The sequence below is a fragment of the Lutibacter profundi genome (assembly GCF_001543325.1).
GTDB lineage: Bacteria > Bacteroidota > Bacteroidia > Flavobacteriales > Flavobacteriaceae > Lutibacter > Lutibacter profundi.
Genome location: NZ_CP013355.1, coordinates 173,015 through 288,357 on the forward strand (window position 1 = coordinate 173,015; position 115,343 = coordinate 288,357).

100 protein-coding genes, 3 tRNA genes and 4 pseudogenes (1 of these 107 cut by a window edge) are annotated in these 115,343 nt (G+C 29.4%); 66 read left to right on the forward strand and 41 right to left on the reverse strand.

Annotation, left to right across the window (positions count from 1 at the left end; translation table 11 throughout):
• The 5 genes and pseudogenes from Lupro_RS00800 to Lupro_RS00815 form a co-directional block, all read left to right on the forward strand.
• Nucleotides 1–737, forward strand: the 3' portion of a protein-coding gene (locus Lupro_RS00800) for a LytR/AlgR family response regulator transcription factor (protein WP_068205602.1). 16 nt of this gene lie to the left of the window's left edge; 737 of the gene's 753 nt are visible here — the last part of the coding sequence; its start codon lies off the left edge, out of view; it ends in the stop codon at nucleotides 735–737.
• A gap of 237 nt (nucleotides 738–974) precedes the next feature.
• A pseudogene (locus tag Lupro_RS13640) lies at nucleotides 975–1,286 on the forward strand (DUF2853 family protein); the annotation flags it as partial.
• A gap of 126 nt (nucleotides 1,287–1,412) precedes the next feature.
• Complete coding sequence (rpsA, locus tag Lupro_RS00805) at nucleotides 1,413–3,263, forward strand: 30S ribosomal protein S1 (RefSeq protein ID WP_068211300.1); 1,851 nt, start codon at nucleotides 1,413–1,415, stop codon at nucleotides 3,261–3,263.
• Between the two features lie 102 nt (nucleotides 3,264–3,365).
• The gene (gene glmM / locus Lupro_RS00810) at nucleotides 3,366–4,748 is read left to right on the forward strand and encodes a phosphoglucosamine mutase (protein ID WP_068205603.1); all 1,383 of its coding nucleotides are present in this window, start codon (nucleotides 3,366–3,368) and stop codon (nucleotides 4,746–4,748) included.
• Between the two features lie 58 nt (nucleotides 4,749–4,806).
• A complete protein-coding gene (locus Lupro_RS00815) occupies nucleotides 4,807–5,613 on the forward strand; it encodes a hypothetical protein (RefSeq protein WP_068205604.1) in 807 nt (268 codons plus the stop codon).
• Between the two features lie 153 nt (nucleotides 5,614–5,766).
• Here Lupro_RS00815 and Lupro_RS00820 read toward each other — a convergent pair whose 3' ends face one another.
• Nucleotides 5,767–6,648 carry a lysophospholipid acyltransferase family protein gene (locus Lupro_RS00820; protein ID WP_068205605.1) on the reverse strand — a complete coding sequence of 294 codons (882 nt, stop codon included), beginning with the start codon at nucleotides 6,646–6,648 and terminating at the stop codon, nucleotides 5,767–5,769.
• Between the two features lie 100 nt (nucleotides 6,649–6,748).
• On the opposite strand from Lupro_RS00820, the gene Lupro_RS00825 reads away from it, so the two are divergent.
• A complete protein-coding gene (locus Lupro_RS00825) occupies nucleotides 6,749–7,393 on the forward strand; it encodes a rhomboid family intramembrane serine protease (protein WP_068205606.1) in 645 nt (214 codons plus the stop codon).
• 31 nt (nucleotides 7,394–7,424) lie between these two features.
• Here Lupro_RS00825 and Lupro_RS00830 read toward each other — a convergent pair.
• A tRNA-Gly gene (locus tag Lupro_RS00830) sits at nucleotides 7,425–7,497 on the reverse strand.
• Between the two features lie 349 nt (nucleotides 7,498–7,846).
• Here Lupro_RS00830 and Lupro_RS00835 point away from each other — a divergent pair.
• From Lupro_RS00835 to Lupro_RS00850, 4 genes are all read left to right on the forward strand, one after another.
• Complete coding sequence (locus Lupro_RS00835) at nucleotides 7,847–8,350, forward strand: GNAT family N-acetyltransferase (RefSeq protein WP_068205607.1); 504 nt, start codon at nucleotides 7,847–7,849, stop codon at nucleotides 8,348–8,350.
• Nucleotides 8,337–8,777, forward strand: coding sequence for a GNAT family N-acetyltransferase (locus Lupro_RS00840; protein WP_068205608.1), 441 nt, complete (start codon nucleotides 8,337–8,339; stop codon nucleotides 8,775–8,777). Before Lupro_RS00835 ends, Lupro_RS00840 begins: the two co-directional genes overlap by 14 nt.
• Nucleotides 8,770–9,489 (forward strand): M15 family metallopeptidase, encoded by a 720-nt coding sequence (locus tag Lupro_RS00845; RefSeq protein WP_068205609.1) that lies wholly within the window; start codon nucleotides 8,770–8,772, stop codon nucleotides 9,487–9,489. Before Lupro_RS00840 ends, Lupro_RS00845 begins: the two co-directional genes overlap by 8 nt.
• Before the next feature lie 118 nt (nucleotides 9,490–9,607).
• Nucleotides 9,608–11,653 carry a tetratricopeptide repeat-containing sensor histidine kinase gene (locus Lupro_RS00850; protein ID WP_068205610.1) on the forward strand — a complete coding sequence of 682 codons (2,046 nt, stop codon included), beginning with the start codon at nucleotides 9,608–9,610 and terminating at the stop codon, nucleotides 11,651–11,653.
• Between the two features lie 266 nt (nucleotides 11,654–11,919).
• Here the strand turns inward: Lupro_RS00850 and Lupro_RS00855 are convergent.
• Nucleotides 11,920–11,993: transfer RNA gene (locus Lupro_RS00855), tRNA-Met, on the reverse strand.
• Between the two features lie 127 nt (nucleotides 11,994–12,120).
• On the opposite strand from Lupro_RS00855, the gene Lupro_RS00860 reads away from it, so the two are divergent.
• Together Lupro_RS00860 and Lupro_RS00865 are read left to right on the forward strand one after the other, a co-directional pair.
• Nucleotides 12,121–12,504: an START-like domain-containing protein gene (locus Lupro_RS00860; RefSeq protein WP_068205611.1), complete on the forward strand. Its 384-nt coding sequence runs from the start codon at nucleotides 12,121–12,123 to the stop codon at nucleotides 12,502–12,504.
• Nucleotides 12,505–12,584: 80 nt separating this feature from the next.
• Entirely contained in the window at nucleotides 12,585–13,403 is an 819-nt protein-coding gene (locus Lupro_RS00865) for an aminotransferase class IV (protein ID WP_068205612.1), read from the forward strand.
• On the opposite strand, the gene Lupro_RS00870 is transcribed toward Lupro_RS00865, so the two are convergent.
• From Lupro_RS00870 to Lupro_RS00890, 5 genes are all read right to left on the reverse strand, one after another.
• Entirely contained in the window at nucleotides 13,395–13,952 is a 558-nt protein-coding gene (locus Lupro_RS00870; protein ID WP_068205613.1) for a YqgE/AlgH family protein, read from the reverse strand. The genes Lupro_RS00865 and Lupro_RS00870 overlap by 9 nt on opposite strands.
• Before the next feature lie 103 nt (nucleotides 13,953–14,055).
• Entirely contained in the window at nucleotides 14,056–14,328 is a 273-nt protein-coding gene (locus tag Lupro_RS00875) for an HU family DNA-binding protein (protein ID WP_068205614.1), read from the reverse strand.
• 188 nt (nucleotides 14,329–14,516) lie between these two features.
• Nucleotides 14,517–15,461 (reverse strand): methionyl-tRNA formyltransferase, encoded by a 945-nt coding sequence (gene fmt / locus Lupro_RS00880; RefSeq protein WP_179945746.1) that lies wholly within the window; start codon nucleotides 15,459–15,461, stop codon nucleotides 14,517–14,519.
• Complete coding sequence (locus tag Lupro_RS00885) at nucleotides 15,461–17,356, reverse strand: RecQ family ATP-dependent DNA helicase (RefSeq protein ID WP_068205615.1); 1,896 nt, start codon at nucleotides 17,354–17,356, stop codon at nucleotides 15,461–15,463. Before Lupro_RS00885 ends, fmt begins: the two co-directional genes overlap by 1 nt.
• A complete protein-coding gene (locus tag Lupro_RS00890) occupies nucleotides 17,356–17,889 on the reverse strand; it encodes an AAA family ATPase (RefSeq protein WP_068205616.1) in 534 nt (177 codons plus the stop codon). The genes Lupro_RS00885 and Lupro_RS00890 overlap by 1 nt, the downstream gene beginning before the upstream one ends.
• 116 nt (nucleotides 17,890–18,005) lie before the next feature.
• Between Lupro_RS00890 and Lupro_RS00895 the strand changes: the two genes are divergently transcribed.
• From Lupro_RS00895 to Lupro_RS00915, 5 genes are all read left to right on the forward strand, one after another.
• On the forward strand, nucleotides 18,006–18,287 hold the full coding sequence (locus tag Lupro_RS00895) for a DUF493 family protein (RefSeq protein WP_068205617.1): 282 nt from the start codon (nucleotides 18,006–18,008) through the stop codon (nucleotides 18,285–18,287).
• A 102-nt stretch (nucleotides 18,288–18,389) separates the two neighbouring features.
• Complete coding sequence (locus tag Lupro_RS00900) at nucleotides 18,390–19,976, forward strand: peptidylprolyl isomerase (protein WP_068205618.1); 1,587 nt, start codon at nucleotides 18,390–18,392, stop codon at nucleotides 19,974–19,976.
• 19 nt (nucleotides 19,977–19,995) lie between these two features.
• Nucleotides 19,996–20,853 carry a hypothetical protein gene (locus Lupro_RS00905; RefSeq protein ID WP_082703832.1) on the forward strand — a complete coding sequence of 286 codons (858 nt, stop codon included), beginning with the start codon at nucleotides 19,996–19,998 and terminating at the stop codon, nucleotides 20,851–20,853.
• 1 nt (nucleotide 20,854) lies between these two features.
• Entirely contained in the window at nucleotides 20,855–22,243 is a 1,389-nt protein-coding gene (locus Lupro_RS00910; protein WP_227807459.1) for a peptidylprolyl isomerase, read from the forward strand.
• 2 nt (nucleotides 22,244–22,245) lie between these two features.
• Nucleotides 22,246–23,199, forward strand: a complete 954-nt coding sequence (locus Lupro_RS00915) for an AAA family ATPase (RefSeq protein ID WP_068205620.1) — start codon at nucleotides 22,246–22,248, stop codon at nucleotides 23,197–23,199.
• 8 nt (nucleotides 23,200–23,207) lie between these two features.
• On the opposite strand, the gene Lupro_RS00920 is transcribed toward Lupro_RS00915, so the two are convergent.
• The 3 genes from Lupro_RS00920 to Lupro_RS00930 are packed head-to-tail and all read right to left on the reverse strand — an operon-like array spanning nucleotide 23,208 to nucleotide 25,290.
• Entirely contained in the window at nucleotides 23,208–23,744 is a 537-nt protein-coding gene (locus tag Lupro_RS00920) for an RsmD family RNA methyltransferase (protein WP_068205621.1), read from the reverse strand.
• 3 nt (nucleotides 23,745–23,747) lie between these two features.
• A complete protein-coding gene (locus Lupro_RS00925; protein ID WP_082703833.1) occupies nucleotides 23,748–24,590 on the reverse strand; it encodes a DUF3822 family protein in 843 nt (280 codons plus the stop codon).
• Complete coding sequence (locus tag Lupro_RS00930) at nucleotides 24,559–25,290, reverse strand: hypothetical protein (protein ID WP_068205623.1); 732 nt, start codon at nucleotides 25,288–25,290, stop codon at nucleotides 24,559–24,561. The genes Lupro_RS00925 and Lupro_RS00930 overlap by 32 nt, the downstream gene beginning before the upstream one ends.
• A gap of 100 nt (nucleotides 25,291–25,390) precedes the next feature.
• On the opposite strand from Lupro_RS00930, the gene Lupro_RS00935 reads away from it, so the two are divergent.
• Nucleotides 25,391–26,818: an ATP-dependent DNA helicase gene (locus Lupro_RS00935; protein ID WP_068205624.1), complete on the forward strand. Its 1,428-nt coding sequence runs from the start codon at nucleotides 25,391–25,393 to the stop codon at nucleotides 26,816–26,818.
• A gap of 7 nt (nucleotides 26,819–26,825) precedes the next feature.
• On the opposite strand, the gene Lupro_RS00940 is transcribed toward Lupro_RS00935, so the two are convergent.
• A complete protein-coding gene (locus Lupro_RS00940) occupies nucleotides 26,826–27,146 on the reverse strand; it encodes a YbaB/EbfC family nucleoid-associated protein (RefSeq protein WP_068205625.1) in 321 nt (106 codons plus the stop codon).
• A gap of 68 nt (nucleotides 27,147–27,214) precedes the next feature.
• Here Lupro_RS00940 and Lupro_RS00945 point away from each other — a divergent pair, with 68 nt between their 5' ends.
• The 4 genes and pseudogenes from Lupro_RS00945 to Lupro_RS13080 all read left to right on the forward strand — a co-directional run.
• Nucleotides 27,215–29,293: a S9 family peptidase gene (locus Lupro_RS00945; RefSeq protein WP_068205626.1), complete on the forward strand. Its 2,079-nt coding sequence runs from the start codon at nucleotides 27,215–27,217 to the stop codon at nucleotides 29,291–29,293.
• Between the two features lie 71 nt (nucleotides 29,294–29,364).
• A complete protein-coding gene (locus tag Lupro_RS00950) occupies nucleotides 29,365–30,402 on the forward strand; it encodes a cysteate synthase (RefSeq protein ID WP_068205627.1) in 1,038 nt (345 codons plus the stop codon).
• A gap of 151 nt (nucleotides 30,403–30,553) precedes the next feature.
• Nucleotides 30,554–31,798, forward strand: a complete 1,245-nt coding sequence (locus Lupro_RS00955) for a cysteate-C-fatty acyltransferase (protein WP_068205628.1) — start codon at nucleotides 30,554–30,556, stop codon at nucleotides 31,796–31,798.
• A gap of 60 nt (nucleotides 31,799–31,858) precedes the next feature.
• Nucleotides 31,859–32,138, forward strand: a pseudogene (locus Lupro_RS13080) (IS5/IS1182 family transposase); the annotation flags it as partial.
• Nucleotides 32,139–32,436: 298 nt separating this feature from the next.
• Here Lupro_RS13080 and Lupro_RS00960 read toward each other — a convergent pair.
• The 3 genes from Lupro_RS00960 to Lupro_RS00970 all read right to left on the reverse strand — a co-directional run bounded on the left by Lupro_RS00960 (nucleotide 32,437) and on the right by Lupro_RS00970 (nucleotide 37,902).
• Nucleotides 32,437–33,735 carry an amidohydrolase family protein gene (locus Lupro_RS00960; protein WP_068205629.1) on the reverse strand — a complete coding sequence of 433 codons (1,299 nt, stop codon included), beginning with the start codon at nucleotides 33,733–33,735 and terminating at the stop codon, nucleotides 32,437–32,439.
• 11 nt (nucleotides 33,736–33,746) lie between these two features.
• Entirely contained in the window at nucleotides 33,747–36,716 is a 2,970-nt protein-coding gene (locus tag Lupro_RS00965) for an amidohydrolase family protein (protein WP_068205630.1), read from the reverse strand.
• Nucleotides 36,717–36,804: 88 nt separating this feature from the next.
• Entirely contained in the window at nucleotides 36,805–37,902 is a 1,098-nt protein-coding gene (locus tag Lupro_RS00970) for a DUF3810 domain-containing protein (protein ID WP_068205631.1), read from the reverse strand.
• Nucleotides 37,903–38,109: 207 nt separating this feature from the next.
• Here Lupro_RS00970 and dnaB point away from each other — a divergent pair, with 207 nt between their 5' ends.
• The 9 genes from dnaB to Lupro_RS13645 all read left to right on the forward strand — a co-directional run bounded on the left by dnaB (nucleotide 38,110) and on the right by Lupro_RS13645 (nucleotide 46,358).
• Complete coding sequence (gene dnaB / locus Lupro_RS00975) at nucleotides 38,110–39,633, forward strand: replicative DNA helicase (protein WP_068205632.1); 1,524 nt, start codon at nucleotides 38,110–38,112, stop codon at nucleotides 39,631–39,633.
• Nucleotides 39,634–39,642: 9 nt separating this feature from the next.
• Nucleotides 39,643–40,908, forward strand: coding sequence for an asparagine synthetase B (locus Lupro_RS00980; protein WP_068205633.1), 1,266 nt, complete (start codon nucleotides 39,643–39,645; stop codon nucleotides 40,906–40,908).
• A gap of 94 nt (nucleotides 40,909–41,002) precedes the next feature.
• A complete protein-coding gene (locus tag Lupro_RS00985) occupies nucleotides 41,003–41,848 on the forward strand; it encodes a transketolase (RefSeq protein WP_068205634.1) in 846 nt (281 codons plus the stop codon).
• A 109-nt stretch (nucleotides 41,849–41,957) separates the two neighbouring features.
• A complete protein-coding gene (gene bshA, locus Lupro_RS00990; protein WP_068205635.1) occupies nucleotides 41,958–43,091 on the forward strand; it encodes an N-acetyl-alpha-D-glucosaminyl L-malate synthase BshA in 1,134 nt (377 codons plus the stop codon).
• 67 nt (nucleotides 43,092–43,158) lie between these two features.
• On the forward strand, nucleotides 43,159–44,682 hold the full coding sequence (locus Lupro_RS00995) for an RHS repeat domain-containing protein (protein WP_068205636.1): 1,524 nt from the start codon (nucleotides 43,159–43,161) through the stop codon (nucleotides 44,680–44,682).
• A gap of 6 nt (nucleotides 44,683–44,688) precedes the next feature.
• Nucleotides 44,689–45,276, forward strand: coding sequence for a hypothetical protein (locus Lupro_RS01000; RefSeq protein ID WP_144439088.1), 588 nt, complete (start codon nucleotides 44,689–44,691; stop codon nucleotides 45,274–45,276).
• Between the two features lie 255 nt (nucleotides 45,277–45,531).
• Nucleotides 45,532–45,780 carry a type II toxin-antitoxin system Phd/YefM family antitoxin gene (locus tag Lupro_RS01005; protein WP_068205638.1) on the forward strand — a complete coding sequence of 83 codons (249 nt, stop codon included), beginning with the start codon at nucleotides 45,532–45,534 and terminating at the stop codon, nucleotides 45,778–45,780.
• A complete protein-coding gene (locus tag Lupro_RS01010; RefSeq protein WP_068205639.1) occupies nucleotides 45,781–46,041 on the forward strand; it encodes a Txe/YoeB family addiction module toxin in 261 nt (86 codons plus the stop codon).
• 71 nt (nucleotides 46,042–46,112) lie between these two features.
• Entirely contained in the window at nucleotides 46,113–46,358 is a 246-nt protein-coding gene (locus Lupro_RS13645; RefSeq protein ID WP_068205640.1) for a hypothetical protein, read from the forward strand.
• A gap of 60 nt (nucleotides 46,359–46,418) precedes the next feature.
• On the opposite strand, the gene aroB is transcribed toward Lupro_RS13645, so the two are convergent.
• Entirely contained in the window at nucleotides 46,419–47,486 is a 1,068-nt protein-coding gene (gene aroB / locus Lupro_RS01020; protein WP_068205641.1) for a 3-dehydroquinate synthase, read from the reverse strand.
• An 84-nt stretch (nucleotides 47,487–47,570) separates the two neighbouring features.
• Here aroB and Lupro_RS01025 point away from each other — a divergent pair, with 84 nt between their 5' ends.
• Entirely contained in the window at nucleotides 47,571–48,737 is a 1,167-nt protein-coding gene (locus Lupro_RS01025) for a proline dehydrogenase family protein (RefSeq protein WP_068205642.1), read from the forward strand.
• Between the two features lie 159 nt (nucleotides 48,738–48,896).
• On the opposite strand, the gene Lupro_RS01030 is transcribed toward Lupro_RS01025, so the two are convergent.
• Nucleotides 48,897–49,583, reverse strand: a complete 687-nt coding sequence (locus Lupro_RS01030) for a Crp/Fnr family transcriptional regulator (RefSeq protein WP_068205643.1) — start codon at nucleotides 49,581–49,583, stop codon at nucleotides 48,897–48,899.
• Between the two features lie 114 nt (nucleotides 49,584–49,697).
• Here Lupro_RS01030 and Lupro_RS01035 point away from each other — a divergent pair, with 114 nt between their 5' ends.
• The 10 genes and pseudogenes from Lupro_RS01035 (at nucleotide 49,698) to ppk2 (Lupro_RS01080) (ending at nucleotide 59,904) form a co-directional block, all read left to right on the forward strand.
• Nucleotides 49,698–52,067 (forward strand): heavy metal translocating P-type ATPase, encoded by a 2,370-nt coding sequence (locus Lupro_RS01035; RefSeq protein ID WP_068205644.1) that lies wholly within the window; start codon nucleotides 49,698–49,700, stop codon nucleotides 52,065–52,067.
• A gap of 114 nt (nucleotides 52,068–52,181) precedes the next feature.
• On the forward strand, nucleotides 52,182–52,382 hold the full coding sequence (gene ccoS / locus Lupro_RS01040) for a cbb3-type cytochrome oxidase assembly protein CcoS (RefSeq protein WP_068205645.1): 201 nt from the start codon (nucleotides 52,182–52,184) through the stop codon (nucleotides 52,380–52,382).
• Nucleotides 52,383–52,392: 10 nt separating this feature from the next.
• Nucleotides 52,393–54,564 (forward strand): cytochrome-c oxidase, cbb3-type subunit I, encoded by a 2,172-nt coding sequence (gene ccoN, locus Lupro_RS01045; protein WP_068205646.1) that lies wholly within the window; start codon nucleotides 52,393–52,395, stop codon nucleotides 54,562–54,564.
• Between the two features lie 6 nt (nucleotides 54,565–54,570).
• On the forward strand, nucleotides 54,571–54,768 hold the full coding sequence (locus Lupro_RS01050; RefSeq protein ID WP_068205647.1) for a cytochrome C oxidase subunit IV: 198 nt from the start codon (nucleotides 54,571–54,573) through the stop codon (nucleotides 54,766–54,768).
• The gene (locus Lupro_RS01055) at nucleotides 54,761–55,408 is read left to right on the forward strand and encodes a cbb3-type cytochrome c oxidase N-terminal domain-containing protein (protein WP_068205648.1); all 648 of its coding nucleotides are present in this window, start codon (nucleotides 54,761–54,763) and stop codon (nucleotides 55,406–55,408) included. Before Lupro_RS01050 ends, Lupro_RS01055 begins: the two co-directional genes overlap by 8 nt.
• Before the next feature lie 169 nt (nucleotides 55,409–55,577).
• Entirely contained in the window at nucleotides 55,578–56,993 is a 1,416-nt protein-coding gene (ccoG, locus tag Lupro_RS01060) for a cytochrome c oxidase accessory protein CcoG (protein ID WP_068205649.1), read from the forward strand.
• A gap of 76 nt (nucleotides 56,994–57,069) precedes the next feature.
• A complete protein-coding gene (locus tag Lupro_RS01065; protein ID WP_068205650.1) occupies nucleotides 57,070–57,528 on the forward strand; it encodes a FixH family protein in 459 nt (152 codons plus the stop codon).
• 1 nt (nucleotide 57,529) lies between these two features.
• A complete protein-coding gene (locus tag Lupro_RS01070) occupies nucleotides 57,530–58,252 on the forward strand; it encodes a sulfite exporter TauE/SafE family protein (protein ID WP_068205651.1) in 723 nt (240 codons plus the stop codon).
• Nucleotides 58,252–59,108, forward strand: a pseudogene (gene ppk2, locus Lupro_RS01075) (polyphosphate kinase 2). The gene Lupro_RS01070 and the pseudogene ppk2 (Lupro_RS01075) overlap by 1 nt, the downstream one beginning before the upstream one ends.
• A gap of 2 nt (nucleotides 59,109–59,110) precedes the next feature.
• Nucleotides 59,111–59,904: pseudogene (gene ppk2 / locus Lupro_RS01080) on the forward strand (polyphosphate kinase 2).
• Between the two features lie 54 nt (nucleotides 59,905–59,958).
• Here the strand turns inward: ppk2 (Lupro_RS01080) and secA are convergent.
• The 4 genes from secA to Lupro_RS01100 all read right to left on the reverse strand — a co-directional run bounded on the left by secA (nucleotide 59,959) and on the right by Lupro_RS01100 (nucleotide 65,163).
• Complete coding sequence (secA, locus tag Lupro_RS01085) at nucleotides 59,959–63,297, reverse strand: preprotein translocase subunit SecA (protein WP_068205652.1); 3,339 nt, start codon at nucleotides 63,295–63,297, stop codon at nucleotides 59,959–59,961.
• 176 nt (nucleotides 63,298–63,473) lie between these two features.
• Entirely contained in the window at nucleotides 63,474–63,695 is a 222-nt protein-coding gene (locus Lupro_RS01090) for a DUF2795 domain-containing protein (RefSeq protein WP_068205653.1), read from the reverse strand.
• Between the two features lie 88 nt (nucleotides 63,696–63,783).
• Nucleotides 63,784–64,359 (reverse strand): cob(I)yrinic acid a,c-diamide adenosyltransferase, encoded by a 576-nt coding sequence (locus Lupro_RS01095; protein ID WP_068205654.1) that lies wholly within the window; start codon nucleotides 64,357–64,359, stop codon nucleotides 63,784–63,786.
• A 27-nt stretch (nucleotides 64,360–64,386) separates the two neighbouring features.
• Nucleotides 64,387–65,163: an O-methyltransferase gene (locus tag Lupro_RS01100; RefSeq protein ID WP_068205655.1), complete on the reverse strand. Its 777-nt coding sequence runs from the start codon at nucleotides 65,161–65,163 to the stop codon at nucleotides 64,387–64,389.
• Nucleotides 65,164–65,253: 90 nt separating this feature from the next.
• Between Lupro_RS01100 and Lupro_RS01105 the strand changes: the two genes are divergently transcribed.
• Genes Lupro_RS01105 through Lupro_RS01115 form a run of 3 tightly spaced genes read left to right on the forward strand, consistent with a single transcriptional unit; the run spans nucleotide 65,254 to nucleotide 68,490 of the window.
• Nucleotides 65,254–66,033: a polysaccharide biosynthesis/export family protein gene (locus Lupro_RS01105; protein WP_068205656.1), complete on the forward strand. Its 780-nt coding sequence runs from the start codon at nucleotides 65,254–65,256 to the stop codon at nucleotides 66,031–66,033.
• Between the two features lie 10 nt (nucleotides 66,034–66,043).
• A complete protein-coding gene (locus Lupro_RS01110) occupies nucleotides 66,044–67,948 on the forward strand; it encodes a GumC family protein (protein WP_068205657.1) in 1,905 nt (634 codons plus the stop codon).
• Between the two features lie 44 nt (nucleotides 67,949–67,992).
• A complete protein-coding gene (locus Lupro_RS01115) occupies nucleotides 67,993–68,490 on the forward strand; it encodes a tyrosine-protein kinase family protein (RefSeq protein WP_237049967.1) in 498 nt (165 codons plus the stop codon).
• Between the two features lies 1 nt (nucleotide 68,491).
• Here Lupro_RS01115 and hutI read toward each other — a convergent pair whose 3' ends face one another.
• Nucleotides 68,492–69,727, reverse strand: coding sequence for an imidazolonepropionase (hutI, locus tag Lupro_RS01120; RefSeq protein WP_068205659.1), 1,236 nt, complete (start codon nucleotides 69,725–69,727; stop codon nucleotides 68,492–68,494).
• Nucleotides 69,728–69,881: 154 nt separating this feature from the next.
• Here hutI and pta point away from each other — a divergent pair, with 154 nt between their 5' ends.
• Complete coding sequence (gene pta, locus Lupro_RS01125; RefSeq protein ID WP_068205660.1) at nucleotides 69,882–71,975, forward strand: phosphate acetyltransferase; 2,094 nt, start codon at nucleotides 69,882–69,884, stop codon at nucleotides 71,973–71,975.
• A 1-nt stretch (nucleotide 71,976) separates the two neighbouring features.
• The gene (locus tag Lupro_RS01130; RefSeq protein ID WP_068205661.1) at nucleotides 71,977–73,161 is read left to right on the forward strand and encodes an acetate/propionate family kinase; all 1,185 of its coding nucleotides are present in this window, start codon (nucleotides 71,977–71,979) and stop codon (nucleotides 73,159–73,161) included.
• Between the two features lie 185 nt (nucleotides 73,162–73,346).
• Here the strand turns inward: Lupro_RS01130 and fumC are convergent, their stop codons facing one another.
• The gene (gene fumC, locus Lupro_RS01135) at nucleotides 73,347–74,744 is read right to left on the reverse strand and encodes a class II fumarate hydratase (RefSeq protein WP_068205662.1); all 1,398 of its coding nucleotides are present in this window, start codon (nucleotides 74,742–74,744) and stop codon (nucleotides 73,347–73,349) included.
• A gap of 188 nt (nucleotides 74,745–74,932) precedes the next feature.
• Here fumC and Lupro_RS13580 point away from each other — a divergent pair, with 188 nt between their 5' ends.
• Nucleotides 74,933–75,103, forward strand: coding sequence for a hypothetical protein (locus Lupro_RS13580; protein ID WP_099092387.1), 171 nt, complete (start codon nucleotides 74,933–74,935; stop codon nucleotides 75,101–75,103).
• A gap of 65 nt (nucleotides 75,104–75,168) precedes the next feature.
• On the opposite strand, the gene arsC is transcribed toward Lupro_RS13580, so the two are convergent.
• The 3 genes from arsC to prfB all read right to left on the reverse strand — a co-directional run bounded on the left by arsC (nucleotide 75,169) and on the right by prfB (nucleotide 79,236).
• Nucleotides 75,169–75,507, reverse strand: a complete 339-nt coding sequence (gene arsC / locus Lupro_RS01140; RefSeq protein ID WP_068205663.1) for an arsenate reductase (glutaredoxin) — start codon at nucleotides 75,505–75,507, stop codon at nucleotides 75,169–75,171.
• Between the two features lie 12 nt (nucleotides 75,508–75,519).
• Nucleotides 75,520–77,913 carry a TonB-dependent receptor gene (locus Lupro_RS01145; protein ID WP_068205664.1) on the reverse strand — a complete coding sequence of 798 codons (2,394 nt, stop codon included), beginning with the start codon at nucleotides 77,911–77,913 and terminating at the stop codon, nucleotides 75,520–75,522.
• 216 nt (nucleotides 77,914–78,129) lie between these two features.
• A complete protein-coding gene (gene prfB / locus Lupro_RS01150) occupies nucleotides 78,130–79,236 on the reverse strand; it encodes a peptide chain release factor 2 (protein ID WP_068205665.1) in 1,107 nt (368 codons plus the stop codon).
• Nucleotides 79,237–79,350: 114 nt separating this feature from the next.
• Between prfB and Lupro_RS01155 the strand changes: the two genes are divergently transcribed.
• The 5 genes from Lupro_RS01155 to Lupro_RS01175 all read left to right on the forward strand — a co-directional run bounded on the left by Lupro_RS01155 (nucleotide 79,351) and on the right by Lupro_RS01175 (nucleotide 85,171).
• Entirely contained in the window at nucleotides 79,351–81,759 is a 2,409-nt protein-coding gene (locus tag Lupro_RS01155) for a zinc-dependent metalloprotease (protein ID WP_068205666.1), read from the forward strand.
• Between the two features lie 35 nt (nucleotides 81,760–81,794).
• Nucleotides 81,795–82,817: a threonine aldolase family protein gene (locus Lupro_RS01160; RefSeq protein ID WP_068205667.1), complete on the forward strand. Its 1,023-nt coding sequence runs from the start codon at nucleotides 81,795–81,797 to the stop codon at nucleotides 82,815–82,817.
• A 19-nt stretch (nucleotides 82,818–82,836) separates the two neighbouring features.
• On the forward strand, nucleotides 82,837–84,195 hold the full coding sequence (locus tag Lupro_RS01165; protein WP_068205668.1) for a M28 family metallopeptidase: 1,359 nt from the start codon (nucleotides 82,837–82,839) through the stop codon (nucleotides 84,193–84,195).
• Nucleotides 84,196–84,325: 130 nt separating this feature from the next.
• Complete coding sequence (gene msrA / locus Lupro_RS01170; protein WP_068211309.1) at nucleotides 84,326–84,874, forward strand: peptide-methionine (S)-S-oxide reductase MsrA; 549 nt, start codon at nucleotides 84,326–84,328, stop codon at nucleotides 84,872–84,874.
• A gap of 30 nt (nucleotides 84,875–84,904) precedes the next feature.
• Nucleotides 84,905–85,171 carry a hypothetical protein gene (locus Lupro_RS01175; protein WP_068205669.1) on the forward strand — a complete coding sequence of 89 codons (267 nt, stop codon included), beginning with the start codon at nucleotides 84,905–84,907 and terminating at the stop codon, nucleotides 85,169–85,171.
• 5 nt (nucleotides 85,172–85,176) lie between these two features.
• On the opposite strand, the gene Lupro_RS01180 is transcribed toward Lupro_RS01175, so the two are convergent.
• The gene (locus Lupro_RS01180; RefSeq protein ID WP_068205670.1) at nucleotides 85,177–85,479 is read right to left on the reverse strand and encodes a DUF6787 family protein; all 303 of its coding nucleotides are present in this window, start codon (nucleotides 85,477–85,479) and stop codon (nucleotides 85,177–85,179) included.
• A gap of 360 nt (nucleotides 85,480–85,839) precedes the next feature.
• Between Lupro_RS01180 and Lupro_RS01185 the strand changes: the two genes are divergently transcribed.
• Both Lupro_RS01185 and Lupro_RS01190 read left to right on the forward strand, forming a co-directional pair.
• A complete protein-coding gene (locus Lupro_RS01185; RefSeq protein WP_068205671.1) occupies nucleotides 85,840–86,331 on the forward strand; it encodes a hypothetical protein in 492 nt (163 codons plus the stop codon).
• A 117-nt stretch (nucleotides 86,332–86,448) separates the two neighbouring features.
• Nucleotides 86,449–87,753, forward strand: coding sequence for a dicarboxylate/amino acid:cation symporter (locus Lupro_RS01190; protein ID WP_068205672.1), 1,305 nt, complete (start codon nucleotides 86,449–86,451; stop codon nucleotides 87,751–87,753).
• Nucleotides 87,754–87,797: 44 nt separating this feature from the next.
• Here the strand turns inward: Lupro_RS01190 and Lupro_RS01195 are convergent, their stop codons facing one another.
• Nucleotides 87,798–88,217, reverse strand: coding sequence for a thiol-disulfide oxidoreductase DCC family protein (locus Lupro_RS01195; protein ID WP_068205673.1), 420 nt, complete (start codon nucleotides 88,215–88,217; stop codon nucleotides 87,798–87,800).
• A 99-nt stretch (nucleotides 88,218–88,316) separates the two neighbouring features.
• Between Lupro_RS01195 and Lupro_RS01200 the strand changes: the two genes are divergently transcribed.
• The 5 genes from Lupro_RS01200 to Lupro_RS01220 all read left to right on the forward strand — a co-directional run bounded on the left by Lupro_RS01200 (nucleotide 88,317) and on the right by Lupro_RS01220 (nucleotide 93,203).
• Nucleotides 88,317–89,009: an ABC transporter ATP-binding protein gene (locus Lupro_RS01200; RefSeq protein WP_068205674.1), complete on the forward strand. Its 693-nt coding sequence runs from the start codon at nucleotides 88,317–88,319 to the stop codon at nucleotides 89,007–89,009.
• A 3-nt stretch (nucleotides 89,010–89,012) separates the two neighbouring features.
• A complete protein-coding gene (locus tag Lupro_RS01205; RefSeq protein WP_068205675.1) occupies nucleotides 89,013–90,245 on the forward strand; it encodes an ABC transporter permease in 1,233 nt (410 codons plus the stop codon).
• A gap of 2 nt (nucleotides 90,246–90,247) precedes the next feature.
• Nucleotides 90,248–91,486 carry an ABC transporter permease gene (locus Lupro_RS01210; protein WP_068205676.1) on the forward strand — a complete coding sequence of 413 codons (1,239 nt, stop codon included), beginning with the start codon at nucleotides 90,248–90,250 and terminating at the stop codon, nucleotides 91,484–91,486.
• Nucleotides 91,487–91,521: 35 nt separating this feature from the next.
• Entirely contained in the window at nucleotides 91,522–92,640 is a 1,119-nt protein-coding gene (locus tag Lupro_RS01215; protein ID WP_068205677.1) for an efflux RND transporter periplasmic adaptor subunit, read from the forward strand.
• A gap of 179 nt (nucleotides 92,641–92,819) precedes the next feature.
• Nucleotides 92,820–93,203, forward strand: a complete 384-nt coding sequence (locus Lupro_RS01220; RefSeq protein WP_068205678.1) for a hypothetical protein — start codon at nucleotides 92,820–92,822, stop codon at nucleotides 93,201–93,203.
• Nucleotides 93,204–93,228: 25 nt separating this feature from the next.
• On the opposite strand, the gene Lupro_RS01225 is transcribed toward Lupro_RS01220, so the two are convergent.
• From Lupro_RS01225 to Lupro_RS01235, 3 genes are read right to left on the reverse strand one after another with little or no spacing between them, the layout of a single operon-like run.
• Nucleotides 93,229–94,116, reverse strand: a complete 888-nt coding sequence (locus Lupro_RS01225; RefSeq protein ID WP_068205679.1) for a 3-hydroxyacyl-CoA dehydrogenase family protein — start codon at nucleotides 94,114–94,116, stop codon at nucleotides 93,229–93,231.
• Between the two features lie 10 nt (nucleotides 94,117–94,126).
• Nucleotides 94,127–94,915 carry a PhzF family phenazine biosynthesis protein gene (locus Lupro_RS01230; protein WP_227807460.1) on the reverse strand — a complete coding sequence of 263 codons (789 nt, stop codon included), beginning with the start codon at nucleotides 94,913–94,915 and terminating at the stop codon, nucleotides 94,127–94,129.
• Entirely contained in the window at nucleotides 94,905–95,864 is a 960-nt protein-coding gene (locus tag Lupro_RS01235; RefSeq protein WP_068205680.1) for a Gfo/Idh/MocA family protein, read from the reverse strand. Before Lupro_RS01235 ends, Lupro_RS01230 begins: the two co-directional genes overlap by 11 nt.
• A gap of 86 nt (nucleotides 95,865–95,950) precedes the next feature.
• Between Lupro_RS01235 and Lupro_RS01240 the strand changes: the two genes are divergently transcribed.
• Nucleotides 95,951–96,592, forward strand: a complete 642-nt coding sequence (locus tag Lupro_RS01240) for a protein-L-isoaspartate(D-aspartate) O-methyltransferase (protein WP_068205681.1) — start codon at nucleotides 95,951–95,953, stop codon at nucleotides 96,590–96,592.
• Nucleotides 96,593–96,599: 7 nt separating this feature from the next.
• Here the strand turns inward: Lupro_RS01240 and Lupro_RS01245 are convergent, their stop codons facing one another.
• The 8 genes from Lupro_RS01245 to Lupro_RS01280 all read right to left on the reverse strand — a co-directional run bounded on the left by Lupro_RS01245 (nucleotide 96,600) and on the right by Lupro_RS01280 (nucleotide 107,958).
• Nucleotides 96,600–97,127, reverse strand: coding sequence for a KdsC family phosphatase (locus Lupro_RS01245; protein WP_068205682.1), 528 nt, complete (start codon nucleotides 97,125–97,127; stop codon nucleotides 96,600–96,602).
• Nucleotides 97,111–97,872 carry a Rossmann-like and DUF2520 domain-containing protein gene (locus Lupro_RS01250; RefSeq protein WP_068205683.1) on the reverse strand — a complete coding sequence of 254 codons (762 nt, stop codon included), beginning with the start codon at nucleotides 97,870–97,872 and terminating at the stop codon, nucleotides 97,111–97,113. Before Lupro_RS01250 ends, Lupro_RS01245 begins: the two co-directional genes overlap by 17 nt.
• Before the next feature lie 87 nt (nucleotides 97,873–97,959).
• The gene (gene ppdK / locus Lupro_RS01255; RefSeq protein WP_068205684.1) at nucleotides 97,960–100,689 is read right to left on the reverse strand and encodes a pyruvate, phosphate dikinase; all 2,730 of its coding nucleotides are present in this window, start codon (nucleotides 100,687–100,689) and stop codon (nucleotides 97,960–97,962) included.
• Between the two features lie 168 nt (nucleotides 100,690–100,857).
• The gene (locus Lupro_RS01260) at nucleotides 100,858–102,177 is read right to left on the reverse strand and encodes a TolC family protein (protein ID WP_068205685.1); all 1,320 of its coding nucleotides are present in this window, start codon (nucleotides 102,175–102,177) and stop codon (nucleotides 100,858–100,860) included.
• Complete coding sequence (locus Lupro_RS01265) at nucleotides 102,164–105,343, reverse strand: efflux RND transporter permease subunit (RefSeq protein ID WP_068205686.1); 3,180 nt, start codon at nucleotides 105,341–105,343, stop codon at nucleotides 102,164–102,166. Before Lupro_RS01265 ends, Lupro_RS01260 begins: the two co-directional genes overlap by 14 nt.
• On the reverse strand, nucleotides 105,343–106,464 hold the full coding sequence (locus Lupro_RS01270; protein ID WP_068205687.1) for an efflux RND transporter periplasmic adaptor subunit: 1,122 nt from the start codon (nucleotides 106,462–106,464) through the stop codon (nucleotides 105,343–105,345). Before Lupro_RS01270 ends, Lupro_RS01265 begins: the two co-directional genes overlap by 1 nt.
• Nucleotides 106,465–106,491: 27 nt before the next feature.
• The gene (locus Lupro_RS01275) at nucleotides 106,492–106,953 is read right to left on the reverse strand and encodes a MarR family winged helix-turn-helix transcriptional regulator (RefSeq protein ID WP_068205688.1); all 462 of its coding nucleotides are present in this window, start codon (nucleotides 106,951–106,953) and stop codon (nucleotides 106,492–106,494) included.
• A gap of 150 nt (nucleotides 106,954–107,103) precedes the next feature.
• Nucleotides 107,104–107,958, reverse strand: a complete 855-nt coding sequence (locus tag Lupro_RS01280) for a leucine-rich repeat domain-containing protein (protein ID WP_068205689.1) — start codon at nucleotides 107,956–107,958, stop codon at nucleotides 107,104–107,106.
• A gap of 239 nt (nucleotides 107,959–108,197) precedes the next feature.
• On the opposite strand from Lupro_RS01280, the gene bshB1 reads away from it, so the two are divergent.
• The 3 genes from bshB1 (at nucleotide 108,198) to Lupro_RS01295 (ending at nucleotide 109,890) form a co-directional block, all read left to right on the forward strand.
• Nucleotides 108,198–108,914 carry a bacillithiol biosynthesis deacetylase BshB1 gene (gene bshB1, locus Lupro_RS01285; protein WP_068205690.1) on the forward strand — a complete coding sequence of 239 codons (717 nt, stop codon included), beginning with the start codon at nucleotides 108,198–108,200 and terminating at the stop codon, nucleotides 108,912–108,914.
• 52 nt (nucleotides 108,915–108,966) lie between these two features.
• A tRNA-His gene (locus tag Lupro_RS01290) sits at nucleotides 108,967–109,042 on the forward strand.
• A 164-nt stretch (nucleotides 109,043–109,206) separates the two neighbouring features.
• Nucleotides 109,207–109,890 carry a tetratricopeptide repeat protein gene (locus tag Lupro_RS01295; RefSeq protein ID WP_068205691.1) on the forward strand — a complete coding sequence of 228 codons (684 nt, stop codon included), beginning with the start codon at nucleotides 109,207–109,209 and terminating at the stop codon, nucleotides 109,888–109,890.
• 239 nt (nucleotides 109,891–110,129) lie between these two features.
• Here Lupro_RS01295 and uvrA read toward each other — a convergent pair whose 3' ends face one another.
• Nucleotides 110,130–112,913 carry an excinuclease ABC subunit UvrA gene (gene uvrA, locus Lupro_RS01300; protein WP_068205692.1) on the reverse strand — a complete coding sequence of 928 codons (2,784 nt, stop codon included), beginning with the start codon at nucleotides 112,911–112,913 and terminating at the stop codon, nucleotides 110,130–110,132.
• Nucleotides 112,914–113,168: 255 nt separating this feature from the next.
• Here uvrA and Lupro_RS01305 point away from each other — a divergent pair, with 255 nt between their 5' ends.
• The gene (locus Lupro_RS01305; RefSeq protein ID WP_068205693.1) at nucleotides 113,169–113,753 is read left to right on the forward strand and encodes a sigma-70 family RNA polymerase sigma factor; all 585 of its coding nucleotides are present in this window, start codon (nucleotides 113,169–113,171) and stop codon (nucleotides 113,751–113,753) included.
• Nucleotides 113,754–113,989: 236 nt separating this feature from the next.
• On the opposite strand, the gene Lupro_RS01310 is transcribed toward Lupro_RS01305, so the two are convergent.
• Nucleotides 113,990–114,625 carry an endonuclease III domain-containing protein gene (locus Lupro_RS01310; protein ID WP_068205694.1) on the reverse strand — a complete coding sequence of 212 codons (636 nt, stop codon included), beginning with the start codon at nucleotides 114,623–114,625 and terminating at the stop codon, nucleotides 113,990–113,992.
• A gap of 35 nt (nucleotides 114,626–114,660) precedes the next feature.
• Between Lupro_RS01310 and bcp the strand changes: the two genes are divergently transcribed.
• Nucleotides 114,661–115,113 carry a thioredoxin-dependent thiol peroxidase gene (gene bcp / locus Lupro_RS01315; RefSeq protein WP_068205695.1) on the forward strand — a complete coding sequence of 151 codons (453 nt, stop codon included), beginning with the start codon at nucleotides 114,661–114,663 and terminating at the stop codon, nucleotides 115,111–115,113.
• The last annotated feature ends 230 nt before the right edge of the window (nucleotides 115,114–115,343 follow it).

A 115,343-nucleotide genomic window follows, 5' to 3' on the forward strand; every position in this document is an offset into this window, starting at 1 on the left:
TTGAAGATGAAAAACCAGCAGCACGAAGATTGAGTAGAATGTTAAATGAAATTGGGTTAGAACCAATTACAATGTTACATTCTGTTGAAGAGGCTGTAAATTGGTTTTATACAAATGAACATCCAGATTTGTTGTTTTTAGATATTCAACTCTCAGATGGTTTGTCCTTTGAAATTTTTGAAGAAGTTGAAGTAAAGAGTGCTATTATTTTCACCACTGCTTATGATGAGTATGCTTTGAAAGCCTTTAAATTAAATAGTATAGATTATTTATTGAAGCCCATTGATACTGATGAGTTAGAAAATGCAGTAAACAAGTATAAAAAAATCCATGCTAATAAAATGAATCAAAGCATTAATTTTGAACAATTAAAAAATTTAATTTCTCCTTCGCAAAAGAATTATAAAAAGCGATTTACTGTAAAAATAGGACAACATTTAAAAATGATTTCAACAGAAGCAATAGCGTGTTTTTACAGTGAAAATAAAGCAACATATATTCATACAATAACCAATAGAACTTATTTGGTAGAAGATACGCTAGAACAGTTAGAAGAAAAATTACAACCAGAGATTTTTTTTAGAGTAAGTCGTAAATTTTTTGTAAATATAAATGCAATAAAAGATATTATTTCGTATACAAATAGTAGGTTGAAAATAGTACTTAATAACTTTAATAACAATGAAATTATAGTAAGTAGAGAGCGAGTGAAAGATTTTAAAAATTGGATTAATTAAGGAGCAATTAACAGTTAAATATTTATAACTAATACTATTTGAATCACAATATTTGAAACTGATACTAATCGCTTCATTTTCTTTTTGTTATACTAAAAAAAATCATTAAATTTGCACTCCTTTTTACGAGAACAGATTTATAAAGGAAATAAATAGGCAATTATATAAATAATCTCTTTGCGTTATTATCGTGTAGTAATCTGAATAACAATAAGATACAAAAATTAAATTGACAATATGTCAAAATTACAAGAAAAAATAGAGCTTTATACAAGTGAAGCAGAAAAGTTAGGTTTAGGTTTAAATGCTGAATTATTAGCAGCTGTAACAAAAGGATTAGGTCCTTCAATCTACAAAGAAGATGCTGAAAAGGTATCAAGTTCAGACAAAAAAGAATTAGAAACTGTTAAGAAAAACTTTTTAATTAAAAAATTAGGTTTAGAAGATGGTGAAAATTTAGACAAGGCTATTGAAGTAGCAATTGAAAAAATTGGTAAATCTAATCGGAATAAATACAGAGCGCTGTTTTATACAATTTTAGTTGAAGAATTAGGAATGCAATCTGTTTATGATGCAAAGCCAGCTGAAGAAAAAGTTGTAGAAGCACCTAAGGAAGAAGTAAAAGAAGAAATAAAAGAAGAAGTGAAAGAAGTGAAAGAAGAAGTGAAAGAAGAAGTGAAAGAGGAAGTTGCAGTTTTAAAGTCAAAAACTAAAGTTGAAAAGGAAGCTAAAGAAGAGGCTAAAGTTGAAGAAGATGTTAAAGAAGAAACACCAGTTGCTGAAGCTGTAGACCCTGAAGAATTTTTAGAAAATTTTGATTGGCACAAATATGAAGAAGGAATTGAAGCAGTTGATGAAGAAAATATAAAAGCTTTTGAGGCAGCTTTAGAAGGTACACTAGGGTTAGTGAATGAGAGAGAAGTAATTGAAGGCTTGGTTGTTAGAAAAACTGATAGAGAAGTAATTATTGATATCAATTCGAAATCTGAAGGGGTTATATCATTAAATGAATTTCGTTATAACCCAGATTTAAAGGTTGGAGATATTGTAGAGGTTTTAGTTGATAAAAGAGAAGATAGTACAGGTCAATTAGTATTATCTCATAAAAAAGCTAGAGTAATTAAAGCTTGGGAGCGTGTTAATAATGCACATGAAACAGGTGAAGTAGTAAATGGTTTTGTTAAATGCAGAACTCGTGGAGGTATGATTGTAGATGTTTTTGGAATTGAAGCATTCTTACCTGGATCTCAAATTGATGTAAAACCAATTAGAGATTACGATCAATACGTAGAAAAAACAATGGAATTTAAAGTGGTGAAAATAAACCATGAGTTTAAAAACGTTGTAGTTTCACACAAAGCACTTATTGAAGCTGATATTGAAATTCAGAAAAAAGAAATTATAGGTAAATTAGAAAAAGGACAGGTATTAGAAGGTGTTGTTAAAAATATTACTTCTTATGGTGTATTTGTAGATTTAGGTGGTGTAGATGGTTTAGTGCATATTACTGATTTATCTTGGTCTAGAATTAATCATCCAAGTGAGGTGGTTGAATTAGATCAAACATTAAATGTTGTAATTCTTGATTTTGATGATGAGAAAACAAGAATTCAATTAGGATTAAAACAATTAAACGCTCATCCTTGGGAAGCTTTAGATGAAAATTTAAAAGTGGGAGACACCGTAAAAGGAAAAGTGGTTGTACTTGCAGATTATGGAGCATTTATTGAAGTAGCTCAAGGTGTTGAAGGTTTAATTCACGTTTCTGAAATGTCTTGGTCAACTCATTTACGTTCTGCTCAAGACTTTGTTAAAGTTGGAGATGAAATTGAAGCACAAATACTAACGCTAGATAGAGAAGATCGCAAGATGTCTTTAGGTATTAAGCAATTACACCCAGATCCTTGGAGTGATATAGCTAAAAAATACCCAATTGGTTCAACACATACAGGTACTGTTCGTAACTATACTAATTTTGGTGTGTTTGTTGAATTAGAAGAAGGAATTGATGGTTTGGTATATATTTCTGATTTGTCTTGGACTAAGAAAATTAAGCACCCATCTGATTTTACTTCTGTTGGAGATAAATTAGAAGTGAAAGTGTTAGAGTTAGATGTTGAAGGCCGTAAATTAAATTTAGGTCATAAGCAAACTACAGAAAATCCTTGGGATGCACACGAAGCTAAATTTACAATTAACTCAGTTCACGAAGGAACCGTTAAAGATAAGAGTGATAAAGGATTAATAGTTACCTTTGAAGATGGAGTTGAAGCATTTGTTCCAAGTCGATTTACGATAAAAGAAGATGGTACAAAATTAGCAAAAGGAGATACTGATAAATTTAAAGTTATTGAGTTTAATAAAGAGTTTAGACGTGTTGTGGCATCACATACTTCAATATTTAAAGCTCAAGAAGAGAAGAATATAAAAGTGGCTCAGAAAAAAGCTGAATCAGCTGATAAAACTACATTGGGTGATTTAGGTGGTGATCTTGCCGCATTGAAGAGAAAAATGGAAGGGAAATAAATTTCTATCCTAATTAAAATTTTAAAAGCTGTATCATTTGATACAGCTTTTTTTTTCATTATTAAATCAATAAGATTTACATTTGCAAACTAAATTAAATCCATGTCATTAATAAAATCGATTTCAGGAATAAGAGGTACTATTGGAGGTAAAGTAGCTAATAATTTAACACCTATAGATGCTGTTAAATTTGCTGCAGCTTACGGAATGTGGCTTAAAAATCAAACAAAAAAAGAAAAACTTACTGTAATTATAGGAAGAGATGCCAGAATTTCAGGTAAAATGGTGAGTAGTTTGGTAGGGAATACGCTGGTTGGAATGGGAATAAACGTAACGGATATAGGTTTGTCTACAACACCAACAGTTGAAATTGCAGTACAATTAGACAATGCAGATGGCGGAATTATAATCACAGCAAGTCATAATCCAAAACAATGGAACGCTCTTAAATTATTAAATAGTAAAGGCGAATTTTTGAATGCGAAAGACGGAGAAATTATTTTAAAAATTGCAGAGAATAATGCGTATATTTTTTCTGAAGTAGATGATTTAGGAACTTTTAGAAAAAAACAACACTATATTAATAAACATATAAAAGAAGTGTTAAATTTAGAATTGGTTGATATTGAATCTATTAAAGAAGCGAAATTTAAAGTAGTAGTTGATGCGGTTAATTCTACAGGAGGTTTGGCAATTCCTGCATTGTTAGAAAAATTAGGTGTTGAATGTATTAAACTGTATTGTGAACCTAACGGAGAATTTCCACATAATCCAGAACCCTTAAAAGAGCATTTAACAGATATTTCAAACTTAGTTGTAAACAAAAATGCAGATTTAGGTATTGTTGTAGATCCTGATGTAGATAGATTGGCCTTAGTATGTGAAGATGGCTCTATGTTTGGTGAAGAATACACCTTAGTAGCTTGTGCAGATTATGTGTTAAGTAAAACTAAAGGGAACACCGTTTCCAATTTATCATCATCAAGAGCATTAAGAGATATTACTCTAAAACATGGAGGGGAATACCAAGCAAGTGCTGTAGGTGAAGTGAATGTAGTTGAATTAATGAAAAAAACACAAGCTATAATAGGAGGAGAAGGTAATGGAGGAATTATTTACCCTGAATCACATTATGGAAGAGATTCATTGGTTGGTGTAGCACTTTTTTTATCACATTTAGCACAATCTAAAATGTCTTGTAAGGAATTGCGAAATAGTTACCCTAACTACTATATGAGTAAAAACAAAATACAATTAACACCACAAATAAATGTAGATGAAATTTTAGCTACAATTACTTCAAATTATAAAAATGAAGATGTAATTACAATTGACGGTGTTAAAATAAATTTTAAAACAGGGTGGGTACATCTTCGAAAATCAAATACAGAGCCTATTATTAGAATTTATACTGAAAGTATTTCACAAAAAAGCGCAGATGAATTGGCAGCACGATTTATAGCAGAAATAAAGTCAATAATTTAAGAAATTATAGAGTACATTGAAAAAATTAATTTTGGCAATTTTCTTGCTAGCTACCGTAATGTCTTTCTCTCAAGGAGTTTTAGATACCAAAAAAGTAAATTTTAATGATAGTGGGAATAACAAAGGAAATATATTTGTTTATTGGGGGTGGAATAGAGGACATTATTCAACATCGGATATTACTTTTAAAGGAGACAATTACAACTTTACATTAAGCAATGTAAAAGCTGATGACAAACCAAAGCCATTTGGAGTTTATTTTTTAAAATTAGATGAGCTAACTATTCCTCAAACCAATTTTAGGGTAGGTTATTTTTTTAAAGAAAATTACACAATTTCAATAGGGTTAGACCATATGAAATATGTAATGCGAAATAATACTACAGTAAAAATCAATGGTGATATAAACACAGGTGGAAATTTTGATGGAAATTATGTAAATGAAAATATTGTTTTGTCAGAAGATTTTTTACTATTTGAACATACCGATGGTTTAAATTACATAAATGCAGAAATTAGTAGATTTGACAACTTAGATAACTGGTTAAAATTTCCAGTAAAAAATATTGATATTAACCTAACAGAAGGCGTTGGAGTAGGTGTGTTATATCCAAAAACAAACACTACATTATTAGGGAAAGAAAGATATGATGAATTTCATGTTTCGGGTTATGGTTTATCAGCTCACGTAGGGTTAAATATTATGTTTTTTAAACACTTTTTTATTCAATCAAATTTTAAAGTTGGTTATATAAACATGCAAAATATACGAACAACCTCTAGCACAACCGACTCGGCTTCTCAGCATTTCAGCTTTGTTGAAAACCTGTATGTATTTGGTGCAAAGTTTAATTTAACCAAGTAGATTAAAGAGTGTTTTTTAGAAAAGTTTGTTTTTAAACACAAATCATTCTGAACTTAACTTGATTCAGAATCTTACTTAGCACAATTCTTAATTAGATATTTGTTCAATTTAGGGATTTTGAATAAGGCGGTTTAACATACTCTCAATTATTCATTATTCAGGTGCTTTATCTCTATGTTTAAAGCGTTTATGAGTCCAAAAGTAATATTCAGGTTGTTTACGGACTTGCTTTTCAACGTTGTCTATAAAAATATCAGTTAATTCATAATCTAAATGTTTAGGAGCATCATTAGTAATTAAACTGAATGTAGTTTCATAATATCCTCGTTTTACTTTTTTTACATTCATATATACAACATTCATATTGTATTTTTTTGCAAGCATTTCTCCACCAGTATGAACAGGTACTTTAATCCCAAAAAAATTTCTCCAATAAAAGGCCTTTTTTAATTGAGGGGATTGATCGCTAAGCAATCCATACATAGATTGAATATTATTTTTTTGATTGTAAATAATTTCAGGAATTAATTTTGAAGTTTGAATTAAATGAGTTCCAAACTTTTCTCTTGATTTTAAAATCTTATTATTAAAATAGGGGTTATTTATTTTAGTGAAAGCAGCATAACCTTTATAGTTAACAAAAGAGTCTACGCTCATTATCCATTCCCAATTTGCATAATGAGGACCAAGTAAAATAACACTTTTTCCATCTTTATATAATTCAGTAAAAAAATCAATATTAGGATATTTGTAGCGCTTATAAACTTCCTTTTTAGAGACGGTAAAGGACTTTATCATTTCTATAAAAACATCGACAAAATGGTGATAAAACTTTTTTTGAATTTCAATAATTTCTTTGGTGGTTTTTTTTGGGAGTACTAATGTTAAATTAGTAAAAACTACTTTTTTACGGTAACCTATTATGTAATAAACAAGTAAATAAAAGCAATCTGAAATAAAATATAAAATGCGAAAAGGGAGTATTGATAACAACCAAATTAAAGGGTAAACTAGTATGTAAACGATTAGATTCATAATTAAGAATGCAAATATCGTATTTAATTTTTAATACTTCATAAACCAGTAAATCAATATCAGTAAATTTTGTATTTTCGTCAAACATTAATTTTTTTAAATGAATATAGATAAAATACTTCTTTTTATAATTTTAGCAAATGTTTTGGCTTCAATAAAAGGATTCAGTGACCGCTTATTTTTTGATAAATATAAATTCCAAATGGGAGCAATACAACGCGGTGAGAAAATTAGAATGTTAACATCTGCATTTTTACATGTAGATTATATGCATTTAATTTTAAATATGTACGTGCTGTATATATTTGCTCCTATAATTATTATAAAATTAGGCATTGTAAAATTTTTGATTCTTTATTTTGGAAGTTTATTAGCAGGAAGTTTATTTACACTATACTTTCATAAAAAAGAGTTGTATTATAGTGCAGTTGGTGCTTCAGGAGCTGTTGCAGGTATAATCTATGCAGCCATATTGTTGAATCCAAATATGCGATTAGTGATGTTTCCTTTACCAATTCCAATTCCTGGGTATATTTTTGGTTTAGGATATTTACTGTATTCAATTTATGGAATGAAAAAGCAATTAGGGAATGTTGGTCATTCTGCGCATTTAGGAGGTGCAATTGGTGGGTACGCTTTATTATTATTGGTGTATCCAGAAGTGTTTTCTAATAGTTTAAATACAGTACTATTATTGGGAGTTCCAATTGTTTTATTACTACTGTTTGGACATAAGCTAAAATAAAAAAAGCCAAACAAAAGTTTAGCTTTTTTTGAGCGAGAGACCGGGCTCGAACCGGCGACAGTCAGCTTGGAAGGCTGAAGCTCTACCAACTGAGCTACTCTCGCATTAACGTTGGCAAATATACAATCCTTTTGCATTAAAGCAAACATTATAATTATAAATTTAAAATATTTAAATTAGTGATAAGCTAATTTTTTAATCTTTTTATTAGCCTTAAAATAATGTGATTTATAACTGTTTAATTTAGTAGCTTTATATCCAATACCTTACAGGTATTCACAAGAGCAATTGAATAATTTTACCAAACCTCTGTTTTGTGATTTAGCTTTTATAACCACGTAGAAATGTTTAATTATTGGTATGAATGCTAATTTAAATCTACTTTTAGACGGAATCAATTTAATTTCAATATGTTGCATATTAATAGTAATTTAGCATAGCCTTTTTAATAGTATGAATATTATTTTAGAAACACAACGGTTGTATTTAAGAGAATTTACAGATTCTGATGGCTTTCATTTCTATCAGTTAAACAATAATCCAGAAGTTATAAAACACACTGGAAATAAGGCCTTTCAATCATTGAATGAAGCAACCAATTTTATTAAAAATTATTCAGACTATAACCAAAATGGTTTTGGTAGGTGGGCAGTTTGTTTAAAAGAAACAAACGAATTTTTAGGATGGTGTGGTTTAAAAAAAGAAAAAGGAGAGATTGATTTAGGTTTTAGATTTTATAAAAAACATTGGAATAAAGGTTTTGCTACAGAAGCAGCCAAAGCATGTGTAAATTACGGGTTTTTAAAGTTAAAACGCCATAAAATTAGAGGAAGAGTATACGCTGAAAATAGGGCCTCTATACAGGTGTTAAAAAAATGTAATTTAAAATTTGAAAAACAATTTATGTATGATAAAAAACCAGCAGTTTTATATACCATAAAAAATGATACAAATTAAAAAAATAGAAGCTTTTGAAACATATCCTATTCGTTTAGAAATATTGCGTAAAAATATTCCTTTACCATATAAGTTTGAAGGAGATTTAGATAATGAAACGTTTCATTTAGGAGTTTTTAAAAATGAGGTATTAATTGCTGTTTCTAGTTATATGAAAGTAAAAAATAAAAGATTTACAGGAAATCAGTATCAATTACGTGGAATGGCAACCTTAAGTGAATACAGAGGGTTTGGTGCGGGAAAATTTATGTTGCAAGAGGCATTTTCTATATTAAAAGATTTTGAGATTGATTATTTATGGTGTAATGCACGTATTGTTGCTGTAGATTTTTATAAAAAACAGGGATTTCAAATATATGGAGATGAATTTGAAGTTCCAATTGTTGGAAAACACTATGTAATGTTTAAAAAAATATCAAATGATTAAATTTTCCTTATCTTATTTTTTAATTTTTTTACTGTTATTGAGTAGAATTAATACTTTTTCACAGACTAATTATTCTGAACGAGCTTTAACAGGAAGAGGTGATTTGGAACTGGTAGGAATACAAGATAAATTGCAAAAAGAAGTATTTGAAGCCTTTAAAAGGATGCAACAAGATGCGTTAAAAGACAGTATTTCAATTAAAATAGCTTCAGCCTATAGAAGTTTTGATAGGCAAATGGAAATATGGAACAGAAAATATGACACCTATATTTCAGAAGGATTAACACCTCAAGAAGCTATTGAGAAAATAATAGCATATTCTACCATACCAGGCACGTCAAGGCATCACTGGGGAACAGATATAGATTTATTTGAAGAAGTTGTAAAACTTCCTGAAAGTTTACTTACAGAAGAAAATTACATACGTAATGGGGTTTTCTCAAATTTAAAAATTTGGATGGATAAAAATTCAGAAGAATATGGGTTTTATTTGGTGTACGATAACAATATTGTTAGAAAAGGATTTAAATATGAACCATGGCATTATAGTTACAAAAAATTGTCACATCCCATGCTAAAAGAGTTTTTAAAGGTAGATTTGATAAAACTACTTCAATCTATTAATTTAAAAGGAAACAAGTTTATTACGCCAGTGTTTCTTCAAAAATACACCAATGAAAATATACTAGACATTAACCCTAAATTAAAATAAGAGCATTCTATTTTAATTATTGTAAAAATAATGGTAGATTTGTTACTATAAATCATTTAAAATCAATTGATAAATCTAATATTTTAATATGTTTTTAGAACCCCAATAATTTTAATTAATGAGAAAAAGGTTTTTTATTTTATTTTGCATTGGATTTTCTTTTTTTGTCAGCGGACAAGAAATTTCAGATTTAAAAGAAAAACTTCAACTTGAATTGTCGGATACTACTAGAGTATCTCTAAATTTAAAAATTGCAAACTTACATTCAAATAATAGTAGTGACTCCGCTTCATTTTACTACAATAAAGCTTTAGATATCGCTGTTAAAATAGATTCAAAACCACAGGTTTCAGAAATTTATTATACAATAGGTAGATATAATCAAAATAGAAGTAACTATAATGTTGCCATTGAAAATTATTTAGCCGCTGCTCAAATTTTTAAAAATATAGAAAACATTAAAAAAGAAGCAAGAATGTATAATAATATTGCTTCGTGTTATTTACGCCTTTATGCTGAAGATAAATCAATTGAAAATTATTTAAAATCTCTTAGTTTAAATAGAAGTATTGAATATAAGGAAGGTATAGCAAAGAATTATTTGGGAATAGGAGATTTATTTTATAATCAAGAAAATTATCAACATGCAAAACGGTATTTTCAAGACGCATTAGAAATTTATAAAAAACTAGAAGATAAAAATGGTATATCAACAAGTTATACCAATTTAGGAAATGCAACTGCTGATGCTGGAGATAATATTGCTGGACTTACGCTTTATAAGAAATCTATTGAAATTAAAAAAGAAATTGGCGATCAACTAGGTGTTGCTATAAATTATAATAATATTGGTGATTGTTATATTCAATTAAAACAATACCCTGAAGCATTGAATTATTTTTTTAAAGCTCTGAAAATTTCAAAAAATTTAAAAAGAAATGATTTGGCTTCTGTTTTATTAATGAATATTTCTAATGTTCAAATTAAAACTAAAAATTATCATGAAGGAATTGTTAACGCTAATAAAAGCTTAATAATAGCAAAGAAAATGGGTAATTTAGGCTACCAAGCAGAAAACTTTGAACTACTTTCAAATGCTTATGAAAGTTTAGGAAATATGCGTAGAGCCTTTAGTTATAATAAAAAATATATTACAATTAAAGATAGTTTATTGAAAATAGATAAAACGAATAAGGTAAAATTATTTCAAGCACTTAATGAGTTAGATGAAACACAAGATACTATAAATGAGTTATCAATTAAAAATGAAATAGCAGAATTAAGATATGAAACAGGAAGAAAGTTTGTTTATTTTTTAACAGGATCTATGGTATTATTTGGTCTTTTTGTTATAATACTAATTCAACAACAAACATCAAAGAAAAAGGCTTATAATTTATTAGAGTACAAAAATTATCAAATAAATAAGATGAATAATGAGATTCAAACTCAACGTGATAATTTAAAATTGATAAATAAAACTAAGGATAAATTTTTCTCAATTATAGCGCATGATTTAAAAAATCCATTCAACTCTATAAAAGGATTTACGGAGCTTTTAATAGAAAACTCGAAAGATTATGATGAAGAGAAAAAATTAAAATTTTTAAAAATAATTAAGGGTTCAACGTTAAAAGCTGCAAGTTTGCTTAACAATCTATTAATTTGGGCTAATTCTCAATCGGGGAATTTAAAGTTCAATCCACAGAAAGTTGAACTAAATCAAATAGTTTCTAATGTAATTTCATTATTAGAAATTCAAGCTATTAATAAAGATATTAAAATTATTAATAACATTGATAAACACCTTTTTGTATTGGCAGACAAGAATATGTTAGCAACAATACTTCGTAATTTAATTTCAAATGCAATAAAATTTACCCATCAAAACGGTAAAATTGAAATTTTAGCAACAAAAAAAGGAAGTTTTGTTGAAATTACAGTAAAAGATAATGGAGTTGGAATTTCAAAATCAGAAATAAAAAATCTATTTAGTATTGAAGTTAAAAATTCGAATGTTGGTACAGCAAATGAACAAGGCTCAGGATTAGGATTGATTTTATGTAAAGATTTTGTTGAAAAGCACGGTGGGAAAATTTGGGTAGAAAGTGAAGTGAATAAAGGAACTGAATTTAAGTTTACAATTCCGTTTATTACCAATTAACTTGATACAAAATGAAAACAAAAAAACTAAGAAAACCTTGGTTTTTTTTTAGCGTAATGTAGAATTGAACTGCAAATCTCCGAGTTATGAAACTCAACACTGATTAAAATTTCAAGTATTTTACGGGGGTCACACGCTATATATACAACATTGTATTCCAAAATGTGTTCATTTTTGGTATTCAAAGATAAGCAATTCAATTAATTTAGACATAAAAAAACGGTTTAGCGAACACTAAACCGTTAATTTCTAATCCTATAAATTTGTAGCGTGATGCAGAATTGAACTGCAGACCTCCGGGTTATGAATCCGACGCTCTAACCAACTGAGCTACCACGCCATTTATTAATGGCTGCAAATATAAAAAATAAAATAGTTATTGCTACAAATTTATTCCCATATTTTTAATAATTTAAATTTTTTTTAAAAAGAATATTTATATATATTGTGCATTTAAAAAGAGAAAGATGTCGAAAAAAATAAAATTTGAAATTGAATTTCCCATACATGCTTCACCTCACATGTTATATCAATACTTTGGAACACCTTCAGGTCTGTCAGAATGGTTTGCAGATAACGTAAATTCACGAGGTGAAATATTTACTTTTATTTGGGATGGTTCTGAAGAACAGGCTAAAGTTCTTCAAGAGCGCCCTGATGAAAAAATAAAATTCAGGTGGTTAGAAGGAGAAGATGATAAATCATATTTTGAATTTAGAATTCAGGTAGATGAAATAACAAAAGATGTTTCTTTAATTATCACTGATTTTGCAGAAGAAGATGAGGTAGAAGAATCTAAAATGTTTTGGGAAAATCAAATAGATGAATTAAAACACACTATTGGAGCATAATTTAACATATAAATTTTATAAAAAAACCTTGAAATTTTTTCAAGGTTTTTTTATGTAGTTTTGTGAATCAAATTTAAAAGATGATAAATTTAAATGGTATAATTAACAAGAAGTCTAAGTTACTCTTTGATTATAACAATAGAGCATTTAAATATGGAGATGCCTTATTTGAGACGTTAAAAGTTAAAAACTTACAAGTTTATTTTTTAGAAGATCATTATTTTAGGTTAATGGCTTCAATGAGAATGCTTAGGATGAAGATACCTATGCGTTTTACATTAGAATATTTTGAAAATGAAATTATCAACCTTGTTAAGCAAAATAATTTAGATAGTGCAAGAGTACGATTTACTATTTTTAGAAAATCGGGTGGTTTTTATGAGCCAAAAACCAACGAAATTAATTATTTAATTGAAGCTACTCAACTTATTTCGGTGCAACAACTAAATTATAAGGTTGATTTGTTTAAAGATTATTTTGTGTACTCAGGATTGTTATCAACTATAAAAACTACGAATAAAATAACCAATGTATTGGCAAGTATCTTTGCTTCTGAAAACGAATTAGATAATTGCATTTTACTCAATGAAAAAAAGCACATTGTTGAAGTAATAAATGGGAATATTTTTTTAGTTAAAGGAAATGTAATTAAAACACCCCCAATTTCAGAGGGCTGTATTAAAGGTGTTTGCAGAAAAAAAATTATTGAAATTATAGCAACAACGCATAAATATAAATTGGAAGAAACAGCAATTTCTCCTTTTGAACTTTTAAAAGCTGATGAAGTTTTTATTACAAATGCAATTATTGGAATACAGCCTGTAACAGTTTACAAAAAATGTAATTTTACAACGCAAGTTTCAAAAGAATTGGCAATTGAGTTCGCTAAATTAATTTAGTTCAGGATTTTTAGGCGCATTCGCCCAAATTTGGTATTCGCCTCCAAACTTTAATAATTGATTTTTCCACAAATCATTACTTTTCACAGTAAATAAATTGGGGTATTTATTATCAACAACAATCCATGTAGATTCCTTAAGTTCATCGTTTAATTGAGAAACGGACCAGCCTGAGTAACCTAAGAAAAACCGTATATCAGTAGATTTTATAGTTTTATCATTTAATAATTTAGAGAGTATGTCAAAGTCACCACCCCAGTAAATATCTTTGTCTATTTTTATACTGTTTGGAATTAGATGTGGTAGTTTATGAATAAAATATAAATTTTCCTGTTCAACAGGACCACCACTATAAATAGTAAAATCACACTTAATTGTTGGAATTAAATCACTTAAAACAAATTCAGTAACTTTATTTAAAATAAACCCAACGTATCCATCTTCATTGTGTTCAGTTAAATAAACAACCGACCTATTAAACGCTCTATCGTTTAATATTGATGGTTCTGACACTAGTAATCTTCCTTTTGAGGGATTCAATTCTATCATAAATTTTCACTTATTTATCTAAATATAGTAGAAATATATCAAAAAAAAAAACTCTCTAAAATTTTAGAGAGTTTTAAGGTAATAAGAAGTTATTCTTATATGGTTAATTTACAGCGTTGCTGAATCCAGCACCAGCTTTAAATTTAACAACATTTTTTGCTGCAATTTCAATACTTTTTCCAGTTTGAGGGTTTCTTCCAGTTCTAGCTGCTCTTTTAGAGATAGACCAAGTTCCCCATCCTACTAATGCAACTTTACCACCTTTTTTAAGAGTTTCAGTTACATTTTCTGTTAATGATTCTAGAGCTGCTTTTGCTGCTGCTTTTGTGATACCAGCATCAGCTGCCATTGCATCAATTAAATCTGATTTGTTCATAATCTAAATTTTTAAATTAATTGGTTAAACATATTTTGCTATTAAAAGCTTAACAAAGTTATACGGAATAAGGGCTTATGCAAGTTTTAACAAGGAAAAATGACTTTTTTGTTGATAAATGATACTAAATGTTAATAACCTCGTGTGTTTTTATTAAAAAAAGCTTGAAGCCCTTTAAAATATTGGCTTTATTGTAATATTGCATTTTTATGAAATGTAAAACCGTTTAGTAGGCTTTTAGTATCCATTTTCCGTTTGCCAGATAGTTGTAAACTTTTAATAATAATAAATCCTTTTTCTACGGCAACCTTAATTTCACTCTTTGTACTTAGTATTGTTCCAAATTTGTAATCATGTGTGGCAACTTCTTTTTCTATATCATAAATTTTTACTTTAATTTTTTCGTTGTTATTTATAAGCATTGTCCAAGCTGTTGGGTATGGGTTTAAACCTCTTATCAAGTTGTAAATTGTAGTTAATGGTTCAGCCCAATTAATTTTACAAGTTTCCGTATATATTTTTGGTGCTAATTTGCTTTCAATTTTTAATTGTTTTTGTGTATTCACTTTATTTTGTTGAATTTGAGAAACTGTTTCAACTACCAATTTACTTCCAATGTGCATTAATTTATTGTGTAGTTGCCCAACTGTTTCATCATTATCAATGGCAACTTCTTTCTGTAAAATAATATTTCCAGTATCAATATTTTCATCGATAAAAAATGTGGTGACACCTGTTTTTGTTTCTCCATTAATTATAGCCCAGTGAATTGGGGCTGCACCTCTGTAATTAGGCAGTAATGATGCATGCAAGTTAAATGTTCCATATTTAGGTAATTGCCAAACTACTTTTGGTAACATTCTAAATGCTACTACTATTTGTAAATTAGCATTTAAACGTTGTAGTTTATCTATAAACTCTTCACTTTTAAGGTTTGTAGGTTGTAAAATTGTGAGGTTTTGCTTTAAAGCATACTTTTTTACAGCAGATTCTTGTATTTTTCTCCCTCTACCAGCAGGTTTATCTGCAGCGGTTATAACTCCAACAATATTAAACTTTGCAATAATTAACGCTTCCAAAATTGCAACAGCAAAATCGGGTGTTCCCATAAATACAATTCTCAAATCTCTCATTAAACGTTTAATTTAAATTTATTTTGCGAAGTTATTGTTATTTTATTTTTTTCTAATAGTATTTTTAATGAATCTAAAATATTACTTTCTGGATGGTTTAAAAAAGTTGCTAGTTCTTGAGAAGAGTATGGTTGTTTTTTTAAAGCGGTTATAATATGTTCAAGTATAATTGGAGAGAGGTTGCCAGTTTCTTCTTTTGCTAAACAGTTATCACAAGTTCCGCAAGGTTTTATTAGAGTTTCATTAAAATAGGAAAGTAATTGGATATTTCTACAAGTTTTAGAGTCTTCTATATAAGAAATTACAGCTTTAAGTTTCTCAAGTTTTAAATTATTTTGTTGCTCAATATTTTTTGAAATAGCATTTATGGTATGTTTATCATCTCTTGGAACTAAAAATGATAATTTAGAAGTTGTATTTTTATAGTTATAATTTACAATACCATTTGTGTGCAATTCATTTAATTGTTTAACAATGTTATTTTTTGTACAATTTAATTTCTTTGAAAGCGTATATTCGTTAATTATGGTGTAATGGTCAAAAATACCACCGTAACTTCTTAAAATTAATTTAATCAATTTACTTTTAGATGGTTTTAGGTTTATGTAATCAAAAACTTTTGAATTACTTACCAAGAATTTAAGAGTAGACTTTTTGTTGTAATTTTCATCTAAAAGTAAAATGTTTTCTCTTTCTAAAACCTTAATAGCATTGTAGGTTTGCAATAATTTTAATGTATAGGTATGACAAAATTCTTGTAACGAAAAATCAAAAAGTTTAGAAGGTGTTTCTCCTATTGCAATTGCATAATATTGATTTAGATGGTGGTATATGTTTTTTACAATTTTTGTTGAAGCTAAATTTGCTATAAATCTTGTTGAAGTATCAAATAAATTAGATTTGTTTGTTAGAAGTATTGAATAGGCTGTTTTATCATCTCTTCCTGCTCTCCCGGCTTCCTGAATAAAGTTTTCTAGACTATTAGGAATGTTAATATGAATTACGGCTCTTACATTGGGTTTGTCAATACCCATTCCAAATGCATTAGTGGCAACCATTATTGGAGTTTCATTTTTCATCCATTTTGTATAAGCAATATTCTTTTGTGTAGATGATAAGCCTCCATGGTAAAAGCTACTTTTAAAATTGTTTTTCAATAAAAAATCACAAACTTCTTTTGTTTGTTTTCTGCTATTTGTATAAATGATTAGAGATGCATTTATTTTGCGTACTATTTGAAGTGTTTTACCATAAATATCTTCGGTGGTTATTACATTATAATGTAAATTATTTCGCTGAAAAGATTTTTTGAATAATAATGCATTGTCAATTTCTAAGTTTTGCTGAATATCATCTAATACCTTTTGTGTAGCAGTAGCAGTTAAGGCCATAAAAATGGCATTGGGTTGTAACTCCTTTAAAATTTTTAATTGTAGGTATGAAGGTCTAAAATCGTGTCCCCACTCCGAAATACAATGCGCTTCATCTATAGCAATAATAGCAACTTTTAACTGCTTTATTTTTTCCTGAATTAATGCTGATTGTAATTTTTCGGGTGATAAATATAAAAATTTAAAATCTCCAAAGCGTAAATTATCAAAAGCAGTAATAATTTGATCTTGGTTTAATTGAGAAGTCAATGCAATGGCTTTAATATTTTTCTTTTTTAAGCTGTTAACTTGATCTTGAATTAATGCGATTAAAGGAGAAATTACAATGCAAACACCATCTAAAAGCATTGTAGGAATTTGATAACAAAGAGATTTTCCACCACCTGTTGGTAATAATACGATGCTATTTCTTCTAGCTAATGTTGATTCAATAATTTTCTTTTGAGGATACTTAAACTGAGAATAACCCCAATAATTTTTTAGTATTTTAAGAGGTGTACTCATTATTTAATACACGCTAAAATAAAATTTGTTCTATCTTCAATACTACCAGTAGGTACTTCAATAATGTTATAGTTTAATTCGCTATATGTACGTTCCAAATGATTGTGAATAGCTAAAGCTTGTTCAAAATTTTCATAACGCACGTTGTCTGAAATATAAATTTCTTCCCAAGGAGGCATTAAAAAAATATAATTATATCTATAAAGGTTACTTTTAGTAACATATGAACTAGGATAATCAACACTCATATAATTCATATATGCGTGAACATCTGGGATTCCTCTGTCAAAAAAAACAAATTTTTCATTTTTTTTCTCAGCCTCAATATATTGGTTTACACGCCCTTCCAATAATAATTCACTAAATATCAAAGGATTTGTTAAAAATAGTTGTTCGGTTCCTTTTCTCCTAGCATTTAGGGTAACCTCTCTAGAAATTTCTGTCATACACATAAAATTGCGTTTAATTAACTCTTCAATAACGGTAGTTTTTCCAGTTCCAGGTCCTCCTGTGATAACTATTTTTTGTTGCATAGTGCAAAAATAAATTATTCAGTAAATTATACTAGAAATATTGATGTAATTTTGTCATATTAATATTAACAATGCTAAGATGGTATTATATTTGAACAGATAATTTAAAAAGTAATATGGATAAAAAAGATCAATTTTATAAAAAATTAAAAAAAAAATTAAAGGAAGACACTACATTTCCAACAAAATATCTCTTTAAATTTATAGTTCCTGCTAAAGAGGATTTAATTAAAGAAGTTGAAGATATTTTTGATTATACGGGTGCTGTAATTACAAAAAAATCTTCTAAAACCGGAAAATACACAAGTTTATCAGTACTTGTAATTATGAAAAAAGCAGATGATATTATTATAAAATACAAAGAGGCTGAAAAAGTGGAAGGCATTATTTCTTTGTGATTACTTTAACACGATTAAAAAAAATATAAAATATATTGCATCGTTTTAGAATAAATAGGAATTTAGCACTTTTTATTATTTTAGCAACAAAATAAGTATTTTATGAAGCCCAAATATGTACTTGTAACATTACTTTTTATAGTTCTTAAAACTTTTTCACAGGAAAGTAAAAAAGTGTTATTTACTATTGATAATGAACCTTTTTACACACAAGAATTTTTAAATGTTTATAAAAAAAATTTAAAGATAGTTGATAATTCTAAAACAGATATTCAAAAATATTTACAGCTATTTATCAACTATAAACTAAAAGTTAAAGAAGCTAAATTTTTAGGCCTTGATACAATTCAAGCGTTTAAAAATGAATTGAAAAAATATAAAGAGACTTTAATTTTACCGTATTTAAAGGACAAGGATGTTACAAAAAAATTAGTAAAAGAGGCTTATAGTAGGTTAAAAAAAGAGGTAAACGTTAGTCATATCTTAATTCCTTTAAAACCTTCGGCTTTACCTAAAGATACTGTAGAAGTTTATAACACTTTAATAGAAGCTCGAAATTTAATTATTGAAGGAAATGACTTTGCTAAAATAGCAAAGCGTTACTCAAAAGACCCAACAGTTCAACAAAATGGAGGGGAAATAGGCTATTTTACTGTATTACAAATGGTTTATCCATTTGAAAATAAAGCATTTTTGACTCCTGTAGGGCAAGTTTCAATGCCTTTTAAAACAAAGTTTGGATATCATATTTTAAAAGTAAACGCTATTAGAGACTCTAGAGGAGAGGTTGAAGTTGCACATATAATGTTTAAAAAAAATAATGTTAATGCAAAAAAATTAATAGACTCAATTTATAATGAATTGTTAAATAAAAATGGCAGTTTTTCTGAAATAGCTAAAAAGGTATCTGAAGATAGAACAAGTGCAATGAATGGAGGGAAACTAAATAAATTTGGTTCAGGAAAAATGATTAAAAATTTTGCCAATGTTGCTTTTTCTATAAAAAATGAAGGTGATATATCAAAGCCATTTCAAACTCAATTTGGATGGCATATTATAAAGTTATTGAAGAAATATCCACTTAAAAATTTTGAAGAACTAAAAGATAAATTAACAAAAGAAGTTGAGAAAGATGAACGCTCAAATTTAATAGATAAATCGGTTGTCAAGAAACTTTTTGAACAGTACAATGTGGTTGTTAATAATAAAGCACTTCAACAGTTTGAAGTAGATGATTGGAAAACCAATTCAGAAAAATTTAAACAAATAATTTTATCAATAAATGGGAAAAATATTTTTCAACAAAAATTTATAAATTACTTAAAATCATACATCTTTAAGTCTCCTAAAGAGGTATTTATAAACTTTGAAGAACAAGAAGTACTTAATTATTACAAAGAACATTTAGAGTTCTCTAATCCTGATTTTGCGAATACATATAAAGAATTTAAAGAAGGATTGCTTATTTTCGATTTATTGGATAAACAAGTTTGGGAAAAGGCAAAAGACAGTACAGGTCTTTTGCGCTATTTTAATTTAAATAAAAGTACAAAATACAATCATAAAAAACTAAGTAACATAAAAAGTACTGTAATTTCAGATTATCAAAATTATTTAGAAATTGCAATGGTAAAAAAACTTCATAAAAAATATGAGGTTAAAATTAATAAATTAGAAAAAAAAGATTAAAAAATTAAATTTTTAAAATTTGGAAAAATATAAATATAGCTTTTTAATAGCAATTGTTTTAGTATTGCAATCATGTAATTATTTTACAATTAAAAATGATACACGCCAACCTGTTGCTCGTGTAAATAACACATATTTATATAAAGATGATTTAAAAAATATTATTGCTACGAAAGATCTTAGTAAACAGGATAGTACTTTATTAATTAATAATTTTATTAATAATTGGATTAAACAACAATTATTATTGTCTAAAGCTCAAATAAATTTAGAAAATAAAACTGATAAATTTGAAGAACTTGTTAAAAAATATAGAGAAGATTTATTTATAAATTCATACAAAGAAGCAGTTGTAAAACAATATTTAAATACTAAAATAACAGATGATGATATTGATAAATTCTATACTAAAAATAATCAAAATTTTAAACTTAATGAAGAATTGCTAAGACTTAAGTATATTAAAATTGGAAAAAATATTCTAAATAAAAAAGAGTTGATAAAATTATTTAAGTCCACAAAAAAAGAAGATTTAGACAGCTTAAAATCAAAAGAACTTTTTTTCAAATCATATCATTTAAACGATTCAATATGGGTAAAATATAGTGACCTGATTACCAAAGTACCAATTTTGAAAACGGAACAAAAAAACCAATTGTTAAAAAAAGGTAATTTTATTCAAAAAGAAGATTCATTAAGCCTATATTTGGTGACTATTAAAAAGGTGTTAAAAAGAAATGAAACAGCACCTAAAAGTTATGTAACACCTACAATTAAACAAATGATTTTACATCAAAGAAAACTATTATTATTGAGAAACATTGAAGAAACACTGATTGATGATGCAACAAAAAAACAACAATTTGAAATTTATTAAAATGAAACAACACCTAACTATAATTACTTTTTTGCTATTTTTTATAGGATTGAATGCACAAGATAGCTTAAAAGTAGAAAGTAATATAAATAAGAGGATAAAAATAGATGGAGTAGCTGTAGTTGTTGGTAAAAATATAGTGTTAGATTCTGACATTGATAAATTTAAAAAAGAGTTACAACAGCGTACTGAAGGAAAGATAGACATTTCAAATTGTGAAATGCTTGAAGAACTTATGATACAAAAATTAATAGCACACCATGCGGTGGTTGATAGTATTGTAGCTTCTGATGTTGAAGTAAATTCTGAAGTTGAACGTAATATTTCATATTTTAAACAGCAATTAGGTTCTATTGAAAAAGTAGTTAAAATGTACGGTTTTAATGATGAAGAAGATTTGAGGAAAGAATTATTTGATATTCAAAAAGAGCAAATTTTAATTAGAAAAGAGCGCGAAAGTATTACTGAAAAAGTTGATGTAACTCCTGAAGAAGTTAGAACGTATTATAGTAATTTAGAAAAAGATAATAGCTTGCCTGAATTTAGTGCAGAAATTGAATTGGCACAAATTGTTAAAATAATAAAACCATCTGAAGAAGAAACCAATAGAGTTATAAATAAATTAAAGCAAATAAAAAAAGAAATAGAAGATGGTTATAGCTTTAGGCTTAAAGCTATTATAAACTCTGACGACCCTGCTGTTTCAGGAAATGGACCAGGCGCTGGAGGGAAATATACTATAACACGTGAGGCTAATTTTATAAAAGAGTTTAAAGAAGTTGCGTTTAGTTTAGATGAAGGTGAAATTTCTGACCCTTTTGAGTCGGGTTTTGGATTTCATATTATTCAAGTTGAAAAAATTAAAGGTCAAGAGCGAGACGTGCGGCATATATTAATTCAGCCAAAAATTAGTGAAGCGGAATTAAAATCCTCTAAAGATGAATTAGAAAAAATTAGAGAACAAATTTTAAAAGGAGAAATTACTTTTGAGGAAGCAGTATTAAAATATTCTGAGGATACAGAAACTAAAAACAATAAAGGGCTTATTTTAAACCCTCAAACGAATGACACTAAATTTAATTTAACACGTATGGATCCTACTTTATACGGTAGGGTTAGTAATTTAAAAGAAGGAGAAATTACACATGCTTTTTATGATGAAATTAGAGGTGAATCAAAAATGTTTAAAATAATTTTACTAAAGAGTAAAGAAGAAGCTCACAAAGCAAGCTTTACGAAGGATTACGAAAAAATTCAACAATTAACATTGCAGAAAAAGAAAGAAGAAACTGTTGAAAAATGGGCGAAAGATAAAATTGTTGATACCTATATTAAAATAAATAAGGACTTTAAAAAATGCGATTTTAAAAATAATTGGAAAAAAGAATAATGATGTCTGACGTTGCTGCATTAAAAGAACTGGTTATAAAATACAAATCTTTAAAGCAAGAAATTGCCAAAGTGATTATTGGTCAAGATGAAGCTATAAACCATATTTTATTATCAATTTTAAGTGGAGGTCATTCTCTTTTAATAGGTGTACCTGGTTTGGCTAAAACCTTAATTGTTCATACAATTTCTGAAGCATTAGGGCTTGATTTTAAAAGAATACAATTTACACCAGATTTAATGCCTTCAGATATTTTAGGAAGTGAAATTTTAGACGAATCCAATCATTTTAAATTTATAAAAGGGCCTATATTTAGTAATATTATTTTAGCCGATGAAATTAATAGGACTCCACCAAAAACACAAGCAGCTTTATTAGAAGCTATGCAAGAACGCACTGTTACAATTGCGGGGCATCATTATAAATTAGCACAACCTTTTTTTGTGTTGGCAACTCAAAATCCAATTGAACAAGAAGGAACATATCCTTTACCAGAAGCTCAATTAGATAGGTTTATGTTTTCAATAAATTTAGAATATCCAAGTTTTATTGAAGAAGTAAATGTAGTTAAAAGCACCACAAATGATGAAACACCAGTTATAAATGCTCTATTATCGGCACAAGAAATTTCAAATTTCCAACATTTAATTAGGAGAATACCTGTAGCAGATAATGTGATAGAATATGCTGTAAAATTAGTGTCTAAAACTCGTCCAAATTCTGAAAATTCACCTGAAATTGTGAATAACTATATAGATTGGGGAGCAGGGCCAAGAGCTTCTCAAAATCTAATTTTAGGAGCAAAAGCAAATGCGGCAGTAAACGGCAAATTTTCACCAGATATTGAGGATGTACAAGCAATTGCTTTTTCTATTTTAAAACATAGAATTGTTAAAAATTACAAAGCAGAAGCTGAAGGTATTTCAGAAAAGCAACTCATTGAAGCTTTGTTTTAATATTTATTTTATATTTCAAAAAAACTAAACATATTTCCTCCGTACCTTTTTGAATAACTAAAAAGACTGTGATTTTCTAATGAGGTTTGCTTAGAGTGTTCAATTATTAAAACACCATTTTCGTTCAATAAATTATTATCAAAAACTAAATCAATAATTTTTTCAAATAAATGATCTTCAAACTTATAAGGAGGATCAGCAAAAATAATATCAAACGTTGTATTTGTGTTTTCTAAAAATTTATAAGCATCACTTTTGAAAGTATTGATATTTAAATCTAGTTCCTTAGAAATCAAATTAATATATTTTATACAACCGTAGTGAGCATCAACTGCTGTAATGTTTTTTGTTCCTCTTGAGCCAAATTCAAAGCTTATATTTCCAGTTCCAGAAAATAAATCTAAAACCACTACCTCATTTAGGTAATAAGAGTTATTTAAAATGTTAAATAAAGCCTCTTTTGCCATGTCTGTTGTTGGTCTTACCGGTAAATTTTTAGGGGCGTGTAAACGCTTACTTTTATGTATTCCAGAAATAATGCGCATTGGCTATATTTGATTTAGTATTGTAAAATGTGAGTGGGGAGAGATATCTTTAAGTATTGAAGGAAAATTAGCAGGTGAATAAAAGGTTATATTTCTGATATATTGATATAAAATATTGTAAATATCAGAGTTCTTTTCAATATCACCCAATAGTACTAATTTAAATTCTTCAGGGTTAAAGTTTAATTGCTCTGCAATAAATAGGATGTAGTATATAAAATCTTCTTTGGTTTTAAAATAAAATGAATTAAATAATTCTAATTTTTTATTATTAAAAATAATTACATCAAAGTTGGATTTGGTAACATTTATAAAAAAAATGACTTCTTCTGTATTTTTATAAACATTTAGTAACTTTTCGATAAGAATTGTTGAAGCGTGTTTATAAATAAATGTCCCATATTTATCTAGCAAAAAATTATTGATATTAACAAAGGGGATATATACATTTATAATTTCAGAATTAGTTATTTTGTCATAAGTAACAAAATCATTTTCAAGTACTTTAATTGTATGTTGTAAATAACTTTCTAATTTATTTTTATCGAAAAAAGGCTGAGGAACTTGGGTAACTAAATTGTTGTGGTGTGTAACACTTACAGAATGATATTTTTCTTGAAGTAGAGTTTCTTGCTCAAATATTTCTTCAATTAATGCTAAATGCTTGTATGGAGAAATAGATGTATCATCAAATTCGTAGGTATTAAAAGCACCTATTTCTTTTTGAATTTTGTTGTAAATACAAAAAGAAAATCCATCCAAACTAAGTTGGATGGATAAATGATTTTCTTGTAGATTTTTTAAATCTATCTTGTTATTCTTTATTTTGATTATCTTCTTTATCATAAAAAGGAGGCCAGTTTCCGTCTTCACTTACTTCATTTAAAGAGCCAATTCTAATAAATGCACCCCTAATTTCTTCACCACCAATTGCTTCTCTTTCTTGTGCAATTAAATTTTTGTCCATTCCTTTTAAAATTAAAGCTTTGTCAACTTTCACTTCAAATACTGGGGCTTTAATACCTGCTATTTTTTCAACTTCACCAACTTCAATTTTAAATTTTTGGTCAGTGCCAGGTATTTGGAGCATATTTTTGTAATCTCTTCCTGTAAACTGAATTTTCACATCTTCATATCCAATAGTGTCAACAACTCTTTCTTCTATTTCTTTAGTTATTCCTCCACTAAGGTGAATGGTTTTAGGCACGTTTTTAGTTTGTGTTAAGGCAAATTTTGCAGTATCAATAAACTTAATTAATCCTTCACCATCAGCAGTGTATTTGCCAGTTACTTTTTTATAAGCAACTTCAGCATCACGGATAATTTTTAAGTTTTTAATCACTTTAGCATACCTAATTTTTTTAGCTTTGTTAAACTGAACAGGTTTTTGAATTTCAAAATTAATTTTATAAACTAAAAGTGCTGCCAAGGCAATTAGTATGATTGAAATAATCCAATGAAGTTTTCTTGGAATATAATTAACAATGGCATAAGCTAAAAAACCAGTAACAATAATACCAGCTATTATAATTAAAAATGTTATCATTTGTATTTTATTTATGTGTGTACGCAAATCTACAAATTTTTTTTAATGAGAAAAATTTTTCTGCATAAATCAATTTGTATATTTGAATTTTATTTAAAATATGATAAAAACGGCACTAGAATTTTATAATGATATTATTGACAAGTTTCCATTTGAACCTACAATTTCACAAGATGTATTACTTGAAAAACTCTCAAAATTTATTTTTGAAGACAAAAAGGGTACGTTATTTTTAATTAAAGGATATGCTGGAACTGGTAAAACAACTTCAATTAGTACTGTAGTTAATAATTTATGGAGAGCCAATAAAAAAGCAGTATTACTCGCCCCTACAGGTAGAGCTGCTAAAGTTATTTCAGGATATTCTAACAGGCAAGCTTTTACAATCCATAAAAAAATATATCATCCACGAAAAAATAAATCTGGTGGAGTAGACTTTGTATTGCAAACAAATAAGCATACAAACACAATATTTATTGTTGATGAAGCCTCTATGATTCCAGATTCTCCTTCAGGAACTAAACTTTTTGAAAATAACTCATTATTAGATGATTTAATCTCTTACGTATACTCTGGGGTACATTGTAAACTAATATTAATAGGTGATACGGCACAATTACCACCAGTAAAACTTGATATTAGTCCGGCTTTAGATGTACATAAATTGACATTAAATTACCAGAAAGATGTCACAGAAATTGAATTGGATGAAGTTATGCGCCAGCATAAAGACTCAGGAATTTTGATTAATGCAACTCAACTTCGTTTAATTTTGAAGAATAACGGATTTAGTAATTTTCAATTTCAATTAGGTTTTCCAGATATAATTAGACTTATTGATGGTTATGAAATTGAAGACGCTATAAATACAGCTTATGATAATATTGGAGTGGAAGACACCACTTTTATAGTACGATCAAATAAACGAGCGAATCTGTACAACCAACAAATTAGAAGTAAAATTAGAGGACAAGAAAATGAAATTTCAACAGGAGATTATATTATGGTTGTTAAAAACAATTATTATTGGCTAAAAGATACAAGTGAAGCAGGCTTTATTGCCAATGGAGATATTTGTGAAATTTTAGAAATTTTTAATATAAAGGAGTTGTATGGTTTTAGATTTGCTGAAGTTAAAATTCGTATGATTGATTATCCCAATCAAAAACCTTTTGAAACGGTACTTTTATTAGATACTATAAATTCAGAATCTCCATCGCTTTCTTATAATGATTCTAATAGACTGTACCAAGAAGTAGCAAAAGATTTTGCTCATGAAAAATCAAAATACAAACAATTACTAGCAATTAAAAAAAGTAAGTACTTTAACGCACTACAAGTTAAATTCTCGTATGCAGTTACTTGCCATAAATCACAGGGAGGACAATGGAAAAATGTTTTTATAGAGCAACCGTATTTGCCTGAAGGTCAGAATATTGAATATTTAAGGTGGCTATATACAGCCATTACAAGAGCACAAGAAAAAGTATTTTTAATAGGTTTTAAAGATGATTTTTTTGTAGATTAGTTTAAAACTAGTCAAGTAAATCTAACCCAGGAATATTTGGCATTCCATTTTTAGCGGCTTGAGCAAGTTCATTTTCACGTATTTCACTTGCTTTTTGTAACGATTTATTGAGCGCAATAATCAAATAATCTTCAATTTCCTCCCTATCTTTTAGGTTTTCAGAAATTGAAATATTTTTAATAATTCCATTGGCAGTAACAGTAACTTTTATGTTGCCGTTACCAGCTTCATCATCAATTAAAACCGTATCTAAGCGTTTTTTAGTTTCTTCAATTTTTACCTGAGCTTCTTTAAGCTTTGTCATCATTTCCGATAAGTCTCCAAACATTTTAGTATAAATTTAATCTAATTCAATGGCAAATATAGTACTTTTGCCGACTAGAGAAATTATTTAAAATGATAGAGAATAATATTGAGCCACCAAAAGCTGAAAAGATTGAAAAAAGGTTGAAGATTCATGGTGATGTAAGAATTGATAATTATTATTGGTTAAACGAAAGAGAAAACCCTAAAGTTATTGATTATTTAAAGGCTGAAAATTCATATTATGATACAATAACTGCGAATACAAAGCAATTTCAGGAAGAGTTATATAAAGAAATGAAATCTCGTATTAAAGAAGACGATGAGTCAGTTCCTTATAAGAAAAATGGATTTTATTACCTAACGCGATTTAAAAAGGGGAAACAGTATCCTATTTATGCTCGTAAAAAGAAAACCTTAAAAGCTAAGGAAGAAATTATGTTTGACGTTAATGAAATGGCTAAAAAACATAGCTATTACAGGCTTTCAGGCTTGTCTGTAAGTCCAAATAATGAATTAATTTCTTTTGGGGTTGACACAGTTAGTCGAAGACAATTTACATTGCAGTTTAAGAATTTAACGACAGGAGAATTATATCCTGAAAAAATTGAAAACACTACGGGTAATGCAGCTTGGGCAAGCGATAATAAAACGGTTTTTTATACACAAAAAAATTCAGAAACTTTACGCAGTGAAAAAGTATTTAAACATATTTTAGGTACAGATCCTTCTACAGATGTTGAAGTGTATTTTGAAGAAGATGAGGCATTTAGCACCTATGTTTATAGAACTAAATCTGATAAGTATATTATCATTGGTTCGCATAGTACGGTTTCTACAGAATATCGTATTTTAGAAGCTGAAAACCCAACAGGAGAATTTAGGGTATTTCAACCTAGAGAACGTAATTTAGAATATAATATAGCACATTATGGAGATTATTTTTATATACTTACCAATAAAGATGGAGCAACAAATTTTAAATTAATGAAAACTCCTGAAAAGGAAACCTTCAAAAAAAATTGGATTGATGTTATCTCGCATAGAGAAGATGTTTTACTAGAAGACATTTCTATTTTTAAAAACTTTTTAGTACTTGAAGAGCGTATAAATGGGTTAAATAAGATTCGAGTTATACGTTGGGATGATTCTGAAGATTATTACTTACCATTTGAAGAAGAAACATATTCTGCAGGCGTATATTTCAATCCAGAATTTGATACAAACGTAATCCGTTATGGATACAATTCAATGACTACTCCAAGTTCTGTGATAGATTTTAACATGGTAACTAAAACAAAAGAAATCAAAAAAGAACAGCAGGTTTTAGGAGGAAAATTCGATAAAAATAATTATAAAAGTGAACGTTTGTGGGCAACAGCCATTGATGGAACTAAAATTCCAATATCGTTAGTTTATCATAAAAATACACCATTAACAACAAATACACCCTTACTTTTATACGGTTATGGCTCATATGGGCACACTATAGATGCAGGGTTTAGTTCAACTCGCTTAAGTTTGTTAGATAGAGGGTTTGTTTTTGCAATTGCACATGTAAGAGGAAGTGAATATTTAGGTAGAAAGTGGTATGAAGACGGCAAACTATTAAAGAAAAAAAACACATTCTCCGATTTTATTGCTAGTGCAAAATTTTTAATAAAAATACAATATACATCAAAAGAACATTTGTATGCAAGTGGAGGTTCAGCAGGTGGGTTATTAATGGGGGCTATTATTAATATGAATCCTGAATTGTTTCATGGAGTTTTGGCTTCTGTTCCTTTTGTTGATGTTCTTACTACAATGTTAGATGATAGTATTCCTTTAACTACAGGAGAATACGATGAATGGGGAAATCCAAATGAAAAAGAGTATTATGATTATATAAAATCTTACTCACCATATGATAATGTTTCTAAACAAAAATATCCAAATTTATTAATTACTACAGGTTTAAATGATTCTCAAGTGCAGTATTTTGAGCCTGCAAAGTGGATAGCTAAATTACGCGAATTAAAAACTGATAAAAATATTTTAGTAATGCATACAAATATGGAAGCCGGTCATGGTGGAGCCTCAGGAAGATTTGAAGCGTTAAAAGAGGTAGCTAGAGATTATAGTTTTATTCTAGATTTAGAAGGTTACATAAGTTTTAAAAAAAATTATTAAATTTGCATGTTATTGATTTTTATAGATAACAAATTTACGGAATTACTATAGTTAGAATTAAACTCTAAAAAATGACACAAAATACAGGTATAAGTAACAATATTTTAGACCTTATTGGTAACACTCCTCTAATCAAATTAAATAAAATCACAAAAAATCTTATTGGTAACTTTTATGTAAAGTATGAAGGTTTTAACCCTGGTCATTCTATGAAAGATAGAATTGCTATACATATCATAGAAGAAGCAGAAAGGCAGGGATTATTAAAAAAAGGGAGTACTATTATTGAAACAACTTCAGGTAATACAGGTTTTAGTATTGCATTAGTAAGTATAATTAAAGGATATAAATGCATACTTGCAGTTAACTCTAAAGCTTCAGCAGGCAAAATTAATATGCTTAAAGCTATGGGAGCAAAAGTATATGTTTGTCCGGCGCATGTGAATGCAGATGACCCTCGTTCATATTACGAAGTCGCAAAAAGACTTCATAGAGAAACGGCAAATTCAGTATATATTAATCAATATTTCAATAAGTTAAATGGAGATGCGCATTATCATTCAACAGGTCCAGAAATATGGAATCAAACTAATGGAGAAGTAACACATATAGTTGCAGCAAGTGGTACGGGAGGAACAATTTCAGGTGTATCTAAATATTTAAAAGAACAAAATCCAGCCATTAAAACTTTAGGTGTTGATGCCTTTGGTTCAATTTTAAAGAAATTTCATGAAACAAGAGAATTTGATAAAAATGAAATATATCCATACAGAATTGAAGGTTTAGGTAAAAATTTAATTCCTACGGCAACCGATTTTGATGTAATTGATGTTTTTGAAAAAGTGACAGATGAAGCTGCAGCCCATAGAGCCAGGGAATTAGCATTAACAGAAGGCTTATTTACAGGGTATACAAGTGGAGCAGTGGTGCAAGCAACATTACAATATGCTGAAAAGGGATATTTTGATAAAAACTCAAAAGTAGTTTTAATTTTACCAGACCATGGATCGCGTTATATGGAAAAAATTTATAGTGATGACTGGATGCGAGACCAAGGATTTTTTGATACTCAAAAACAGGCCCATGAAGTTGTTGAATATATTAAATAGGAAATCATAAAAATAATTATAAAGAGGCTAAAATTTATTTTTAGTCTTTTTTTTTGTTCAACTATCATTTGAATAGCAAAAAAAAATTACCGTACTTTGCAATCTCATTGAATGTAAGTAAAATATTACATTTTGCCCAAAATAATTAATAATGAAAGATTTATTTGAAAGAATAGTAAAAGATAAAGGTCCACTTGGAAAATGGGCAAAACAAGCTGAAGGATATTATGTTTTTCCAAAATTAGAAGGAGAAATTTCAAACAGAATGAAGTTCAATGGGAAAGAGGTTATCACATGGAGCATTAATGATTATTTAGGGTTGGCAAATCATCCTGAGGTAAGAAAAGTAGATGCAGAAGCGGCTAAAGAATATGGTATGGCATATCCTATGGGTGCTAGAATGATGTCGGGTCACACAAAATTTCATGAACAACTTGAGCAAGAATTAGCAGATTTTGAAGAAAAAGAGGCTGCTTATTTGGTGAATTTCGGATACCAAGGAATGGTATCAGCTATTGATGCTTTGGTAAGTAAAAATGATGTTATTGTTTATGATATGGATGCACATGCCTGTATTATTGATGGTGTTAGATTACATCCAGGAAAGCGTTTTACTTTTAAGCATAATGATATTGACAGTTTAGAAAAAAATCTACAAAGAGCAACCAAAATAGCCGAGGAACACAATGGAGGAATTTTAGTTATTTCTGAAGGTGTTTTTGGTATGCGTGGCGAGCAAGGAAAACTAAAAGAGATTATTGATTTAAAAAAAGAATATAACTTTAGATTATTAGTTGATGATGCACACGGTTTTGGAACACTAGGAAAAGAGGGTAGAGGTACGGGGTTTGAACAGGGAGTTCAAGACGGAATAGATGTTTATTTTGCAACATTTGCAAAATCGATGGCAGGAATAGGTGCTTTTTTTGCTGCAGATAAAGATATAATTCAATATTTACAATATAATATGCGTTCTCAAATGTTTGCAAAATCTCTACCAATGCCAATGGTAAAAGGAGCTTTAAAGCGTTTGGATATGCTAAGAACAATGCCAGAATTAAAAGAAAAGCTTTGGGAAAACGTGAATGCACTTCAAAATGGATTAAAAGATAATGGATTTGATATTGGGAAAACAAATACCTGTGTTACTCCAGTATTTTTAGAAGGTGATATTCCAGAAGCAATGGCAATGGTAAATGATTTAAGGGAAAACCATGGCATATTTTGCTCAATTGTTGTTTATCCTGTAATCCCAAAAGGAATGATTCTTTTAAGACTAATACCAACAACATCACATACATTGGAAGATGTAGAGATAACTATTGAATCCTTTTCAGCAATTAGAACTAAACTTGAAAAAGGTATATATAAACGTATTGCAGCCACTATGGTTTAGTTGCTATAAAATATAAAAAGAGGTCGTCTAAAAAGTAATTTTTAGGCGATTTTTTTTTATAATATGTACCATTCGTCTTTTAAGAATTTCCTTGAAATGGATCCTGAACAAGGAGTGATCAATGCTAGTTTGTTAACAAAATTCAGAAAGTTACGTTTAACAGATTCGTATCTGTTAAACCTTTAAATAGGAAAAACGGTTGTAATTGCTATTGACAATGGTATTGTTCGTTCAAGATCCATCATAGTTGATGCCGCACATTCATTATCTAGAATCAAATCCATTTTCAGCAGTTCAGGTATTAAAAGAGCGTTCAAAACTACTGCGCAAAGCAATTTATGATGCATATGGAATTGAAAATATGCAAATGTAAGGAGCAATCGCATTATTTACAGTAAACTTAAAAAGAATTCTGAAATTACAAGTATAGCATAGAAACTAAACTAAACTAAATGATGGCTTAATAGAACCTGTAATCACTCCTTAACGTTGCTAAAAGACATCATAATTTAAAAAATAAAAAGTCTTGAATAACAAAAGCGATTAAATAAAAGTTAATTTTATTTAATCGCTTTTGTTAAATGTTGAAAAAGAATTGCTTTTTCAGTGTCCTCCTTTTCAGACAGCCTCTTTTATTCTTATTGTAAACCATATTTCTTAGAATATTTTTCCCATAATTTGGTTTGATGTGTTTCAAGGTTAATTTTTCTACCTTGAATAAAGGCATTTGTAAGCACATTTGTCCTCATATCCAATGCATCACCTTCAGAAATAAATAGTGTAGCATCTTTGCCAACTTCTAGAGATCCAACAATAGCATCAATTCCTAAAATCTTGGCAGCATTTAAGGTAATTAGCTTTAATGCTTCTTCTTTATTTAATCCATAAGCAGCGTAGGTTCCTGCGTAAAAAGGTAAATTTCTAGCGCTCATTCGTTCCATACTTCCTTCCATGCCAATAGCAACGGTAATTCCTTTATCAACTAAAAGTTTTGCAGATCTATAGGGTAAATCATAATCAGAATCATTGCTCTTTGGCACTCTATGGGCTCTTTCTAAAATTACAGGAATATTATTTTTAACTAGTAAATCTGCAATTTTGTAGGCGTCATTTCCATGAACAATTACAATATTATTGATTCCTGCTTTTTTTATAAAATGTATAGCATCTGTAATTTCTTGAACGCCACTTGCATGTATGTACATTTTTTTTTCTCCATTGAATAGCCCTTCCATAGCTTCAAAAGGAATATTTTTAGGGTTTCTTTTGGTTTTTAAATACCTTTTAGAATTTGCAATAAACGAAGTTATTTTTTTTACATTAGTTGCATATTCTTTATCAGGTTTGGCTCCAGGATCTTCACCAAGCCACCATTTTCCATAGGTAAAACTTTGCGGCCAGTTGATATGGATTCCATCATTAACCTTTAGGGCAGCATCTTCCCAGTTCCAAGCGTCAAACTGAACAATTGAAGAAGTCCCAGACATAGTACCACCTCTAGGTGTAATTTGCCCCATCAATACACCGTTTGGTCGCATACTTTCAACTACTTTAGATTCGCTGTTGTATGCTATTAAACTTCTTATATGAGGATTCATAGCGCCTACTTCATCATAATCTAACGTGGCTCTAACAGCATCAATTTCTCCTAAACCTAACGACGTATTTGCAACAATAAAACCAGGGTAAACATGTTTTCCCTTAGCATTTATAATGTTTCCTAAACGAGTAATTTTTGTGTTTGCGCTTCCTACAAATTGTAGCTTTCCATTAGAAAACATGATAAGTGAATTTTCAATTACTTCTCCATTTCCTATATGTGCTGTAGCGCCCTCTATGCTATAATCTGTAGTTTGTTTAGGAGCTGGTGTTTGTTGTGCTATAATTTTTCCAATTATAAATAAGAAAATGAAACTATATATATATTGTTTTTTCATAATTTTAGTTTTTAGTATTCTAATACGGTGTCACAGTGAAAATTAATGGTTGCTTTCTTTTTAGGTGATTGAACGGGGTTTCCATTAATTTTTTCATTAAGCATCATATTAATTAATGTATTGCGTTCTTTTTGGATAGATTTTCTCAATGCTAAATCTTTTTGAATATCAAAATATATTGTACCATTAATAATTGTTTTTTCAGCTTTGGCATAAATGGATAATGGGTTATCACTCCATAAAACCAAATCAGCATCTTTTCCAACTTTTATACTTCCAACTTTATCATCAATATGTAATAGTTTAGCAGGGTTTAAGGTTACAAATTTCCATGCTTCTTGTTCGCTTACACCTCCGTATTTAATAGTTTTGGCGGCTTCTTGATTTAATCTTCTAGACATTTCGGCATCATCAGAATTAATTGCTACTGTAATTCCCATGTTGTGTAATATAGCAGCATTGTATGGTATTGCGTCATTCACTTCATATTTATAAGCCCACCAATCTGAGAATGTTGAAGCGCCTACACCGTGTTGCCTCATTTTGTCAGCTACTTTATAACCTTCTAAAATGTGTGTAAAAGTATTTATTTTGAAATTGAATTTTTCGGCAACTTTCATTAACATATTAATTTCACTTTGTACGTAAGAATGACAAGAAATAAAGCGTTCTTTATTTAAAATTTCTGCTAATGTTTCTAGTTCTACGTCTTTTCTATAAGGTTTCCCCGTTTTTTTTAAATCATCGTACTCTTTTGCTCTTTGGAAATAATCTAGATACACTTGTTCAACACCCATTCTAGTTTGAGGAAATCTAACGGTATTATTACTTCCCCAATTAGATTGTTTAACGTTTTCACCCAATGCAAATTTGATAAATTTAGGACTATTTTTATAAAGCATATTGCTAGCAGTTTCGCCCCATTTTAATTTAATAATAGCTGAACGGCCACCAATAGGATTTGCTGAACCATGTAATATTTGAACGGTAGTTACTCCACCTGCTAAATTTCTGTAAATTTTAATATCATCAGGGTTTATAACATCTTCAATAGTTACTTCAGCAGAAGAATTTTGCCCAGCTTCATTAATAGCAACAGCTGCAATATGTGTATGTTCATCTATAATTCCAGCAGTTAAATATTTTCCAGTACCATCAATAATTTTTGCGCTTCCTGCATGTAACTTTTTACCTATTTTAGAAATTTTACCGTTTTTTATTAAAACATCTGTATTCTGTAATATCCCTTCCTTTTCACTTGTCCAAACGGTTGCATTCTTAATTAATATAGTTTCTTGTTTCGCTCTTTTTGCAAAACCAAAAGCAGTGTTTGGAAAGGTTATAGGCATTAAAGAAAGTTTAGAAGCTTCTTTTTCTTTTTCTTTTTTCTTCTTTTCTGAAGGTTGTTTTATAGCTTTCCATTTGAATTCTTTGCCGCTAACATCAACACTTGTTCCATTTAAATCATTAGATGCATTATTAATTCTGCCAACCAGCCTAGTAAATTTTGGAGAGTCTTTGGTTTCATTAATTGTGATAGTTAACCAATTATTAGTATAAGATATTTTAGATTTTATTTTTAGACTATCTTTTTTTATTGAGCTTGTTAACTTCCTCTCTTTACCTGTAATAGATAAAAGATATTTTTCATTATTTAAAGATAAGGTATAGTTTCCTGTAATATCTTTAATATTCATATCATTTATTACATTTTTACTTCCTTGAACCCAATTTTCATAAGTTATAGTTTTAGGTTCAAATATTTCTCCTGAAGTAATTAAAAAATTAGCATAGCGTCCTTTTTGTAGCGTTCCTATTTCATTAGATTTTCTTAAAATTGTGGCAGGAACTGTAGTTAATGCTTCTAAAGCAACGGTTTTATCTAAGCCAAATTTAATGGCTTTTTGAAGATTTTTATTAAAATTAGCAATTGATTTCAATTTATGAGTGGTGATTGAAAAACGAACACCATTTTTTTGCAATACACTTAAGTTTGCAGGTTCCTGATTCCATTTACGCATATCACTTACATCAATTTTACTTGCAAAATATGGATTGCTAACATCGTATGCTTTACGAAAGTTGATGGGGATTATAAAAGTAGCATTTGTAGCTTTTATTTCTTCAATATCTTCATATTCATTACCTCCTCCAACAATTACGTATTGAACACCAAATTGGTCACCAATTTTATCAGCTCTTAAATCATTTTGTTTCCCGCCGGCATCAAAAATTTGAACTAATTTTTTATTTCTATTAAAGGCATCTAATGCTAAATCGTTGTTTTTTGAAAGTCCCTTAGCATACCATTCAGCATCTAAATATACTTGACGAAGTAAAGCCATAGCACCCATTAAAGAATTAGGATATACCTGTTTTGATTTAGAGCTTTTTTGAAAAGATAAGTATTGGGCAGACTTATTGTCTATAATTATGTTACTACTAGAAGGATTTGAATTTAAAGAAATTAAAAGTCCGTTTCCTCTTACAATACCATCTTGTAAATGAGTATTTACAACACCAAACCCAGCTTTTAAAAGTTCTTTAGCTTTGCTTTTATCAAATTTAAAAATAGTAATAGGGTTCGTATCTGGTCTAATGTGGTCGTTCCAATAATAACCTTTTCTTTGGGCATCGTACTGAGGTTTACTGTTTCGTGAATTAGGCTTCCTTTTAGGTTTAGAAATTCCAAAACTTGCATAAACATCAATAAATGAAGGATAAATATACTTACCGTTTAAATTTATAATTTCTGCTCCTTTAGGTATTGTAACAGCTAATCCTACATGGAGAACTTTACCGTCTTTTATAAGTAGCGTTCCTTTGTTTATAATTTGTGAAGGAGTAACATAAATTGTGGCATTTGTAAAAGCAATAGTTGTATTAGCTTTGGTTTTAACACCCGTATTATTGGGAAAATATTCCTGAGAATTGATAACAATAGAAAATAGGAAAATTATTAAAATAATTGATTTTTTCATTCTAATTAGTTTGGTTTATAATGGTAAATATAATTTTTTGTTTAAAGTATTTTAACTTTTATATTTTTTTAACAAAAAATTAAGAAACTTATAAGCTCAAATTAGCTGGGTAAGTGTTTTTTTTAGCTTTGTAGTAATTTATTAAAAGAGATACCATTTTATTGTATTCTTTCATTCCGGCTTTTTGTTTATTGGCTTTCAAAAAGGAATCGTAAAAACCTTTAAAATATTTTTCAGACCAGTTTTGATATGCTATCCAAAAATCCTGACTCTGCTTTATATCTTTCAATATTCCTTTATTAATTCCTTTTTTTAGCATTTCATACTGTTCAGGATTCGTTCTGTAAATTTCAGATAAGCAATAACGTAATGCCATTAAGTAACCCGAGTAATTATAAAAAGAATCATTAGAATAAATTGCAGCTAAATAACCTATAAAATTAGCTTCACTTTCTGAGGCAAAACCTATTTGATGTGCAACCTCATGGCATACAGTTGCAGGATAGTTGTTTTTTGGAATTAAAGCATTTATTTGAGCTTCATTTGTAAATGGATTTATATAGCCAGCGAATCCCATATAAGTTAGGGGTAAGCTAAATAAAGAGTGTTTTAAAGATGGGTTTTCAAATTTGAATTGTGGATATTTTATTTGTAATTTATGATAAGCTAATGGTGATTTTTCTTCAATTTTTTGTTTATTTAAAGGGTTCTGCACTATAACAGTATCGTTATTGGTAATTAAAATTTGCGCTTTATTTGTTTTTAAAATTAGTGTTTTAGTAAAATGGATTAGTTCATTTGTAGTGTAATTGGTTTTTTCTAAATTCAACGTTTTAAATAAAGGCTGTCTAAAATAGTTTAAAGCCCAATTGAAATGAAAAAAGAAAAATAGAACTGAAATAAGCGCACCTGTTTTAAATAAAGTATTTTTGAAATTAATTTTTTTTGTTTTTAATGTTATAAAAATACTTTTTAACACAAAAATACCAAGCGTTAAATATAAAATATCACCAATTGAAATAGGAACCCATCCAAAAATAATTCTTAAAAATTTAGAGATGTATATGTATAAACCATTTGAATAATATTTTTCAATTACACTAGGGTATTGCGCTATAATTTGAATAAAAGCCCACTGCATAATAAGTAAAATGGTAAGTATTTTATATACCTTTAGTTGTTTCATAATTCAAAAATAGGAAATATATAATGAGAAAGAGTCGTTTAAATAGTTATTAACAAAATTGATACTTGTGAACAAAACATGTGTAAAAATAAAATTGTAATTTAAAGAGACAATTAAGTTTAAAAAATTACATTTGTTTAATCAAGAACTTTCATAGTTTTCCTTAAATAAAATATCGATTTAAATTCAAAACAAAGTAGTAGTAGCGTGAAAAATTTACAACCAATTCAATCCAGAAAAATCAAAAAAAACACAGTAATTAGTCTTGAAAAAGGTAAAATACCTCCACAAGCCATTGATTTAGAGGAAGCTGTATTGGGAGCGATGATGATTGATAAAAAAGGTGTTGATGACGTAATTGATATTTTGCATTCTGAAGTTTTTTACAAAGAATCACATCAGTTAATTTACGAAGCTATACATACATTATTTAATAATACAGAACCTATAGATTTATTATCGGTAGCAAATCAATTGCGAAAAACAGAAAATTTAGATGCCGCTGGAGGTGATTTCTATTTAGTAGGATTAACACAAAAAGTAGCTTCTTCTGCGCATATAGAATTTCATGCACGTATTATTCTCCAAAAATTTATTCAACGAAAATTAATTACAATTTCTTCTGAAATTATTGAAGAAGCTTATGATGAAACCATTGATGTTTTTGATTTGTTAGATGATGCTGAATCAAAACTGTTTGAAGTAACTCAGGGGAACTTAAAAAAAGGTTCTGAAGCTGCAGAAGGATTGGTAAAACAAGCTCTTGATAAAATTCAGGAAATTTCTAATAAAGAAGGTATGAGTGGTGTAGCAACAGGTTTTACTCGTTTAGATGAGTTAACCTCAGGTTGGCAACCTTCAGATTTAGTAATTATAGCCGCTCGTCCAGGTATGGGTAAAACTGCTTTTGTGATGTCAATGGCAAAGAATATGGCAATAGACTTTGAGATTCCTGTTGCTATTTTTTCATTAGAAATGTCTTCTGTACAGTTAATAACACGTATGATTTCAAGTGAAACCGGAATTTCATCAGGAAAATTAAGAAAAGGAAATTTAGAACCACATGAATGGGAGCAATTAAATGTGAAGGTTAAAAACTTAACAAAAGCACCTATTTTTATTGATGATACACCTTCTTTATCTATTTTTGATTTAAGAGCAAAATCGCGCCGTTTAGCTTCACAACATGGAATTAAAATTATTATTATAGATTATTTGCAATTAATGACAACAGGAACTTCTCAAAAAGGAGGAGGAAATCGCGAACAAGAAATTTCTATGATTTCAAGAAATTTAAAAGCCTTAGCAAAAGAATTGGCTATACCAGTTATAGCACTTTCCCAATTGTCGCGTGCTGTAGAAACTCGTGGAGGAAATAAACGGCCACTTTTATCAGATTTACGTGAGTCAGGTGCTATTGAGCAAGATGCAGATATTGTTTCATTTATATATCGTCCAGAATATTATGGGCTTACAGAATGGGATGATGAAGAAAGAACACCCTGCGAAGGACAAGCCGAATTTATAGTTGCGAAACACAGAAATGGAGGTTTAGAAAATGTAAAATTGAAATTTACAGGTCATTTAGCTCAATTTAGTAACTTAGATGAGGATTTTGGTAGTGAATTTCAATCGAAAATGAATGTTTCAACTTCAGAGACTGTTTTGCCAAGTGCAGAAGAAGCTTTTGGATCGCATGATAATTTAGAAAATGATGGAGTTCCATTCTAAAAGCTAAAAATGCAAACATTGATAAAAATAATAATTGCTTATTTAATTTTTTTCACACATTCAGTATATGCATCGTTCATATTAATACCTATGGATGCCGTAACACAAACCAATCATTTAAAAGCTTACGGTATCACTTATTGGTCTTTACAACAGGGAAATAAAGTTCAATGGTTATTAAATTATGAAGGAGGCTCTTTTTTATTAGAAGATAATGAAGCTACAAGAAATGAATGTAAAATTAGAGGAGTAACTTTTCAAGTAATTTCAGATACACAAGCAATACAAATTTTAGAAAAAATAAGTAGTCCTTCACAAAATATGGATGCTATTATTTTAGAAAAAGCACCAAAAATTGCCGTGTACTCCCCCAAAAGTAAATTACCTTGGGATGATGCTGTTACTTTAGTTTTAACCTATGCTGAAATTCCTTTTGATGTAATTTATGATGAAGATGTTTTAGATGAGAAGCTATTGTTCTATGAATGGTTACATTTGCATCACGAAGACTTTACGGGTCAATACGGTCGTTTTTATGGAGCATACAGAAGAGCTCCTTGGTATATTGAACAAAAGAAAGAGGCTGAAGAACTAGCGTTTAAACTTGGTTATTCTAAGGTGTCACAAGAAAAATTAGCTGTAGCTCTAAAAATTAGAGATTTTGTTGTGGGCGGTGGTTTTATGTTTGCAATGTGTTCAGCAACAGATAGTTTTGATATTGCATTGGCAGCGGAAGGAGTTGATATTTGTGAGAGTATGTTTGATGGAGATCCTTCAGAGTTAGATTATCAACAAAAAATAAATTTCAATAAAACATTTGCCTTTAAAAATTTTAAATTAGTTAGAAACCCTGTGGTGTACGAGTTTTCATCAATTGATATGACTAGTAAGAGAAAAATTAAAAGAACGAATGATTATTTTTCATTACAAGAATATTCTGCTAAATGGGATCCAATTCCTACAATGTTATGCCAAAATCATACGCAACTCATAAAAGGTTTTATGGGGCAAACAACGTCTTTTGATAGAATAACTGTAAAATCAAATGTTCTTGTTATGGGCGAAAATAAATCAAATAAAGAGGCTCGTTATATTCATGGCGTAAAAGGAAAAGGAATGTTTACCTTTTATGGAGGTCATGACCCAGAAGATTATCAACATAGAATAGGTGATTTAAAAACGGAACTAGATTTACATCCTAATTCACCGGGTTATAGATTAATTCTAAATAATGTTCTATTCCCAGCAGCCAAAAAGAAAAAACAAAAAACATAATTTTACTGATATATACTTCAAAAATTTTATTTAAAAATTTTATTGTTTCAAACTTCAAAAACACTATTTTTGCTTTCATAAAATAAAAAAAGAAATGTCAAACACACAACAATTACAAGATTTTGTACAACAAGTAAGAAGAGATATTGTGAGAATGGTACACGCTGTACAATCAGGTCATCCAGGTGGCTCACTGGGATGTGCAGAATTTCTTACGGTTCTTTACCAAGATGTTATGGATTATTCAACGAATTTTAAAATGGACGGTAAAAATGAGGATTTGTTCTTTTTATCTAATGGACATATTTCACCTGTTTATTATAGTGTTTTGGCTAGAAGTGGTTTTTTTCCAGTAAAAGAATTGGCAACGTTTAGAAAAATAGGAACACGTTTACAAGGACACCCAACTACACATGAAGGTTTGCCAGGTATAAGAATTGCTTCAGGTTCATTAGGACAAGGAATGAGTGTTGCAATTGGAGCTGCTCAAGCAAAGAAATTAAATGGAGATAATAAGTTGATATATTCATTGCACGGAGATGGTGAATTAGAAGAAGGTCAAATTTGGGAAGCTGTAATGTATGCTGCAGGGAAAAATGTAGATAATTTTATTGCAACAATAGATTATAACCATCAACAAATAGACGGTTCTACTGATGATGTTATGCCTTTAGGTGATTTAAGAGCTAAATTTGAAGCTTTTGGATGGATAGTGTTAGAAGTAAAAAAAGGAAATGATGTAGAAAGTATTAAAAATGGATTAGCAGAAGCTAAATCACTCACCGGTAATGGGAAACCAGTTTGCGTGTTATTATACACAGAAATGGGAAATGGAATAGATTTTATGATGCATACCCATGCTTGGCACGGAAAACCACCTAGTGATGCTCAGTTAGAAGACGCTTTAAGTCAAAACCCAGAGACTTTGGGAGACTATTAAAATACGAATCCTGCTATCTGCAGGATTTTTTTTGTGAATTAATTATGAATTTTGATTCTAAAAAGTGTTAGATTCCTTTTATATTTGTGTTCGTTCAAAAAAATATTAAATGAAAATAGGTATTGTTTGTTACCCAACATTTGGAGGTAGTGGAGTTGTTGCAACTGAATTAGGGATGGCTTTAGCAGAAAGAGGCCATCATGTACATTTTATAACCTATAAGCAACCTGTTCGACTAGATTTTATTTCTAAAGACATTCATTTTCATGAAGTTTTTGTTGAAGAATATTCTTTATTTCATTTTCAACCTTATGAATTGGCTTTATCAAGTAAAATGGTTGAAGTTGTAAAAGAGTATGATTTAGAAATTTTACATGTACATTATGCAATTCCACATGCATATGCTGCTTATATGGCAAAGCAAATGTTAAAACAAAAAGGGATTGACGTTAAAGTAGTAACAACGTTGCATGGTACTGATATTACACTTGTTGGAAGCCATCCAAACTATAAGTCAGCTGTAGAATTTAGTATTAATAATTCTGATGTAGTAACCACAGTATCAAATAGTTTACGAGAAGATACATTGCGTTTGTTTAATATTACAAAAGAAATTAAAGTAATCTATAATTTTATAGATTTTGAGCAATATCCGGAAATAGGTGATGAAGAATGTTTAAGACATACCATAGCAAATGATAATGAACGGATTATAACCCATATTAGTAATTTGCGCCCCGTAAAAAGAGCTTCAGATGTTATAAAAATATTTTATAAAATTCAGAAGGAAATTCCTTCAAAATTATTAATTGTAGGAGAAGGACCAGATAGAGAAAGTATTGAATGTCAAGCCAAAGAGTTGGGAATACTAGAAAAAATACTTTTTATGGGAAATAGTAACGAAGTAAATAAATTACTTTGTTATTCTGATTTGTTCTTATTACCCTCAGAAACAGAAAGTTTTGGTTTAGCGGCTTTAGAAGCAATGGCTGCCAGAACACCAGTTATTTCTACAAATTCAGGTGGTTTACCAGAAGTAAATATTAATGGGGTTACAGGATTTTTGAGTGATGTTGGTGATACAGATGATATGGCTAAAAATGGTATATATATATTAAAAGATTTTGACAGGCTTCAACAATTTAAACAAAATGCATTAAACCAAGCCAAAAAGTTTAGTTTAGAGAATATTTTACCAGATTATAAAGAGGTTTATAGAGAAGTAATAGCAGGTTGTTGTTAAAAATGGAAATATTCAGCATTTAAACAGAAATGGTTATACCAATATAGAAGAGACTGATTTTGGTGTAATGGATAATTTGAGCTATAATTATTTACCTAATAGTAATCAATTACTTAGCGTAGATGAAAATGATTCATTTGCCAAAGATGTTGGGTTTAAAGAAACAACTACAGGAAATGATTATTCCTACGATGACAATGGCAACTTGATAACAGACGCCAACAAAGGCATTATTAATATAAGCTACAACCATTTAAATTTACCAAGCCAAGTTACTTTTGCAGCAGAAAAATATATTGATTACATTTACGATGCAACTGGAGTAAAATTACAAAAAATTGTGACCGATACTGGAAATAGCACAAAAACCAACTACGCAGGTAATTATATATATGAAGAGGCAGCTGGAATAGAAGAACTAAAGTTCTTTAACCAACCCGAAGGATATGTGGAACCTGATGGAAATGGTGGTTTTGAATACATCTACCAATACAAAGACCACTTAGGAAATATCAGATTGTCATACTCCGATGCTGATGGCAATGGATCTATTAACGCTGCTACTGAAATTGTAGAAGAAAATAATTACTATCCTTTTGGTTTAAAGCACAAAGGGTACAATAATGTTGTGAATGGTACGGAAAACATGTATAAAACATTTCAAGGACAAGAGATAAATGAAGAACTTGGTTTAAATTGGTTATCATTTAAATGGAGAAATCACGACCCAGCAATTGGAAGATTTATGTCTGTTGACCCACTTGCAGAACAGTACAGTTATCAATTTCCGTATAATTTTGCTGAAAATAGAGTTATTGATGGTTTTGAATTAGAAGGATTAGAATGGGTTGATGTTGATGGAGCTTGGGAATATCAAGGTTATACTCAAGTTGAAGCAGGAAGTCCATTATTTTTTGCTCCTGAAGGTTCTTCTCCTGTTGCATCTTGGACGAGTCAAGAGGTAGCTGAAGGTTATCCAGTTGGAATAGGTGCTTTAGTTGAAACTTTAAATATTGGCGGTCCTGATGGCACAATCGAACAATTTCAAGCAAATACTAGTGGAATGGTAGAACTTCCGTATAGTGGAACCGAACAAACAGGATTAGGATCTTCGGGTACATACTCGATAGACGGTCATACAGTTTACGGTTATTATAACAGAAATGATGTGACTGGAGTTGTTAATGACCAATGGGGAACTGTTGAGAGTGTATCAAATATGATTAATGCAATTACTGAATTTGACATACAAACTTTGCTAAGTAATCCAATACAAATTGGAGATATGAGGTCGCCTACTAATGGTAGGGTAAATTTAAGTCCAGGGGCTATGCATCACGGAGATAACGGCGCTTTTGACATTAGATTGCTTGGAGTTAATGGAGGGCTTCCAGGCGGCTCATTAATAAACGATGCTGCTTTTAGTACACAAAACACACAACTTTTTATTAATGCTTTGGGTAATAATGGTTTTAGTCGTTTCTTAATTGGTCCGAATGCTGTTCCTAATTTAAATAATAGTGGAGGAATTAATGTTAGAAATGGAGGAAATGGACATAATAATCATCATCACGTAGATAATAGAAATTAAGAAAAAATGAAATATTTATATATAATTACTTTGCTTACAATGTTTTCTTGTGCAAACAAAAAAGAGAAAACAGTAAATGAAATAGGAGGTAACGATGAGTTAAAAACAATTTTAGAAAAAAAGCAAGAGCCACAAAGTACTTTTTATAACAATGACAAAAATTTAAAGACTTTTGACTTTAATCAATTGCCTTTATCAAAAACATCAATAAATGATAACTTAAAATTTAGAATTGAAGATAATTTAAAAAATGAGGTGTTAAAAAAAGATTACTATTATAATCTCATTAATTACAGTAATCTCATCGAGAACAAAGAATTTAAAGTGTTTACAGTTTTAGGAGGCTATGACTACTATACAAATGTCATATTACTAACTACGAACATAGAAAGAGATTCCTTGATTGATTATAAAATTATTGCATCAGTTATGGGTGATGCAGATAATATAACTGAAATTAGTACAATATTTTTAGACTCAATTACTTTTGAAGTCACTAATAATAAAAAAAGATTGACTAAAAATGACGGTTTTAAAATTTTAGATACAAGTAGTAAAATATATAAAATAACTACTAACGGACAAATAAAATAATGAATAAGAACCACCTTTAAAGAGATAGTTTTTTATGCCCTAAAGCGAAGCAACATTTTTAGAAAAGAAATCCTTAAACTTGGTTTTGGTAAGTATACGATCAATATATAGCTGTGCATCGTAACACAATTTCCGCCGAAAAATACTTGCAATACGATTTAGAAAACCTGTACGAAATCGGCAACAACTTTCACCTGATTAGTTAAATATATAATAAAAAGTACTTAATCAAGTGCTTTTTATTATATTTGCAATATGGAAACAGTTAATTATACAGACTTTCGTTCAAATCTAAAGCATTGGTTTGATAAAGTAGTCAATGATGTAAGCGATATCATTATCAAGCGTAAAAGCGGTAAAGACCTTGTTTTAATATCATTAGATGAATACAACTCATTAAAGGAAACTACATATTTACTAACAGGAAAAAATAGAGATATTTTATTAAACTCTATCAAAGAACTGGAAGCAGATAAAGGTGTTCAAAAAGACTTAATAGAATAAATGAAATTAACTTGGTCTACTTCTTCTTGGGAAGATTATTTGTATTGGCAGAAAGTCGATAAGAAAATAGTAATACGAATTAACGAACTCATTAAAAGCTGTATACGAACACCTTTTGAAGGTATAGGAAAACCAGAAGCTTTAAAGGGAGATTTACGAGGTTATTGGTCAAGGCGAATAACATCAGAACATCGATTGGTTTACAAATACGATAATGAACAAATCTTGATAGCAGCTTGTCGTTATCATTATGGAAAATAAATCCCTCCCCGCTCCCGAACGATTGCATTGTGTTCTAAATTACTTAAATTAAAAAGCCGTATTTTTATCTTATGAGTAGAAACTATAAATTTCATAATCCTGAAGGGCTTTATTTTGTAAATTTTGCTGTGGTAGATTGGTTAAATGTTTTTACGGACCACACAAAAGGATTTGTGCGGCAGCATTGTGGAATAAAAGGTGTAGCTAAAAGTTCTTTCAAAGCTAGTGATGCCTTTTCTAGAGGTGGAGCAGGTAAAGTTGCTAATTTATTCGTTAGGCTTATTCAAAATTTAATGACATCTACACAAAAAGTTTAGCTTAGAGAATATTTCACCAGATTATAAAGAGGTTTTATAGAAAATTAATATGGGTTTTTGTTAAGAATTATAATAATCTAATGCTTTAACTATTAACTCTTTTTCAACATTACAATCGAGTTTAAATTTCTCAAAATTAGTTAGTAGCACAAAATTTACCTGTCCGTTAATATTTTTTTTATCGTGTATTAATAGTTCTATAATTGCATCATAATCAGAAGGATTTATACTAACCTTATTATAAATTGAAAGCAATATTTTTTTAATATTTTCTAATTCTTTAGAAGGAAAATTTAATAAAATCTTAGAAATATAAGTTTCTGTTATCATTCCAATAGCAATAGCTTCTCCATGTGTTAAGTTTTCTTTGTCTTTACATTCTAAAAAGTATGATTCAATGGCATGACCTAAAGTATGTCCGAAATTTAAAACTTTACGCAATCCAGCTTCTTTAGGATCTTTAATGGTTATTTCGTTTTTAATTTGGATAGAACGGTAAATCAATGTATTTAAATCGTTTAAATTAAAGTCTTTACGTGTTTTTATAGTATTCCAAACCTTAATATCGTAGGTAAGTCCGTATTTGATAATTTCTGCCAATCCTGAACGTAATTCACGCTTAGGAAGTGTTTCTAAATAACGGAAATCTATAAGTACCATTTCCGGATTAGAAAACAACCCAATTTGGTTTTTTAAAACACCAAGATCTACACCTGTTTTTCCTCCAACAGAAGCATCAACCATACTTAATAAAGTTGTAGGAATATTAATAAAAGCAATACCTCGTTTAAAAGTTGAGGCTACAAAACCACCTAAATCTGTTATTACACCTCCGCCTAAATTTATCATTAAACTTTTTCGGTCCGCACCTAATTCGGTTAATGCATTCCAAACGCCAGAACAAGTCTCTAAGTTCTTATTTTCTTCACCAGATTCAATTTCAATTATCTCAATAGTTATAGATGTGCTAAGTTCTTGTAACAAAATAGGTAAACAATGAGTATTTGTATTTTCATCAACTAAAACAAATACCGTAGAAGGTTTATAAGTTAAGATATACTCATTCAATTTAGAGTAAGCATCATTTTGAAAATTTACGTAATAATTATTGGATAAAATAGGTTTCATTTTGGTTAAAATTTGGTGCAAAATAAGAAGAAAATAGTGAATAAATAAACTCTTTGTAAGTATCTTTGTAAAAATGAATTTATCATGGAAAAATTATTTGATAATACGGAAGTAGCATTTGCCTTAAAATCTAATTCAGAACTAGATAGAGCTTTTTATTTATTTGAAATGATAAAGAGAGAACCTCTTGTAAAAATAGGTACTGCTGTAACTAAATTTGCAATTAAAACACATTTACCTGTTGAAGGAATTATTAGAGCAACTGTATTTGATCATTTTTGTGGAGGTGTAACTGAAAAAGATTGTATGCCAACAATTGATAAAATGTTTACCAAAAACGTACACTCTGTATTAGATTATTCAGCAGAAGGAAAAGAGGTTGAAGAACAATTTGATTTGGCAATGGAAAAAACCCTAAATACAATTAAATTTGGTAAAGAAAAAGAGAGTTTGCCTTTTGCAGTTTTTAAGCCAACAGGTTTTGGTAAATTTAAACTTTATCAAAAAATTACAGAAGGAATTGATTTAGATGCTCATGAAATAGTAGAGTGGAAGCGCATTAAAGAAAGATATGATACAGTGAGTAAAGCCGCTTATGAAGCAGATATACCTTTATTAATTGATGCTGAAGAAACTTGGATGCAAACAGCAGCTGATGATTTGATAGAAGAAATGATGAAAAAATACAATAGAAAAAAAGCTATTGTATTTGGAACGTTACAGTTATATCGCTGGGATAGATTAGATTATCTTAAAAAACTACACAAAAGAGCTAAAGAACAAGGTTTTTATATAGGAATGAAGTTAGTTCGTGGCGCTTATATGGAAAAAGAGCGAGAACGTGCTGCTAAATATGGTTATAAAGATCCTATTTGTGTTGATAAAGCTGCAACCGATAAAATGTATAATGATGTTTTAAACTATATGATTGAAAATATTGACGATATGTCCATTTTTTCAGGATCACATAATGAAGAAAGTGCTTATTTATTAATGGATTTAATTAAAAAACATCAATTAGCCAAAGATGATAAAAGAATATGGTTTGGGCAATTGTACGGAATGAGCGATCATATTAGTTATAATTTAGCAAAAGAAGGATATAATGTAGCAAAATACTTACCTTTTGGTCCCGTTAGAGATGTTATGCCATACTTAATTAGGCGTGCAGAAGAAAATACTTCTGTTGCAGGGCAAACAAATAGAGAACTTGAGTTATTGAAACGAGAGCGTGAGAGACGTAAAATATAATTTAACTAAAAGGAGGTCGTCTAAAAAGTAATTTTTAGGCGATTTTTTTTTTGTACTATTTATCATTCAATTTTTTATATTAATTTTAAATTTAAAACTGAAATAAGAAAAAAAGCAAGCCCTCTTTTCAAACAGCCTCTTTTTTATTGATAAATAATACTAATATCCTTGAGATAAATTTTTAAGAGCATTTTTATTCAAGACTTTAATTTTTTTGCCAATCAAATCAATAATTCCATCTTTTTTTAAGTTAGATAATAATCTAATAGCCGATTCAGTAGCTGTTCCAATTGTATTTGCAATTTCTTCTCTAGTTAAAACAACATCAATACAACCCTCATTATCTTGTCCAAAAATTTCTTCTAAATTAAGTAATGTTTCTGCTAATCTATCTTTTACAGGTTTTTGAGCCATTTGAGAAACCAAGGTATTGGCTTCATTTAATTGGTGAGATATGTTTTTCATTAAATTTAAAGAAAATTGAGGATTTTCTCTAATAGTTTCTAAAATATCACCTTTCGGAATAAAACAAACACGCATGTCTTCCAATGCTGTACAATTTAATCCTACAGGTTCATCACTTAAAATAGATCGTTGTCCTAAAATATCTCCTCCTTTAATAAATTTTATAATTTGTTCTTTACCATTTGTATTTAATTTAGTCAGCTTACATTTGCCATCTCTAATGCAATACAATCCGTTTATGGCATTTCCTTCGGTCATTAAATTTTCACCTTTTTTAATCATCAAGGAAGTTTTATGTTCTGAAAACCTCTGTAATTCTTCTTGTGTTAGTGTTTTTATAGCATTAAAACTCTTAATAATACAATGTGAACAGTCCGCCATGTTAAATTAATTTATACTTAGTAGTAAATAAGTGCAAATGTACAAAATTTAATGATATTTGTAATTTCATTCATAATAAATGAATAGTTTTGTGATGATTTTTTTTAAAAGAATATGAGTTTAAATAGTTGTTATCATTGTGGAACAGATTGCGGTAAAAAACCAATACTTTTTAACGATAAAAAATTTTGTTGCAATGGTTGTAAAACGGTTTATGAAATATTAAATGTAAACGAGTTAAATTGTTATTACGATTTACAATCTACACCAGGAACAGTTCCTGCTGAAATTAAAGGGAAATATAATTATTTAGAAAATGATGATATTATTGAAAAACTTTTAGAATTTAATGATGGAGAAACATCAGTTGTTGAGTTTTATATACCAAGTATACATTGTAGTTCTTGTATTTGGGTATTAGAAAATTTAGATAAGTTAAATGATGGGGTTTCTAATTCTATGGTAAATTTCCCTGAAAAAACACTACGAATTACTTTTAAAAATAGAGAAACAAATTTAAAACAACTTGTTGAATTAATAACTTCCATAGGTTATGAACCTTATATAAGTTTAGAAGATGCAGAGGCTAAAAAGAGTAAAGTTGATAAAAAATTAATTTATCAAGTATCAATTGCCGCATTTGCTTTTGGAAATATTATGTTGTTATCATTTCCAGAGTATTTTGCAGTACAAGAGTTTTGGTTAAATAAATACAAACCAATGTTTAGATGGTTAATGTTTATAATGTCAATTCCAGTTGTATTTTATTCAGCAAAAGATTATTTCATATCTGCCTATAAAGGAATTAAGCATAGAATTTTAAATATAGATGTTCCTATTGCATTAGGAATTTCGGTGTTATTTTTAAGGAGCTCTATTGAAATTATATTTGATATAGGCTCTGGTTTTTTTGATAGTTTAACAGGGTTGATTTTCTTTTTATTATTAGGAAAAGTTTTTCAACAAAAAACCTATAATTTTTTATCTTTTGAACGAGATTATAAATCATATTTTCCAATAGCCGTTACTAAAATTATAGATGGTATAGAAAAAAATATTCCAGTAAAAGATATTGAGAAAGGAGATAGGCTTTTAATTAGAAATGAAGAATTAATTCCAGTTGATGGAATACTAATTAATGGAAATGCATCAATTGATTATAGTTTTGTAACTGGGGAATCAATCCCTGTAATGAAAAAATCTGGAGATAAGTTATTTGCAGGAGGAAAGCAAACGGCAGGAGCTATTGAAATGGAAGTTATCAGTACAATGTCTCAAAGCTATTTAACACAATTATGGAGTAATGATATATTTAATAAGAAGAATGAAATAAGCATAAAAAATATTACAGATTCTATCAGCAAATATTTTACAATAGCCATATTAACAATCGCTTTTTTTGCAGGCATTTTTTGGTATTATTATAATTCATCTATGGCTTTTAATGTTGTAACTGCAGTGTTAATTATTGCTTGCCCCTGTGCATTGGCATTATCGGCACCTTTTGCAATTGGCAATATGTTGAGAATTTTTGGTTATAACAAATTCTATTTAAAAAATGCTGAAACCATTGAGAACATATCAAAAATAACAACCATCATTTTTGATAAAACAGGTACAATTACATCTAATGATAAAGCTCAAATTATTTATGAAGGCGATAAATTGAAGACTGCAGAAGTAAGAGCAATTAAAAGTGTATTAAGAGCTTCAAATCACCCATTGAGTAGGTTATTGTATGAACATATAAAAGAAGAAACCTTAGAAAAAGAGTTGATAAATTTTGAAGAAGTATTAGGTAGTGGAATAAAAGCCACAATTAACAATATGAGTATAAAATTAGGTTCAGCTAATTTTGTTGGGGAAAAATCACTAAAAATAAATGAAACGGCTATATATATAACAATTAATAACAAATTTAAAGGATATTTCATATTTAAGAATAGTTATAGAAAAGGGATGAAAGAGGTTTTTGAAACACTTTCAAAAACATATAAATTAATTATTCTATCAGGAGATAATGAGGGTGAAAAATCTTATTTAGAAAAATTATTACCTAAAAACACCCAATTTGAATTTAACCAAAAACCTGAAAATAAATTAGAATATATTAAGATACTTCAAGAAAAAGGAGAAAAAGTAATGATGATAGGAGACGGGCTTAATGATGCAGGGGCATTAGCACAAAGTAATGTTGGAATTGCTATTTCTGAGGATGTAAATGTGTTTTCTCCAGCTTGTGATGCAATTTTAGATGCAAAACTTTTCAACAAATTACCTGAGTTTTTAACACTTTCTATTCAAACAATTTCAGTAATAAAAGTAAGTTTTATAATATCATTCTTTTATAATACTGTAGGTATGTACTTTGCTTTAACAGGGCAATTAGAACCCGTTGTAGCTGCAATTTTAATGCCTTTAAGTTCAATATCTATAGTTGTTTTTGTAACCATTATTACCAATTGGATTTCAAGAAAGTTATAAATTGGCAGACTAATATTAGAGTTGAGAATTTTATAAAGTGATAAATGTCATATTATATGTTTAATTTTAGATTTATATTTGACCCAAATCAAAAAGAAAACTAGTAACTAAAAAATGGAAGTAGTCTACATAACAATAGGCGTTAGTATTGTTGTCGCTATATTGTTTTTCATTGCATTTATTAAATCGGTTAAATCTGGGCAGTATGAAGATACTTATACCCCTTCAGTACGTATGTTATTTGATGATGAATTAGTTTCAGAAAAAAAGAGAAAGAACAAAGTGAATATAAAAATAAATAATTTAAACAATTAATCAAACAAGTATGGAAAAAGAACAGTTTTATTATGATAATAAAATCGTAAAAATGTTTCTTTGGGCTACAATTCTATGGGGAATTGTAGGGATGTTAGTAGGGCTTACAGTAGCCTTACTTTTTGTTTACCCGGGACTATTAGAATTTGCTGGAGCCGATAATGCAATCTCTTGGTTAAGTTTTGGGCGTTTACGCCCATTGCACACCAATGCAGTTATTTTTGCTTTTGTTGGTAATGGAATCTTTCTAGGAGTATATTATTCAACCCAAAGATTATTAAAAGCAAGAATGTTTAATGATGTTTTAAGTCGAATTCATTTTTGGGGATGGCAGGCCATTATTGTAGCTGCAGCAATAACATTACCACTAGGGTTTACCTCAACTAAAGAATATGCAGAGTTAGAATGGCCAATTGATATAGCAGTTGTTTTAATATGGGTTATTTTTGGTATTAACTTAATTGGAACTATTTTAAAAAGAAGACAACGCCATATTTATGTCGCAATATGGTTTTATATAGCTACAGTGGTAACAATTGCTGTTCTTTATATTTTCAATAATTTAGAATTGCCAGTAACTGCATTTAAAAGTTACTCAGTGTATGCAGGTGTTCAAGATGCAATGGTACAATGGTGGTATGGACATAATGCTGTAGCATTTTTCCTAACTACTCCAATTTTAGGATTAATGTACTATTTTGTTCCTAAAGTAGCTAATAGACCTGTTTATTCTTATAGATTATCTATAATTCACTTTTGGACATTAATATTTCTATATATTTGGGCAGGCCCTCACCATTTACTTTATACAGCATTACCTGAATGGGCACAAAATTTAGGTACAGTATTTTCCGTAATGTTAATTTTCCCATCCTGGGGAGGAATGATTAATGGTTTGTTGACCTTACGTGGAGCTTGGGATAAGGTTCGTGAGGATCCAGTATTAAAATTCTTTGTGGTAGCAATTACAGGTTATGGTATGGCTACATTTGAAGGGCCAATGTTATCCTTTAAAAATGTAAATGCTATAGGTCACTATACTGATTGGATTGTTGGTCATGTTCATATAGGAGCTTTAGCTTGGAATGGATTTATGATTGCTGGGATTGTTTATTGGCTGGCAACTAAATTATGGAAAACAGAATTATACTCTACCAAATTAGCCAATATTCACTTTTGGATTGGCACACTTGGAATTTTATTTTACGCTATTCCATTGTATGTAGCTGGATTTACACAAGCATTTATGTGGAAACAATTCAATCCTGATGGCACCTTAGTTTATGGTAACTTTTTAGAAACAGTAACTCAAGTAATTCCAATGTATGCAATGCGTGCCATTGGTGGTACATTGTATTTAACAGGTTTTATTTTATTAGCATATAATGTTATTAAAACAGCCAAAGCAGGTTCAACAGTTGAAGATGAGTTGGCAGAAGCTATGCCTTTGAAAAAAATTAGTGGACAACGAATTGCAGGAGAAGGTTGGCACACCTGGTTAGAAAGAAGAACAGTATTATTTACTATTCTAACTACTGTGGCAATTTTAATAGGAGGATTGGTTGAAATTGTTCCTTTAATTTTAGTAAAATCAAATATTCCAACAATATCAAGCGTTAAACCTTATACTCCTTTAGAATTAGAAGGGAGAGATATATACATGCGTGAAGGGTGTAATAATTGTCATTCTCAAATGATACGTCCTTTCCGTTCAGAAGTTGAGCGTTATGGAGAATACTCAAAAGCAGGAGAATTTGTATATGACCATCCATTCTTATGGGGGTCTCGTAGAACTGGACCAGATGTACATAGAATTGGAGGTAAATACAACGATAATTGGCATTTTAATCATATGCTAGATCCTCGTTCTACATCACCAGGCTCAATTATGCCACGTTATTCATGGATAATTAAAGATAATTTGAATGCATCGGATATAGAAGCTAAAATGAGAGGCTTAGTAAAATTAGGAGTCCCTTATAGCGAAGAAGAAATTAAGAATGCTAAGCAAAGTATTTTAGCTCAAGCAAAAAAAATTGAAAATAATTTAAGACAAGATCCAGAATTTGTAAAAAATTATGGAAATAGTAATATTCAAAATAAAGAAATTGTAGCTTTAATTGCTTATTTACAACGTCTAGGAACTGATATTAAAGCATCAAATAAAACAGCATTAAAATAACTAGTTATGTTAAAATTTATATCGCATAATTTTGATGGTATGGATGGAATTGAAATATATCCCATTATTTCATTATTACTCTTTTTTATAGTTTTTATTACAATGTTTATTATTGTTATAAAACTTCCTAAAAATAAAATTGATGAAATAAGCCAATTACCTTTAGAAAACGATACTAACAGTAAAGAAAATAATCATGAATAAAAATTCAGAAAATATATCGGGTTGGAAAAGATTTATGAAATCTTTAACCAAAGCTCATGAATTGGGAACCGAAGAAGATATAATGCTAGACCATGATTACGACGGCATTAGAGAGCTTGATAATGTACTTCCACCTTGGTGGTTGTACGGGTTTTATATTACCATTGTAATTAGTATATTTTATTATACTCAAGTATTTTATAATTCAGAAAAATATAGTCAAGCTAAAGAATATGCAGCTGAGCTAGCTCAGGGAAAAGCTGAAGTAGAACAATATAAAAAAGACCATCCAGAATTATTTGATGATGCTAACATTGTGGCTTTCACTGATGCTGAAAATATTGCAAAAGGAAAAGAGTTATTTAGTTCTAAAACTTGCTCTGCTTGCCATTTAGCTGATTTGGGAGGTAGTATAGGTCCCAACTTAACAGACAACCACTGGATTTTAGGTGGAGGTGTAAAAAACATATACAATACCATATCAAAAGGAGGAAGACCAGGTAAAGGTATGATACCTTGGGAATCTACTATATCCAGAGAAGAAAGAATACAGTTAGCAAGTTATATTATTTCAATGCAAGGAACAAAACCAGCAACCCCAAAACCTGCGCAGGGAGATATAATTTGGCCAGAAGAATAATATTTAAAAGATTAGCCCTCAATTGAGGGCTAAGTTTTTTGATTTTTTTAGTTAGTAGTAATTAGGCTGTTTTTAATTTTTTGTCACATTTGTATCTATATGATTGTTTATTAAATCATAAATTTGCATACTACATAAAATTATTAAAAACAGCCTTATTTATTTAAGTATGAAACAACAAGAAAAAGAGAAGTTTAGAGATTCTATAGGTACAATAAGTGAAAGTGGGAAAAGAAATTTTATATTTCCAAAAAAACCTAAAGGTAAATTTTATAATTACAGAACCTATGTTAGTTGGGTACTTTTAGCTTTTTTGGTTTCTGCTCCATTTATTAAAATTAAAGGGAATCAATTTTTATTGTTTAATGTTTTTGAAAGAAAATTTAATATTTTTGGTTATCCCTTTTGGCCACAAGATTTTTATTTATTAGTTATTTCAATGCTTGTTAGCGTTGTATTTATAATACTATTTACGGTGGTTTTTGGTAGAATATTTTGTGGATGGATGTGCCCACAAACTATTTTTATGGAAATGGTATTTAGAAAAGTAGAGTACTTAATAGAAGGAGACCGATCCAAACAAATTAAATTAGATAAACAAGAGTGGAATGCTGAGAAAATTAGAAAACGTCTTTTAAAATGGGTTATTTTCTTTATAATATCATTTCTTATTGCAAACATATTTTTAGCATACTTTGTTGGTTCTGATAAAGTATTGGGTTACATCTCTGAAGGGCCAGAGCAACACATAAGTACCCTTTTAAAACTTTTAGCTTTTACGGCAGTTTTTTATTTTATTTTTGCTTGGTTTAGAGAGCAAGTTTGTATAATTGTTTGCCCTTATGGAAGGTTACAAGGAGTGTTGTTAGATAATAAATCTATTAATGTAGCCTATGATTTTGTTAGAGGAGAAGCTGAAAATGGCAGGAAACCATTGCGTAAAAATGAAGATAGAGAAGAACTTGGTGTTGGAGATTGTATAGACTGTAAACAGTGTGTACAAGTATGTCCAACAGGAATTGACATAAGAAATGGAACACAATTAGAATGTATAAATTGTACTGCCTGTATTGATGCATGTGACGCTATGATGGATAATGTTGGATTTGAAAGAGGGCTTATTCGTTATGCCTCAGAAGATAACATTGAGAAAAAAGAAAAGTTTAAGTTTAATGCACGTTTAATAGCTTATTCAACAGTATTAATAGTTTTAATAGGAGTGTTCTTAACAATGTTATTTTTAAGAACTGATGTGGAAGCAACAGTACTAAGACTACCGGGGCAAACTTTTCAAAGTACAAATACCACAATAAAGAATGTATACACTATTAAGTTAATTAATAAAACAACAGAAGATTTTGAAAATGTTGAAGTTAAATTGATATCTCATAAAGGAAAAATTGATTTGGTAGGAGGTAACCTAAATGTTAAAAAGCAAGGGTTAAAAGAAGGAACATTATTTATTGAGATTGATAAAAAAGATTTAACTTCGTCAAAAGAAAAATTAAAAATAGGAATTTATTACAAGGGTAAATTGGTTGCAACTACCAGAACTAATTTCACAGGTCCACTAAAAATTAATTAAAAAAAATGATGTAGTATCATTTTTAATTAAAAAAAATAATTTTAAATGATACTATACTTAAAAACAATTATGTTATATGCAAGTAAAATTTAAAATAAGCTGGCCAACAGGAATTATTATAGCAATTATATCTTTTGTAATTTTTATACTATCATTCGTTTATAAAGCTACATTTATACCTGCTTATGATCATCACTTGGTTTCAGATGATTATTATAAAGATGAACTTAATTATCAGCAAGAGATTGATAACCAAAATAGAGGGGCTAAATTAAAAGAGAATGTCACCATTAAAAAGGAAGCTTCAGGATTAACCATTTATTTTCCTTCAGAATTTGAACCAACACAAATTTCTGGAACTATATATTTTCAAAGACCATCAAATGATAAAATAGATTTTAACTTACCTATTAAATTAATCACAAATAAATATCTTTTGACCGATAAAAATTTAGTTGAAGGTAGGTGGAATGTTAAAATTGAATGGACTGTAAATAAAAATACTTATTTGTTTAAAGAAAAAATAATGTACTAATATGCTTTGGACAGCACTTGTTTTAGGTTTAGCAGGAAGTTTTCATTGTATAGGTATGTGCGGACCAATAGCCTTCGTTTTACCTGTAGATAGATCATCCAAATCTACACTATTTATTCAAGTGTTTTTATACCACTTAGGAAGATTGTTAAGCTATTCTTTAATAGGGTTGCTATTCGGATTTGTTGGAAAAGGGCTTTACTTAGCCGGTTTTCAGCAACGCTTGTCAATTTTAATGGGAGTAATTATGATTGCTTTGGTGATTATTCCAGTAACAATTTTTAATAAATACAATTTTTCAAAACCACTCTATAGTTTAATAGGTCAGGTTAAATATAAATTAGGACTTTATTTGAACAAAAAATCGAATAAAGCACTATTTTCAATAGGCTTTTTTAATGGGTTTTTACCTTGTGGCCTCGTTTATATGGCATTAATAGGCTCAATTTCTACAGGAAATGAAATTCAAGGTGTGTTTTATATGTTTTTATTTGGTTTGGGAACAATTCCTATGATGACAGCTGCTGTGTTATTAGGAAACTTTGTAAATGTATCTTTAAGAGTGAAAATTCAAAAAGTAATTCCTGTTTTTGTTGTAATTATTGGATTATTGTTTATTTTGCGTGGATTAGGATTGGGAATACCATATATTTCTCCATCTGATGCCAAGTTGCAACTATCAAATAATCCAGCGAATTGTATAACAATTGAAAACAATGAATAATGGAAGAAACGCCAAAACTTACTATTGACGATTTTAATAAAGCTACTTCTAATAATGAGCTTTTACAAATAATTAAACAAAAAATATTCCAACTGATAAGGTAAATAAAAGAATATTTTATGAAGAAGAATTACGCCGTTTACAAATTGAGTTGGTTAAACTACAACAATGGATTTCAAAAAATAACAAACGTGTTTCTATTATTTTTGAAGGAAGAGATGCCGCTGGAAAAGGTGGTAATATACGTAGATTTACAGAGCATTTAAATCCCAGATCAATGCGTGTAGTTGCATTAACTAAGCCAACAAATGTTGAACGAGGCCAATGGTACTTTAGACGTTATATTAAAAAATTACCCAATCCAGGAGAAATTATTTTTTTTGATAGAAGTTGGTATAACAGAGCTGTTGTTGAGCCAGTTATGAGTTTTTGTACTGAAGATCAATATCAAAAATTTATGGTTCAAGTTCCTGAATTTGAGCATATGTTATATGAAGATGGTATGACTATAATTAAATTTTGGTTTTCTATCTCAAAAGAAGAACAATTAACACGCTTTAATGCCCGTTTAGAAACTCCTTTAAAACGTTGGAAATTTAGCCCTGTTGATAAAAAAGGGCAAGAACTTTGGGATACTTATAGTTATTACAAAGAACAAATGTTTAGTAAAACGCATACAAGTTATAGCCCTTGGATTATTGTAAGGGCTAATGACAAAAAAATTGCACGTTTAGAGTCTATAAGGTACGTCTTATCACAATTTAATTATGATGGCAAAGAGGAAGCGTCAACTTCATTATTTCCAGATCCTAATGTGATTACAAGGTATTATCGTTCATCAAACCAAATAGATTAATTATGCACGAAGAATATATTTTAACAAAGGAAGATGTAGAAATTTTAAATACCAATAAGGGATTAACTGCGCTATTATCTAAAGAGCCATACAATCTAGAAAAAGCAGTTAGATATGTTAAATATGAAAAAAATTAAAAAAATTACAAGTTGAATTAATAAGATTGCAATCTTGGGCAATAGATGAAAATGAACGTATAATAGTAATTTTCGAAGGAAGAGATGCTGCAGGAAAAGGTGGTGCAATTAGAAGAACTATTGAAAGAATGAATCCACGTCATCTTCGTATTGTAGCATTGCCAAAACCAACTGAAGATGAGCAATCTCAATGGTATTTTCAACGATATGTTAGACAGTTCCCAAAAGCTGGAGAAATTGTGTTTTTTGATAGAAGTTGGTATAATAGAGCAGTTGTAGAACCAGTGAATGATTTTTGTACTCAAGAAGAGTACGATATTTTCATGAATCAAGTAAATGATTTTGAACGTATGATTACAGAATCTGGTATACGATTGGTGAAAATTTATATGTCAATTTCAAAAAAAGAACAAGCCAAACGTTTTGATGAGATTAAAAGAGACCCTCTAAAACAATGGAAAATGACGGCTGTAGATGAAAGAGCACAAGAATTATGGGATCTTTATACAAAATATAAGAATTTAATGTTTGAAAAAACAATAGAGGGTGCTAATGTTCCTTGGAAAATAATTAGAGCTAATAGAAAAACTTTTGCAAGGGTTGCTGCCATAAACCATCTATTAAGCAGTATACCATATGATAAAAATAAAAAAATATAAATACATTTTAAGCATAAAAAAACTCAAAATATTTTGAGTTTTTTTATGCTAAATCTATTCTTCAACAAGTACCCAATCTCCTTTTTGAATTAGAGGTATTGCTTGTTTGTATTTTAGAGATTTATTCTCACCACTCATCACATGCTTTATTGTAACTCGTTCATTTCTACCAATTTTACGTTCTGTACGAACAATGGTTTCAACAATTTGTGGCTGTTGTGTTTGATTGGTTTGTGTAGTTTCAGTTTGACTATGATATTCTTCTTTACTTAAATGAACTTTATCTCTTTTTTGTTCTTTTGCTTGAGAAACCTGACTGGAATCTTGAGAAGGTAGTTCTCCTTTAAATAAGAAAGATAATACATCTTTGTTTATCGTATCAAGCATACTGTTGAATAATTCAAACGATTCAAATTTATAAATTAAAAGGGGATCTTTTTGTTCGTAAGTTGCGTTTTGAACAGATTGTTTTAATTCATCCATTTGGCGTAAGTGGTCTTTCCAAGTATCATCAATAATTGCCAATGTTATGTTTTTCTCAAAATCGGTTACCAATCCTTTCCCTTCAGATTCATAAGCTTCCTTTAAGTTTGTAACAACTTTAAGTTCTTTTGTGCCATCGGTAAAAGGAACAACAATTCGTTCATATTTATCACCTTGATTTTCATAAACATCCTTAATAACAGGATATGCAGCTTTAGCACTACGCTCTAATTTTTCTTTATAATGTTTATAAACTACGTCAAAAAGTTTATCCGTAAGCTCTTGTTCAGATAAGGCTTTAAATTCATCTTCAGTAAAAGGAGAACTTGTTGAAGAAAAACGAATTAATTCAAATTCAAAATTTTGATAATCATCTGCAAGTTTATTTTCTCTAATTAGTAAATTGCAGGTATCATAAACCATATTAACAATATCAACCTGTAAACGGTCTCCATATAATGCATGGCGACGACGTTTGTAAACAACCTCACGCTGAGAATTCATAACATCATCATATTCTAATAATCTTTTACGAACCCCAAAGTTATTTTCTTCTACCTTCTGTTGTGCTCTTTCTATAGATTTGGTAATCATAGAATGTTGAATTACTTCTCCATCTTTTAACCCCATCCTATCCATCATTTTTGCAATTCGTTCTGAACCAAATAAACGCATAAGATTATCTTCAAGCGATACATAGAATTGAGAGGAACCAGGGTCTCCTTGACGACCAGCACGACCACGTAATTGCCTGTCAACACGGCGAGAATCATGGCGTTCTGTACCAATAATTGCTAAACCACCTGCCGCTTTTACTTCATCAGATAATTTGATGTCAGTTCCCCGACCAGCCATATTAGTTGCAATGGTAACTATACCTGCATTTCCTGCTTCAGCGACAATATCAGCTTCTTTTTTATGGAGTTTTGCATTTAAGACATTGTGGTTGATTTTTCGAATACCAAGCATTTTACCCAATAATTCTGATATTTCTACAGATGTTGTACCAACTAGTACTGGACGACCTTGGTTTACCAAGTTCACTATTTCATCTATTACAGCGTTGTATTTTTCACGTTTGGTTTTGTAAATTAAATCTTCTTTATCATCACGTATTAGAGGCACATTAGTTGGGATTTCTATAACATCTAATTTATAAATATCCCAAAACTCACCTGCTTCAGTAATGGCTGTACCTGTCATACCAGCAAGTTTTCGGTACATTCTAAAATAGTTTTGAAGAGTTACAGTGGCATAAGTTTGAGTGGCATCTTCAATCTTTACATTTTCTTTAGCTTCAATTGCTTGATGCAAACCATCAGAATAACGACGCCCTTCCATAATACGTCCAGTTTGCTCATCAACTATCTTAATTTTATCATCCATAATAACATATTCAATATCTTTTTCAAATAAAGTATATGCTTTTAATAGTTGATTCATTGTGTGTATGCGCTCACTTTTTATGCTATAGTCACGGTATAATTCTTCTTTTTTTCTAATTATTTCTTCAGGACTATTATTTTCATTTTCTATTTTTCCAATTTCAGTGCTTAAATCTGGTAAAATAAAGAAGTTATCATCTCCATTGTCTCCTGATAAAAAATTAATTCCTTTATCGGTTAACTCTATCGAGTTATTTTTTTCATCTATTACAAAATATAACTCCTCGTCAATTTTTGGCATTTCACGATTGTTATCTTGCATATAATGATTTTCAGTTTTTTGCAAGAGTTGTTTGATACCTTCTTGACTTAAAAACTTAATTAATGCTTTACTTTTAGGTAATCCTCTAAAAACACGGAGTAGTAAAAAACCACCATCTTTCGTATTTCCTTCTTTAATTAGTTTTTTTACTTCAACCAACACACCTGTAAGATAATTGCGTTGTGTAGAAACAAGGCTGTCTACAACGGGTTTTAGTTCGTTAAATTCATGACGATCAGCATTTGCAGTTGCACCAGAAATAATTAATGGTGTACGTGCATCATCTATTAAAACAGAATCAACTTCATCTACAATGGCATAGTTATGTGGTCTTTGTACAAGGTCATTAGGAGAATGAGCCATATTATCTCGCAAATAATCAAATCCAAATTCATTGTTTGTTCCGTATGTAATATCTGAATTGTAGGCTTTTTTTCTTGCATCAGAATTTGGTTGATGATGATCTATACAATCTACACTTAAACCGTGAAATTCAAATATTGGCCCCATCCAAGCAGCGTCACGCTTAGCTAAGTAATCATTTACAGTTACAACATGAACACCATTTCCGGTTAAGGCATTTAAATAAATGGGTAATGTAGAAACTAATGTTTTACCCTCACCAGTCATCATTTCGGCTATTTTACCTTGGTGTAATACAGAACCACCAATAAGTTGTACATCGTAATGTACCATATCCCATGTAACTTTTTTTCCTTGTGCATCCCAAGTATTTGACCAAATAGCTTTATCATTATCTAAAGTAATATTTTCTTTTATTGAAGAAAGTTCTCTATCAAAGGGAGTTGCTGTTACAGTAATAGTTTCATTGTCATTAAATCGTTTTGCAGTTTCTTTAACTACTGCAAAAGCTTCTGGCGTAATTTCATCTAATATTTTTTCTGAAGCCTTATACAATTCATCTTTTAAAGTATCTATTTCTGAATATATTTCTTCTTTTCTATCTACGTTTGCAGTACGTGCTTCTTCTTCTAAACTCTTAATTTTTGAAGTATATTCTTTTGTGGCATCAGCTATTTTTTGCTTAAAAATAAATGTTTTTTCACGCAATTGGTCATTTGTTAAATTTGATATTTCTTCTTCAAAATATTTAACTTTATTAACAATTGGTTGAAGTATTTTTAAGTCTTTCTTTTTTTTGTCTCCAACAAATATTTTAAGAACTGAATTTATAATACTCATAGTTTACTGTGTCAATTTTTAGGGATTACTCTCTTTTTAAGTGTAATCGTATTTAGTTATTTTATTTATAAGCGAATTTAAAATATTTTAATTTTAAAAGCCCTAAAATATGTTTAAAATATAGTTAATTAACCAAAAAAAAGTCTCAGTAGAGACTTTTTTTGAATTTTGTTTTTTTAATATTCATCTTCATTCCAGAGATAATCATCTTCAGAAGGATAATCTGGCCAAATTTCAATTATTGATTCAAAATTTTCATCTTCATCTTCAACTTCTTGAAGATTTTCTACAACTTCCAAAGGAGCTCCTGTTCTAATTGCATAATCAATTAGTTCGTCTTTTGTCGCTGGCCAAGGTGCATCTGCTAAATAAGATGCTAATTCTAGTGTCCAATACATACGTTTCTCGTATTAAATTTTTGCAAAAATAATTTTTTTACTCAAATAGTCAAGTTTTTTATTACTTTTTTTTTGTATTTGAAAGAACTTATTTTATTTTCTCAGGAATCCAACGTATTTCTTGAGCGTTATTGTCAATTGTCAATTTTCGTGCCAGTACAAAAAGATAGTCAGAAAGTCTATTTAAATAGATCAATATATCTTCCTCAACATAACTTTCATCACTTAATTGTGTGGCTATACGCTCAGCTCTTCTACAGATACAACGTGCAATGTGACAGAATGACACTGTTGTGTGCCCACCAGGTAAAATAAAATGAGTCATCTTTGGTAAAATTTCATTCATAGCATCAATTTCATTCTCTAGAAGTATTACAGATGTATTATTTATTTTTGAGATATTTAGGCGCTCTTTACCATTTTTTAAAATTTTCTTTTCAGAAGGTGTTGCCAACATAGCACCCAAAGTAAAAAGTTCGTGTTGAATTTTCAATAAAATAGTTGAAGTGTTTTTATCTATTTTTTGATCCCGAATGAGTCCAATATATGAATTTAATTCATCAACGGTTCCGTATGCTTCAATTCTTAAATGATATTTTGGAACTCGATTTCCTCCAAAAAGAGAGGTTTTTCCTTTATCACCAGTTTTTGTATAAATTTTCATAAAGTAAATTTAATAATTTATTGTTTGCTAAACTCTAATTTTAAAATGTTGTTTTATCTGTTCTTTTCTAAAAAAGACAATTCCCCAAAAAAAAGTATCAATTGTAACAGTTACTTTTGGGTGGTTTTTTATTAAAAGCCATGCCTCCTGCATTTCTTTAGACCAATTTATATCATCGAAAATAAAGATAGAGTTATTATGCGCAGTTTTTAAACACAAATTAAAATATTGAAGTGTAGCTTCTTTTTGATGGTTGCCATCAAAATAAATCAAGTCAAATTTAGTTTTAGTTGTAATTGGGGTTAAAGTATCTTTAAAATTTCCAACGTATAAGTTAATATTTTTTAATTTAAAAGTGTCAAATAAATCTTGTGCAACAGCAGCCGTATTAGCACATCCTTCAAGTGTATTAATAGTGGCATTGGGATTTCCTATACTTAAAATGGCAGTACTCAATCCTACAGAAGTTCCAATTTCTAAAATATTTTGAGGCTTAAAATAGTTGAGTAATCTTAATAAAAGGAGACCTTTTTTATTGTTAATACCAGCTATTTTTGCAATGTCAGAAATTTTTCTTTTATTATTTTTAAAAACTTTAGAACCACTTCCAAAATCTGTAATAGTTATTGTTTGATGGTTTTTGTATAGCCATTGTTTGATGGAATTAAATGCATTAACTTTTGAAAGATTTGTTTTGTGATAAAAGCACTTTGTTACTAAATTGTACACGAAAGGAGAATGTACACCATGTTGATTTGTTGATTTAAGTAAAAAAGTTATGAATGCCTTAATTTTATACCACATATTCACCTAATTATTTAATGCGAAAATAATAGAAAAATTATTTTAATACGCTATTTAAAATTATATTTGCCTTACCCTCAATTAAATTATATGAAGAAACTTTTTTTATACATGTTATTTTTAAGTTGTTTATCTTCCTGTGTAACAACAAAACAAATGACTTATTTTCAAGGAGAACCAGTTAAGAAATCTGATATTTACAAATTAAATAATGAACCTTATCGCTTACAGATAAATGATGTTTTGTATATTGATATTAAGGCTGCTAACCCTGAAATAGTATTGTTATTTAAGAATCAAACGGTAAATACTACAACTTTAAATGGAGGAGAAGGGCTGTATTTTTCTGGCTATACTATTGATAGGCATGGAAACATAAGAATACCGTACATTGGAGATTTAAATGTATTAGGATATACAGAAAATGAAGTGAGAGCAAAAATTGAAATTGAATTAAGTAAATTCTTAAAAAATCCTAATTTAGTTTTTGTTACGGTTAAATTAGCAGGTATAAGGTTTGTTGTTACAGGTGAAGTAGGCTCTCCAGGGACTATTAATTTAACTCAAAATCAGGTTTCTATTATTGATGCCATTGCAAATGCAGGAGAAATTACGCCATTAGGAAATAGAGAAAATGTAGCTTTAATACGAAAAACCTTAGATGGCGTAAAAAAGTATAAATTAGATCTTACAAATATGGCGGTTTTTGAATCTGAAAATTTTTACATACAACCCAATGATATTATTTATGTAGCACCTTTGAAACAAAAATCTTGGGGAACAGGAACCACAGGGTTACAAACTTTCTCAACGATTCTAACTGTTTTGTCGTTTGTTATAAGTTCTGTATTATTAGTTAAAAATTTATAATGATTTATATATGGAAAGTAAATTCAAGCTTATTGAAAATCCGGCTGAACATATTTCAGATATTAAAGATTATATATTTCGAATAATATCAAATTGGAAATGGTTTTTGTTTACCATTCCAATTGCTCTTGCCATTGCTTATTATTTTAATATTTCTACTCAGAAAATTTATGGTTTAAGTACTACAATTGTAGTGAAAGAAAAACAAAATCCACTTTTTTCATCAGGTACTAATATTGCTTTTAATTGGGGAGGTGTTAGCGATAAAGTAGAATCAATTAGAAAAACATTAATTTCAAGAACTCATAATGAAAAAGTAGTAAATGAATTACAATTTTATATAGACTATTTCAAAGAAGGACGTTTTAGAAAAGAAGACGTTTATGGAAAAACACCTTTTGAGATTAAACTACAACCAAATCAATACCAATTATTAAATACACTTATTAAAATTGACTTTATTGATGACAAAAATTTCACATTATCTGTTGAATTTAGAAAGGATATAAATTATAAACTACTTAACTATAAAGATGAAACGTATAAAGAGTTTAATTTTGACAAACAAAATTTTTCTAAAACTTTTTCAGTAGGAGAATATATAAATTTACCGTTTTTAAAAGCAGAAATAACAGTAAAAAATAAGTTAAATACAATTAAAAACAGCACCTATTATATCCAATTAAATTCAATTAACGCTGCTACCAAAAAGTACCAAAATATTAGGGCTAAAGGATTAACAGGAACTTCTTTAGTCGAAATATCTTTAACAGGTCCAAATAAAAATAGAATAGTAGACTTTTTAAATAAAACTGTTGAAGTTTTGGCTAAAGATGAATTGGAGCAAAAAACAAATTATGCGTATAGTACAAAAGAATTTATTGATGCACAGTTTAAAAATACTTCAGATAGTTTAAAATTAATAGAAGATAATATAGGGAAATTTAAGCAACAAAATGCCATTTATGATTTGTCAGCCCAAGGGGTTGAAATTTTTTCCCAAACAACTGGTTTAGATAAGATTCAGAAAAAATTAATAGATAGAATTGAGTATTTTGAAAATTTAGAAACGTATATCAAAGCAAATTCTAATTACATAAAAATACCAGCTCCAGCAATTATTAATATAGAAGATGTTTCTATTGCTTCAATGGTGGGTAAATTAACAGAATTATCTATTAAAAAAGAGAAATTAGCAAAAGAGGTAACTTCTAATCATCCCTCATTAAAACTTCTTAATGAAGAGATTGAAACAGCTAGAAATGTTTTATTAGAAAATATATCATCACTAAAAAACGCGACTAATGTTAGTTTAATAAATAGTAAAAAAAGATTAAATACATATAATTATCAGTTAAATAAGCTACCAAAAAAAGAACAGAAATTATTAAATTTTCAACGAAAATATACATTGACAGAATCTAACTATGTTTTTTTGATGCAAAAACGTTACGAAGCTGATATTGCAATTGCTGCAACGGTTTCAGATATATCAGTTCTAGATTCGGCAAAAGATACAGGCCAAGGATATATTTTGCCAAGAAAATCGTTTAACTATATGATAGCTTTGCTGCTTGGTATTATACTGCCACTTTTTGTTATTATAGCTAAAGAAGTATTAGATAGCAAAATTTATATGGTTGAAGACATTGAAAGAATTTCACCAATTCCAATTTTAGGAGTTGTAGGGAAAAATGAAGCCGAGAATAATTTAGCCGTATTTTTAAGGCCAAAATCAACTGTTGCTGAATCTTTTAGAGCCTTACGATCAAACATTCAATTTTTGTTTGGAAGAGAATTAAAAGATAAGTCTAAAACTATTATTGTAACCTCATCAGTTAGTGGAGAAGGTAAAACATTTGTATCAATTAACTTAGCCACCGTTTTTGCTTTAGGTGGTAAAAAACAATATTAGTTGGATTAGATTTACGTAAACCTAAAATATTTGGAGATTTTGAAATTTCAAATGATAAAGGTGTTGTTAACTATTTAATTGCTGAAGCAGATAAAGAAAGTATTATACAGCATACCAAAGTACCTAATTTAGATGTAATAACGGCTGGTCCACTTCCCCCAAATCCTTCAGAATTGTTAATTAGCTCTGCAATAGATGAGTTAATTAATAGTTTAAAAGAAGAGTATGATTATATTATTTTAGACACGCCCCCAATAGGTTTAGTTAGTGATGCAATTGAACTACTAAAATATGCAGATTCAACAATTTACGTTTTAAGGCAAGCATATTCTCAAAAAGGAATGTTAAAAATGATTAACGACAAATATATAAAACAAGAGATTTCAAATTTAAGTATTGTATTGAATGATTTTAAAGTGAAATCAAAATACGGCTACGGTTATGGTTATGGCTACGGTTACGGCTATGGAAAATATTCGAATGGTTACCATGAAAATGAAAAGAAATCTTTTTTAAGTCAAATATTTAAAAGAAATAAATAAATTAAACTTTTAGCCCTTCAATAAAAACTTGATCTATTTGGTGATTTCCAAATGAATATGGAATAAAACCATAGCTTGGTATTTTTTTTGTCAATATAAAATTTGCTTTTTTTCCACGGCAAATACTTCCGTGTGTTTTTTCTAGCCCCATAGCATAAGCACCATTAATTGTTGCGGCATTTATTGCTTCTTCAGGGGTTAATTTCATTTTTATACAAGCTGTAGAAACTACAAAGTTCATATTACCAGACGGGGTTGAACCTGGATTATAATCTGTTGCAAGAGCTAAAGGCAACCCCGCATTAATTATTTTGCGTGCAGGAGTATATGGTATACTCAAAAAATAGGAGCAAGATGGTAGAGCCACTGGCATTGTTTTTGAGTTTTTTAAAACTTCAATATCTTCAGCTCTCATTTCCTCTAAATGATCTACAGATAGTGCATTGTATTTAACTCCTATTTGGACTCCTCCTATTGCCGTAAACTGATTGACATGTATTTTAGGAATTAATCCAAACTTTTCCCCAGCTTTCAATAAACGTTCAGTATCTTCCACTGAAAAATATCCTGTTTCGCAAAAAGCATCAATAAATTCAGCTAAATTTTCTTTAGCAACAATTGGTAAAATTTCTTGAATTACAGTATCTAAATAACCACTTTTATTATTTTTAAATTCAATAGGTAATGCATGAGCACCTAAAAATGTAGCTTTTATTGCAATAGGGTAATTCTTATTCAACTTTTTTATTACTCGTAGCATTTTTAATTCAGCCTCTTTAGTTAAACCATACCCCGATTTAATTTCAACAGCACCCGTTCCTAATTGCATTATTTCTTCAATACGTATGGCCGATTGCTTATATAAATTATCTTCTGAAATAACCTGTAATTTTTTAGCGGAATTTAAAATTCCTCCACCATTATTGGCAATTTCCTCATAACTGAGTCCGTTAATTCTATCAATAAATTCTTGTTCTCTATTATCTGCATAAACAATATGTGTATGGCTATCGCACCAAGTTGGAAGCACAATTTTTTCTGAAGCATCAACAACATTATCAATGGGAATACTCTTAAAATCTTTCATTTCACCAAAATCTTTAATTAGATCATTTTCAATCAACAAAAAGGCATTTTTAATAGTAGGTAAAATTTTCATTTCTTTCCCTGAAACCATATTTTTTGGAGTTTCTTCAACTTGTACTAACTCTTTAATATTACGAATTAAGGTTATCATATTTTAATAAAATTAAGTATTCAAAGATACAGATATTTTTATTGAGATTTAATTGCCTTTATACGATAACGATTTAGTAATTCAAGTTGTTATTTTAATATAATTTAAGAGGTCATAAAACAATATTAAAGTATCTTTGTAAAAAAATAAAATAATGAATAAAGCTATATATATTGCAACTAGCGAGGCTAATAGTGGCAAATCTATTGTTGCATTAGGACTGATGAGAATGTTGCTAGGTAAAACAGCAAAAGTAGGTTACTTTAGACCTATAATTAACGATGTTAAAAAAGGGAAAAAAGACAATCATATCAATACAATAATTTCACATTTTGAATTAGATATTGATCCGTGTGAAGCATTTGCTTTTACGCGTTCAGAGTTTATAGATAAGCGTAACAGAGGTGAAGAAGGAGAAATAATTGATACTATTATTGAAAAATATAAGGAATTAGAAGAGAAAAATGATTTTATGTTGGTAGAAGGAACTGATTTTTCAAGTGAAACTGCAGCCATAGAGTTAGATGCGAATATTTTAATAGCTAAAAATTTAGGAATACCAGTAATTATAGTATCAAGTGGAGTAGGTAAAACATTAGAGGAGTTTATTAATGGGTTGCATTTAGCATACGATTCATTTAGAGAAAAAGAGGTAGAAGTAATAGCTGTTATAGCCAATAAAGTTCAAGAAAAAAATATTGAATTGGTAAAAAATCGTGTTAACAAAAATTTACCTAAAAGTGTTTTGGTTAATGCCATTCCAATAATTCCATCGTTAATAAATCCAACAATAAAAGAAATTGCAAAAGCTATTGGTGCTAAAATTTTATTAGGTAAAGAACATATAAATAACCAAACAGCTAGTTTTAAAGTTGGAGCAATGCAGCTAAGAAATTATTTAACCCATTTAGAAGAAAATTGTTTGATAATTACACCTGGAGATAGGGCTGATATTATTTTAGGAGCTTTACAAGCCAATATTTCATCAAATTATCCAGCTATTTCAGGGATTGTTTTAACGGGTGGAATTATACCTGACGAGCCAATTGTAAAACTAATAAATGGTTTACCTCAAATAGTTCCAATATTGTCTGTTAAACAGGGAACTTTTGATGTGGCTAATAAAATTGGAGCCGTTCGTTCACATATGTATGCCAAGAATAAACAAAAAATAATTACATCTTTAAATACATTTGATAAATATGTTGATGTAGATCAATTAAATGATAAATTAATTACATTCAAAAAAGAAGGAATTACTCCAAGAATGTTTCAATATGCATTATTAAAAAGAGCAAAAAAACAACGCAAACATATTGTTTTACCTGAAGGAAATGACGATAGAATAATTACCGCAGCAGCAAGATTAATAGCTATGGATATTGTAGATATAACGGTTTTAGGTGATTATGATAAAATTGCAAATAAAATAATTCGTTTGGGGTTAAAAGTTGATATAGATAAATTTAATATTGTTAATCCGGTAAAATCTGAATATTACAAAGAATTTATAAATACATTATTTGAATTAAGAAAAAATAAAGGAATTACTATGGCTATGGCTGAAGATATGATGGGTGATGTTTCCTATTTTGGAACAATGATGGTTTATAAAGGTTTAGCTGATGGAATGGTGTCTGGAGCTGCGCATACAACACAACATACAATTAGACCAGCGTTACAGTTTATTAGAACAAAACCAGGCGTAACTGTAGTTTCCTCAATCTTTTTTATGTGTTTAGAAGACAGAGTTTCTGTTTTTGGTGATTGTGCAATTAACCCAAATCCAAATGCCGAGCAATTGGCAGAAATTGCTATTTCTTCTGCTGATTCAAGCATTAATTTTGGAATAGATCCAAAAATAGCAATGCTTTCATACTCTTCAGGAGCTTCAGGAAAAGGAGCAGATGTTGATATTGTAAGAAAAGCAACTGAAATTATCAAAGAAAAAAGACCAGATTTAAAAGTAGAAGGTCCAATACAATATGATGCTGCCGTTGATGCAACTATAGGTAAAAGTAAATTGCCAGATTCAGAAGTTGCAGGACAAGCAAATGTATTGATTTTCCCAGATTTAAATACGGGTAATAATACATATAAAGCAGTACAGCGAGAAACAGGAGCACTCGCAATTGGACCAATGTTACAAGGGCTAAATAAGCCAGTAAATGATTTAAGTAGAGGTTGCACAGTAGATGATATTTTTAATACTGTAGTTTTAACAGCAATACAAGCACAAGGGATTTAAAATGAAAATATTAGTTATAAACTCGGGGAGTTCTTCAATTAAATATCAATTATTTAATATGCCACAAGAAGATGTAATTTGTTCAGGATTGGTAGAAAGAATAGGTTTGAATAATGCCGAAATTCACTATAAATCGACCGCAAATAACATTGATGAGATTACGGATATTCCAAACCATAAAATTGGTTTAGAAAAAATTGTAAACCTACTGTTAGATGCGAATACAGGAGTATTAAAATCTACTTCAGAAATTGAAGCAGTTGGGCACAGGGTTGTTCACGGTGGAAGTACTTTTTCCAATACAACTATAATTAACAAAGAAGTAAAAGATAAAATTAAAACACTATTTTCTTTAGCACCACAGCATAATCCTGCAAACTATGAGGGTATTGTAGTTGCAGAAAAAATGTTTCCAAAAGCAATACAAATAGCCGTTTTTGATACCGCTTTTCATCAAACTATACCAGTAGAAGCCTATAAATATGCGATACCTACTAAATTTTTTGATGAAGAACATATTAGACTGTATGGTTTTCACGGTACAAGTCATAAATATGTTTCAGAAAAAGCAATTGATTATTTAGGAATTGCTAATTCAAAAATAATAACAATTCACCTTGGAAATGGTTGTAGTATGACTGCTATTAAAAATGGTAAAAGTATTGACCATTCTCTTGGTTTTGGCCCTGTAACTGGACTTATAATGGGAAGTAGAAGTGGAGATATTGACCATGCCATTATTTTTTATTTGGTAAATAGTTTGGGTTATAAATTAGACGAGGTAAATAGTTTGCTTCAGAAAGAAAGTGGTATGTTAGGTTTAACAGGTTTTAGCGATTTACGAGATATTGAGGCTGAGGCTAGTAAAGGAAACAAAAACTGTCAGCTAGCCTTAGATATGAATGCATACCGTATTAAAAAATACATAGGTTCTTATGCAGCTGCAATGAATGGATTAGATGCCATAGTGTTTACTGCTGGAATTGGAGAAAACTCTGATGTAATTCGAAAATTGGTTTGTACTCATATGGAATATCTAGGTATTGAGTTAGATGCTGAAAAAAATAACGTTAGAGCTAAAAAAATTACTGAAATTCATAAAAAGAATTCAAAAACTAAGATTTTAATAATTCCAACAAATGAAGAAGTAGAAATAGCAAAACAGTCATATCAATTAATGAAATGACATATTATTTAGGCAAAACTTATAAAACAAAAGAGGCTGTCTAAGAAGTGTCATTCTGAATGTAAATGAAGAATCTATTTGAAATTAAACACTTATATATCAAGATGTTGAGATTTTTCACTTTGTTCAAAATGACAAGTATAATTGCTTTTCAGACAGCCTCTTTTGTTTCGTTTAAGTGAAATTTATTTTAATGAGCCAATCATATCTTCAGGTTTAACCCATTCGTCATATTGTTCAGCAGTTAAGTAGCCCAAATTAACAGCTTCTTCTTTTAAGGTTGTTCCATTGGTGTGAGCGGTATTTGCAATTTCAGCAGCTTTGTAATAGCCAATTTTTGGGTTTAAAGCAGTAACCAACATCAATGAATTGTTTAAAAGTTCAGTTATTCGTTCGTTATTTACCTTGATACCAACAGCACAATTATCATTAAAACTTACACAAGCATCGCCTAGTAAACGAGCAGATTGTAAAAAATTAGCAGCCATCAAAGGTTTAAATACATTTAATTCAAAGTGACCCTGAGTTCCTCCAATAGTAATTGTAACATCGTTACCCATTACTTGAGCAGCAACCATGGTTAATGCTTCTGCCTGTGTAGGGTTAACTTTTCCAGGCATAATAGAGCTTCCCGGTTCATTAGCAGGTAAAATTAATTCTCCAATACCTGAACGTGGACCAGAGGCCATCATTCGAATATCGTGGGCTATTTTGTTAAGAGATACAGCTAGTTGTTTTAAAGCGCCATGGCTTTCAACAATGGCATCATGAGCGGCCAATGCTTCAAATTTATTTTCAGCGGTTACAAATGGTAATCCTGTGAATTCAGCTATTTTTTTAGCAACCAATACATCATATCCTTTAGGCGTATTTAAGCCCGTTCCAACTGCAGTTCCTCCCAAGGCTAATTCAGCTAAATGAGGTAATGTATTTTTTAAGGCTTTTAACCCATGAGCTAATTGAGATGCATAACCAGAAAATTCTTGACCTACAGTTAAAGGTGTAGCATCCATTAAATGTGTTCTACCAATTTTAACAACATCTTTAAATTCAATGGATTTAGCAACAAATGTTTTTTGTAGTTTTTCAATTCCTGGAATAGTAGTTTCTATTAACATTTTATAACTAGCAATATGCATGCCAGTTGGGAAAGTATCATTACTAGATTGTGATTTATTTACATCGTCATTAGGTTGAATTACTTTTTCTCCTTCTCCAATAACCCTTCCTGCTATTTCTTGTGCACGATTTGCAATAACTTCATTGGTGTTCATATTACTTTGTGTGCCAGAGCCGGTTTGCCATATTACTAACGGAAACTGATCATCTAATTTACCATCTAAAATTTCATCACAAACTTTTGAAATTAAATCTCTTTTATCTTTTGATAATACACCTAAATCACAGTTTGCATGGGCAGCAGCTTTCTTTAAATATGCAAATCCATAAATAATTTCTAATGGCATGGAAGCTGAAGGGCCAATTTTAAAATTATGTTTTGAGCGTTCTGTTTGGGCACCCCAATATTTATTGGCAGGAACTTCAACGTTTCCCATAGTGTCTTTTTCAATTCTATATTTCATAATATTAAGTTTATCTAAATTACTGATTTACAAAGTTACTAATTATGATTTTTTAGCTTACCAAAGTTGCTATTTTTTTTTAAGTTAATAAGTGAGAAAAGTCACCTTTAAAAAAATAAAAAGTTATGTGATAAATTAAAAATAAATAGTATTTTTGTAAAAATAACAAAAAGTAATAATCAAAAGTTATGGATTTATCTCAATTTTCAGGTTTTTTAATTTTCTTAGGCATTTTTACAATGGGTTTTTGGTTGATGCTATTTATGCTAATGTTTGTTGTCCCTTATTGGTTAGTGGGATATTTTAGAGAGGCTTGGAAATATAGAAAAGAAGGAAAACTAGAAGTGAAAGAGGAGTAGTCTCTTTTACATAATAAAATTATAAGATTAAGAGTAGCTAAATTTTGGCTGCTCTTTTTATTGCACTATAAAATGGTTTTTATAATCTCAGGAGGTCTACCAATAACAGCTTTCCCATTATTAATTACTATGGGTCTTTCTATAAGTTTAGGATGGTTAACCATTGCCTCAATAATTTCGTTATCAGTTAATGTTTTTCCTTTGTAATTTTCTTTCCAAATAGCTTCATTTTTTCTAACTAAATCAATTGGTTTTATACCTAACAATTTAATTAATTCAGTCAATTCTTCTTTTGCAAAAGGTTTATCTAAATATTTAATAACTTCAAAAGGATTTTTTGAATCTTCTAAAATAGCTAAACCTTGACGGCTTTTGCTACAACGCGGATTGTGGTATATTTTCATAAAAAATAACTATTAAAATTTGGTTTTGCTTTCTTCTTCTTTCTTATTAAAATTAATTTTTCTGTCCTGTTTATGTTGATTAAATCTGTATGTGAAAGAAGCTAAAATGGTTGGGTACTTATTTCTGATATATACATCAGAAGTGTAATTTGTATGAAATCTAGTACGTTTTGTTATAGAGGAATTAAAAATATCACTAGAGGTAATAGCAATGGTAGCATTTTTATCAAAAATATCTTTGCTAATTGCAACATTAGCGTATGTATATGCCTGTCTGGTTGAAACTGGTCCTCTTGATATTAACGTGTGCACTACCTTGGTTTGAAAATTAAACCAATTAGGAATTTTTAGTTGTGTTAACAGACTAAAATTAGCATTGACATTGGAAAAATTAAAATCTTGTATAATTGTTTTATTGGCTAAATTAACAATTTCAAATATACCAGACTGATCAAAGTATTGAATACTTGTATTGGCTGTGAAATTAATTACTTTTGAGAGATTATAAATAGCTGTAAAATTAGCTACGGTATAGTTTAGCTTACCTAAATTAACTATAGTAGTTATTAATTTATCAACTCCATTAATTTGCTCACCTGTTTTATAGGTAACATTTTGCCAAAAATCTGTATAAATTGAGTGAGAGAGGGCAGATTGAAAAATTATTTTTTTACCGTAATAGGTATAAGTTAATTGAACATTATTTTGATAAAAAGGATTTAAATCTTCATTGCCAATAAAGCTAATCGTTTCACTAATTTTTTGTTCATAAGGTTGCAACTGATAGTAGCTAGGAACTGTATAGTTTCTATTTAAGGTTAAGCTTATGTTTTTAGAATCTGAGATGTTATAATTTAAAGATAAATATGGAAATAAGTTATTGAATTTTTTATTTTGTACAGTATTCAAATACTCATAATTAATTTTGTAAGTTAAAAATTCAGCTCTTAATTCAAATCCAACATACATTTTTTTGAATTGTTTTTCATAACTCGCAAAAAATGCATGGTTGGTGTCTGTAAAATCTATAAGTTTACTGGCATTTGGTTCAATATATTCAAAGGGAGTTGAGCCAAAAAGACCTTCGTAGCCAATTTCATAACTATCGTTTTTATTTATAGGATTTGTATAGGTAATTTTAGTATTGGTATTTTTTAGGGTGTTAAGTATATTAAAATCTTCATCTAAAAAATTAGCATTTGTATTGGTAAACTTATTTATAAATATTTCTTTATCAATACTGTAAGTTATAAAAGCGGTAAGTTTTTGTCCTTCTTTTGAAAAATTATGTTCATAATCAACAACAAATTCAATAATTTCATTATTAAAACTACCATCATTTTTCCTAGTATTGTTAGCTATTAAATTTTTTGTAGCATCAAAAATACTTGAAAAAGTTTTGGCGTAATTTTTTGAGTCAATATTTGTATAATTAACAGTAGTAGTTAATGTGCTTTTTTTAGATAGGTAAAATTCTAACCCAACTGTACTAATAAAGAAATTAGCGGGTTGTTCATTTTCGGTATCCTCATTTAAAAATGAAGTAGTTCTATTATTTTCAAAATATTCATTTTTATAGGTAGCTAATGTTATAGGGTTTCTTCGAGCATAACTAGTATTGGTAAAAAAATTAATTTTTTTAGATTTATGATTTAATGTTAATAGACCTCCGTAATAATCTTTAAAACCACCAGTACCTGTTAAAGAAGCGTTTAAACCTTCTTCTTTTCCTTTTTTTAAGATAATATTAATAATTGCTCCTATAGTAGCACTATAACTTGCTCCTGGATTATTTAGCAATTCAATTTTTTCAACAGAACCAGCAGGTAACGATTTTAAGGCGTCTGATTTTGAGAGTGTTGATAATTTTCCATTAATCATAACAGCTACATCATCCCTTCCATTTAACTTTATATTTCCATCAGGATCTATATCTACAGAGGGGATATTTGCCAAAATTTCTGAAACTGAAGCACCAGATGAAGAGATATCTTTCCCAACATTAAAAACCTGTTTGTTTCTTTTAAATTCTAAGGTGCTTTTTTCTGCAATTACTTCAACCTCATCAAGAAATTCAGTCTTTAATTCTAATTCAACAGTACCAATATTTAAATCTCTAGTTATAGAAGATATATTTAGTTTTTTAGTTTTATATGGAAGAATTTCAACGGTGGCATTGTAAGTTCCTTTTACAAGGTCAACTTCAAAACGACCTCTCTTATTCGTAATTCCTCCATACATTATTTTGTTAGAATCAATACGTTTAAATATAATGGTTGCGTCTTCAATGGGTAATTTAGTTGAGCTATCAACTATTTTACCTGATATTGTATAAATGGGGTTGTTTGTTTGGCTAAAATTTAATAAGGGGGTTAATATAATTAGCAATAAAAATATTTTCCTCATAAAAAATAATTATATTAATATTCTCAACAATTTTTTTCGGAAGTAAAAATACAAAATATTGTTAATAAATAGCCTTTTGTTTAAAAAAAAATGCTATTTATTGTTTTTACTTATGAAATAACGGATTTTAAAAGTGAAATATATTTGATGAAAGCTATTGAATTAAGTAGCTGAGATGTAGTTTTAAAGAATATCTCAGCTAATTCTAAAGTTTAGTTATAATTCAGAATTAGTCTCATTTTGACCTTGTTGCATAAGATATGCTTTAATAAAATCATCAATTTCTCCATTCATAACAGCATCAACATTGGCAGTTTCATGTGCGGTTCTAACATCTTTTACTAATTTATATGGGTGCATTACGTAATTTCTAATTTGAGAGCCAAAGTCAATTTTCATTTTGCCAGACTCTATATCTTGTCGTGCCTCCTGTTGTTTTTTTAATTCAATTTCATACAACTGAGATTTTAACATTTGCAATGCTCGCTCTCTATTTTCGTGTTGAGAACGAGTTTCTGAGCATGAAATTTGAATACCTGTTGGTTTATGTGTTAATTGAACTTTAGTTTCAACCTTATTTACATTTTGACCTCCTGCACCACTTGACCTGGCAGTTATTATTTCAATATCTGCAGGATTAATAGTTATTTCAATGCTGTCATCTACCAATGGGTAAACATAAACTGAAGCAAAGCTAGTGTGCCTTTTGGCGTTACTATCAAAGGGTGAAATTCTAACCAAACGATGTACACCATTTTCACCTTTTAAATATCCAAAGGCAAATTCACCTTCAATTTCAAGGGTAACGGTTTTAATTCCAACAACATCCCCAGCTTGAAAATTAAGTTCTTTAACTTTATAGCCTTGGTTTTCGCTCCACATTAAATACATACGCATTAACATTTGTGCCCAGTCACAACTTTCTGTACCTCCAGCACCAGCTGTAATTTGAAGTACTGCACTTAAACTATCGCCTTCATTAGAAAGCATATTTTTAAACTCTAAATTTTCTATTAAAGAAATTGTTGTATTGTATATTTTTTCAACTTCTTCTTCAGATGCTTCCCCTTGAACATAAAAATCAAAAAGAACAGAGATATCTTCTAAATTAGTAGCTATTTTGTTATAATCTTCAACCCATTTTTTTTTAGATCGAAGATTTTTCATAACCAACTCAGCTTCTTTGGGATTGTTCCAAAAATCAGGATTTGAAGTTTTTTCGTCTTCATTTGATATTTCAATTATTTTCTTGTCAATATCAAGGTAAGTTTTTAACTTGCCAATGCGTTCTTGTAATTTATTTATATGCTCGTTAGTTATCATTTCTATATTTAAGGAATACAAAAATAACCTTTCATTTTTAAACTACACAAAATAATTTATTTGTGTTGTAGTTTAAAAAATAGCATAGCTTTGTTTTATTTAAAATTTAAGTGTATGAAACAATTATTTTATGTAGTAGTATTTATTTTTAGTATAAATATAACCGCTCAATCTTTTATGAAAACTAAAAATTTTAAAAGCTACAACGGCTATTTTAATTTTTATTATGATACTTCAGAAAATAAAATTTATTTAGAGGTTGATAAATTGAATAAAGAATTTTTATATGTTGAAGCACTTTCTGCGGGTGTTGGTTCTAATGATATAGGATTAGACAGAGGGCAATTAGGACAAAGAGTTGTAGTTAAATTTATGAAAGCAGGTACTAAATTATTATTAGTTCAGCCTAATTTAAAATATAGAGCAATTACAAATAATATTGATGAGAAAAAATCTGTTAAAGAGGCCTTTACACAGTCGGTATTATTTGGATTCGACATTAAAGAACAGCAAAAAGGGAAATATTTAATTGATATATCCAATTTTTTATTGAGAGATGCTCATGGAGTTTCCAAAAAGTTACAGCAAACTAAGCAAGGTAATTATCAGTTAGACTTAAGTAAAAGCGCTTTATATTTAGAAAGAACAAAAGCATTTCCAAAAAATGTAGAGTTTGAAGCAATATTAACGTTTAAAGGAGAAGCTAAAGGGAATTACATAAAAAGTGTTTCTCCAAATTCATCATTGGTAACAGTTAGGCAACATCATTCATTTATTAAATTACCAGATAATAATTATAAAAAACGAATATTTGATCCTCGTTCAGGTGCAAATAGCATTTCCTATTTAGACTATGCATCCTCAATTGAATCACCCATTAAAAAGAGGTATATAGTACGTCATAGATTAGAGAAAAAAGATACTGAAGCTGCAATTAGTGAAGCAAAAGAGCCCATAATTTATTATTTAGACAGAGGCACTCCAGAACCAGTACGTTCGGCATTATTGGAAGGTGGACGTTGGTGGAATGAAGCTTTTGAAGCAATAGGTTATAAAAATGCTTTTCAATTTAAAATGTTGCCCAAAGGTGCAGACCCATTAGATATTAGATACAATGTAGTTCAATGGGTACACAGATCTACAAGAGGCTGGTCTTATGGAGCTAGTATTGTTGACCCTAGAACAGGTGAAATACTTAAAGGCCATGTGAGTTTAGGATCTTTAAGAATTAGACAAGATTATTTAATTGCTCAAGCTTTACTGGGAGCAACTGATGAAACAGGAGCTAATAATCCATTGTTACAAATGGCTTTAGCCAGAATACGGCAACTTTCAGTTCATGAAATAGGACATACATTAGGGTTTACCCATAATTTTGCATCAAGTTATAATAACAGGGCATCAGTAATGGATTACCCTCATCCGTATGTGAAATTAACCAATGGAGAAATAGACTTAACGAATGCTTATAAGACAGGAATAGGAGCGTGGGATAAAGTTTCGGTTGCTTATTCTTATCAAGATTTTCCTGACAAGGTAAATGAGAAACTGGAATTAAACAAAATCATTCAACATGCGATTGATAAAGGAATGTTATTTATTTCAGATAGTGATGCTAGAGCAAAAGGAGGTGCACATATTTATGCCCATTTGTGGGATAACGGAACAAATGCAGCAAAAGAGTTAGATAGAGTTTTAAAAGTTAGAGCCAAAGCTATAGGTGATTTTTCAGCTAAAAATATAAAAGAAGGAGAACCATATTCCGTTTTAGAAGATGTATTTGTTCCGTTGTATTTTTTTCATAGATACCAAGTTGAAGCAGCATCTAAAATGATTGGAGGCATGGAATATTCTTATGCAGTAAAAGGAGATGGGCAACTTATTGTGAAATCAGTAAATCCAAAACAAGAAAAAGAAGCATTGAATAGTATTTTAAGAGCTATAAGTGTAAAAACGTTAAAAATACCACCTAGGCTTACAGCTTTATTTCCACCAAGAGCTTTTAGTTATAAAAGAAGTAGAGAATCCTTTAAATCAAAAAATGGAGTTGCTTTTGACGCATTAAATGTAGCTTCAACAGCTACTGAAATGGTAATGCAATTATTATTTCATCCTGAAAGAGCATCAAGAATGGTACAGCAAAAAGCTTTTTCTGAAAATCAATTAGGATTAGACGAGTTAATAGATGCTATAGTTAATTCAACATTTAAAGTAAAGTATGGTAATCGTTATGATAATGAAATTCAACAAAGTATTAATAATGTAGTTTTACAAGAATTATTGAAATTAGCTTCTAACAAAAAGGCTTCTTTTCAGGCAAAATCAATAGCTTTGTTTAAAATAAACCAACTTAAAAACTGGTTGGAGAATAATAAATCTGAGAAATTAAACGCCATGTATAGAAGTGGTTATATTGCCATAATTGATAACTATTTAAAAAATCCTACACAATTTTTAGTAGATAAATTGCCTAAAATACCCGATGGCTCGCCTATTGGTAGTATTAGATGTGATTTTAATTAACAAATATTGATAACTAAAATAATTTTTTATAAACTATGCAAATAAACTTAATTAGTGATACTGTAACAAAACCTACTGAGGGAATGTTAAAAGCTATGATGAATGCCGAGGTTGGTGATGATGTGTTTAAAACAGATCCAACAGTGAACAAATTACAGACTAAAATAGCTGATATGTTTGGTATGGAAGCGGCGTTATTTTTTCCTTCGGGAACAATGGCAAATCAAGCAGGTATTAAGCTACATACTCAACCAGGAGATAAAATGTTTTGTGATAAATGGGCTCATGTATATAATTTTGAAGGAGGTGGACCAGCTTTCAATGCAGGAGTTACATCTTATTTAATTGACGGTAAAAGAGGTATGTTTACAGCCAATCAGTTAAAGGAGGCTGTCTCAGGAGGAAGATCAGATATTCATACGCCTTACTCTAGACTTGTTGCAATTGAAAATACTACAAATAAAGGAGGAGGAGCTTGTTGGGATTTTGAAGAAATTTTAAAAATTAAACAAATTTGTAATGAAAATGATTTAGCACTACACTTAGATGGAGCACGCTTATTTAATGCACTAGTAGCAAAAAAAGAAACACCAAAACAATATGGTAAAGTTTTTGATACGATATCAATCTGTTTATCAAAAGGCTTAGGAGCACCTGTTGGATCATTATTATTAGGAACAACACAACACATAGAGAAAGCTTTAAGAATTCGAAAGTTATTTGGAGGAGCTATGCGACAAGTAGGTTATTTGGCTGCAGCAGGAATTTATGCCTTAGATAATCATATAGAAAGATTGTCTATTGATCATACAAGAGCTAAAATAATAGGTGTAGCGCTCCAAAATTGTGAATTAATTAAATATGTAGAGCCAATTGAAACAAATATTATTATATTTAATGTGATAGATTCAATTAATGAAGAAGGATTTATAAGTAGATTAAAAGATGCAGGTATCTCTCTCATATCAATGGGACAAGGCAAGTTACGTATGGTAACACATCTAGATTTTACTGAAGAAATGCTTGAAAGTGTAGTACATACTTTAGAAAATATATAAAAAAACAAACTAAATAATTATGAGATTTAATAAAACGTTATTCATAACCCTTTTTTTAGGATTAGGAGCCTTAGGGTATTCACAATCTAAAATTGACAAAATTTTAATTGAAATTTCAACAGCAACATCAGCTAAGAATATTGAGAATGATATTAAAACATTGGTGAATTTTGGTACACGTCATACATTATCAGATACAGTTTCAACAACCAGAGGTATTGGAGCTGCTCGTAGATGGGTAAAATCTAATTTTGAAAGAACCTCTCAAAATTGTAACAACTGTTTAGAAGTAAAATATTTAGGTGATGTGGTAAAAGCAGATGGAAGACGGATAGTTACAGACACTAAAGTAGTAAATGTATTGGCGATTCAGCGAGGTACGAAATTCCCAAATAGTTATGTAATTATGTCGGGTGATATTGATTCTCGTGTTTCTAATCCCAATAATTACACCTCTATTTCACCAGGAGCAAATGACAATGCAACAGGATTAGCTGGAACCCTAGAAGCAGCCAGAGTTTTAAGTAAATACAAGTTCCCAGTTTCAATTATATACGTGGGGCTTTCAGGAGAGGAGCAAGGCTTATATGGTGGGAAAATTATGGCTAAATATGCCAAAGAAAATGGATGGAATATTATTGCAGTTTTAAATAATGATATGATTGGAAATATTGAAGGAATTGATGGAGTTATAGATAATAGTACATTTCGTATTTTTTCTGAAGCAATTTCAATGAAAACTACTGATAAAGAACGTAATAGTATGCGTTACTTTGGAGGTGAAGTAGATGGGCCTTCACGTCAGTTAGCAAGGTATGTTGCAAATTTAGCAACCAATTATATGACCAATTTAAAGCCAATGATGGTGTATAGACTAGACAGATTTGGTAGGGGTGGACATCATAGACCTTTTAACGATGAAGGTTTTACAGGAGTTAGAATTATGGAAACACATGAAAATTACAATCGCCAGCACCAAGATATTAGAGTTGAAAATGGGATTAAATATGGAGATGTAATTGAGGGTGTTAATTTTGATTATGCTGCAAAATTAACCGCTGTAAACTGCTTAACACTTGCTTCTCTAGCCTCAGCGCCTTTGGCACCTAATAACGTAATGATAGCTGGAGTAGTTCAACCTTCAACAAGATTAAAATGGGATAAGGTTGATGATGAAAATGTAATTGGTTATAAAGTTTATTGGCGAGATACAACCTCACCTCAATGGCAATTTAGCAGGTTTGTTGGAAAAATTACAGATTATACATTAAAAAACATTGTAATAGATAATTATTTGTTTGGTGTTGCAAGTGTAAGCAAAAATGGAGCTGAAAGTTTAATTCAATTTCCTCGTAAATTAATTCCAAAAGAAATGTAATTATTAGAGATTGATTGCGACTTACTTCAAAAATCATAACAAAATGAAAAAATTAATACTTATTGTGATAATTTTTGCTGTTACAGTTAATAATTTATATGCGCAATCTTCTTACAGTAAAAAAATAAAAATGGCAGATAAATTTGAAATAGCAACTTTAGCAAATGGTTGTTTTTGGTGTACCGAGGCAATTTTTCAACGCTTAAAAGGTGTCAAAAAAATAACTTCAGGATATACAGGTGGAACTATTAAAAATCCTGCTTATAGAGAAGTTACAACGGGTAGAACTGGACATGCTGAAGCTATTCAAATTAAATTTGATGCTTCAATAATAACATTTCAAGAAATTTTAGATGTTTTTTTTAGCACGCATGACCCAACAACATTAAATAAACAAGGTTATGATAGAGGAACGCAATACAGATCAGCTATTTTTTACCATTCAAATAAGCAAAAAGAAGTTGCTGAACATTTTATAAAAGCATTGACAGAAGCCAACGTATTTGAGAATCCAATAGTTACTGAAATAACAAAATTTGACACTTTTTACAAGGCAGAAGAATACCATCAGAATTATTATAATAATAACAAAACGCAAGGTTATTGTACGGCTGTAATAAATCCTAAATTAGAGAAATTTATAAAAAAGTACAAAACAAAATTAAAGGAACAGTATTAATTTTGTTTAAATAATGTATTGTAAATTACTATGAAAAAAAAGTATAAATTATTGATATTAAGTATACTTTTTGACGGTGTAGGAATGCTTTCTTTTGTAATTCCGTTTGTTGGTGAATTTTCTGATGTTATTTGGGCTCCACTTTCTGCATACTTAATTTACAATATGTACCAAGGTGTAGAAGGCAAAATAGGAAGTTTGGTTTCTTTTGTAGAGGAAGCTGGTATTTTTGGAACCGACTTTTTACCAACGTTTACATTAACTTGGGTCTATAAATATTTAATTAAAAAAGAGTAAAAATTTTAAACTATACGTCTAAATCCTATTCGCTTTAGCAATTTTTTTGTAAAAAAATTCCAAAAGAAATTAAATTGTCCAAAACAAAAACCAACAAGGGGAAGCGTAATTTGATAAATAATAAATATTAGCAGAATTCTTATTGGCCAAAATAACCATGGATTGGTTGTGTCATAATCTAACCCTATAAATTGTGTAACAGGTTTAGCAATCCAAGCAGCAAATGATCCGTTTACTGAAAATACTATTATTATCAATAGCACTTGAAAGTTTGAGGTTAATCCCCAACGATGTTTTAATTTTTCCATTAGTAGTAAGTAGTGTACAAATGTACATTTATATTTGAAAAATGAAACACTAAAATTTAAAAAGGAGAAATTGTATTTAAATGGAATAAAATATACCCATTGTGCATTTTGGGTTTAAATGAACGAATGTTCGCCTGTTCGAGTGATTTTTTACTATAAAATGGAGAAAATAGTATCTAGAACTATATGAAAGCATTGTTTTAGATACGAATTTCACTAACTCCGGTCATGAAATTCACTTGAATTTAAGGTTTTTATCAAAATTCACAACGGGTTAAAATATATGCAAAGAAATATCGTTTTAATTGTATTGGCATAAACTTTGAATATTTAGAGTTTTAATCTTTTAAATTTTTATTAATGAAAAAAATATTTATACTTGCAGTGGCTATGTTTAGTGGCTATTTAACAATGAATTCTCAAGAAATTTCTAATCATGCAATTGGAGTTAGATTTGGAAATAATGATGGTTTTGGAGGTGAAATTTCATACCAACGTCAATTAACAACAACCAATCGTTTAGAAATAGATTTAGGTTACAGAAATGAAAAGGAATATAAAGCTTTTAAATTATCAGGAATTTACCAGTGGGTATGGAATATTGATCAAGGTTTTAATTGGTATGCCGGTTTTGGTGCCGGAGTTGGCTCTTGGAGTTATAATAATGGATTTATATCTGACAATAACGAAGGTTTATTTATAAATGCTGATGGAAATATAGGAATTGAATATAACTTTAAAGCACCATTTTTAATTTCATTAGATTTTAGACCAGAGATAGGAATTATAGGCAATTATGGTAGAGATACAGATTTAGATTTAGCACTTTCAATAAGGTACCAATTCAAATAAATTAGTAATAAATTAGGAGTTTTATTGTAAAAAGCACTTTAGGTGCTTTTTTTATTAAAAAATTTACGTGATTTTTAATGTAATTTTCTATCTTTCCACGAATTTTAAAACTTTTAAATGAAAAAATTAGCATTACACTGGAAGATTTTGTTAGGAATGGTATTTGGAGTTGTTTTTGCTCTTATCATGACTAATTTTAGTTTTGGAAAAGAATTTATTCAAGATTGGATAAAACCCTTCGGTAAAATATTTATCAATTCATTAAAATTGATAGCAATTCCATTAATTTTAGCAGCATTAATTAAAGGAGTATCTGATTTAAAAGATATTTCTAAGTTGTCTAAAATGGGAGGGAGAACTATTGTAATTTATATTTTCACAACAGTACTTGCAGTTTCAATAGGGTTGCTTTTAGTTAATGTGGTAAAGCCAGGAAATTCTATTTCAGAAGAAACGAGAACAGAAATGGTAAAAAATTATAGTTCAAACACAACAAAATATAAAGAAACAGCGAAAAAGCAAAAAGAAAGTGGTCCATTACAAGCTTTAGAAGATTTAGTTCCTCAAAATATTTTTGCTGCTGCAACAAGTAATCGTAATATGCTTCAGGTAATATTTTTTGCTGTATTTTTTGGAATAGGGCTTATTTTAATTCCTGAAGAAAAAGGAAAAACAGTAAAAAACTTTTTTGATGGCTTTAATGAAGTTATTTTAAAAATGGTAGATTTAATAATGCTAGCAGCTCCCTATGGTGTTTTTGCATTATTAGCAGCTTTGGTAGTAGAATCACCTAGTTTAGATTTGTTTAAAGCACTTGGATGGTATGCATTAACCGTTGTTTTTGGTTTAATTTTAATGATTGTTGTGTACAATATACTGGTTTTTCTACTAACTAGAAAAAAACCTAGTTTTTTTATGAAAGGAATTTCACCTGCTCAATTACTAGCATTCTCAACAAGTTCCAGTGCTGCAACTTTACCTGTAACACTTGAGAGAGTTACAGAACACTTAGGAGTAGAAGAAGAAGTAGCTAGTTTTGTATTGCCTATAGGTGCTACTATTAATATGGATGGTACAAGTTTATATCAAGCTGTAGCAGCAGTTTTTATAGCACAAGCTTTTGGAATGGATTTAACATTAGGTACACAATTAGGAATTATAGCAACAGCTACATTAGCTTCTATAGGAAGTGCAGCGGTACCTGGTGCAGGTATGGTTATGTTGGTTGGAGTACTTGGATATGCGGGCATTCCTGAAGCGGGTTTGGCGTTAATTTTTGCTGTTGATAGACCTTTAGATATGTGTAGAACAGTTGTGAATGTTACGGGTGATGCTGCAGTATCTATGATTGTTGCAAAATCTGTTGATAAATTAGGAGAGCCTCATGTAAAAGACTGGGATGATAATTATTCTAAAAAATAAAGATTCAAAAAAGAGGAGTTTTAGATTCCTCTTTTTTATTTTAGTCAATTAGAATATTCAATAAACCTATCCTTAATTTCAGGAGTAGGAACCATACAATTCTCCTTTTTCCCAAACCATTTATACCTGTTTTTTGCAATATAATTATACACCCAATCTCGTATAAATTTGGGTACAATTACAAAGCAATAAAGTAATTTGTAACCACCATTCAAATGCTTTGATATTTGTAAAATTGCAGATGACTTTTCGTAAATATTTCCATTGTCAACAAGTATAATTGAATCTAGTGTCAATTTTTTTGTAGAGAACTGTAACAAAATTTCTTTTGCAGCGTCTGATTGAAGTGAAGCAAATAAAAATTGTTCTTTATTATCATGTTTAATAATGAAATTAACAGATGAGTTGCAAAGATTGCAAACACCATCAAAAAATATAATTAATTTATTATTAAAATTGTTCATATAGCAAAGTTACATTTTAAATGCTGAATCGTCTTTTAACAAAATATTAGTAACAAGTTATAAGAGCGATTCATATTTTCGTTTAAAACAATAAATCAAATGATTAAGATTGAAAAACTACACAAATCATACCCAATGGGAAAAGATTCTCTACATGTATTGAAGGGATTAGATTTACATATTGAAGAAGGTGAATTTGTAGCTATTATGGGTTCATCTGGTTCAGGAAAATCAACACTTTTAAATATTGTTGGTTTACTAGATACGCATGATGAAGGAAATTATTACTTAAATGGACAATTAATTGAAAATTTAGATGAAAAAAAAGCGGCAATTCTAAGAAATAAATTTTTAGGGTTTATTTTTCAATCTTTTAATTTAATAACCTATAAAACAGCATTAGAAAATGTAGCATTGCCTTTGTATTATCAAGGTGTGGGAAGAAAAGAACGACAAGAAGTTGCTTTAAAATATTTAGATAAGGTAGGGCTAAAAGATAGGGCTAACCATTTACCTAGTGAACTTTCAGGAGGAGAAAAACAACGTGTGGCAATTGCAAGAGCTTTGGTTACAAACCCAAAAGTTGTTTTGGCTGATGAACCAACAGGTGCGTTAGACTCAACTACTTCACACTCGGTTATGGAACTATTGAAAGATATTAATAGAGAAGGTATGACGGTATTTGTAATTACACACGAAGAAGATATTGCTGCTGAAACAGATAGAATTGTGCGTTTAAAAGATGGTGTTATTATTAGTGATGAAAAGGTAAATAAAAAAGTAAACGCTTAAATTATGTTTGATTTAGACCGTTGGATAGAAATTTTTCAAACACTAAGTAAAAATAAACTTAGAACTGCATTGTCAGGTTTTACTATAGCATTCGCAATATTGCTTTTTACATTATTATTTGGTGTAGGAAATGGCTTAAAACATACGTTTGAAAAACAATTTGCAAGAGATGCTATAAATTCTGTATATATAAGATCTGGAAAAACTACCAAACCTTATAAAGGGTTGCAAAGTGGAAGACAAATTCAATTTAGAAATGATGATTCTAAATTTATGAATGATAAATTTGAAGATGAAATTCAATTTTTTAGCCCCAATATTCAGCGTTTTAATGTTCAAGCAATTTATAAAGGGGAACAAAATAGATATACTATTAGAGGAGTTTATCCAGATTATCAACCCTTAGAATCTGCAGTTACTCAAGAAGGTAGATTTTTAACATATTTAGATATAGAAAGAAGAGCAAAGGTTATAGCTATAGGAAGATTAGTTGAGGAAGATTTATTTGGACAATTAAGTGCTTTAGGAAAAAACATCACTTTAGATGGTATATCCTATAAAGTGATAGGGGTGTTCAACGATCCAGGAGGTGATAATGATGAACGATTTATTTATGCTCCCTTTACTACAATACAAGGAATCTATAAACCAAATGACGAGATAGATCAGTTTGGCTTAACTTTTAATCAAAATTTGAGTGTTGAAAAGGCATTAGCATTTTCTAATTTATTAACTAAAATGTTGAAAGAAAAGCATAATGTAGATCCACGAGATCAGAGTGCTATTAGAGTATTTAATTATGCTGAACGCACAAAAAAAACACAAGCTTTTATGATTGCTTTAAATATAATTATATTGTTTATTGGTATAGGAACATTGGTAGCTGGTATTATTGGAATTAGCAATATTATGGTTTATATCGTAAAAGAACGAACCAAAGAGCTGGGGATTAGAAAAGCATTGGGAGCTACTCCAAAATCAATTATTGGGATGATAATGATGGAATCAATTTTTGTAACAGCATTGGCTGGGTATATTGGGCTTTTAATAGGTGTTTTTTCATTAAAAGCTCTGGGGAAAAGTTTAGAGGGATATGGAATTTTAAATCCAAGTGTTGAAACATACGTTATTATTGGTGCAACCATAGTACTTATTATTGCAGGAACGATAGCTGGTTATATACCAGCAAAAAGAGCAGCGAGAATTAAACCTATTGTAGCATTAAACGACGAATAATTATGAAATTTTTATTTGACATAGATACTTGGCAAGAGATATTTAGCAGTATTCGTAAAAATAAGACCCGTACGGGAATTACAATTATTGGTGTAATGTGGGGAATATTTTTGTTGGTAGTTTTATTAGGTGCAGCAAAAGGAATTGAAAATAAGTTTAATAGCATTTTTGGCGATTTTGCTACCAATAGTGTATTTATATGGGGGAAACAAACAAGTAAACCTTTTAAAGGGTTTCAAGAAGGAAAACCAATTACACTTAAATTAGGGGATGTTGAAAAAATAAAAAATGAAATTAAAGGGATAGATTTGATAGCGCCAAGAAGCCAAGCTGGAGGAATAGTTATTCGAAAATTTCAATCAGGTAATTTTACAATATCAGGAGATTTTCCAGTACTTGATAAAATTCAAAATAAAAATATAATATATGGTAGATTTATTAACCATAATGATATTAAAGAAAAGAAAAAAGTGTGTGTAATTGAAGAAGAAATTTATAAACAACTTTTTGAGATAGACGAATATCCAATTGGAAAGCTAATAATTATTAATGGAATTAATTATACAGTAGTTGGCATGTTTAAAGCAAGTGAAACTATTAGGTTAGGTGATAATATTCATATTCCATTTTCTACATTTCAGCAAGTTTATAATAGAGGAGATAACATAAGTTGGATGATTATAACTGGTAAACCAGAAAGTGATATTGTTCAAATTGAAAAAGACGCAAAATTAATCTTAAGGAATTTACATAAAGTACACCCAGAGGATAAAAGAGCATTTGGAGGTATGAACTTAGGTGATATGTTTGCAAAAGTTACTGAATTTTTAATGGGGATGCAATTTCTAACGTGGTTTGTAGGTATTGCAACTTTAATTGCGGGTGTTTTTGCCATTGGAAATATTTTGTTAATTACCGTTAAAGAACGAACTAAAGAAATAGGGATTAGACGTGCCTTAGGAGCTAAACCATGGGAAATTAAACGTCAAATTATATTAGAATCTGTATTTTTAACAAGCATTGCGGGTGCTTTAGGTATTATATTTGGAGGTATTGTATTAATGATAATTGAGGCCTTATGGGGAAAAGGTGAAGAATCTATATTATTAAACCCAACTGTAGATATTCCTGTAATAATTATTGCGGCAATAACTTTAGTAGTGTTAGGTACGTTAATTGGGCTAATACCAGCGCATACAGCTGTAAGTATTCGGCCAATAGAAGCATTAAGAGAAGAATAAATTTATATAAAAAAATAAACTGAAAATCAATACAAATGAAAAAAATATTAATATTTGGATCAATAGCAGTAGCACTTATTCTAGTTTTAGTTTGGTTTGGGATAAAAAATAGTAAATCTCCTATTCAATACGAAACAGAAAAACCATTTAAAACCAATATTGTTAGAAAAACAGTTGCTACGGGAAAAGTTATACCTTTAGAAGAAGCTGAAATTAAACCTAAAGTATCGGGTATTATTGAAAAAATTTATGTAGAAGAAGGAGCAAAAGTAAAAGTAGGAGATTTAATAGCAACCATTAGAGTGGTTCCAAATATACAAGCTTTAAATAGCGCTCAAGGAAATGTAAAAAATGCTCAGTTAAGATATAATAATACGAAGATTTTATATGATAGAAGTAAAAAGCTATTTGAAAAGGGTGTAATATCTCGTCAAGAGTTTGAGACAACAGAATTAAATTTTAATAGTGCAAAACAAGATTTGAATAATGCAAAAAATAATTTACAAATCATAAAAAAAGGATCTGCAGCAGGTGTGGGAAGAACCGCAAATACTTATGTTACAGCTGAAATTTCAGGTACAATTTTAGAAATCCCAGTACGCAAAGGAAATCAAGTAATTGAAAGTAATACTTTTAATGCAGGAACTACAATTGCAACCATTGCAGATATGACCAAAATGATTTTTGAAGGAAAAGTTGACGAAGCTGAAGTGGGAAAAATAAAAAAAGGTACTGTTTTAGAAGTTTCATTAGGAGCTATAGAAAATAAAAAATATAAAGCTAAATTAAATTTTATTGCACCTAAAGGAACAGAAGAAAATGGAGCAGTTCAATTTAAAATTAAAGGAGATATAACCTTGGATGATGAGTATTTTGTTAGAGCAGGTTATAGTGCAAATGCAGATATTGTTTTAGAAAAGAAAGATAGTGTTCTTTCAATAAAAGAAGCATTATTACAATTTGATAAAAAAACAGAAAAACCATTTGTTGAAGTGAAAACAGGAGATCAAGAATTTGAGAAAAGAGATGTTGAACTAGGTATTTCTGATGGTATTAATGTTGAAATTATTTCTGGAATTACACCAGATGATGAGATAAAAATTTGGAATAAGACATCTAAAAAAGATGATAAGAAAAGGGATAGAAGAAATTAAATAATAAATTTTATCAAAATTTTAATAGCGTTTTAATTTAAATTAAAACGCTTTTTTATATCTTTATATTCTCAACTTTTAATATATAAATATCTAAGGGTGTTTGTATGACTTTTGTCAGCGTAAAATTAAATTAAAAGTTAGAAATTTATAGTATTAAATTTAAAAGTAAATAGGATATGGAGAGTCAGTTACTAGTTTTAAGTGATCTAAATTTTAATTTAGATGTATGGAAAAGAGAGTTGAAATTTCAAGAAGGTGAAATGGATTATTTTGAGGAGAAGTTAGAACATATTGCAATGCGAAATCCTGAAAATGATGTTCTAATACAATTAGAAGGTTTTCAAAATAAAATAATTAGGGAACGTGAAGTAATGGGGCATTTACGACATAAAATTAGAATGAAAAAGAGAGAGCTTGCAAAAGCAAAATTTGAGAATAATTCAAGTGTTTTATTCCAAGAAAAGCAAGTTTTATTGAAAGATGAAATGAAAACATTTGTGAGGATGCATTATCAATTAAAAGAGTTGATGATGGATTTTTTCTTAAGGACATTAAACTAAAAAATGCCGCAATTTGCGGCATTTTTTATTGAAATTGTTTTGCAATTGTAGTTGCTTTTCTAGATTGGGAATAGTCATAAAAACCTTCACCAGATTTAATACCAAGTTTGCCAGCTTGTACCATATTAACAAGTAAAGGACAAGGTGCATATTTAGGGTTTTTAAATCCGTTGTACATTACATTTAAAATAGATAAGCATACATCTAAACCAATAAAATCTGCCAATTGGAGAGGTCCCATTGGATGTGCCATGCCTAATTTCATAACGGTATCAATTTCATAAACACCAGCAACACCATTGTACAAAGTTTCAATAGCTTCATTAAGCATAGGCATTAAAATACGATTTGCAACAAAACCTGGATAATCATTAACTTCTACAGGTACTTTATTTAAATTTTTTGAAAGTTCCATAATAGTTTCAGTTACTTCATTTGAAGTAGTGTAACCTCTAATAATTTCAACCAATTTCATTATTGGAACAGGATTCATAAAATGCATTCCAATAACCTTTTCGGGACGATTAGTAACGGCAGCAATTTTAGTAATAGATATTGAAGACGTATTTGATGCCAAAATTGCATTTGCTGGTGCTTCCTCATCTAATTGTTTAAATATTTTTAACTTTAATTCAATATTTTCAGTAGCAGCTTCAACAACTAAATCGGTATTTTTAACTCCTTCATTAATAGAAGTGAAAGAGGTTATATTATTTAATGTTTGAGCTTTAAGATCTTCAGTAATACGTTCTTTAGCAATTAATCTATCTAAATTTTTTGTAATGTTGGCAAGCCCTTTTTCTAAAGCTACTTGTGAAATATCAATTAAATTAACCTTGTAGTTGTTTTGAGCAAATACGTGAGCTATTCCGTTACCCATTGTACCAGCTCCTATTACTGCTATGTTTTTCATAATTTATACGTTATAATGTTAATTCTCCTTTTAAATATGTAATTGCTTGTCCGCTTATTTCAACTCGTTCATTTAAGTGTTTACACTTTAAGATACCTACTCTTTTTGAAAGTTGAATGGCTTCTAGATTTGTTTTATTTAATTTTTTAGCCCAATAGGGAATTAGTAATGTATGAGCTGAACCAGTAACAGGATCTTCATTTATACCAATTTTTGGAGCAAAAAAACGAGAAACAAAATCGAAGTTATCTCCTTTTGAAGTCACAATAATTCCATTTGATTCTAATTCAGCTAATAAGCTAAAATTTGGGTTTAAATTTAAAACTGTAGTTTCATTTTCAAGTTCAACTACTAATTTCCATTTTCCTTTATAAGTTTTTAAAATAGGAACATTTAAAACTTGTTTTAATATTGAAGGTGTTTCAATTTCTTTAATTTCTTCTGAAGGAAAGTTTAAAGTGTACCAGTCTTCATTCTTTTTTACAGTGAGTATTCCACTTTTAGAGTGAAATTCAATAATACTATGTTCAAAGTTTAATTCTGTAAAAATAATATGGGCTGCAGCCAAAGTAGCATGACCACATAAATCAATTTCACAAGTAGGCGTAAACCATTTAATTTCAAAATAATCATTATTTTTCACAAAAAATACAGTCTCCGATAAATTATTTTCCTCAGCAATTGATTGCATTAATTCTGTTGAAATCCATGCTGTTAGCGGACAAACTGCTGCTGGATTTCCTTTAAAAATTTTAGTATTAAAAGCGTCAACTTGATAAATAGTCATATTAAAAATCATTTATAATCATTTGGGCTACTCGCAAGGCTTCTGTGCCTTGTTCTAAAGTTACAATAGGTGTTGTATTATTGTTTATGGCATTTGCAAATGTTTCTAACTCATCTAAAATAGCATTGTTAGCTTCAACTACTGGATTTTCAAAATAGATTTGTTTTTTTATACCTTCAGCATTTTGTAATATCATATCAAAATCATCAGGAGTTTTAGGAGCATCTTTCATTTTAACAACCTCAGTTGCTTTTTCAAAAAAATCTACCGCTATATAGGCATCACGTTGAAAGAAACGTGTTTTACGCATATTTTTTAGTGAAATTCTACTAGCTGTTAAATTTGCAACACAGCCATTTTTAAATTCAATACGCGCATTTGCAATATCTGGTGTATCACTAATTACTGAAACACCACTTGCACTTATATGTGATACTTCTGATTTAACAACGCTTAAAATAATATCAATATCATGTATCATTAAATCTAGTACTACAGGTACATCGGTTCCTCTAGGGTTAAATTCAGCCAATCTATGAGCTTCTATAAACATAGGTTTATGTATGGATTTTTTAACAGCAGTAAATGCCGGATTAAATCGTTCAACATGTCCCACCTGTCCTTTAACATTATTTAATTTTGAAAGTTTTATTAATGTATTTGCTTCTTCAACAGTTTTAGTAATAGGCTTTTCAATAAAAATATGTTTTCCTTTTTCAATAGCTTCTTTGGCACAATCAAAATGAGAAAGGGTAGGAGTTACAATATCAACAACATCAACAGCATCAATTAACTGTTTAACAGTTTCAAATGATTTATATCCAAACTCTTTTTCAACTTTTTCCGCATTTTCTTTAATGGGATCATAAAAGCCTATGAGATTGTATTTATGAGACTGATTTAATAATTTTAAATGAATTTTACCAAGATGACCTGCACCTAAAACTCCTACTTTAAGCATTGTAATAATATTTATTTTTAGATAAACAAAAGTAACAATCTTTAGGCATTTATTACTATTTTTATGAATTCAAATTAGAATAATTAGTGAAGGACACAAACAAACATAAAGGGCTAAGAAACCAACTAGTTAAAATAATTGAAGAAAAAGGTATTGTTGATAAAAATGTGTTGAAAGCAATTTCCAACGTTCCTCGTCATTTATTTATGGATTCTGGTTTTGCTCATTTTGCATACCAAGATAAACCATTCCCTATAGCTGCTAACCAAACTATTTCACAACCTTATACTGTAGCCTTTCAAACAGAATTATTACACGTTAAACCAAATTATAAGATTTTAGAAATAGGAACAGGATCGGGTTATCAAACAGCAATATTGATTGAAATGGGAGCAAAAGTGTTTACAATTGAAAGGCAGAATGAGTTGTTTAAAAAAACGAAGTTATTTTTACCTAAAATTGGTTACAATCCAAAAAAAATAATTTTTGGAGATGGCTATAAAGGCTTACCTGAATTTGCACCATTTGATGGAATTGTAGTAACTGCTGGTGCTCCTTTTGTGCCAAGCCCATTGTTAGCTCAATTAAAAATAGGAGGTAGGCTTGTAATTCCTGTTGGAGAGGAAACTCAAACAATGACTTTATTTATTAGAACGGGTGCTAAAGATTTTGAAAAACATGAATTGGGTAAATTTAGATTTGTACCATTGTTAAAGAAAAAAAATTAGGTTTAAACTAATCATATTTAGCATTAAATTGTCCATTCCATTTACCTTGCACTTTTAAAACCTGTTCAATAACATCACGAACACAACCTGTACCTCCCTTTTTGTGAGAAATATAGGAGGAAATATCTTGAATTTCAGATGCAGCATCTTTAGGACAACAAGGCAAACCTACTTCTTTCATAACTGGGTAATCAGGGATATCATCGCCCATATATAATACTTGTTCAGGATTTATATTGTTCTTGGTAATGTATTCATTAAAAGGATTTAGTTTATTGTTTGCCCCCAAATAAACATTAGTAATTCCTAAAACTTCAAACCGTTTACGAACGGCTTCATTTGTACCTCCAGAGATTATACAAATATTATAGCCAGCTGTAATTGCAGCTTTCATAGCATATCCATCTTTAATATTCATATTTCTTACCATTTCTCCATTTGGAAATATAGTAACAACCCCATTTGTTAACACACCATCAATATCAAAAATGAAGGTAGTAATTTGAGGCATTATTTCTTTATAGCTTTTCTCCATAAGTTTTAGTAATAGATTTTGTTAGCAATGTATAAATTTCTTGTTGATTTGAAGTTAACTTTGTTTTATGTTTTTCAATAGTTTTCATATCATTCCGCATCGCTGGTCCAGTTTGAGCATTTATAGGTTTTAGGTAAGTTATTTTGTTTGCGGTTTCTAAAATTAAGGGTTTTAATATTTCAAAAGAAATTTTATCTTCTTCACAAATTTGATGACCAATATAATACAAATGATTCACAAAATTATTTACAAAAACGGCAGCTATATGTAGACTTTTTCTTTGATTAGAATTAACAGGGTATATGTTATTTGAAATTGATTTTGCCAATTTTTTTAATAGTTTGAAATCTGTATCAGTTTCAGCTTCAATACAAATTGGTATTTTAGAAAAATCAACTTTTCTTTCTTTTGAAAAAGACTGTACTAAATAAAATACACCTTTATTTGAGTTTGATTGTAGTTCATTCATAGCTGTTCCACCAGAGGTATGAACAACTAGTTTATTTTTTAACTTTAATTTTGAGGAGAAATTTGAAATGGCATCATCAGAAATAGCAATTATATATATATCAGCATTTTTTAATTCTGTTAATTTATCTGTAATGGAGGTTTGATTTTTTAAATATTGAATTTTCTCAATATTTCTATTGTAAACTTGTAGTAGTTTAACCTCTGTATTTTTTAATAAATTTGTTGTTAAATGAAATGCAACATTACCAGCACCAAGAATTATAACTTTAATCATACTACGAATATAATTTAATTGGCGCATAAAAAAAACTCCATCTTTTAAAAAAATGGAGTTTTAAATAACCAACTAAAACTTAAATTATTAAGCTTGTTCTTTAAGGGCAGCTTGTGCAGCAGCTAAACGTGCAATTGGAACTCTAAATGGAGAACAACTAACATAATCCATTCCAACGCTATGGCAAAATTCTACTGAACTTGGTTCTCCACCATGTTCACCACAAATACCTACTTTAAGTTTTGAATTTGTTGAGCGTCCTTTTGTAGTTCCTATTTCAACTAATTGACCAATACCTTCTTGGTCTAATACTTGGAATGGATCAGCTTTTAGAATGCCTTTTTCAATATAAATTGGTAAAAATTTACCAGCATCGTCACGTGAATATCCAAAGCCCATTTGGGTAAGATCATTGGTTCCAAATGAGAAGAATTCAGCAACTTCAGCTATTTTATCAGCAGTTAAAGCAGCACGTGGAATTTCAATCATGGTACCAACCAAATAATCTATTGTGTCTCCTTTTTCTTCAAAAACTTTATTGGCAATAGCTCTTACAATTTCTTCTTGTAATTTAAATTCTTTAACGGTACCAATAAGTGGAATCATAATTTCAGGAAATGTTTGGACTCCTTCAGCTTTTAATTCCAATGCAGCTTCAATAATTGCTCTTGCTTGCATTTCAGTAATTTCAGGATATGTAATTCCTAATCTACAACCTCTATGACCTAACATAGGGTTAAATTCTTTTAAATCTTCAACTTTTTGTTTGATTGCCTCAACAGAAATTCCCATTTCAGCAGCCATTTCTTTTTGATTTTCTTCTTCATGAGGAACAAATTCGTGCAACGGTGGATCTAGCAAACGAACTGTTACGGGTAGTCCTGCCATTGCAGCAAATACATCTTTAAAATCGTTACGTTGAATAGGTAATAATTTATCCAACGCTTCTCTTCTACCAGCTTCGTCTTCTGCTAAAATCATTTCACGCATACGAATTAACCTTTCTCCTTCGAAGAACATATGTTCAGTACGGCAAAGGCCAATACCTTCAGCACCAAAACCAATTGCTACTTTACATTCCCTTTCTGTTTCAGCATTTGTTCTAACACCAAGTTTTCGGTATTTATCAGCTAGTTTCATAATACGACCAAAATAACCGCTTAATTCGGCATCTTTGGTTCCAATTTTTCCTTCATAAACCTCGCCTGTTGAGCCATTTAATGAAATCCAGTCACCCTCTTGGTATTCTTTGCCATCAATGGTCATTACTCTAGTTTTATAATTTATTTGAACAGCGCCAGCACCAGAAACACAGCATTTACCCATTCCACGAGCAACAACAGCTGCATGTGAAGTCATACCGCCACGAGCGGTTAAAATACCTTTGGCAATGTTCATTCCTTCCAAATCTTCAGGAGAAGTTTCAACACGCACTAAAATTGAAATTGGATACTTGTTGGCTTCATCTGCAAAGAAAACTATTTGACCTGTTGCAGCTCCTGGAGATGCAGGTAAACCTTTGGCTAAAACTTTGGCGGCTTTAATTGCTTCACCATCAAAAACGGGGTGTAAAAGTTCATCTAATTTAGTAGGCTCTTGCATTAATAGCGCTTTCTTTTCATCAATCATACCATCTTCAAGTAATTCTATGGCAATTCTAACCATTGCGGCAGCAGTACGTTTTCCATTACGAGTTTGTAACATCCATAGTTTACCATTTTGAATGGTAAATTCTAAATCTTGCATATCTTTATAATGCTTCTCAAGTTTGTCTTGAGTTTCATTCAACTCTTCATAAATAGCAGGCATTAATTCTTCTAAAGAAGGGTATTTGTTTTTTCTGTCTTCTTCAGATATACCCGCTAGTATAGCCCATCTTTTAGATCCTTCTAATGTAATTTGTTGAGGCGTTCTAACACCTGCAACAACATCTTCACCTTGTGCATTGATTAAATACTCACCATTAAATATATTTTCACCGGTTGCAGCATCTCGTGTAAAAGCAACTCCGGTACCTGAGTTATTACCCATATTACCATACACCATTGCTTGAACATTTACGGCTGTTCCCCATTCTTCAGGATATCCGTGCATGTTTCTGTAATAAATAGCTCTTGGATTCATCCAACTATCAAATACAGCAGTAATACTACCCCAAAGTTGATCCCAAGGGTCTTCAGGGAAAGGTTCACCAGTTTGAGCTTCACAGGCCTTTTTAAAGTCTGTAACCATTTGTTTTAAATCTTCTACATCTAAATCTGTATCTAATTCAACACCTTTAGTTTTTTTTGCTTTAGCTATAATTACTTCAAAAGGGTCATGGTCTTCTTTTGATTGTGCTCCAACACCTAAAACAACCCCACCAAACATTTGAACAAATCGTCTGTATGAATCCCAAGCAAATCTTTCATTTCCTGTTTTTGCAATTAAACCCTGAACTGAATTATCATTCATTCCAAGATTTAACACGGTATCCATCATGCCAGGCATTGAAACTCTTGCTCCTGAGCGAACAGATAATAAACATGGGTTTTCATTACTTCCAAACTTGGTACCCATAATATCTTCAACTTTTGCAACAGCAGCTTCAACTTCATTTTTTAATAATGAAATAATTTTATCTTTTCCAAGGAGGTTATATTCCGTACAAACTTCAGTAGTAATAGTAAAACCAGGAGGAACAGGAATACCAATAGCGCTCATTTCGGCTAAATTAGCTCCCTTACCGCCTAATAAATTTTTCATAGTACTATTCCCGTCTGCAGTTTTACCTCCAAACTTATACACTCTTTTTTTGGTTTCTTGTTGCATCTCCATCTATTTTATATTTTACTTTATTATGTTAAATTTTAATTAAAAAGGAGTACAAATTTATGTAGAATTGTCATAATTTATTATGACTTATATCATTGATTTTTTAGATAAATATTTAAATTAAAAAAGACGTAATAAAACGTCTTTTTTAATTATATATAAACAGTATTCTTAATATTTAACATTAAGTAATTCTCCTGTTAATTGTAATAATTTTAATTCAGCATCTTTTGCCTCATATTTAGCTTTATTTAAGTTAAGTTGTGCACTTATAAGGTTAATTTGTGCTTGTCTAAACTCAATTGAAGTAACTTGGCCAAGCTTGTAGCTTTCTTTTGTTCGATTAAAGTTATTAGTATTTGTTTGTACGTTTTTCTCTTGTGTTTGAAATACGAATAATTTAGTTTTATAATCTTCCCAAGCATTGTTAAAATCACGTGTTATTTCTAGTTCTTTTTGTTGTTTAGATAATTGTTGTATATCGTAATTAATTTTAGCATTTTGAACTTGCGTTCTAGTACGACCGCCATTGAATAAATCCCATTTAAAATTAAAGCCAGTTGAAATACCTGTATTGGTTGATTCGAGTAAGAAAGAAGCAGAATTATTATTACTTTTAGACCAGCCATATGTAGTAGTTAAACCAATGGTGGGCAAATATCCAGATTTATTTGCTTTAAGTTGAAAGTTACTAATTTCTATACCTCTTTGTATTTGAAGTAAGTTTACATTATTTGTTTTTAGTTGTTCAAGTAACTCTTGTTTATTTAAAGTTATTATAAAATTTACTTGGGTATCTACATCAAAATTAGGATTCTCCTTTTTTCCTAAAACAACATATAAATCTCGTTTAGCATTGAGTAATAATTGCTTGGTGTTTAGTAGTGCAATACTGTCATTATTAACATCAACTTCAGCATTTAAAACAAATAATTTTGTGTTTTGTCCAAAATCAAATTGATAGTTTGCTCTTGTTAAGCGATCTTTAGAAATTTTTAAACTTTGATTTAAGAGGGCTACATTTTCAGTTAATAAAGCCACATTGTGGTATACAGTAAATAATTGCAATAATGTTTTTTCAATTGTTTCTCTAGCTTGTAATTCGGTTAGGTTGTATTGTTCTTTTAGTTGTTTGTAGTTATAAAGTCTACCTAGTCCATCAAATAACGTATAATTTAAACTTAAAGAAGCATTGAACCTATTACTCTTCGCACCTTCTAATATTCTTACTTCTTGATTAGAAAATACAGCTTCGGTATTATCTTTATTGTATGTAGCACCAGCATTACCAGTTAATGTTGGTAAGTATCCGGAGTTTAAAATACTTTTATTATTTTCCGCAATTTTAAGATTACTATCAGCAATTTTAATTCCATAATTATTTTCTAAAGCTAAGCTAACAGCTTTATTTTTTGTTAATTTTTCTTGTGTAAAACCTACAGAAAAATTTATAAAAATAATTAAAATGATTATTTTTTTAATACAATTCATCGTTATCACTTTTTTGTTCAACAATAGCTCTTTCAACTTCTTCTTTTGTAACTTTTTTACCCGTTCTCAACCATTTAATAAAGACTTTTATATTATTTGATACAGCCAATAGCAAGGGTAGCATTACCAGTGTTAATACAGTTGCAATTGCTATACCATACGAAATAGAAATTGCCATAGGTTTTAAAAATTGAGCTTGTCTACTTTTTTCCAAAAGTAATGGGGCTAATCCGGCTACTGTAGTTAAAGAAGTTAAAAGAATAGCTCTAAATCTTGAAGTAGCTGCTTGTATTAAGGCTTCATCATATTTCATTCCTTCTTTTAAATAGCCGTTAAATTTCTCAATAAGTACTAATCCATCATTTACCATAATACCAATTAAAGCAATGATTCCTAACCACGATAAAATATTTATTGAGAATCCATGAATCCAGTGCCCCCAAATAATCCCAATTAAACTGAAAGGAATTAGTATAATTAATAAAATTGGTTGATCATAAGATCTAAAAGTAAAGGCTATAACAATATAAATCAATGCAAGAATAATAAGACCGACTTTTTTTACAGAGCGCGTTGTTTTTTTCATTTCTCTATTTTGACCTTCGTATACTGCACTTACTGTTGGGTATTTAGAAGAAATTTCAGGCATAATATTACTTTTAATATCATCTAAAATATCTGTAGCACTTCCATCAGGAGATTTCATATCTGCAGTAATCTGTATTTCACGCTTACTACTTAAATGATTGATAACTACATCACCTCTTTTAATAGTGTATTTGGCTATTTCAGAAAAAGGGACACGTTTATTAGTAGGAGTGGTAATCCACATATCATTTAAGTTTTTTATTGAAGACCTATCTTCTTTTTTAAAACGTACCCAAACTTTTATTTCATCTTGCCCTCGTTGAAATCGCTGTGTTTGTAATCCGAAAAATCCAGATCTTACTTGGCTCATAACGGTTTGTAAATTTAAGCCAAGTAAGTAAGCGTTGTTTTTTAATTTAATTTGGATTTCCTTAATTCCTGCAGGATCATTGTCAGAAATATCTTTTAATAATGAATTTTTACTTAATATTTCTTTGAGTTCATTTTTTGCTGCTTTCAATTCTTTTATGTTATTACCTAATAAGGCAACAGCAATAGGGCTACCCCCAAAATTTCCTCCAGAACCAAAAGTTAAACTTTCTATACCATACACTTTACCAACTTTATTACGAATAGCGTTTGTTATTTTAGGAGATGAAAAATCACGAGCTTCGCCAGGTAATAGGTTAACAGTTAAACTTCCATTGGCAGAACCAGGTCCAATACGCCTAATAATATTTTGAATTACTTGTTGGTTATCAGTTTGTTTTTTAGAGAATTCTTTATTTATCTCCCAAGCAGCTTTTTCTATTTTAGAAATAATAGAATCTGTAACTCTTTCGTTTGTTCCTTGTGGCATTTTTAAGGTTATAGATATTTTATCACTAGCCACAGAAGGAAAAAAAGAAGTTTTTACAATGCCTCCTCCTAAAGCACCTATGCTAAGAATAAGCATGGTTATTGGAATTGAAAAACCTAGAGCTTTGTGTTTTAAGAAAAACCTTAAATAGGGTGCGTAAATGGTATCTCTAAAATAAAAGAGCCATTTTTCGGCAAATTGATTTATGTTAAAAAAGAAGGCATTTATTTTATTTCTTTTTTTCTCTTTTCGTTCTAAAGCCTTTGAATGTGCAATGTGTGCAGGTAAAATAATTAATGCCTCAATTAATGACACAGCTAAAGTTAATATTACTATAGTTGAAACCTCACTAAAAAAATCACCCATTCTACCATCTAAAAAGAAGAATGTAGAAAAAGCTATAATTGTTGTTAAAATAGCTGAAACAATAGGAGGAATTACTTCTAAAGTACCATCAATAGCCGCTCTTATAGGGGTCTTTCCTTTTTCATAATGGTGATAAATATTTTCTCCTATAACAATACCATCATCAACTAGAATTCCTATTACAATAATCATCCCAAATAAAGAAAGTACATTAATAGTAACGCCTAATTGAGCTGCAAAAATAAACATTCCAAAAAAGGCTATTGGAATACCAGCAGCAACCCAAAAAGCTAATCGAATATTTAAAAATAAAGCTAAGAAAAACAAAACCAACAATACACCCATTGCAGCATTTTTCAATAATAAATCTGAACGTTGTTTTAAGGTAATAGAATTATCACTGGAAATATTTATCTGAATATTTTCTTGTTGTTGATTAAATTTTTCTATGTATTTCTTAACCTTATCAGCCGAAGAAATTAAATCTTCACTATTGGTGTTGTTTATGGTTATTTCAATTGATTTTTTTCCGTTAAAAAATAATCTATCTGGATTTTCAGACCAAGTATCAGAAACACTGGCAATGTCTTTCAAACGTATAATATTTCCGTCAGGAGTAGCTCTAACAACTAAGTTTAATAACTCATTGCCGTAATAATTTTTATTTCTAGCTCTAATTAAATAATCTTCACTGTCTGTTTTTATATTTCCTCCAGAAATGAGTAAGTTAGTTTTACTAACAGCTTCAGCTACTTCTGAAAAGGATAAGTTATAAGCTTGTAAATCATTTTCACGTACAGCAATTTCAATTTCTTGGTCAGGAAATCCTGAAAGATTAATTTGCGAAATGCCATCAATACTTCTAATGTCATTTTCAATTGTTCTAGCATATTGCTTTAATGTTGCTAAGGAAATATTATCACCACTAATTGTAAAACTTATGGTGGGTCTCATAGTTTCAATTTTAGCAATAATTGGAGGTTCCATACCAGAAGGGAATGAGGGAACCCTATCTACAGCATTTTTAACATCAGATAAAACTACGTCAATATTTTTACCTTTCAACGTTTCAATATTAATAGTTGCAGAATTTTCTCTTGAAACAGATGTAACACGATCAATACCAACAATTCCTTTTAAATTATCTTCAATTTTTAATACAATTCCTTCTTCTATTTCTTCAGGTGAGGCTCCAGGATATGTTAAATTTATTGATATTCTTTGAGAATCAGTTAAAGGAAAAAATGAAGACTTCATAGACAAGGCACCGGCTAAACCAAAACCTATAAATGCAAGAATAAAAATATTTACAGCAACAGGAAATTTTATAAAGTAAGATATAATTTTCTTCATTATTGTTTTTTATTTTCAGTTGCAATTTTAACTAACATTCCTGAATGCGCACCCGGAATAGGTTTTGAAAGTAGCTGAGTGCCATTTTCCAAACCTTTTATTACAACAGTGTTTTTATTTTCAAAAACTGGATTAACCGTTACCAAATCCAAAATAGAGTCTTTAACAATATATAGTTTTGAGTTTTCAATCAAAAGATTTCTAGCAACTTCAAAAGCATTGTTTTCAGATTTTGCTTGTAAGAAAACCTCTAAAAATTGACCTTCTTTAAGGTCTTTTCCACGAACTTCTATAAAAGCATTAATTGTTTGTGTGTTAGAATCTACTTTGCCATTAATTCGAACTACTTTACCAACCCATTCTTTAGTTTTTTCTAAATTGTTTAGTTCAACTTGTTTTCCAATTTGTAATAAATTTTTAAATTTAGATTTTATTGCAACTTTTATTTCATAAACTGAAGGGTCTATAAACTCACCTAATTTTTGTCCAACCCTTATTAAGGTACCCGGATTTACTAATGATTCAGTTAGAATGCCATTAAATGGGGCTTTCAAAGTGTACTTATTGAATTTTATTTCTAAGTTTTTTACATTGTAATATGCTGTGGTAATGCCACGTCCAGAAATGAAAAACTTTTCTTTATCTGAAGTAATTTCAGGAAGTTTTTGTAAACTTTTATTTAAATCAAAATTTTTAAGATATCTCTGCCATTTGGTATATTCAGAGGGGTAATCTAATCTAATATCAGGCATAATAGCAGTAATACTATTGAATAAATTACTTTTTTGGGCCTTTAAATTTGCATAAAATTCATCACTATTAATTTTAATAATAATTTCGCCCTTGTTAAATAATGTACCTTCTTTAAATTCTTTAGCTGTTTTTTCTAAAACACCTTGAACTTCAGCATAAATTTCAATTTTATTTTTTGCAGTTAAATTACCAGTGGAAGTTATAACTAATGGTATTGATGTATTATTTACCGTTTCTGTGAAAACGGTTTTTACAACTTTTTCAACTCTAGGTTTTGGCTTTTTTTTATTCTTTATTAAATATTTGGCAAATAGTATTGAACCTATTATAAGAACAATAGCTAAAATTATTGATATTATTTTTCTCATCGTTTTTTAATTTGGTTAGAGGAGTATCTATATTGTTTGTTTTTGAATGTTATTTTGAATTTTTTTCATTACTTCAATGAATGTTTTTTTTTCATTGTCGGTTATCCCATCTTGAAGAATTTGAATGCTTTGAAGCATAAGAGGTTTCATTTTTAGGAATAATTGCGTGCCTTTTTTGGTGATGAAAATAAATTTTTTACGTGAATCTTCTTTTGAATGTATTCTTGTTACTAAATTATTTTTTTCCAACACATTTATAAGTCTTGCTAATGAAGCTTTATTTCGGTTTGTTATAAACGCAAGATCATTTTGAATAATGCCATCAGCATCTTCGTGTAATATTTTTAATACAATCCACTGCTCTTTAGTTACTTGTATATTGTTTTTATGAAAAACATCTGAAATATACACATTCATAATTTTACAAGTTCTTCCAATCCAAGGAGCTAAAGTTTTATTAAAATCGGATTTACTATTGTTAAAATGCACACTATTTAAATTTTGTGTGAAGATATTTAAATAAACTAATTAGTTGCATATGCAACTATGTTAATGTTTTTATAAATTTTACAAAAAAAAAGAGACTGTTAGGGGTTACAGTCTCTTTTTTTGGGGATGATTTAATTATTCAGACAATTATTATTGGGGATTTATATTATTTTGTGTTATAGGTTTTGCTAAAATTTCAATTTCTTTCGGATTATTATTAAATCCTATATTTACAAGTTTAGGTAAATTTTTAATAGATGTATTGATTGTACCAACAAACCTATTGTTATTTAAAAGAAGTGTTTCTAGTTCTAAAAGATTACTTATTTCATTTGGAACTTCTCCTTCAAATAAATTATTAGCTAAAGAAAGTTCTTCTAGGTTACTTAAACTTCCAACTTGTGAAGGAATAGCACCATACATTGAATTATCAAATAAACTCAACGTTTTTAAGTTTGTCATATTTTTTATTTCCTCTGAAATAGAACCTGTAAATCTATTACTGCTTAGTTGTAAAACCTCAAGATTTTTTAGGTTATAAATAGAAATAGGTAAATTACCTGTAATTAAATTATTAAATAATTCTAATTTTTTCAAATTAACCAATTCTCCTATGTTTGAAGGTAATTCGCCTTCTAATTGATTCATAAACAATTGAATAGTTTCCAGAGATTTAATTGAAGTGATTTCAGAAGGGATAATTCCACTTAATCTATTAAATCCAAGATTTAAATGTTTTAAATATTTTAGATTGGCTATTGTTGATGGAATAGCTCCGTCTAAATTATTCATACTTAAGTTAATTTCAGTAACAGTATTATTCTCTACGGTTACTCCATACCAAGTTTGAACATCGTTGTTTAAATCCCAAGTCGTATTCCAATTAGTACCATTGGTTGATTTATACAAATCAATCAAAGCATTTTTTTCTAAACTTGAAACTTGAGAATAAGAAAGAGGAGCTATTGTTAATAAAAACAAAATAAATGGGGCTATTTTTTTCATAATACTAGGGGACTCAGGGGTTATATTCTTTGTAATCTTATGCTAATGTATATAATTAATTTCAAACTACCAAATAAAACTTACCATTTATTATATTTTTTATACCGTTTATTGGATTGAGTGTATTTTTAATTTGTTCTGGTTTAATTAAAACAAGCGTTAAAGTTTTAAAATAATATTTAAATACAGCACTAATAATTATTATATATTTGTTGTATTATAAATGTAACAAAGAAAGCATGAAGTTAGATATATTAGCAATAGGGGCACATCCTGATGATGTTGAATTAGGTTGTGGAGCAACCATAGCCAAAGAAATTTCTTTAGGTAAAAAAATTGGAGTTTTAGATTTAACTAGAGGTGAATTGGGTACAAGAGGTTCTTCAGAAATAAGAAAAAAAGAAGCTGCCAAAGCAGCAAAAATTTTAGGTGTTTCAATAAGAGAAAACTTAGCTTTTGCAGATGGTTTTTTTCTAAATGATAAAGAGCATCAACTTAAAATTATAAAAAGAATAAGAAAATACAAACCTGAAATTATAGTATGTAACGCTATAGATGATAGGCACATTGATCATTCAAAAGGCAGTAAGCTAGTGTCTGATGCTTGTTTTTTATCGGGTTTAGTGAAAATAGAAACTTTTCTTGATGGTCAAAAGCAGGAAGCTTGGAGGCCAAAACAGGTTTATCATTATATACAATGGAAAAATATAGAACCAGATTTTGTAGTTGATATTTCAGAATTTATTGAAGTTAAAATGAATGCGGTAAAAGCTTACGACTCTCAATTTTACAATCCAGCAAGTAAAGAGCCAAGTTCTCCTATTTCTAGTAAGAACTTTTTAGATAGTGTATTGTATAGAGCACAGGATTTAGGAAGGTTGGTAGGAGTAGACTATGCAGAAGGCTTCACTACAGAACGTTATGTTGCAGTAAAATCTTTAGATAATTTAATATAAAAAATGTTTGTAAAAAAACAGAAATGTTATACATTTGCATCCTCAAATAAATGGTGATTGTAGCTCAGCTGGTTAGAGCGCCGGATTGTGGTTCCGGAGGTCGCCGGTTCGAAACCGGTCTTTCACCCAAAATTAAAGGTCTGTTATGCAGACCTTTTTTTGTATCCTTAATTTTAAAATTGATAGAGGTTAAAAGCAACTTGTAGTTTTAGACTTTTATTTTTAGAAATTATTGTGTTTAATTTAAATATAATTTAATAGTTTTATACCATAAATAATTAAATGAGAATGAATGAAAAATCTACTATATATATTAACGTTTATAGTTACTACAACTGTAATAGCACAATCTGAAAATTCAATAACATTAGAAAAACAAAAATTAAAACAAGCATTATCTTATGGTGATGATATGGTTGCAGCAACTGCAATGTATGCGATTATTAATTTGGAAGGACCACAAAGCACTTATAAAGATAGTTTAGCATATTTGTATTTTAGAGAAAGAAATTATTCATCTTGTTTTTTAGTGCTTAATGATGTTTTAAAAAATAAACCAACTAATTTAGATTTGCTAAAAATGCAAGCTGTATCGTTGGAGTCTTTAGGTGCTTTTGGTAAGGCAATTGAAGTTTATAAAACATTGCTAACTAAAACTGAGGATAATTATTTTGCTTATAAGTTGGCGGGTTTACAATATGCTTTAAACAAGTTTGAAGAAGCGTATACTTCTATAAAAAAGGCAGATCAATTACCAGATAATACAGCTGTGAAGATTACTTTCCAAGTAAATAAAAATTACAGTCAGGATATTAATTTAAAAGCTTCTATTGCATATTTGCAAGGTGTTATTGAATTAAATTTGAAAAAGGATAATAATGCTAAACTCAGTTTTGAACGTGCTGTAAAATTATTTCCAGATTTTGTATTGGCTAAAGGGAAATTAGAGTCTTTAAATACAAAGGAAAAACAATAAAACTTTTTTAGGAGATTGTTATTTTGTTGCTTTATTATTCCCCGAAGGTTACTGAGTATTGTTGAAATACCGGTTAAAAAATATCTAGTTTATGAGATTGCTAATGCCTTCTAGGTTACAATGAGAAAATAGCGTTAAGGATAGTAGTGGCATACTTTTTAGGCGGCGACTAAAAAGATATAACGAATAGCCTGACCCGTTAGGGGAACGCCCATAAAATAATTGAAGTAGGCAATATATTAAAGAAGTTTTTGAGTTAAATAAGAGGCTGTATAAGAATTTTTACATTTTATAAGCTCTTCAGGAGTACCTTGAAAAATAAGTTGCCCTCCTTTTTTACCTCCATCTTTACCTAAGTCAATAATATAATCAGCACACTTAATTAATTCAATATTATGTTCAACAACAATAATTGAATGTCCATTTTTAATTAATGCTTGAAAAGAATTTAATAGTTTATTAATATCATGAAAATGAAGCCCTGTAGTTGGTTCATCAAAAATAAATAGAGATTTACTTTGTCTTGTGCCTTTTACCAAAAAGGAAGCTAATTTTATACGTTGTGCCTCGCCACCTGATAATGTAGATGATGATTGCCCTAAAGTAACATAGCCCAAGCCAACATCTTGTAAAGGTTTTAATTTTTTTACAATTTTAGTTTCTTTATGTTCTAAGAAAAAAGTAATGGCATCATCAATAGTGCTATTTAAAATATCGTTTATTGATTTATTGTGAAATTTAACTTCTAAAACCTCTTTTTTAAATCGTTTTCCTTTGCAACTTTCACATTCTAAATGCACATCTGCCATAAATTGCATTTCAATAGTAACTTCGCCTTCACCTTTACAAACCTCACATCTACCACCTTCTACATTGAATGAAAAATGTTTTGGTTGATAATTTCGTATTTTAGATAACTTTTCTGAAGCAAAGAGCGCTCTAATATCATCGTACGCTTTTATATAAGTAACAGGGTTTGACCTGCTTGAACGGCCAATTGGATTTTGGTTTATAAATTCAATATGTTCAATGGTTGAAGTATCTCCTTTTAGTTCAGTAAACTGTCCAATTTTTTCTCCATAGCCACCAATTTTCTTTTGAATGGCTGGATATAAAATTTTACTGACTAAAGTGCTTTTTCCACTACCCGAAACACCTGTTACAACGGTTAAACAATTTAAAGGAAAAGAAACATTTATATTTTTTAAATTGTTTTCACGGGCTCCAACAATTTCAATACTTTTATTAAATTTCCTTCGTTGTTTTGGAATTTCAATTTGTAATTTATTATTTAAATATTGCGCTGTTAATGACTTTGATTTTAATATTTGTTGAAATGTTCCTTCCGCTACAATTTCACCACCAAAAGTACCTGCTTCTGGGCCAATATCAATAATTAGATCAGCAGCTTTCATAATATCTTCATCGTGCTCAACTACAATTACGGTATTGCCTAAATCTCGTAGGTTTTTTAATACTTTTATTAAACGTTCTGTATCTTTTGGGTGTAAACCAATACTCGGTTCGTCTAAAATATACATAGAGCCAACTAAACTACTACCCAAAGATGTTGCTAAATTAATTCGTTGACTTTCACCGCCTGAAAGTGTGTTAGAGGTTCGGTTTAAAGTTAGGTAACTTAACCCTACATCGTTTAAAAACTGTAACCTGTTATTAATTTCAACTAACAAACGTTTTGCTATGTTTTGTTCATTTTTAGTTAGTTGTATGTTTTTAAAAAAATAGATTAGTTCATCAAGAGGTAAATCAACTAAATCACTTATATTTTTATTGTTAATTTTAATATTATTAGTTTCGTGTCTTAATCGTTTCCCGTTACAAACTGTACATTTTGTTTTACCTCGATAGCGGGAAAGCATAACTCGATATTGAATTTTATAACTTTTGGATTCTAAATGTTTGAAGAAAGAATGCAATCCTTTAAATGAGTTATTTCCATTCCAAACTAGTTGTTTTTGCTTGCTTGTGAGTTCAAACCAAGGTTTGTGGATAGGAATGTCAAAATTGTAAGCATTGGTTACAAGATTGTCTTTGTATTTCTTAAAAGAATCTGACCTCCAAGGTAATATAGCATCTTGGTAAATGGATAATGAAGTGTTAGGTATTACTAAATTTTCATCAATACCAATAACATTTCCGTAGCCTTCACAGGTTGGACAAGCACCGTACGGATTATTGAAACTAAATAAATGAGTGTTAGGTTCTAAAAACTGAATACCATCTAATTCAAAATTATTGTTAAATGAAATTTGATGTTGGTTTTTAGCATCTTCAATAATACATTCTCCTTTTCCTTCAAAAAAAGTTGTTTGGATGGAATCAGCTAACCTATTGTAAAAATCTTCATTATTTTTTACAATAACTCTATCTATAACTAAATAGAAATCGTGTTTAATTTCAGTAGTTACCTCTTCAATTCGAATAATTTTACCATTGTATTTTATTCTTGAATATCCTTGTTGTGCTAATATTTTTAATGTTTGAAGTACGTTTCTTTCTTGAGGAATATGAACAGGAGAAAGTAGTAATAGCTTCGTATTTATATCTAATGTTTTTATATAATTAAGTACATCAGAAACAGTGTGTTTTTTTACTTCATTTCCTGAAATAGGAGAAAACGTTTTACCAATTCTAGCAAATAATAGTTTTAAATAATCATATATTTCAGTAGAAGTACCAACCGTAGAGCGAGGATTGGTTGAATTTACTTTTTGCTCAATAGCAATGGCAGGAGCAATGCCTTTTATATAATCTACTTTTGGTTTGTGAAGTCTTCCTAAAAACTGTCTGGCATAGGATGATAAACTTTCAACATATCTTCGCTGCCCTTCAGCAAACAAAGTGTCAAAAGCTAAACTAGATTTTCCAGAGCCAGAAAGCCCTGTAATTACCACTAATTTATTTCTTGGAATTGCAACATCAATATTTTTTAGATTATGAAGTTTGGCTCCCTTAATAAGTATGTATTCTTTTGAATTTAATGCGGCTATATTTTTAGTCATTTCCCTTTAAAAAAATAGGATAAATGCAAATGTAATCACAAAATTTTGAAATTTATGTGTGTGTTGTAAGTAAATATTTAAAATAAGTAAATAAAAACATAACTTATTTAAAAATATTGAACTAAAATTTGTAATTCTAAAAAAAACACCTCATATTTGTGATATATTATTCCCAAAATAAAGCCTATTAAACACTATTACTTTTTATAAGATTTTATAAATACAACAATTTTAACCCCTAAATGTATTTAATATATGGAGAGTACAATTAAGAGTGATGGCTTATTAGTTAGCAGTTACATTCAAGGAAATGAAAAATCTTTAGAGATTTTAATAGTTCGTCATAAGCAGCGAATTTTCAGTTTTATTTTATCGAAAATTCAAGATAGAGAAATTTCAGAAGATATTTTTCAGGATACTTTTATTAAAGTTATAAATACTTTAAAAAGAGGTAAATACAATGAAGAAGGTAAATTTTTACCCTGGGTTATGCGTATAGCACATAATTTAATTATTGATCATTTTAGACGTAATAAAAGAATACCAAAATTTAATAATACGGATGATTTTGATATTTTTGATGTGCTAAGTGATGACACACTATCTGCTGAGAATCAAATTATTAAAAGCCAAATTTTGGAGGATGTTAGATCTTTAATTGAAGAATTACCTGATGACCAAAAAGAAGTTTTATTGATGCGAATGTATAAGGATATGAGTTTTAAAGAAATAGCCGAAAATACAGCTGTAAGTATTAATACTGCATTGGGAAGAATGCGTTATGCTTTAATTAATTTAAGAAAGTTGATAGAAAAACACCATATTGTTTTGGTGAATTAAATATAATTGTGCAATAAAGTTTAAATTTCATCGTTCAAGTAATGTAAACCAATTATTTATGATGAAACTTTACTCTCAAAAGACTCCCATGGTGGAGCAACCTAGAAACGAAATAATTCAATATTTGCTCAACTACTCAAAGCAATTAAGAGTGGTTAAAACCAACAAAAACAATTATATTGAATTACATTTGAATTAATGTTCTTTAAACCCATTTTATAACCTAAAATGGGTTTTTATTTTAAGATAGATTTTCTACCTATTTTTTTTGTAATAACATCTTTCTCTAAATTCCATCCTCTTGCAGGAGAATATTCTCGTCCGTAGTAAATGATTTGTAAGTGTAGTTTATTCCATAAGTTTTTAGGAAATAGTCTTTTAGCATCTTTTTCAGTTTGAACAACATTTTTACCATTGGTTAAGTTCCATCTATACATTAATCTATGTATATGTGTATCAACAGGAAAAGCGGGTACGCCAAAGGCTTGGCTCATAACAACACTTGCTGTTTTATGCCCTACTGCTGGTAATTCTTCTAAATACTCAAAACTTTGAGGAACTTTTCCATTGTGCTTTTCTATTAAAATTTTTGACAAGCCATAAATTCCTTTTGATTTCATAGGTGACAAGCCTACGGGTCTAATAATTTCTTTAATTTCTTCTACAGAGAGCTTTACCATATCATATGGATTATCGGCTTTTTTAAACAGTAGAGGAGTAATTGTATTTACCCTAGCATCAGTACTTTGAGCAGATAATAGGACTGCTATTAGTAAGGTGTATGGATCTTTATGTTTTAATGGAATAGGCACTTCTGGATATAACTTTTCTAAAGTATGTATCACAAAATCAACTCTTTCTTGTTTGGTCATTTTTAGTATCTTTACAAAAAGCTAAAATACAAATTATGACAACATTAAAAGTAGGTGATAAGGCACCAAATTTTGAGGCACTTGATGAATCTGGAAATTCAATAAAACTTTCTGATTTTAAAGGAAAAAAATTAGTTTTATTCTTTTACCCAAAAGCAAGTACGCCTGGATGTACTATGGAAGCTTGTAATTTGAGAGACAACTATCAAACTTTCTTATCAAAAGGATACGAAGTCCTAGGCGTGAGTGCAGATTCAGCTAAACGGCAGCAAAATTTTATAGCTAAAAATGAATTGCCTTACCATTTATTGGTTGATGAAGATAAAAAGGTTATTAATGCTTTTGGTGTTTGGGGACCTAAAAAATTTATGGGACGAGAATATGATGGAATTCATAGAACTACATTTGTAATTGATGAAGAGGGTATTATAGAGGATATAATTTCAAAAGTAAAAACCAAAGAGCACACTAAGCAAATTTTAAAGTAATGGCAAAAGCTTAATATTCTTACGGTTCTAAAAATAAAATATTAAATTTAGCTGAAGTAAGTCTGTTTAGTTATGTATAAATAATCCTTAAAATAATTTTAAATGAGTTTTGATGGTTCGGTCTCAGCGATGATTTCATCATTATATAATAATTCAAGAGCAAGGAGGAAAACTTATTTTGATTGAGAAAGCTCAAATTCTAAAGAAGGATATAAAAAAGAAATATTTTC

Bases quoted from the DNA above. Each gene is read 5' to 3' on its own strand.
- glmM (WP_068205603.1), top strand. From the start codon at position 3,366: ATGTCATTAATAAAATCGATTTCAGGAATAAGAGGTACTATTGGAGGT.
- Lupro_RS00815 (WP_068205604.1), top strand. From the start codon at position 4,807: ATGTCTTTCTCTCAAGGAGTTTTAGATACCAAAAAAGTAAATTTTAAT.
- Lupro_RS00820 (WP_068205605.1), bottom strand. From the start codon at position 6,648: ATGAATCTAATCGTTTACATACTAGTTTACCCTTTAATTTGGTTGTTA.
- Lupro_RS00825 (WP_068205606.1), top strand. From the start codon at position 6,749: ATGAATATAGATAAAATACTTCTTTTTATAATTTTAGCAAATGTTTTG.
- Lupro_RS00835 (WP_068205607.1), top strand. From the start codon at position 7,847: ATGAATATTATTTTAGAAACACAACGGTTGTATTTAAGAGAATTTACA.
- Lupro_RS00840 (WP_068205608.1), top strand. From the start codon at position 8,337: ATGATACAAATTAAAAAAATAGAAGCTTTTGAAACATATCCTATTCGT.
- Lupro_RS00845 (WP_068205609.1), top strand. From the start codon at position 8,770: ATGATTAAATTTTCCTTATCTTATTTTTTAATTTTTTTACTGTTATTG.
- Lupro_RS00850 (WP_068205610.1), top strand. From the start codon at position 9,608: ATGAGAAAAAGGTTTTTTATTTTATTTTGCATTGGATTTTCTTTTTTT.
- Lupro_RS00860 (WP_068205611.1), top strand. From the start codon at position 12,121: ATGTCGAAAAAAATAAAATTTGAAATTGAATTTCCCATACATGCTTCA.
- Lupro_RS00865 (WP_068205612.1), top strand. From the start codon at position 12,585: ATGATAAATTTAAATGGTATAATTAACAAGAAGTCTAAGTTACTCTTT.
- Lupro_RS00870 (WP_068205613.1), bottom strand. From the start codon at position 13,952: ATGATAGAATTGAATCCCTCAAAAGGAAGATTACTAGTGTCAGAACCA.
- Lupro_RS00875 (WP_068205614.1), bottom strand. From the start codon at position 14,328: ATGAACAAATCAGATTTAATTGATGCAATGGCAGCTGATGCTGGTATC.
- fmt (WP_179945746.1), bottom strand. From the start codon at position 15,461: ATGAGAGATTTGAGAATTGTATTTATGGGAACACCCGATTTTGCTGTT.
- Lupro_RS00885 (WP_068205615.1), bottom strand. From the start codon at position 17,356: ATGAGTACACCTCTTAAAATACTAAAAAATTATTGGGGTTATTCTCAG.
- Lupro_RS00890 (WP_068205616.1), bottom strand. From the start codon at position 17,889: ATGCAACAAAAAATAGTTATCACAGGAGGACCTGGAACTGGAAAAACT.
- Lupro_RS00895 (WP_068205617.1), top strand. From the start codon at position 18,006: ATGGATAAAAAAGATCAATTTTATAAAAAATTAAAAAAAAAATTAAAG.
- Lupro_RS00900 (WP_068205618.1), top strand. From the start codon at position 18,390: ATGAAGCCCAAATATGTACTTGTAACATTACTTTTTATAGTTCTTAAA.
- Lupro_RS00910 (WP_227807459.1), top strand. From the start codon at position 20,855: ATGAAACAACACCTAACTATAATTACTTTTTTGCTATTTTTTATAGGA.
- Lupro_RS00915 (WP_068205620.1), top strand. From the start codon at position 22,246: ATGTCTGACGTTGCTGCATTAAAAGAACTGGTTATAAAATACAAATCT.
- Lupro_RS00920 (WP_068205621.1), bottom strand. From the start codon at position 23,744: ATGCGCATTATTTCTGGAATACATAAAAGTAAGCGTTTACACGCCCCT.
- Lupro_RS00925 (WP_082703833.1), bottom strand. From the start codon at position 24,590: ATGATAAAGAAGATAATCAAAATAAAGAATAACAAGATAGATTTAAAA.
- Lupro_RS00930 (WP_068205623.1), bottom strand. From the start codon at position 25,290: ATGATAACATTTTTAATTATAATAGCTGGTATTATTGTTACTGGTTTT.
- Lupro_RS00935 (WP_068205624.1), top strand. From the start codon at position 25,391: ATGATAAAAACGGCACTAGAATTTTATAATGATATTATTGACAAGTTT.
- Lupro_RS00940 (WP_068205625.1), bottom strand. From the start codon at position 27,146: ATGTTTGGAGACTTATCGGAAATGATGACAAAGCTTAAAGAAGCTCAG.
- Lupro_RS00945 (WP_068205626.1), top strand. From the start codon at position 27,215: ATGATAGAGAATAATATTGAGCCACCAAAAGCTGAAAAGATTGAAAAA.
- Lupro_RS00950 (WP_068205627.1), top strand. From the start codon at position 29,365: ATGACACAAAATACAGGTATAAGTAACAATATTTTAGACCTTATTGGT.
- Lupro_RS00955 (WP_068205628.1), top strand. From the start codon at position 30,554: ATGAAAGATTTATTTGAAAGAATAGTAAAAGATAAAGGTCCACTTGGA.
- Lupro_RS00960 (WP_068205629.1), bottom strand. From the start codon at position 33,735: ATGAAAAAACAATATATATATAGTTTCATTTTCTTATTTATAATTGGA.
- Lupro_RS00965 (WP_068205630.1), bottom strand. From the start codon at position 36,716: ATGAAAAAATCAATTATTTTAATAATTTTCCTATTTTCTATTGTTATC.
- Lupro_RS00970 (WP_068205631.1), bottom strand. From the start codon at position 37,902: ATGAAACAACTAAAGGTATATAAAATACTTACCATTTTACTTATTATG.
- Lupro_RS00980 (WP_068205633.1), top strand. From the start codon at position 39,643: ATGCAAACATTGATAAAAATAATAATTGCTTATTTAATTTTTTTCACA.
- Lupro_RS00985 (WP_068205634.1), top strand. From the start codon at position 41,003: ATGTCAAACACACAACAATTACAAGATTTTGTACAACAAGTAAGAAGA.
- bshA (WP_068205635.1), top strand. From the start codon at position 41,958: ATGAAAATAGGTATTGTTTGTTACCCAACATTTGGAGGTAGTGGAGTT.
- Lupro_RS00995 (WP_068205636.1), top strand. From the start codon at position 43,159: ATGGATAATTTGAGCTATAATTATTTACCTAATAGTAATCAATTACTT.
- Lupro_RS01000 (WP_144439088.1), top strand. From the start codon at position 44,689: ATGAAATATTTATATATAATTACTTTGCTTACAATGTTTTCTTGTGCA.
- Lupro_RS01005 (WP_068205638.1), top strand. From the start codon at position 45,532: ATGGAAACAGTTAATTATACAGACTTTCGTTCAAATCTAAAGCATTGG.
- Lupro_RS01010 (WP_068205639.1), top strand. From the start codon at position 45,781: ATGAAATTAACTTGGTCTACTTCTTCTTGGGAAGATTATTTGTATTGG.
- Lupro_RS13645 (WP_068205640.1), top strand. From the start codon at position 46,113: ATGAGTAGAAACTATAAATTTCATAATCCTGAAGGGCTTTATTTTGTA.
- aroB (WP_068205641.1), bottom strand. From the start codon at position 47,486: ATGAAACCTATTTTATCCAATAATTATTACGTAAATTTTCAAAATGAT.
- Lupro_RS01025 (WP_068205642.1), top strand. From the start codon at position 47,571: ATGGAAAAATTATTTGATAATACGGAAGTAGCATTTGCCTTAAAATCT.
- Lupro_RS01030 (WP_068205643.1), bottom strand. From the start codon at position 49,583: ATGGCGGACTGTTCACATTGTATTATTAAGAGTTTTAATGCTATAAAA.
- Lupro_RS01035 (WP_068205644.1), top strand. From the start codon at position 49,698: ATGAGTTTAAATAGTTGTTATCATTGTGGAACAGATTGCGGTAAAAAA.
- ccoS (WP_068205645.1), top strand. From the start codon at position 52,182: ATGGAAGTAGTCTACATAACAATAGGCGTTAGTATTGTTGTCGCTATA.
- ccoN (WP_068205646.1), top strand. From the start codon at position 52,393: ATGGAAAAAGAACAGTTTTATTATGATAATAAAATCGTAAAAATGTTT.
- Lupro_RS01050 (WP_068205647.1), top strand. From the start codon at position 54,571: ATGTTAAAATTTATATCGCATAATTTTGATGGTATGGATGGAATTGAA.
- Lupro_RS01055 (WP_068205648.1), top strand. From the start codon at position 54,761: ATGAATAAAAATTCAGAAAATATATCGGGTTGGAAAAGATTTATGAAA.
- ccoG (WP_068205649.1), top strand. From the start codon at position 55,578: ATGAAACAACAAGAAAAAGAGAAGTTTAGAGATTCTATAGGTACAATA.
- Lupro_RS01065 (WP_068205650.1), top strand. From the start codon at position 57,070: ATGCAAGTAAAATTTAAAATAAGCTGGCCAACAGGAATTATTATAGCA.
- Lupro_RS01070 (WP_068205651.1), top strand. From the start codon at position 57,530: ATGCTTTGGACAGCACTTGTTTTAGGTTTAGCAGGAAGTTTTCATTGT.
- secA (WP_068205652.1), bottom strand. From the start codon at position 63,297: ATGAGTATTATAAATTCAGTTCTTAAAATATTTGTTGGAGACAAAAAA.
- Lupro_RS01090 (WP_068205653.1), bottom strand. From the start codon at position 63,695: ATGTATTGGACACTAGAATTAGCATCTTATTTAGCAGATGCACCTTGG.
- Lupro_RS01095 (WP_068205654.1), bottom strand. From the start codon at position 64,359: ATGAAAATTTATACAAAAACTGGTGATAAAGGAAAAACCTCTCTTTTT.
- Lupro_RS01100 (WP_068205655.1), bottom strand. From the start codon at position 65,163: ATGTGGTATAAAATTAAGGCATTCATAACTTTTTTACTTAAATCAACA.
- Lupro_RS01105 (WP_068205656.1), top strand. From the start codon at position 65,254: ATGAAGAAACTTTTTTTATACATGTTATTTTTAAGTTGTTTATCTTCC.
- Lupro_RS01110 (WP_068205657.1), top strand. From the start codon at position 66,044: ATGGAAAGTAAATTCAAGCTTATTGAAAATCCGGCTGAACATATTTCA.
- hutI (WP_068205659.1), bottom strand. From the start codon at position 69,727: ATGATAACCTTAATTCGTAATATTAAAGAGTTAGTACAAGTTGAAGAA.
- pta (WP_068205660.1), top strand. From the start codon at position 69,882: ATGAATAAAGCTATATATATTGCAACTAGCGAGGCTAATAGTGGCAAA.
- Lupro_RS01130 (WP_068205661.1), top strand. From the start codon at position 71,977: ATGAAAATATTAGTTATAAACTCGGGGAGTTCTTCAATTAAATATCAA.
- fumC (WP_068205662.1), bottom strand. From the start codon at position 74,744: ATGAAATATAGAATTGAAAAAGACACTATGGGAAACGTTGAAGTTCCT.
- Lupro_RS13580 (WP_099092387.1), top strand. From the start codon at position 74,933: ATGGATTTATCTCAATTTTCAGGTTTTTTAATTTTCTTAGGCATTTTT.
- arsC (WP_068205663.1), bottom strand. From the start codon at position 75,507: ATGAAAATATACCACAATCCGCGTTGTAGCAAAAGCCGTCAAGGTTTA.
- Lupro_RS01145 (WP_068205664.1), bottom strand. From the start codon at position 77,913: ATGAGGAAAATATTTTTATTGCTAATTATATTAACCCCCTTATTAAAT.
- prfB (WP_068205665.1), bottom strand. From the start codon at position 79,236: ATGATAACTAACGAGCATATAAATAAATTACAAGAACGCATTGGCAAG.
- Lupro_RS01155 (WP_068205666.1), top strand. From the start codon at position 79,351: ATGAAACAATTATTTTATGTAGTAGTATTTATTTTTAGTATAAATATA.
- Lupro_RS01160 (WP_068205667.1), top strand. From the start codon at position 81,795: ATGCAAATAAACTTAATTAGTGATACTGTAACAAAACCTACTGAGGGA.
- Lupro_RS01165 (WP_068205668.1), top strand. From the start codon at position 82,837: ATGAGATTTAATAAAACGTTATTCATAACCCTTTTTTTAGGATTAGGA.
- msrA (WP_068211309.1), top strand. From the start codon at position 84,326: ATGGCAGATAAATTTGAAATAGCAACTTTAGCAAATGGTTGTTTTTGG.
- Lupro_RS01175 (WP_068205669.1), top strand. From the start codon at position 84,905: ATGAAAAAAAAGTATAAATTATTGATATTAAGTATACTTTTTGACGGT.
- Lupro_RS01180 (WP_068205670.1), bottom strand. From the start codon at position 85,479: ATGGAAAAATTAAAACATCGTTGGGGATTAACCTCAAACTTTCAAGTG.
- Lupro_RS01185 (WP_068205671.1), top strand. From the start codon at position 85,840: ATGAAAAAAATATTTATACTTGCAGTGGCTATGTTTAGTGGCTATTTA.
- Lupro_RS01190 (WP_068205672.1), top strand. From the start codon at position 86,449: ATGAAAAAATTAGCATTACACTGGAAGATTTTGTTAGGAATGGTATTT.
- Lupro_RS01195 (WP_068205673.1), bottom strand. From the start codon at position 88,217: ATGAACAATTTTAATAATAAATTAATTATATTTTTTGATGGTGTTTGC.
- Lupro_RS01200 (WP_068205674.1), top strand. From the start codon at position 88,317: ATGATTAAGATTGAAAAACTACACAAATCATACCCAATGGGAAAAGAT.
- Lupro_RS01205 (WP_068205675.1), top strand. From the start codon at position 89,013: ATGTTTGATTTAGACCGTTGGATAGAAATTTTTCAAACACTAAGTAAA.
- Lupro_RS01210 (WP_068205676.1), top strand. From the start codon at position 90,248: ATGAAATTTTTATTTGACATAGATACTTGGCAAGAGATATTTAGCAGT.
- Lupro_RS01215 (WP_068205677.1), top strand. From the start codon at position 91,522: ATGAAAAAAATATTAATATTTGGATCAATAGCAGTAGCACTTATTCTA.
- Lupro_RS01220 (WP_068205678.1), top strand. From the start codon at position 92,820: ATGGAGAGTCAGTTACTAGTTTTAAGTGATCTAAATTTTAATTTAGAT.
- Lupro_RS01225 (WP_068205679.1), bottom strand. From the start codon at position 94,116: ATGAAAAACATAGCAGTAATAGGAGCTGGTACAATGGGTAACGGAATA.
- Lupro_RS01230 (WP_227807460.1), bottom strand. From the start codon at position 94,915: ATGATTTTTAATATGACTATTTATCAAGTTGACGCTTTTAATACTAAA.
- Lupro_RS01235 (WP_068205680.1), bottom strand. From the start codon at position 95,864: ATGCTTAAAGTAGGAGTTTTAGGTGCAGGTCATCTTGGTAAAATTCAT.
- Lupro_RS01245 (WP_068205682.1), bottom strand. From the start codon at position 97,127: ATGGAGAAAAGCTATAAAGAAATAATGCCTCAAATTACTACCTTCATT.
- Lupro_RS01250 (WP_068205683.1), bottom strand. From the start codon at position 97,872: ATGATTAAAGTTATAATTCTTGGTGCTGGTAATGTTGCATTTCATTTA.
- ppdK (WP_068205684.1), bottom strand. From the start codon at position 100,689: ATGGAGATGCAACAAGAAACCAAAAAAAGAGTGTATAAGTTTGGAGGT.
- Lupro_RS01260 (WP_068205685.1), bottom strand. From the start codon at position 102,177: ATGAATTGTATTAAAAAAATAATCATTTTAATTATTTTTATAAATTTT.
- Lupro_RS01265 (WP_068205686.1), bottom strand. From the start codon at position 105,343: ATGAAGAAAATTATATCTTACTTTATAAAATTTCCTGTTGCTGTAAAT.
- Lupro_RS01270 (WP_068205687.1), bottom strand. From the start codon at position 106,464: ATGAGAAAAATAATATCAATAATTTTAGCTATTGTTCTTATAATAGGT.
- Lupro_RS01280 (WP_068205689.1), bottom strand. From the start codon at position 107,958: ATGAAAAAAATAGCCCCATTTATTTTGTTTTTATTAACAATAGCTCCT.
- bshB1 (WP_068205690.1), top strand. From the start codon at position 108,198: ATGAAGTTAGATATATTAGCAATAGGGGCACATCCTGATGATGTTGAA.
- Lupro_RS01295 (WP_068205691.1), top strand. From the start codon at position 109,207: ATGAAAAATCTACTATATATATTAACGTTTATAGTTACTACAACTGTA.
- uvrA (WP_068205692.1), bottom strand. From the start codon at position 112,913: ATGACTAAAAATATAGCCGCATTAAATTCAAAAGAATACATACTTATT.
- Lupro_RS01305 (WP_068205693.1), top strand. From the start codon at position 113,169: ATGGAGAGTACAATTAAGAGTGATGGCTTATTAGTTAGCAGTTACATT.
- Lupro_RS01310 (WP_068205694.1), bottom strand. From the start codon at position 114,625: ATGACCAAACAAGAAAGAGTTGATTTTGTGATACATACTTTAGAAAAG.
- bcp (WP_068205695.1), top strand. From the start codon at position 114,661: ATGACAACATTAAAAGTAGGTGATAAGGCACCAAATTTTGAGGCACTT.